This window comes from Bacillus luti (assembly GCF_009739945.1).
GTDB lineage: Bacteria > Bacillota > Bacilli > Bacillales > Bacillaceae_G > Bacillus_A > Bacillus_A luti.
Map to the genome: position 1 here is coordinate 3,716,048 of NZ_CP040336.1, position 115,343 is coordinate 3,831,390.

130 protein-coding genes, 2 pseudogenes, 3 riboswitches and 2 other annotated features (2 of these 137 running past the window's edge) are annotated in these 115,343 nt (G+C 35.8%); of the genes and pseudogenes, 37 read left to right on the forward strand and 95 right to left on the reverse strand.

The annotated features are described in order from the left end of the window. From EUC40_RS18815 to EUC40_RS18870, 12 genes are all read right to left on the reverse strand, one after another. On the reverse strand, nucleotides 1–332 hold the 5' portion of the coding sequence (locus EUC40_RS18815; protein ID WP_000665438.1) for a sodium-dependent transporter. Its footprint begins 1,024 nt before the window's first position; the window shows 332 of its 1,356 coding nt (coding positions 1–332); the start codon lies at nucleotides 330–332; its stop codon lies off the left edge, out of view. Between the two features lie 111 nt (nucleotides 333–443). Next, nucleotides 444–692 (reverse strand) — a binding site (T-box leader). A 64-nt stretch (nucleotides 693–756) separates the two neighbouring features. Beyond that, nucleotides 757–1,371: an NAD(P)-binding protein gene (locus EUC40_RS18820; protein WP_071709832.1), complete on the reverse strand. Its 615-nt coding sequence runs from the start codon at nucleotides 1,369–1,371 to the stop codon at nucleotides 757–759. After that, entirely contained in the window at nucleotides 1,346–2,098 is a 753-nt protein-coding gene (locus EUC40_RS18825; RefSeq protein WP_151625684.1) for a sirohydrochlorin chelatase, read from the reverse strand. The genes EUC40_RS18820 and EUC40_RS18825 overlap by 26 nt, the downstream gene beginning before the upstream one ends. A 1-nt stretch (nucleotide 2,099) precedes the next feature. Beyond that, entirely contained in the window at nucleotides 2,100–2,876 is a 777-nt protein-coding gene (cobA, locus tag EUC40_RS18830; RefSeq protein WP_071709834.1) for a uroporphyrinogen-III C-methyltransferase, read from the reverse strand. A gap of 86 nt (nucleotides 2,877–2,962) precedes the next feature. Continuing rightward, on the reverse strand, nucleotides 2,963–3,163 hold the full coding sequence (locus tag EUC40_RS18835; RefSeq protein WP_071709835.1) for a DUF3906 family protein: 201 nt from the start codon (nucleotides 3,161–3,163) through the stop codon (nucleotides 2,963–2,965). Between the two features lie 10 nt (nucleotides 3,164–3,173). Next, nucleotides 3,174–4,796 (reverse strand): nitrite/sulfite reductase, encoded by a 1,623-nt coding sequence (locus EUC40_RS18840; protein ID WP_151625682.1) that lies wholly within the window; start codon nucleotides 4,794–4,796, stop codon nucleotides 3,174–3,176. 158 nt (nucleotides 4,797–4,954) lie between these two features. Continuing rightward, a complete protein-coding gene (gene cysC, locus EUC40_RS18845; RefSeq protein ID WP_001095373.1) occupies nucleotides 4,955–5,554 on the reverse strand; it encodes an adenylyl-sulfate kinase in 600 nt (199 codons plus the stop codon). Nucleotides 5,555–5,566: 12 nt separating this feature from the next. Then, nucleotides 5,567–6,703: a sulfate adenylyltransferase gene (gene sat, locus EUC40_RS18850; RefSeq protein ID WP_156576266.1), complete on the reverse strand. Its 1,137-nt coding sequence runs from the start codon at nucleotides 6,701–6,703 to the stop codon at nucleotides 5,567–5,569. A 38-nt stretch (nucleotides 6,704–6,741) separates the two neighbouring features. Beyond that, a complete protein-coding gene (locus EUC40_RS18855; RefSeq protein ID WP_156576267.1) occupies nucleotides 6,742–7,443 on the reverse strand; it encodes a phosphoadenylyl-sulfate reductase in 702 nt (233 codons plus the stop codon). An 86-nt stretch (nucleotides 7,444–7,529) separates the two neighbouring features. Further along, nucleotides 7,530–7,673, reverse strand: a complete 144-nt coding sequence (locus EUC40_RS18860; RefSeq protein ID WP_000116159.1) for a YezD family protein — start codon at nucleotides 7,671–7,673, stop codon at nucleotides 7,530–7,532. 72 nt (nucleotides 7,674–7,745) lie between these two features. After that, a riboswitch (SAM riboswitch) is annotated at nucleotides 7,746–7,854 on the reverse strand. 116 nt (nucleotides 7,855–7,970) lie between these two features. Continuing rightward, nucleotides 7,971–9,287, reverse strand: coding sequence for a diaminopimelate decarboxylase (lysA, locus tag EUC40_RS18865; protein ID WP_156576268.1), 1,317 nt, complete (start codon nucleotides 9,285–9,287; stop codon nucleotides 7,971–7,973). A 180-nt stretch (nucleotides 9,288–9,467) separates the two neighbouring features. Beyond that, nucleotides 9,468–9,649: riboswitch (Lysine riboswitch) on the reverse strand. 89 nt (nucleotides 9,650–9,738) lie between these two features. After that, entirely contained in the window at nucleotides 9,739–10,134 is a 396-nt protein-coding gene (locus tag EUC40_RS18870) for a DUF3888 domain-containing protein (RefSeq protein WP_001228818.1), read from the reverse strand. A 254-nt stretch (nucleotides 10,135–10,388) separates the two neighbouring features. On the opposite strand from EUC40_RS18870, the gene EUC40_RS18875 reads away from it, so the two are divergent. Both EUC40_RS18875 and pssA read left to right on the forward strand, forming a co-directional pair. Further along, complete coding sequence (locus tag EUC40_RS18875) at nucleotides 10,389–12,275, forward strand: LTA synthase family protein (protein ID WP_071709840.1); 1,887 nt, start codon at nucleotides 10,389–10,391, stop codon at nucleotides 12,273–12,275. A gap of 182 nt (nucleotides 12,276–12,457) precedes the next feature. Further along, complete coding sequence (gene pssA / locus EUC40_RS18880; RefSeq protein WP_000285417.1) at nucleotides 12,458–13,159, forward strand: CDP-diacylglycerol--serine O-phosphatidyltransferase; 702 nt, start codon at nucleotides 12,458–12,460, stop codon at nucleotides 13,157–13,159. A 72-nt stretch (nucleotides 13,160–13,231) separates the two neighbouring features. On the opposite strand, the gene EUC40_RS18885 is transcribed toward pssA, so the two are convergent. The 20 genes from EUC40_RS18885 to ilvE form a co-directional block, all read right to left on the reverse strand. After that, nucleotides 13,232–14,203, reverse strand: a complete 972-nt coding sequence (locus EUC40_RS18885) for an NAD(P)-dependent oxidoreductase (RefSeq protein WP_071709841.1) — start codon at nucleotides 14,201–14,203, stop codon at nucleotides 13,232–13,234. 144 nt (nucleotides 14,204–14,347) lie between these two features. Continuing rightward, complete coding sequence (locus EUC40_RS18890) at nucleotides 14,348–14,515, reverse strand: DUF4025 domain-containing protein (RefSeq protein WP_098663049.1); 168 nt, start codon at nucleotides 14,513–14,515, stop codon at nucleotides 14,348–14,350. Between the two features lie 67 nt (nucleotides 14,516–14,582). Then, nucleotides 14,583–15,602: a histidinol phosphate phosphatase domain-containing protein gene (locus tag EUC40_RS18895; RefSeq protein ID WP_156576269.1), complete on the reverse strand. Its 1,020-nt coding sequence runs from the start codon at nucleotides 15,600–15,602 to the stop codon at nucleotides 14,583–14,585. Between the two features lie 12 nt (nucleotides 15,603–15,614). Further along, complete coding sequence (gene hisE / locus EUC40_RS18900) at nucleotides 15,615–15,938, reverse strand: phosphoribosyl-ATP diphosphatase (protein WP_071709844.1); 324 nt, start codon at nucleotides 15,936–15,938, stop codon at nucleotides 15,615–15,617. A 10-nt stretch (nucleotides 15,939–15,948) separates the two neighbouring features. After that, a complete protein-coding gene (gene hisI, locus EUC40_RS18905; protein ID WP_071709845.1) occupies nucleotides 15,949–16,254 on the reverse strand; it encodes a phosphoribosyl-AMP cyclohydrolase in 306 nt (101 codons plus the stop codon). Continuing rightward, on the reverse strand, nucleotides 16,251–17,009 hold the full coding sequence (hisF, locus tag EUC40_RS18910; protein WP_000880118.1) for an imidazole glycerol phosphate synthase subunit HisF: 759 nt from the start codon (nucleotides 17,007–17,009) through the stop codon (nucleotides 16,251–16,253). The genes hisI and hisF overlap by 4 nt, the downstream gene beginning before the upstream one ends. Beyond that, on the reverse strand, nucleotides 17,003–17,722 hold the full coding sequence (gene hisA, locus EUC40_RS18915; protein WP_156576270.1) for a 1-(5-phosphoribosyl)-5-[(5-phosphoribosylamino)methylideneamino]imidazole-4-carboxamide isomerase: 720 nt from the start codon (nucleotides 17,720–17,722) through the stop codon (nucleotides 17,003–17,005). Before hisA ends, hisF begins: the two co-directional genes overlap by 7 nt. Beyond that, the gene (hisH, locus tag EUC40_RS18920) at nucleotides 17,695–18,324 is read right to left on the reverse strand and encodes an imidazole glycerol phosphate synthase subunit HisH (protein ID WP_156576271.1); all 630 of its coding nucleotides are present in this window, start codon (nucleotides 18,322–18,324) and stop codon (nucleotides 17,695–17,697) included. Before hisH ends, hisA begins: the two co-directional genes overlap by 28 nt. After that, nucleotides 18,325–18,909 carry an imidazoleglycerol-phosphate dehydratase HisB gene (hisB, locus tag EUC40_RS18925; protein ID WP_156576272.1) on the reverse strand — a complete coding sequence of 195 codons (585 nt, stop codon included), beginning with the start codon at nucleotides 18,907–18,909 and terminating at the stop codon, nucleotides 18,325–18,327. Then, nucleotides 18,909–20,198 carry a histidinol dehydrogenase gene (hisD, locus tag EUC40_RS18930; RefSeq protein WP_156576273.1) on the reverse strand — a complete coding sequence of 430 codons (1,290 nt, stop codon included), beginning with the start codon at nucleotides 20,196–20,198 and terminating at the stop codon, nucleotides 18,909–18,911. The genes hisB and hisD overlap by 1 nt, the downstream gene beginning before the upstream one ends. A 10-nt stretch (nucleotides 20,199–20,208) precedes the next feature. Beyond that, complete coding sequence (gene hisG / locus EUC40_RS18935) at nucleotides 20,209–20,844, reverse strand: ATP phosphoribosyltransferase (RefSeq protein ID WP_001244468.1); 636 nt, start codon at nucleotides 20,842–20,844, stop codon at nucleotides 20,209–20,211. Continuing rightward, on the reverse strand, nucleotides 20,820–22,082 hold the full coding sequence (locus tag EUC40_RS18940; RefSeq protein WP_156576274.1) for an ATP phosphoribosyltransferase regulatory subunit: 1,263 nt from the start codon (nucleotides 22,080–22,082) through the stop codon (nucleotides 20,820–20,822). The genes hisG and EUC40_RS18940 overlap by 25 nt, the downstream gene beginning before the upstream one ends. Before the next feature lie 308 nt (nucleotides 22,083–22,390). After that, entirely contained in the window at nucleotides 22,391–22,972 is a 582-nt protein-coding gene (gene leuD, locus EUC40_RS18945; RefSeq protein ID WP_071709852.1) for a 3-isopropylmalate dehydratase small subunit, read from the reverse strand. Continuing rightward, nucleotides 22,950–24,344, reverse strand: coding sequence for a 3-isopropylmalate dehydratase large subunit (gene leuC / locus EUC40_RS18950; protein ID WP_156576275.1), 1,395 nt, complete (start codon nucleotides 24,342–24,344; stop codon nucleotides 22,950–22,952). The genes leuD and leuC overlap by 23 nt, the downstream gene beginning before the upstream one ends. Then, entirely contained in the window at nucleotides 24,344–25,408 is a 1,065-nt protein-coding gene (gene leuB, locus EUC40_RS18955; RefSeq protein WP_071709854.1) for a 3-isopropylmalate dehydrogenase, read from the reverse strand. The genes leuC and leuB overlap by 1 nt, the downstream gene beginning before the upstream one ends. 77 nt (nucleotides 25,409–25,485) lie before the next feature. Further along, nucleotides 25,486–27,006 carry a 2-isopropylmalate synthase gene (leuA, locus tag EUC40_RS18960; RefSeq protein WP_033665098.1) on the reverse strand — a complete coding sequence of 507 codons (1,521 nt, stop codon included), beginning with the start codon at nucleotides 27,004–27,006 and terminating at the stop codon, nucleotides 25,486–25,488. A gap of 1 nt (nucleotide 27,007) precedes the next feature. Next, the gene (ilvC, locus tag EUC40_RS18965) at nucleotides 27,008–28,018 is read right to left on the reverse strand and encodes a ketol-acid reductoisomerase (protein WP_001151725.1); all 1,011 of its coding nucleotides are present in this window, start codon (nucleotides 28,016–28,018) and stop codon (nucleotides 27,008–27,010) included. 26 nt (nucleotides 28,019–28,044) lie between these two features. Beyond that, nucleotides 28,045–28,554: an acetolactate synthase small subunit gene (gene ilvN, locus EUC40_RS18970; protein ID WP_071709856.1), complete on the reverse strand. Its 510-nt coding sequence runs from the start codon at nucleotides 28,552–28,554 to the stop codon at nucleotides 28,045–28,047. Beyond that, the gene (gene ilvB, locus EUC40_RS18975; protein ID WP_000095830.1) at nucleotides 28,551–30,251 is read right to left on the reverse strand and encodes an acetolactate synthase large subunit; all 1,701 of its coding nucleotides are present in this window, start codon (nucleotides 30,249–30,251) and stop codon (nucleotides 28,551–28,553) included. Before ilvB ends, ilvN begins: the two co-directional genes overlap by 4 nt. Before the next feature lie 72 nt (nucleotides 30,252–30,323). Next, nucleotides 30,324–30,550: a binding site (T-box leader), on the reverse strand. A gap of 16 nt (nucleotides 30,551–30,566) precedes the next feature. Beyond that, nucleotides 30,567–31,463 (reverse strand): branched-chain-amino-acid transaminase, encoded by an 897-nt coding sequence (ilvE, locus tag EUC40_RS18980; RefSeq protein WP_071709858.1) that lies wholly within the window; start codon nucleotides 31,461–31,463, stop codon nucleotides 30,567–30,569. 415 nt (nucleotides 31,464–31,878) lie between these two features. Between ilvE and EUC40_RS18985 the strand changes: the two genes are divergently transcribed. Continuing rightward, nucleotides 31,879–32,118 carry a DUF3911 family protein gene (locus EUC40_RS18985; RefSeq protein ID WP_000752502.1) on the forward strand — a complete coding sequence of 80 codons (240 nt, stop codon included), beginning with the start codon at nucleotides 31,879–31,881 and terminating at the stop codon, nucleotides 32,116–32,118. Nucleotides 32,119–32,242: 124 nt separating this feature from the next. Further along, nucleotides 32,243–32,482 carry a YkuS family protein gene (locus tag EUC40_RS18990; protein WP_000101004.1) on the forward strand — a complete coding sequence of 80 codons (240 nt, stop codon included), beginning with the start codon at nucleotides 32,243–32,245 and terminating at the stop codon, nucleotides 32,480–32,482. 361 nt (nucleotides 32,483–32,843) lie between these two features. Here EUC40_RS18990 and EUC40_RS18995 read toward each other — a convergent pair whose 3' ends face one another. Beyond that, complete coding sequence (locus EUC40_RS18995; protein WP_000608227.1) at nucleotides 32,844–32,933, reverse strand: hypothetical protein; 90 nt, start codon at nucleotides 32,931–32,933, stop codon at nucleotides 32,844–32,846. A gap of 108 nt (nucleotides 32,934–33,041) precedes the next feature. Further along, nucleotides 33,042–33,509 carry a GerW family sporulation protein gene (ytfJ, locus tag EUC40_RS19000; RefSeq protein WP_002017922.1) on the reverse strand — a complete coding sequence of 156 codons (468 nt, stop codon included), beginning with the start codon at nucleotides 33,507–33,509 and terminating at the stop codon, nucleotides 33,042–33,044. Nucleotides 33,510–33,792: 283 nt separating this feature from the next. Between ytfJ and EUC40_RS19005 the strand changes: the two genes are divergently transcribed. After that, nucleotides 33,793–34,161, forward strand: a complete 369-nt coding sequence (locus EUC40_RS19005) for an imidazole glycerol phosphate synthase (RefSeq protein ID WP_156576276.1) — start codon at nucleotides 33,793–33,795, stop codon at nucleotides 34,159–34,161. A 34-nt stretch (nucleotides 34,162–34,195) separates the two neighbouring features. Here EUC40_RS19005 and EUC40_RS19010 read toward each other — a convergent pair whose 3' ends face one another. Continuing rightward, nucleotides 34,196–35,539 (reverse strand): TrkH family potassium uptake protein, encoded by a 1,344-nt coding sequence (locus EUC40_RS19010; protein WP_071709863.1) that lies wholly within the window; start codon nucleotides 35,537–35,539, stop codon nucleotides 34,196–34,198. A 1,206-nt stretch (nucleotides 35,540–36,745) separates the two neighbouring features. Between EUC40_RS19010 and EUC40_RS19015 the strand changes: the two genes are divergently transcribed. After that, complete coding sequence (locus EUC40_RS19015; protein ID WP_000814798.1) at nucleotides 36,746–37,981, forward strand: dicarboxylate/amino acid:cation symporter; 1,236 nt, start codon at nucleotides 36,746–36,748, stop codon at nucleotides 37,979–37,981. A gap of 22 nt (nucleotides 37,982–38,003) precedes the next feature. Here EUC40_RS19015 and EUC40_RS19020 read toward each other — a convergent pair whose 3' ends face one another. Both EUC40_RS19020 and EUC40_RS19025 read right to left on the reverse strand, forming a co-directional pair. Beyond that, nucleotides 38,004–38,159, reverse strand: coding sequence for a hypothetical protein (locus tag EUC40_RS19020; protein WP_000184928.1), 156 nt, complete (start codon nucleotides 38,157–38,159; stop codon nucleotides 38,004–38,006). Between the two features lie 140 nt (nucleotides 38,160–38,299). Further along, nucleotides 38,300–38,719, reverse strand: coding sequence for a MarR family winged helix-turn-helix transcriptional regulator (locus EUC40_RS19025; protein WP_071709864.1), 420 nt, complete (start codon nucleotides 38,717–38,719; stop codon nucleotides 38,300–38,302). Between the two features lie 162 nt (nucleotides 38,720–38,881). On the opposite strand from EUC40_RS19025, the gene EUC40_RS19030 reads away from it, so the two are divergent. Together EUC40_RS19030 and EUC40_RS19035 are read left to right on the forward strand one after the other, a co-directional pair. Continuing rightward, nucleotides 38,882–39,313: a YrvL family regulatory protein gene (locus tag EUC40_RS19030; protein WP_071709865.1), complete on the forward strand. Its 432-nt coding sequence runs from the start codon at nucleotides 38,882–38,884 to the stop codon at nucleotides 39,311–39,313. Nucleotides 39,314–39,346: 33 nt separating this feature from the next. After that, complete coding sequence (locus tag EUC40_RS19035; protein ID WP_002017912.1) at nucleotides 39,347–39,934, forward strand: thioredoxin family protein; 588 nt, start codon at nucleotides 39,347–39,349, stop codon at nucleotides 39,932–39,934. A gap of 29 nt (nucleotides 39,935–39,963) precedes the next feature. Here the strand turns inward: EUC40_RS19035 and uppP are convergent, their stop codons facing one another. Further along, nucleotides 39,964–40,755, reverse strand: coding sequence for a bacitracin resistance undecaprenyl-diphosphatase (gene uppP / locus EUC40_RS19040; protein WP_156576277.1), 792 nt, complete (start codon nucleotides 40,753–40,755; stop codon nucleotides 39,964–39,966). 182 nt (nucleotides 40,756–40,937) lie between these two features. Here uppP and EUC40_RS19045 point away from each other — a divergent pair, with 182 nt between their 5' ends. The 4 genes and pseudogenes from EUC40_RS19045 to EUC40_RS19055 form a co-directional block, all read left to right on the forward strand. Further along, nucleotides 40,938–42,296 (forward strand): MATE family efflux transporter, encoded by a 1,359-nt coding sequence (locus tag EUC40_RS19045; protein ID WP_156576278.1) that lies wholly within the window; start codon nucleotides 40,938–40,940, stop codon nucleotides 42,294–42,296. Nucleotides 42,297–42,372: 76 nt separating this feature from the next. After that, a complete protein-coding gene (locus EUC40_RS19050; RefSeq protein WP_000343545.1) occupies nucleotides 42,373–42,546 on the forward strand; it encodes a hypothetical protein in 174 nt (57 codons plus the stop codon). A gap of 21 nt (nucleotides 42,547–42,567) precedes the next feature. Continuing rightward, nucleotides 42,568–42,717 (forward strand): hypothetical protein, encoded by a 150-nt coding sequence (locus tag EUC40_RS27035; RefSeq protein WP_000743739.1) that lies wholly within the window; start codon nucleotides 42,568–42,570, stop codon nucleotides 42,715–42,717. A gap of 41 nt (nucleotides 42,718–42,758) precedes the next feature. Continuing rightward, nucleotides 42,759–42,995 (forward strand): annotated as a pseudogene (locus EUC40_RS19055) (aminoglycoside phosphotransferase family protein); the annotation flags it as partial. On the opposite strand, the gene EUC40_RS27040 reads toward EUC40_RS19055, so the two are convergent. From EUC40_RS27040 to EUC40_RS19070, 5 genes are all read right to left on the reverse strand, one after another. After that, nucleotides 42,992–43,153 (reverse strand): hypothetical protein, encoded by a 162-nt coding sequence (locus tag EUC40_RS27040; RefSeq protein ID WP_167520159.1) that lies wholly within the window; start codon nucleotides 43,151–43,153, stop codon nucleotides 42,992–42,994. The pseudogene EUC40_RS19055 and the gene EUC40_RS27040 sit on opposite strands and share 4 nt — an antisense overlap. Before the next feature lie 98 nt (nucleotides 43,154–43,251). Beyond that, nucleotides 43,252–44,025: a hypothetical protein gene (locus EUC40_RS19060; protein WP_000544548.1), complete on the reverse strand. Its 774-nt coding sequence runs from the start codon at nucleotides 44,023–44,025 to the stop codon at nucleotides 43,252–43,254. Nucleotides 44,026–44,049: 24 nt separating this feature from the next. Next, nucleotides 44,050–44,496: a flavodoxin gene (locus EUC40_RS19065; protein ID WP_000041143.1), complete on the reverse strand. Its 447-nt coding sequence runs from the start codon at nucleotides 44,494–44,496 to the stop codon at nucleotides 44,050–44,052. Beyond that, the gene (locus tag EUC40_RS27045) at nucleotides 44,489–44,665 is read right to left on the reverse strand and encodes a hypothetical protein (RefSeq protein WP_071709870.1); all 177 of its coding nucleotides are present in this window, start codon (nucleotides 44,663–44,665) and stop codon (nucleotides 44,489–44,491) included. Before EUC40_RS27045 ends, EUC40_RS19065 begins: the two co-directional genes overlap by 8 nt. Before the next feature lie 226 nt (nucleotides 44,666–44,891). Beyond that, nucleotides 44,892–46,061 (reverse strand): amidohydrolase, encoded by a 1,170-nt coding sequence (locus EUC40_RS19070; protein WP_156576279.1) that lies wholly within the window; start codon nucleotides 46,059–46,061, stop codon nucleotides 44,892–44,894. Nucleotides 46,062–46,397: 336 nt separating this feature from the next. Between EUC40_RS19070 and EUC40_RS19075 the strand changes: the two genes are divergently transcribed. From EUC40_RS19075 to dltD, 5 genes are all read left to right on the forward strand, one after another. Then, nucleotides 46,398–46,544, forward strand: coding sequence for a teichoic acid D-Ala incorporation-associated protein DltX (locus EUC40_RS19075; RefSeq protein ID WP_000440293.1), 147 nt, complete (start codon nucleotides 46,398–46,400; stop codon nucleotides 46,542–46,544). Nucleotides 46,545–46,556: 12 nt separating this feature from the next. After that, nucleotides 46,557–48,071: a D-alanine--poly(phosphoribitol) ligase subunit DltA gene (gene dltA, locus EUC40_RS19080; protein WP_156576280.1), complete on the forward strand. Its 1,515-nt coding sequence runs from the start codon at nucleotides 46,557–46,559 to the stop codon at nucleotides 48,069–48,071. Continuing rightward, nucleotides 48,068–49,234: a D-alanyl-lipoteichoic acid biosynthesis protein DltB gene (dltB, locus tag EUC40_RS19085; protein WP_156576281.1), complete on the forward strand. Its 1,167-nt coding sequence runs from the start codon at nucleotides 48,068–48,070 to the stop codon at nucleotides 49,232–49,234. The genes dltA and dltB overlap by 4 nt, the downstream gene beginning before the upstream one ends. A 68-nt stretch (nucleotides 49,235–49,302) precedes the next feature. Then, complete coding sequence (gene dltC, locus EUC40_RS19090; protein ID WP_000807310.1) at nucleotides 49,303–49,542, forward strand: D-alanine--poly(phosphoribitol) ligase subunit DltC; 240 nt, start codon at nucleotides 49,303–49,305, stop codon at nucleotides 49,540–49,542. Further along, nucleotides 49,539–50,714 carry a D-alanyl-lipoteichoic acid biosynthesis protein DltD gene (gene dltD / locus EUC40_RS19095; RefSeq protein ID WP_156576282.1) on the forward strand — a complete coding sequence of 392 codons (1,176 nt, stop codon included), beginning with the start codon at nucleotides 49,539–49,541 and terminating at the stop codon, nucleotides 50,712–50,714. Before dltC ends, dltD begins: the two co-directional genes overlap by 4 nt. A 17-nt stretch (nucleotides 50,715–50,731) precedes the next feature. Here dltD and EUC40_RS19100 read toward each other — a convergent pair whose 3' ends face one another. Continuing rightward, entirely contained in the window at nucleotides 50,732–51,826 is a 1,095-nt protein-coding gene (locus EUC40_RS19100) for an NAD(P)H-dependent flavin oxidoreductase (RefSeq protein WP_156576283.1), read from the reverse strand. A 115-nt stretch (nucleotides 51,827–51,941) separates the two neighbouring features. Here EUC40_RS19100 and EUC40_RS19105 point away from each other — a divergent pair, with 115 nt between their 5' ends. Beyond that, a complete protein-coding gene (locus EUC40_RS19105; RefSeq protein WP_156576284.1) occupies nucleotides 51,942–52,862 on the forward strand; it encodes a S66 peptidase family protein in 921 nt (306 codons plus the stop codon). A gap of 27 nt (nucleotides 52,863–52,889) precedes the next feature. Here EUC40_RS19105 and EUC40_RS19110 read toward each other — a convergent pair whose 3' ends face one another. The 3 genes from EUC40_RS19110 to EUC40_RS19120 form a co-directional block, all read right to left on the reverse strand. Next, nucleotides 52,890–53,288, reverse strand: a complete 399-nt coding sequence (locus tag EUC40_RS19110; protein WP_156576285.1) for an SseB family protein — start codon at nucleotides 53,286–53,288, stop codon at nucleotides 52,890–52,892. 87 nt (nucleotides 53,289–53,375) lie between these two features. Next, nucleotides 53,376–53,930 carry a cysteine hydrolase family protein gene (locus tag EUC40_RS19115; protein ID WP_156576286.1) on the reverse strand — a complete coding sequence of 185 codons (555 nt, stop codon included), beginning with the start codon at nucleotides 53,928–53,930 and terminating at the stop codon, nucleotides 53,376–53,378. A 10-nt stretch (nucleotides 53,931–53,940) separates the two neighbouring features. Further along, nucleotides 53,941–54,354, reverse strand: a complete 414-nt coding sequence (locus EUC40_RS19120) for a carboxymuconolactone decarboxylase family protein (protein WP_116758454.1) — start codon at nucleotides 54,352–54,354, stop codon at nucleotides 53,941–53,943. Nucleotides 54,355–54,477: 123 nt separating this feature from the next. On the opposite strand from EUC40_RS19120, the gene EUC40_RS19125 reads away from it, so the two are divergent. Further along, on the forward strand, nucleotides 54,478–54,930 hold the full coding sequence (locus EUC40_RS19125; protein WP_001175488.1) for an Lrp/AsnC family transcriptional regulator: 453 nt from the start codon (nucleotides 54,478–54,480) through the stop codon (nucleotides 54,928–54,930). Nucleotides 54,931–55,030: 100 nt separating this feature from the next. Then, the gene (locus EUC40_RS19130; protein ID WP_000707110.1) at nucleotides 55,031–55,213 is read left to right on the forward strand and encodes a DUF3913 family protein; all 183 of its coding nucleotides are present in this window, start codon (nucleotides 55,031–55,033) and stop codon (nucleotides 55,211–55,213) included. Nucleotides 55,214–55,252: 39 nt separating this feature from the next. On the opposite strand, the gene EUC40_RS19135 is transcribed toward EUC40_RS19130, so the two are convergent. From EUC40_RS19135 to EUC40_RS19190, 12 genes and pseudogenes are all read right to left on the reverse strand, one after another. After that, on the reverse strand, nucleotides 55,253–56,266 hold the full coding sequence (locus EUC40_RS19135; RefSeq protein WP_156576287.1) for a CPBP family intramembrane glutamic endopeptidase: 1,014 nt from the start codon (nucleotides 56,264–56,266) through the stop codon (nucleotides 55,253–55,255). 256 nt (nucleotides 56,267–56,522) lie between these two features. After that, nucleotides 56,523–57,299 carry an ABC transporter permease gene (locus EUC40_RS19140; protein WP_156576288.1) on the reverse strand — a complete coding sequence of 259 codons (777 nt, stop codon included), beginning with the start codon at nucleotides 57,297–57,299 and terminating at the stop codon, nucleotides 56,523–56,525. Further along, nucleotides 57,299–58,201 carry an ABC transporter ATP-binding protein gene (locus tag EUC40_RS19145; RefSeq protein WP_071709880.1) on the reverse strand — a complete coding sequence of 301 codons (903 nt, stop codon included), beginning with the start codon at nucleotides 58,199–58,201 and terminating at the stop codon, nucleotides 57,299–57,301. Before EUC40_RS19145 ends, EUC40_RS19140 begins: the two co-directional genes overlap by 1 nt. A 14-nt stretch (nucleotides 58,202–58,215) precedes the next feature. Continuing rightward, the gene (locus EUC40_RS19150; RefSeq protein ID WP_156576289.1) at nucleotides 58,216–58,998 is read right to left on the reverse strand and encodes an ABC transporter permease; all 783 of its coding nucleotides are present in this window, start codon (nucleotides 58,996–58,998) and stop codon (nucleotides 58,216–58,218) included. Next, a complete protein-coding gene (locus tag EUC40_RS19155) occupies nucleotides 58,995–59,693 on the reverse strand; it encodes an ABC transporter ATP-binding protein (protein ID WP_071709882.1) in 699 nt (232 codons plus the stop codon). The genes EUC40_RS19150 and EUC40_RS19155 overlap by 4 nt, the downstream gene beginning before the upstream one ends. Then, a complete protein-coding gene (locus tag EUC40_RS19160) occupies nucleotides 59,690–60,070 on the reverse strand; it encodes a GntR family transcriptional regulator (RefSeq protein ID WP_000687510.1) in 381 nt (126 codons plus the stop codon). Before EUC40_RS19160 ends, EUC40_RS19155 begins: the two co-directional genes overlap by 4 nt. 216 nt (nucleotides 60,071–60,286) lie before the next feature. Continuing rightward, entirely contained in the window at nucleotides 60,287–61,255 is a 969-nt protein-coding gene (nrdF, locus tag EUC40_RS19165; RefSeq protein WP_071709883.1) for a class 1b ribonucleoside-diphosphate reductase subunit beta, read from the reverse strand. 93 nt (nucleotides 61,256–61,348) lie between these two features. Next, on the reverse strand, nucleotides 61,349–62,245 hold the full coding sequence (locus EUC40_RS19170) for a ribonucleotide reductase large subunit (protein ID WP_341874035.1): 897 nt from the start codon (nucleotides 62,243–62,245) through the stop codon (nucleotides 61,349–61,351). A 436-nt stretch (nucleotides 62,246–62,681) separates the two neighbouring features. After that, nucleotides 62,682–63,809 (reverse strand): annotated as a pseudogene (locus EUC40_RS19175) (ribonucleotide reductase N-terminal alpha domain-containing protein); the annotation flags it as partial. After that, nucleotides 63,796–64,155, reverse strand: coding sequence for a class Ib ribonucleoside-diphosphate reductase assembly flavoprotein NrdI (gene nrdI, locus EUC40_RS19180; protein WP_000959449.1), 360 nt, complete (start codon nucleotides 64,153–64,155; stop codon nucleotides 63,796–63,798). The pseudogene EUC40_RS19175 and the gene nrdI, both read right to left, overlap by 14 nt. A 476-nt stretch (nucleotides 64,156–64,631) precedes the next feature. Then, complete coding sequence (locus EUC40_RS19185) at nucleotides 64,632–64,949, reverse strand: hypothetical protein (RefSeq protein ID WP_156576290.1); 318 nt, start codon at nucleotides 64,947–64,949, stop codon at nucleotides 64,632–64,634. Nucleotides 64,950–64,974: 25 nt separating this feature from the next. Then, entirely contained in the window at nucleotides 64,975–65,169 is a 195-nt protein-coding gene (locus tag EUC40_RS19190; protein WP_000344282.1) for a hypothetical protein, read from the reverse strand. 244 nt (nucleotides 65,170–65,413) lie between these two features. On the opposite strand from EUC40_RS19190, the gene EUC40_RS19195 reads away from it, so the two are divergent. Beyond that, nucleotides 65,414–65,992, forward strand: a complete 579-nt coding sequence (locus tag EUC40_RS19195) for a GNAT family N-acetyltransferase (RefSeq protein ID WP_071709884.1) — start codon at nucleotides 65,414–65,416, stop codon at nucleotides 65,990–65,992. A gap of 35 nt (nucleotides 65,993–66,027) precedes the next feature. On the opposite strand, the gene EUC40_RS19200 is transcribed toward EUC40_RS19195, so the two are convergent. Together EUC40_RS19200 and EUC40_RS27050 are read right to left on the reverse strand one after the other, a co-directional pair. Beyond that, nucleotides 66,028–66,630, reverse strand: coding sequence for a histidine phosphatase family protein (locus tag EUC40_RS19200; protein ID WP_071709885.1), 603 nt, complete (start codon nucleotides 66,628–66,630; stop codon nucleotides 66,028–66,030). An 81-nt stretch (nucleotides 66,631–66,711) separates the two neighbouring features. After that, nucleotides 66,712–66,870, reverse strand: a complete 159-nt coding sequence (locus EUC40_RS27050; RefSeq protein WP_084064369.1) for a hypothetical protein — start codon at nucleotides 66,868–66,870, stop codon at nucleotides 66,712–66,714. 255 nt (nucleotides 66,871–67,125) lie between these two features. Here EUC40_RS27050 and EUC40_RS19205 point away from each other — a divergent pair, with 255 nt between their 5' ends. Beyond that, complete coding sequence (locus tag EUC40_RS19205; protein WP_001165081.1) at nucleotides 67,126–67,311, forward strand: YkvS family protein; 186 nt, start codon at nucleotides 67,126–67,128, stop codon at nucleotides 67,309–67,311. Nucleotides 67,312–67,359: 48 nt separating this feature from the next. On the opposite strand, the gene queF is transcribed toward EUC40_RS19205, so the two are convergent. From queF to queC, 4 genes are read right to left on the reverse strand one after another with little or no spacing between them, the layout of a single operon-like run. After that, entirely contained in the window at nucleotides 67,360–67,857 is a 498-nt protein-coding gene (gene queF, locus EUC40_RS19210; protein ID WP_000918895.1) for a preQ(1) synthase, read from the reverse strand. 18 nt (nucleotides 67,858–67,875) lie between these two features. Then, nucleotides 67,876–68,592, reverse strand: a complete 717-nt coding sequence (gene queE / locus EUC40_RS19215) for a 7-carboxy-7-deazaguanine synthase QueE (RefSeq protein ID WP_000036274.1) — start codon at nucleotides 68,590–68,592, stop codon at nucleotides 67,876–67,878. After that, the gene (gene queD, locus EUC40_RS19220) at nucleotides 68,585–69,076 is read right to left on the reverse strand and encodes a 6-carboxytetrahydropterin synthase QueD (RefSeq protein WP_000368412.1); all 492 of its coding nucleotides are present in this window, start codon (nucleotides 69,074–69,076) and stop codon (nucleotides 68,585–68,587) included. The genes queE and queD overlap by 8 nt, the downstream gene beginning before the upstream one ends. After that, nucleotides 69,076–69,738 carry a 7-cyano-7-deazaguanine synthase QueC gene (queC, locus tag EUC40_RS19225; RefSeq protein WP_156576291.1) on the reverse strand — a complete coding sequence of 221 codons (663 nt, stop codon included), beginning with the start codon at nucleotides 69,736–69,738 and terminating at the stop codon, nucleotides 69,076–69,078. Before queC ends, queD begins: the two co-directional genes overlap by 1 nt. 93 nt (nucleotides 69,739–69,831) lie before the next feature. Next, nucleotides 69,832–69,875: riboswitch (PreQ1 riboswitch) on the reverse strand. Nucleotides 69,876–70,081: 206 nt separating this feature from the next. On the opposite strand from queC, the gene EUC40_RS19230 reads away from it, so the two are divergent. Continuing rightward, entirely contained in the window at nucleotides 70,082–71,290 is a 1,209-nt protein-coding gene (locus tag EUC40_RS19230; RefSeq protein WP_156576292.1) for an ATP-binding protein, read from the forward strand. A gap of 9 nt (nucleotides 71,291–71,299) precedes the next feature. On the opposite strand, the gene EUC40_RS27325 is transcribed toward EUC40_RS19230, so the two are convergent. The 4 genes from EUC40_RS27325 to EUC40_RS19245 form a co-directional block, all read right to left on the reverse strand. After that, nucleotides 71,300–71,416, reverse strand: a complete 117-nt coding sequence (locus EUC40_RS27325) for a DUF6254 family protein (protein WP_001085166.1) — start codon at nucleotides 71,414–71,416, stop codon at nucleotides 71,300–71,302. Nucleotides 71,417–71,593: 177 nt separating this feature from the next. Further along, nucleotides 71,594–72,127, reverse strand: coding sequence for a DinB family protein (locus EUC40_RS19235; RefSeq protein WP_000903271.1), 534 nt, complete (start codon nucleotides 72,125–72,127; stop codon nucleotides 71,594–71,596). A gap of 140 nt (nucleotides 72,128–72,267) precedes the next feature. Next, nucleotides 72,268–73,962: a M3 family oligoendopeptidase gene (locus tag EUC40_RS19240; protein ID WP_071709887.1), complete on the reverse strand. Its 1,695-nt coding sequence runs from the start codon at nucleotides 73,960–73,962 to the stop codon at nucleotides 72,268–72,270. A 161-nt stretch (nucleotides 73,963–74,123) separates the two neighbouring features. Further along, nucleotides 74,124–74,570, reverse strand: a complete 447-nt coding sequence (locus EUC40_RS19245) for a MarR family winged helix-turn-helix transcriptional regulator (RefSeq protein ID WP_071709888.1) — start codon at nucleotides 74,568–74,570, stop codon at nucleotides 74,124–74,126. Between the two features lie 198 nt (nucleotides 74,571–74,768). Between EUC40_RS19245 and EUC40_RS19250 the strand changes: the two genes are divergently transcribed. Beyond that, nucleotides 74,769–76,265, forward strand: coding sequence for a DUF3149 domain-containing protein (locus tag EUC40_RS19250; RefSeq protein WP_156576293.1), 1,497 nt, complete (start codon nucleotides 74,769–74,771; stop codon nucleotides 76,263–76,265). 29 nt (nucleotides 76,266–76,294) lie between these two features. On the opposite strand, the gene EUC40_RS19255 is transcribed toward EUC40_RS19250, so the two are convergent. Further along, the gene (locus EUC40_RS19255) at nucleotides 76,295–76,576 is read right to left on the reverse strand and encodes an aspartyl-phosphate phosphatase Spo0E family protein (protein ID WP_000495528.1); all 282 of its coding nucleotides are present in this window, start codon (nucleotides 76,574–76,576) and stop codon (nucleotides 76,295–76,297) included. A 481-nt stretch (nucleotides 76,577–77,057) separates the two neighbouring features. Between EUC40_RS19255 and EUC40_RS19260 the strand changes: the two genes are divergently transcribed. Continuing rightward, nucleotides 77,058–77,828: a divergent polysaccharide deacetylase family protein gene (locus tag EUC40_RS19260; protein WP_001234130.1), complete on the forward strand. Its 771-nt coding sequence runs from the start codon at nucleotides 77,058–77,060 to the stop codon at nucleotides 77,826–77,828. 63 nt (nucleotides 77,829–77,891) lie between these two features. On the opposite strand, the gene cbpA is transcribed toward EUC40_RS19260, so the two are convergent. The 11 genes from cbpA to EUC40_RS27055 form a co-directional block, all read right to left on the reverse strand. Then, nucleotides 77,892–78,515 carry a cyclic di-AMP binding protein CbpA gene (gene cbpA / locus EUC40_RS19265; RefSeq protein ID WP_156576294.1) on the reverse strand — a complete coding sequence of 208 codons (624 nt, stop codon included), beginning with the start codon at nucleotides 78,513–78,515 and terminating at the stop codon, nucleotides 77,892–77,894. Nucleotides 78,516–78,641: 126 nt separating this feature from the next. Further along, complete coding sequence (locus EUC40_RS19270) at nucleotides 78,642–79,271, reverse strand: class II aldolase/adducin family protein (protein WP_000895999.1); 630 nt, start codon at nucleotides 79,269–79,271, stop codon at nucleotides 78,642–78,644. Nucleotides 79,272–79,508: 237 nt separating this feature from the next. Further along, entirely contained in the window at nucleotides 79,509–81,782 is a 2,274-nt protein-coding gene (locus EUC40_RS19275) for an NEAT domain-containing leucine-rich repeat protein (RefSeq protein ID WP_156576295.1), read from the reverse strand. 409 nt (nucleotides 81,783–82,191) lie between these two features. Beyond that, the gene (locus EUC40_RS19280) at nucleotides 82,192–82,974 is read right to left on the reverse strand and encodes a DeoR/GlpR family DNA-binding transcription regulator (RefSeq protein ID WP_000117664.1); all 783 of its coding nucleotides are present in this window, start codon (nucleotides 82,972–82,974) and stop codon (nucleotides 82,192–82,194) included. Nucleotides 82,975–83,014: 40 nt separating this feature from the next. Beyond that, on the reverse strand, nucleotides 83,015–84,199 hold the full coding sequence (locus EUC40_RS19285) for a saccharopine dehydrogenase family protein (protein ID WP_156576296.1): 1,185 nt from the start codon (nucleotides 84,197–84,199) through the stop codon (nucleotides 83,015–83,017). After that, nucleotides 84,196–85,293 carry a 2-aminoethylphosphonate--pyruvate transaminase gene (phnW, locus tag EUC40_RS19290; protein WP_071709893.1) on the reverse strand — a complete coding sequence of 366 codons (1,098 nt, stop codon included), beginning with the start codon at nucleotides 85,291–85,293 and terminating at the stop codon, nucleotides 84,196–84,198. The genes EUC40_RS19285 and phnW overlap by 4 nt, the downstream gene beginning before the upstream one ends. Before the next feature lie 15 nt (nucleotides 85,294–85,308). Beyond that, a complete protein-coding gene (phnX, locus tag EUC40_RS19295) occupies nucleotides 85,309–86,103 on the reverse strand; it encodes a phosphonoacetaldehyde hydrolase (RefSeq protein ID WP_071709894.1) in 795 nt (264 codons plus the stop codon). 21 nt (nucleotides 86,104–86,124) lie between these two features. Then, nucleotides 86,125–87,882: a putative 2-aminoethylphosphonate ABC transporter permease subunit gene (locus EUC40_RS19300; RefSeq protein WP_156576297.1), complete on the reverse strand. Its 1,758-nt coding sequence runs from the start codon at nucleotides 87,880–87,882 to the stop codon at nucleotides 86,125–86,127. Further along, complete coding sequence (locus tag EUC40_RS19305) at nucleotides 87,883–88,884, reverse strand: putative 2-aminoethylphosphonate ABC transporter ATP-binding protein (RefSeq protein WP_000006184.1); 1,002 nt, start codon at nucleotides 88,882–88,884, stop codon at nucleotides 87,883–87,885. 20 nt (nucleotides 88,885–88,904) lie between these two features. After that, entirely contained in the window at nucleotides 88,905–89,981 is a 1,077-nt protein-coding gene (locus EUC40_RS19310; protein WP_071709897.1) for a putative 2-aminoethylphosphonate ABC transporter substrate-binding protein, read from the reverse strand. Between the two features lie 228 nt (nucleotides 89,982–90,209). Next, nucleotides 90,210–90,362, reverse strand: coding sequence for a hypothetical protein (locus EUC40_RS27055; RefSeq protein ID WP_000240799.1), 153 nt, complete (start codon nucleotides 90,360–90,362; stop codon nucleotides 90,210–90,212). A gap of 146 nt (nucleotides 90,363–90,508) precedes the next feature. Between EUC40_RS27055 and EUC40_RS19315 the strand changes: the two genes are divergently transcribed. Further along, the gene (locus tag EUC40_RS19315) at nucleotides 90,509–90,844 is read left to right on the forward strand and encodes a DUF3905 domain-containing protein (RefSeq protein ID WP_002017878.1); all 336 of its coding nucleotides are present in this window, start codon (nucleotides 90,509–90,511) and stop codon (nucleotides 90,842–90,844) included. Between the two features lie 40 nt (nucleotides 90,845–90,884). Here EUC40_RS19315 and EUC40_RS19320 read toward each other — a convergent pair whose 3' ends face one another. From EUC40_RS19320 to phaR, 5 genes are all read right to left on the reverse strand, one after another. Beyond that, entirely contained in the window at nucleotides 90,885–92,234 is a 1,350-nt protein-coding gene (locus EUC40_RS19320; protein WP_001204702.1) for a TrkH family potassium uptake protein, read from the reverse strand. A gap of 23 nt (nucleotides 92,235–92,257) precedes the next feature. Then, entirely contained in the window at nucleotides 92,258–93,451 is a 1,194-nt protein-coding gene (locus EUC40_RS19325) for an NAD(P)/FAD-dependent oxidoreductase (protein ID WP_156576298.1), read from the reverse strand. A 95-nt stretch (nucleotides 93,452–93,546) separates the two neighbouring features. Then, the gene (gene phaC / locus EUC40_RS19330) at nucleotides 93,547–94,632 is read right to left on the reverse strand and encodes a class III poly(R)-hydroxyalkanoic acid synthase subunit PhaC (protein ID WP_000206837.1); all 1,086 of its coding nucleotides are present in this window, start codon (nucleotides 94,630–94,632) and stop codon (nucleotides 93,547–93,549) included. 82 nt (nucleotides 94,633–94,714) lie between these two features. Further along, nucleotides 94,715–95,458: an acetoacetyl-CoA reductase gene (locus EUC40_RS19335; protein ID WP_000250412.1), complete on the reverse strand. Its 744-nt coding sequence runs from the start codon at nucleotides 95,456–95,458 to the stop codon at nucleotides 94,715–94,717. 153 nt (nucleotides 95,459–95,611) lie between these two features. Next, nucleotides 95,612–96,094 (reverse strand): polyhydroxyalkanoic acid synthase subunit PhaR, encoded by a 483-nt coding sequence (phaR, locus tag EUC40_RS19340; protein WP_000566958.1) that lies wholly within the window; start codon nucleotides 96,092–96,094, stop codon nucleotides 95,612–95,614. A gap of 198 nt (nucleotides 96,095–96,292) precedes the next feature. Here phaR and phaQ point away from each other — a divergent pair, with 198 nt between their 5' ends. From phaQ to EUC40_RS19375, 7 genes are all read left to right on the forward strand, one after another. Beyond that, complete coding sequence (phaQ, locus tag EUC40_RS19345; RefSeq protein WP_000939954.1) at nucleotides 96,293–96,745, forward strand: poly-beta-hydroxybutyrate-responsive repressor; 453 nt, start codon at nucleotides 96,293–96,295, stop codon at nucleotides 96,743–96,745. Between the two features lie 42 nt (nucleotides 96,746–96,787). After that, nucleotides 96,788–97,312, forward strand: coding sequence for a polyhydroxyalkanoic acid inclusion protein PhaP (gene phaP, locus EUC40_RS19350; RefSeq protein WP_071709899.1), 525 nt, complete (start codon nucleotides 96,788–96,790; stop codon nucleotides 97,310–97,312). Nucleotides 97,313–97,413: 101 nt separating this feature from the next. Beyond that, entirely contained in the window at nucleotides 97,414–97,857 is a 444-nt protein-coding gene (locus tag EUC40_RS19355; protein ID WP_071709900.1) for a MaoC family dehydratase, read from the forward strand. A gap of 146 nt (nucleotides 97,858–98,003) precedes the next feature. Next, complete coding sequence (locus EUC40_RS19360) at nucleotides 98,004–98,189, forward strand: alpha/beta-type small acid-soluble spore protein (protein WP_000241212.1); 186 nt, start codon at nucleotides 98,004–98,006, stop codon at nucleotides 98,187–98,189. Nucleotides 98,190–98,303: 114 nt separating this feature from the next. Then, the gene (locus EUC40_RS19365) at nucleotides 98,304–99,623 is read left to right on the forward strand and encodes a TrkH family potassium uptake protein (protein ID WP_071709901.1); all 1,320 of its coding nucleotides are present in this window, start codon (nucleotides 98,304–98,306) and stop codon (nucleotides 99,621–99,623) included. 294 nt (nucleotides 99,624–99,917) lie between these two features. After that, entirely contained in the window at nucleotides 99,918–100,712 is a 795-nt protein-coding gene (locus EUC40_RS19370) for a TerC family protein (protein WP_000383330.1), read from the forward strand. 202 nt (nucleotides 100,713–100,914) lie between these two features. Further along, nucleotides 100,915–101,766 carry a formate/nitrite transporter family protein gene (locus tag EUC40_RS19375; RefSeq protein ID WP_071709902.1) on the forward strand — a complete coding sequence of 284 codons (852 nt, stop codon included), beginning with the start codon at nucleotides 100,915–100,917 and terminating at the stop codon, nucleotides 101,764–101,766. Between the two features lie 27 nt (nucleotides 101,767–101,793). Here EUC40_RS19375 and EUC40_RS19380 read toward each other — a convergent pair whose 3' ends face one another. The 9 genes from EUC40_RS19380 to EUC40_RS19420 form a co-directional block, all read right to left on the reverse strand. After that, nucleotides 101,794–102,105 carry a cyclic-phosphate processing receiver domain-containing protein gene (locus EUC40_RS19380; protein WP_156576299.1) on the reverse strand — a complete coding sequence of 104 codons (312 nt, stop codon included), beginning with the start codon at nucleotides 102,103–102,105 and terminating at the stop codon, nucleotides 101,794–101,796. A 14-nt stretch (nucleotides 102,106–102,119) separates the two neighbouring features. Then, on the reverse strand, nucleotides 102,120–102,842 hold the full coding sequence (locus EUC40_RS19385) for a prepilin peptidase (protein WP_156576300.1): 723 nt from the start codon (nucleotides 102,840–102,842) through the stop codon (nucleotides 102,120–102,122). Between the two features lie 112 nt (nucleotides 102,843–102,954). After that, nucleotides 102,955–103,665, reverse strand: a complete 711-nt coding sequence (locus EUC40_RS19390) for a LutC/YkgG family protein (protein WP_156576301.1) — start codon at nucleotides 103,663–103,665, stop codon at nucleotides 102,955–102,957. Continuing rightward, nucleotides 103,665–105,086, reverse strand: coding sequence for a LutB/LldF family L-lactate oxidation iron-sulfur protein (locus EUC40_RS19395; protein WP_000061934.1), 1,422 nt, complete (start codon nucleotides 105,084–105,086; stop codon nucleotides 103,665–103,667). The genes EUC40_RS19390 and EUC40_RS19395 overlap by 1 nt, the downstream gene beginning before the upstream one ends. Nucleotides 105,087–105,102: 16 nt before the next feature. After that, the gene (locus EUC40_RS19400; protein WP_000869143.1) at nucleotides 105,103–105,822 is read right to left on the reverse strand and encodes a (Fe-S)-binding protein; all 720 of its coding nucleotides are present in this window, start codon (nucleotides 105,820–105,822) and stop codon (nucleotides 105,103–105,105) included. A 168-nt stretch (nucleotides 105,823–105,990) separates the two neighbouring features. Then, nucleotides 105,991–106,647, reverse strand: coding sequence for a FadR/GntR family transcriptional regulator (locus tag EUC40_RS19405; protein ID WP_000594445.1), 657 nt, complete (start codon nucleotides 106,645–106,647; stop codon nucleotides 105,991–105,993). Between the two features lie 260 nt (nucleotides 106,648–106,907). Continuing rightward, entirely contained in the window at nucleotides 106,908–108,308 is a 1,401-nt protein-coding gene (locus EUC40_RS19410) for a sensor histidine kinase (protein WP_156576302.1), read from the reverse strand. 3 nt (nucleotides 108,309–108,311) lie between these two features. Beyond that, the gene (locus tag EUC40_RS19415) at nucleotides 108,312–108,983 is read right to left on the reverse strand and encodes a response regulator transcription factor (RefSeq protein ID WP_000049883.1); all 672 of its coding nucleotides are present in this window, start codon (nucleotides 108,981–108,983) and stop codon (nucleotides 108,312–108,314) included. Continuing rightward, complete coding sequence (locus EUC40_RS19420; RefSeq protein WP_156576303.1) at nucleotides 108,976–109,950, reverse strand: YncE family protein; 975 nt, start codon at nucleotides 109,948–109,950, stop codon at nucleotides 108,976–108,978. Before EUC40_RS19420 ends, EUC40_RS19415 begins: the two co-directional genes overlap by 8 nt. Before the next feature lie 136 nt (nucleotides 109,951–110,086). Here EUC40_RS19420 and EUC40_RS19425 point away from each other — a divergent pair, with 136 nt between their 5' ends. The 4 genes from EUC40_RS19425 to EUC40_RS19440 form a co-directional block, all read left to right on the forward strand. Beyond that, nucleotides 110,087–111,202, forward strand: coding sequence for a CdaR family transcriptional regulator (locus tag EUC40_RS19425; protein WP_156576304.1), 1,116 nt, complete (start codon nucleotides 110,087–110,089; stop codon nucleotides 111,200–111,202). Between the two features lie 117 nt (nucleotides 111,203–111,319). After that, nucleotides 111,320–112,732 (forward strand): glycolate oxidase subunit GlcD, encoded by a 1,413-nt coding sequence (glcD, locus tag EUC40_RS19430; protein ID WP_156576305.1) that lies wholly within the window; start codon nucleotides 111,320–111,322, stop codon nucleotides 112,730–112,732. Next, the gene (locus EUC40_RS19435) at nucleotides 112,729–114,057 is read left to right on the forward strand and encodes a (Fe-S)-binding protein (protein WP_156576306.1); all 1,329 of its coding nucleotides are present in this window, start codon (nucleotides 112,729–112,731) and stop codon (nucleotides 114,055–114,057) included. The genes glcD and EUC40_RS19435 overlap by 4 nt, the downstream gene beginning before the upstream one ends. Before the next feature lie 464 nt (nucleotides 114,058–114,521). Next, nucleotides 114,522–115,343, forward strand: partial view of a CAP domain-containing protein gene (locus EUC40_RS19440; RefSeq protein ID WP_156576307.1) — the 5' portion only. It continues 15 nt past the right edge of the window; 822 of the gene's 837 nt are visible here — the first part of the coding sequence; it begins with the start codon at nucleotides 114,522–114,524; the stop codon falls past the right edge of the window.

The following is a 115,343-nucleotide window of genomic DNA, read 5'->3' on the forward strand; positions in this document are numbered from 1 at the left end:
ATCCATCCACCTACAACACTATAAAAAGATAGTACACTAAAACAAGTAACAACCCCCATACGACCAATCCAAGGATATAACTTGCTATTTGGCACCAATACTTTATACGCTGTAACTGCCTCTTTTTGAGTGCTACGTCCAATAACAAATTCTGCTATTAGAAGCGGCATACCTATAAATAAAGTTAATAGTAAAAATACAAGGAAGAATGCGCCTCCCCCACCATTACCTGCAACATATGGAAATTTCCATATCGCACCAAGACCTACTGCGGCTCCGGCTGCTGCGAGTACAAAGCCAATTTTCGACGTCCATTGCTGTGTTTCTTTCATCATAAATTCTCCTTTTCTGAATATTTAAACTTTTACCAATTATACACTTTCATTTCATACTCGCACACCTCCTTTAGAAAATAAAAAAGTCCCCTACACGCAAATATGCATGTAGAGGACGATATATGTAATGTAAATACCGTGGTACCACCTCAATTGGATTGATAAATCCCACTTGTTCAAGTACAGGAAAAATTCCGATACTCTATCCTTTTAACGGCGGAACCCGGGTTGCCTACTACAATGTTCAACATACCTCTCGCAAGCCCATTCTGTATATTTTATCGTACCGGGCTCACACCTTACCCCAGCTCTCTGAACGTATCAAATATACATACTCTTCTTGCTCATCGATTTCATCTATTGAAGTTACTTGTGATTATAAATTATATTTTTATATTTGTAAAGCGCAATTTATTTTTTGTTATTGGAGAACTTCCCCCTCTAATTTCCGTAAAAAACTTTCTCTTTTTTCCTCGCTTTGCACATATACTGATTTCAATACTTCTTGTAGCAATATATGTCGTTCTCTCTTTTCTAACTGCAACTCTTTTAACTTGATTCTTACTTCATATAGAAACTCTAAATATATTTCGTATGTTTCATCATATTTATTTGCGATATCATCTCGAATTTTTTTCGCAAGCTTTGGACTTGCTCCTCCAGTAGAAACCGCTATATTAAGTAACCCACGATGAATTGCCGCCGGAAAATGAACATTACCACTTTCTGGGTTTGTAATAACATTTACCAATTGATTCTCTGCGCTATCCTCAGCAACTTGTTCATTTAATATAGAATCACTACTCGCTGCGACAACTAAAAAAGCATCTTTAATATCACTTTTTTCATACTCTCTTTGATACCAACGAATTTTCTTCTCCTCCACAAGTTTCACTAAATTTGCGTCTAATTCCGGACTTACTACAACTATATCCGCACCTTGTTTTAGTAAAGGAATAATTTTAAATCCCGCAACTTTCCCTCCACCAATGACAACAACACGTTTCTTATCAACTCGCACTGTAAGTGGATACATATTGATCTCCTCTCAATATTTCCTTCGTTTTTTGGATTAACATTTCTCTAAACGCTTCATTCTTTCCTAAATACGGGCTTATTTTTATTCCTTCCAATTCATATTGACGCACTTCTTTTTCAATATATTTCATAAGTAATCCTGTAAATAACAAATAAGGTAGCACAATGATATGCTCTTCTTTTCGTTCTACAACTTCCTTCAATTTCCCCTCAAATTTTGGTTCTGCAGCCGCTAAAAAACAAACTTCTACTTTATCAATTTTTCCCTCCGCTTGAAATAAAGCAGCGATCCGATTTATATCTTGTAAAGTTTCAGGATCGCTACTGCCCCTTGCGACAAGTAAAAGTGTCACTTTATTTTTATATTCTTCAATACCGCTTCCTTTATATACCGATTTTATAAGTGTTCTTGATACACCAAATGGATTACCGTAAGTCACTTTAATATGAGGAAATTGATCATTTAACTTTTGTAATTCAAACGGAATATCATTTTTCACATGACCTGCCGCTAATAAAAATACAGGAATAGCGATAATCTCTGTCGCACCACGCTTCACACATGTACGAAAGCCTTCTTCAATAGAGGGATTCGCTAACTCTAAAAAACAAACTTCTTGAATCGTTGCCTCTATACGGCTCATACATGACGTAATAAATTGAATTGCCTCTTCTTTCGCTTCCCTCAACCGACTTCCATGACATATATATAAAATAGCCTTCATTTTACAACACTCCACTTACTTGATAGGCATTTTCCGTTTGTTTCTCAAACCAATGAATCTTTTCTCTAAAACGGACAACTTCTCCAATTACAATCATGCTCGGATTTTGAATTTGTTCTTTTCTCGCAACCTCCACAATTGTTCCTAACGTCCCGACAACTGTGCGCTGCATAGACGTCGTTCCCCGCTCAATAATAGCAGCAGGTGTATTTTTTTCTTTCCCATGCTTCATAAGTTGTTCACATATGTAGGGCAAATTACTAACCCCCATATATACTGCTAAAGTCTCTACACCCTTCGCTAAACTTTCCCACTTTACTTCCTCTTCAGCATCTTCTTTCCTGTGTCCTGTCACAATAGCAAAACTTGCACTTGCATCACGATGGGTCACCGGAATCCCCGCATAAGCAGGTGCAGCTATTCCAGAGGAAATACCTGGGACGATTTCAAATGGTATCCCTTGCTTCGCTAGCGCTTCAGCTTCTTCTCCACCTCTACCAAATACAAACGGATCTCCCCCTTTTAACCGCGTTACAATTTTTCCTTTTTTTGCGTATTTAATAAGAAATGTATGAATCGTCTCTTGCTTCATCGTGTGATAATTCGGGAGCTTCCCGCAATAAATTAAATCCGCTTCAGGCTTTGCGTACGAAAGCAACTCTTTATTCACAAGACGGTCGTATAAAATAACATCTGCCTTCTCAATACATTTCAATCCTTTCACAGTGATTAAATCTGGATCCCCAGGGCCCGCTCCAACGATATATACTTTTCCCATCAGCTCTCCTCATTTCTACTATTAAAGTGAAACTTCCATCCTTATATACGAATGGAAGTTTTCATTACTTCATATTTCAATGTTCCTTACTCATGAATAACAAAGGCCGCGCTTTTTCGAATCTTCTTTTTTTCAAATAAGGAAATCTCCTTTATTTCCGGTAACGGTAAAAAATGTTTTTCAAGCTCAATCTCTGCAAGCTTAAATGCCTGTTCTTCACTTTGAGCAACGACAACAATCGGAACGATATTATTCGCTAATACAGCTTCAAATCGGTATAAGTCCATATTGCCCCTCCTAAGACGCTATAACTTCCTCTAACACGTTATTTAACGCTATTTGTAATGTATCTACGCCGATACGTTCAACAAAATCATAAAATGTTTCAGCTGGTAACTTGTTTTTTTTGAAATAACTTATAAATGATGCGAGCACATCCGGTAAATCTTCACCGTCTATTTTCCCTTTTAGCTTTTGATTATAAGCACCGCCATCTAGTAACGTTCCGCCGACATAAATTTCAAACGCCTCAACAATTCCTTTTTCCTTCGTTTTCATTTTCACCCCTTGTAATCCAATGTCAGCAATTTGACGTTGACCACATGAATTCGGGCATCCTACCATATGAATTCGAACAGGAACGTCGAGTGCAATTTGTGTATCTAAGTACTCAGCGATTTGGCGTAACCTTTCTTTCGTTTCTACTAATGCGAGATTACAATATTCAATACCTGTACATGAAACCGCATGACCAATAAATGATTTCGGATTTGCAGAAATTGCTTCAAATAATGGTTCGCTTAATAAGCCTGCAACATTCTCTGGCGGAACATTCGGAATAATGAAGTTTTGCGAGTTACAAGTACGAATTTGCCCGTTACCATATTGCTTTGCAATTCTTGCAATCTCAAACATTTCTTCTGCATGTAAACGCCCTACAGGCACATTAAAGCCGACATATTTTAGTCCCTCTTGTTTTTGATCTTGAACACCATAAAAATAACCTGCATTCCATCCTTTTAATGCACTTTCTCCTTTACTTTGTAAAGGTCCTGTATGCTCTAGTAGTTTCTCTTTAAATTTCTCCGCTCCCCAGTCTGCAACAAGAAATTTCAAGCGTGCTAAATGACGCTTTTCACGATATCCAAAATCTCGGAATATAGTAGCAATCGCAATTGCTACCGCCTTCACTTCTTCTGGTAGAACGAATACATCTAATTCTTCCGCTAAATATGGACGAGCTGATAATCCTCCGCCTACTTTTATATGAAAACCAACTTTTTTCTCACCATTTATTTCTTTCGTAGCAGGTGTAAATGCCACACAGTTAATCTCCGCATTTGCTGAATTATAAATGTTAGAACTAATGGACATTTTAAATTTACGTGGTAAGTTAGAAAACTCTTCATTATGTTGAAAGTAGTCATATACCTCTTTTACAATACCTGTTGTATCAAACAGTTCATTTGCATCAATTCCCGCAAGTGGATTTCCTGTAATATTACGCGTTATATCACCACACGCCCCTGCTGAAGATAATCCAACTCTCGCTAACCTTTTAAAAATATCTGGAATTTGCTGAATCTCTAACCAATGAAACTGAATCGCCTGTCTTGTCGTAATATCGATTACATCACGTCCATAGTCCTCAGCGATAGAAGCAAGCGCTTCTGCCTGCGCATTTGTAATAATCCCAGAAGGAATATTTACACGCATCATAAAGTATCCAGCTTCTTTCGGACGCTGCAAATACAATCCTGCCCATTTAAATGCGTCCCACTCTTCTTTCGGAATAGATTCGAATCCATTCTCCGCATAGTAAGGAATGTCATTAAAGATTTCCAATCCATCTTTTTCTAATTTATTCTTCTCAGTCTGATTTAATTTTTCATTGTTAGCCCATACTTTTTCATAACTCATTTTTAATCCCCCTATATAAAGTGAATCTTTAATCAGTGAGGATTGTGTTCATCTCCCACTGAGTATTAGCCTTAACCAATCAGGCATTTACAGACGGCAGGGCTCCCACCTAACTTCTTTGCCCAAGCCGAATTTTGAGGTAGGTGTTTTACAGCCCGTTAGTGCGGGATAAAACTACGCTCTTGTAAATACTTCACAATTTGTTCTGCACATTCTTCAATAGAATACTTATGTGTTTCTACAATTAATTCTGCTCGTTCTGGCTCCTCATATGGTGAATCAACACCAGTAAACTGTTTAATATCACCTTTTCTTGCCTTTTTATAAAGACCTTTCGGATCACGTTTTTCACACTCTTCAATCGGACACTTCACAAACACTTCAATAAATTCATCCGCCGCTAATAGATCTCTAACTTGTTTTCGGTCTACTCGAAATGGTGAAATGAATGCTGTAAGAACAATCGTTCCTTGATCTACGAATAGTTTAGAAACTTCACCGATACGACGAATATTCTCTGTACGATCACTTTCAGAAAACCCTAAATCATTATTTAAACCGTGGCGTATATTATCCCCATCTAGCACATAGTTTCCGATATTCTTTTCAAATAGTTTACGAGCAACCGCATTCGCTACTGTAGATTTACCCGAAGCTGATAAACCCGTAAACCAAATTACAAAACTATGATGACCACTTTTCACTCTTCTCTCATCTTTTGAAACAGAGGCTGTATGCCAAGTAATATTTGTATTCATCTCTTTCTCTCCCTATTTTGTTACTACACCTTTTTTCAAACCTTTAATTAGCACTTCCACTACTTCTTTACGACTAAATGTACTTGGCGGAATCTCACCGTTTCTTAATAGCTCCCTTACTTTCGTACCGGATAAAATGACATGATCCTCTTTTCCGTGCGGGCATGTTTTCGTTGAAGCCATTGCTTCACATTTCCCGCAGTAAAAGCTATGTTCAAAAAATAGCGGTGTAATCCCTAACTCTTCCACTGTAAAGTTTGTAAAAATCTCTTGCGCTTCATATGTTCCATAATAATCTCCTACCCCGGCATGATCACGCCCTACAATAAAGTGGGTACATCCAAAATTCTTTCTTACTAATGCATGAAATATCGCCTCTCTTGGCCCTGCGTAACGCATCGCCGCAGGAAACACACCTAAAAAGACACGATTTTTCGGATAATAGTTTTGAAGTAATACTTCATAGCTTTCCATCCTTACATCAGCAGGAATATCATCTGATTTCGTTTCCCCAACAAGCGGATTCAAAAAGAGACCATCTACAATTTCAAGAGCAGACTTTTGAATATATTCATGAGCGCGATGTACCGGGTTTCTCGTTTGAAACCCAACTACTGTTTTCCAACCACGCTTTTTAAATTCTTCTCGCGTTTCAATTGGATCTAAATGATAAGAAGGAAATTGATTATTTTCAAAGCGTTTTGTAAGAATAATAGCTCCTCCAACGTAAACGTTTGGTCGTTCATATAATTTTTTCACTCCTGGATGAGCCTCATCCGTCGTTTTATATACAAGTAACGCTTCTTTTTCTTTATCTGGTACAAAAATATCTTCTATTTGAATGACACCATATATTTTCCCATCGTTAACAAGCTTTACTTCCTCTCCAACTTCCAGCCTCTCTGCTACACCTTCTGTTACCGGCAATGTAATTGGTATACTCCATATGCTCCCATTTGCTAAACGAAGAGTTTCTACGACCGAATCATAATCATTCTTACCTAAGAAACCTGTCAGTGGGCTATATCCACCTGTCGCTAGTAGCTCTAAATCACTTAACGCAACGTTGTCTAATTTAATTTCTTTTTCAATTTGTGATACGTCGTATGTCTCATCTATACGGTTTACTAATTCGTTTCTTGTACTCATTTTCTATATCCTCTCTTAGCTTTATTTTTCAATTCATCTTATTGATCATGAAGACCACATTCTGTTTTCAGTTTTCCAGCCCATCTACCATCTCTTGAATCGCCACCATCTACAGGTAACGTACACTTCTCACACCCAATACTTGGATAGCCAACATCATGTAATGGGTTATACGGCAAACTATGTTTGTATACATATCGCCACACTTCTTTCCATGTCCAATGAATAAGTGGACAAATCTTAATAGATTGAAAACGACGATCTTGATTTATAAAGTTTGTATGTTTGCGAGTTTCTGATTGTTCCCTTCTTAAACCTGATATCCACGCCTTTTCATTTGCTAACGCTTTTTCTAAAGGTAAAATTTTCCTAATTTTACAACAAAGATTCGGATTGCTTTCCCATAGCCTGTCACCATGCAACTTTGCTTGTTCATCAAGTGTAAGTTCTGGCTGTTTTTCTATAATGTTTAATGAAGGAAATCGTTCCCGCACTTTTTGAATTAATTCATACGTTTCTTGAAAATGAACATTTGTATCCAAAAATACAACTTTAGCAGATGGATTTACTTGGTTTATAAGATGCAGTAGTACCATACCTTCCACTCCAAAGCTACATGCGTATACGATTTCTTCTTTATATTCTTTATAAGCCCAACTTAATACAGATAGCGCGCCTTTTGTTTCATCTTCTTCTGAAAATGAAACACCATTTTCAGCCCACGTTTCATACGTCAACATGTTTTTTCCCCCTGTAAAAGCAAAAAGACGGTTTTAACCTAATACAATAGGTTAAAACCGCCTCTAGTTTTTCTAGTCAGCGCTTTTTACTTTAAACGTACTTTTTCACTTTTCTCTAACTGAATGACTTTTCCATCTTGCACAACAATTGTAATTGAACCATATTTCATATCAGCAAGCATCGCTTGAATCTTCTCCGATACTTCATCAAAATGTTCCCGTACACTCACGCGAACAGCCCCCCTTTTTATTCATAAAAAAAATCTTTCCCATTTCGAAAAGACTGTTCGGTAATATATTTTACCTTATCTTTCAAAATGGATTCCATTTTGCTGGATTTAGCACCTTGCTTTCTATAAGCAGGTTGCCGAGCTTCTTCGGGCCAGTTCCCTCCGCTTCTCTTGATAAGCTTTGTATTTGTATTTTATCACAATTCTGATTTTTTTCAATCCTAGTTTTCCGATATATTTTAATTATTTTATTTTACAAAAAAGGAATTGCCCATCCGAACAACTCCTTTTCTCTATTTAAACAAGTTCTTTAATACGTATGCGATCGTTCCCAATAATATTTTCATATGTTTCGCGTTCCACTACAATTTGCGATGTTCCACCTTTCGCAAAGACGACAGCTGGTCTCCGAATTCGATTATAATTATTCGCCATCGAATAGCCATATGCTCCTGTACAAGAAATTGCTAGTAAATCGGAAGAAGCGACTTTTGGTAAATGAATATCCCAAATCAGCATATCTCCACTCTCACAACATTTCCCAGCAATCGAAACGAGTTCCTCATTCGCATCATTCCCTCGATTCGCTAACATTGCTTCATAACGAGCGTTATATAAGGCAGGTCTTAAATTATCCGTCATTCCACCATCTACCGAAACATATTTTCTTATGCCAGGAATATCTTTCACCGATCCGACTGTATAAATTGTCGTTCCAGCATCACCTACAATACTACGACCTGGTTCAACCCAAATTTCTGGCAATGGATAGTTACATACTGTAAATTGTTCTCTCACTGCACTCGTTACAGCTCGCACATATGTCTCAAGTGTTAATGGCGTATCCGAATCTGTGTAGCGTATTCCGAACCCTCCGCCTACATTTAACACCTTTACTACATAGTTTGTTTGCTCTCTCACTTCTACTAAAAATTGGCGAAGAACTTCAATTGCTCGAACAAAACCAGCTGTTTCAAATATTTGTGATCCGATATGGGAATGAATACCTAGCACATTATAATTTGATTTTTGTAAAGCAAGCTCAATTGCCTGCATCGCTTGACCATTTGAAACACCAAATCCAAATTTTGAATCCTCTTGGCCTGTTGTAATATATTCATGTGTGTGCGCCTCTACTCCAGGCGTTACACGAATTAATATGTTCACAAATTTCCCATGTTGCACTGCTAAATCATGCAAAATTTCTAATTCTAAAAAATTATCGACTACAAAACAACCAATATTCGCCTGAAGAGCCATCACAATCTCTTCTTCTGTTTTATTATTGCCGTGAAAATGAATGCGCGATGCCGGAAACCCTGCTTGAAGCGCAGTATATAATTCCCCTCCAGAAACAACATCTAACGACATATTTTCTTCACGAGCTACTCGGCACATCTCCATGCACAAGAACGCCTTGCTTGCATACGCTACTTGATAAGAGAAACCACTTTCTTTAAAAGCACGATGAAACGCGCGGCACTTCCCTCGAATTGACTCTTCATCGTATACATAAAGTGGTGTTCCGTATTGTTTTGCTAGCTGCGTCGTATCGCACCCTCCAATTTCTAAGTGTCCTTGCCCATTGATTCGGCTCGTGCCGTGTAAATACATTTGAATTCCTCCCTTATTTCCTCTAAAACTCATAACCCCAATCTTCTATTCATTGCAGCACGCTTTTAGATAGACAAAAAACGCGCGGAACAATGTTCACACGCGTTTCTTATTAGGAAAAATATATATTGAAAAAATAAACGAGTTGTTATCTCCTCAAAATAAGAAACCGCATCAACATCTCCAAATAGCTCTCCATAAAATAAATCTTATGACAGTACTACATTTATTCAATGCAGTCCCAATATATGAATAAGATGGTTATTCTTATATTTCGGCAATAGTCCCTTTCAACCTATGATCACAGATTCCATTAAATCTCCCATAGCTTACTCTTTCCTATCGCGGCCTCTACCTTTGAGAGTAGATGAGGTAAGTCTATTTAATTTTCAAACATCTAATTGTTGCTATTAACAATACCAAAGGACCATTTTATTTGTCAAACAATTTTTTATATTGTTTTTTTACAGTTTAGTTTTGTATCATTTGGTAAGCGCTTTATCATGATCTTTGTCACTTCCCATTCGCCTTCTTCGTTATTAAATGTGATCGTTACTTTTTCAAATGGCGGCACAATTTTCCCACCAACGTGTTCATACTTCGTCACTTCAATAACCGCTTGAAATAAATATGTACCACTATACACTTTTTTTAAACTAATAATTTTAGGACATTGATAAGGCTTCAAACTCCCATATTGTTTTTCAATTGCTTTATTTATTTTTGGAAATAAAACAGAATAAAGTGCATCTTCCATAAGGGGTGCATCATATTGGGCTACAGAAACACTCGGTGAAGCAAAAAGTATACAACTACTGCATGCAATAAAATATAATAATTTTCGCATTATAACCTCCGTATTATTACGTGATTCTTTCTGCGCACGATCATTATCATACAAAGAAATTCCATTTTATTGTCTCCCATCGCTCTTTTTCTACTCAATTATTATAAAAAAGTCCACAACTCTCTTTTATTTTCGTATAATGATACTCATAGTATAATAATCATAATAACAAAGGACTGTTCGTATATATAAAATGAGGCGCTAATCAAATAGGCCCACAAGAACTGTCATGCTTTTTAGGAGAGGAGTATATTATGCTACAACGTCTGTTTCCAAAACTGCGATTTGCACTTATTGCAGTCGTTTTATTATGGATAAAAACATATATTGTGTACAAGCTAGCATTCGATATTAAAATTGATAATTTCTTTGAAGAGTTTATGCTTTTTATTAATCCACTAGCTGCGTTACTTTTATTTTTCGGTTTTGCTTTATTTGCATCCAAACACCGAAACCGCATTATAGTTGGAATTAGTTTTATACTATCATTCATTTTATTTGGAAATGCAATGTTTTATGGGTTTTATAACGATTTCGTTACGTTCCCAGTGTTATTTCAAACAAATAATATGGCTGATTTAGGGACGAGTATAAAAGAACTCTTTACGTATAAAACATTACTTTTATTTGCAGATGCGATTATTTTAATGTTTCTTTCACGTAAATTCCCAGCATTTTGTGACAAGACGCCGCTTTCTCGCTCTGAAAAGCGTACTTTCTTTAGCGGTGTAACAGCTCTATTAGCACTACAAATTGTTGTTTCCGTTATTTATAAACCACAAATGTTCTCACGCTCATTTGACCGTCAAACTGTCGTGAAAAATTTAGGTTTATACACATATCATCTATTCGATATTACACTTCAATCAAAATCTTCAGCTGAACGTGTATTTGCAAGTGGGGACGGGTTCTCTGAAATTAAAAACTATACGGACTCAAAAGAGAAGCAAGTTGATAAGAACTTATTTGGAGCTGCAAAAGGTAAAAATGTGATTTTGATTTCAATGGAATCTACACAAAGTTTTGTTATTAATAAAAAAATAAATGGAAAAGAAATTACTCCATTTTTAAACGAATTTATTAAAGATAGTTTTTATTTCGATAACTTTTATCATCAAACAGGACAAGGTAAAACTTCTGATGCTGAATTTATCGTCGAAAATTCACTTTATCCGTTAGACCGCGGTTCTGTATTCTTTACTCACGCAACAAATGAATATACAGCTACACCAGAACAATTAAAGAAATACGGATATTCTTCTGCTGTCTTCCATTCAAACGATAAAGCGTTTTGGAATCGTGATGTAATGTATCCTGCACTTGGATATGATCGTTACTTTAATTTAAATGATTACGTAGGTACAGAACAAATGTCTGTCGGGTGGGGATTAAAAGATAAAGAGTTCTTTGAGCAATCTATTCCAAAGCTAAAATCTTTACCAGAGCCGTTCTATACAAAATTCATTACTTTAACAAACCATTTTCCGTTTCTTCTAAATCCAGAGGATCAATATGTTGATGAGTTTAATTCAGAAAGTGGCGTTTTAAACCGCTACTTCCCAACCGTTCGTTACACGGATGAAGCTCTTAAATTATTTATTAATCAATTAAAAGCAGAAGGACTGTACGACAATTCCGTTATTGTCATTTATGGTGATCATTACGGTATTTCTGAAAACCATAACGCAGCTATGGCTCAGTTCCTTGGGAAAGACGCTATTACACCGTTTGATTCTATGCAATTACAACGCGTCCCTCTCATTATTCATGTGCCTGGTCAAGAAGGAAAAGTCATTTCTAAAGTATCTGGTCAAATTGATATTAAACCAACTCTTCTTCATTTACTTGGTATTAAAACAAATAAATCCGTAGAATTTGGAACTGATTTATTCATTAAAGAGAAAGACCCTCTTATGATCATGCGGGACGGTAGCTTTGTTTCGGAAGAGTATGTTTACACAAAAAACATGTGCTACAAACGAAATACGGGGGCAGAAACCGATTTAACACTATGTCAGCCGTATATTGAAAAAGCAAAAACAGAATTAAAACTTTCCGATAAACTGATTTATGGAGATTTATTACGTTTCGATCCTAACAATCGATTTAACACTGGAACGATGACAACGAAATTTGAATAGTTCAGGAAGCAACTTTATAGAAGTTGCTTCCTTTTTTTACTTATTTTTCGAATTATTCTTCTACGAAATCTTTCACAAATTGGGAATTTTTTTCGTATGAGGAATAAATTTATGGTATGATAAAATGAGTAAACTTTCATAAACTAATTAAGAATTCATTACAGAAAGCAAGGGATCAGATTTTGTATAGAGCAGCTATTCCAAACTTATTTACGCTCGGAAATTTATATAGCGGATTCTTATCAATCGGCTATGCATCTTTAGGATATTATAAATCAGCTGCTATTTTAGTACTTATCGGGATGATGTTAGATAGTCTTGATGGTCGTGTTGCTCGTTTATTACGTGTGGATTCACAAATGGGGAAAGAGCTTGACTCGCTTGCGGATGTAGTAACATTTGGTGCAGCACCTGCTGTTTTAATGTATTACACATCATTCTCCAACTATGGAATCATCGGACTATACATAGCGGGACTATTCCCTCTTTTCGGAGCATATCGCTTAGCACGATTTAATGTAACACCATCTTCTACTTCAATGAAATATTTCACTGGAGTTCCGATTACAGCAGCGGGAGGGCTTGTCGCTTTCTTAACCTTATTTTCACATACCATTCCAAAAATCGTTCTAATTACAGTATTTGTAACGTTCGCATTTTTAATGGTAAGCCGCATTCGTATCCCAAGTTTAAAAGATGTACCAATTCCACGATATAGCATCATTATTACACTATTTTTAGTTGGAATCATTATCACAATGTATCAAACAGGGTTTGGTAATTTTTCTGTTTTCCTATTCATTGCCATCCCACTATACATTTTGTACATGTTATCTCAATTCATTAGACAAAGACCGTCAAAAAAAGCAAATAAAGAAAAATAAAAAGAAACCTTCCACATCCGGAAGGTTTCTTTTTATTTTTCTAGGCGATATGCCTCTGATTAGCATTTCACTTTATTTTGTAACGAATACTTTTTGATTTACAGGTGTCACTGCTTCTTCCCCGTTCAACACAGCCAAAATATTTCTTACAGCCATTTCAGCCATCGCGTCACGCGTTTCAAATGTTGCATTTCCTACATGAGGAGCAAGCACAACATTCTTTAATCCTTTTAGCTCTTCTGTAATTTTCGGTTCAAACTCAAACACATCAAGAGCTGCCCCTTCAATTTCATTCGTTTTTAATGCATGAGCAAGTGCCGCTTCATGCATAATTGGTCCACGTGAAGCATTTACAATATACGCTGTTTTCTTCATCATTTTAAACTGTTCTTCATCAATCATATGATGCAATTTCGGATTATACGCACAGTTAATTGTAATAAAGTCTGCTGTTTGTAATAATTCTTCCAACGTTACATACGTTGCTCCTAGTTCGTTCTCAGCTTCAAGCTTACGATTAGGCCCTGTATATAAAATATTCATTCCAAACGCTTTCGCACGCTTTGCAACTGCCTTCCCGATTTCTCCAAGACCAATAATTCCAATTGTTTTACCATGTACTTCTCGGCCTAAGAAAAATAAAGGTGCCCATCCGTTAAATCCAGTCGTACGACATAACGTATCCCCTTCAGGAATTCTACGTGCAGCTGCTAAAAGAAGTGCAAATGTTAATTCTGCTGTCGCTTCCGTTGATACTTTCGGTGTATTCGATACTACAATTCCTTTTTCGCCTGCATACGTATAATCAATATTGTCATAACCAGCACCATAGTTTGCAACAATCTTTAAATGAGGTGCTGCATCAATAACTTCTTTCGGTACCTTTGTAGAAAGTAAACTTAACAATGCATCTTTATCTTGTACACGCTCTGTTAATTCATCTAAAGAAATTAACTCCTCTTTATCATACATTTCTACATCGTGATCTTTTAATAGTTCTAATCCGATTTCTGGAATTTTCCCTGCTACTAATATTTTTGCCACTACTAACACCTCTTCTATAGAAAATAAGATATCTCTTATCTTTCATTGTAAGAAATCCGTATATAAAAACCAAGGAATTTGATTATAGTTTTGAAAATCGACACTTTTCCATGAAAAAAGAGGAGATGCAAGTCTCCCCTCTTTTTACGCTTTTTCTTGTGATTCTTTTCCAAGCTTCACATCAATTGTTCCTTCTGCAACTGTATCGCTAATTTGCTCCTCAATAACCGATTGAGATGTAGCATTCGTTTCAGAAGTATAAGCTTGTTGCTGTGCGCCTTGTACATTTTGTTGATTTTGTTGTTTCGGCATTTCTTACCCTCCTTTTTATTCTTTCTTATTTTGAACAAAAAGGGATGTTTTCATCAAAAAATCGTGATCATTTTGAAATTGTTACTTCTTCTTCAATTAATTTCATTGCTCTGACTCGTTTCGTAAATGTTGCGATATGAGAGATGCCATGTGTTCGTAATGTTTGCACATTTTCTTTTACATATTTCCCTAAATCATTCGGATAATGTGCATCCGAAGAAATCGTAATAGGAACTCCATATTTAGCTAACACTTGTAGATAGAGCGGACTTGGACACATTTCACGGACAGGATAGCGATAGTACAATCCTGCATTTATTTCTGTTGCAATATTTGTGTCTACTAACGCACGAGCAATTTCCTTATAATAAGAAAGCTGCTCATTCTCATCCAACCTGTAATTAAATACTTTTATATTATCTAGATGAGCTATAATATCAAATAGCTCAGAACGAACCGCACGCTCGACAGTTTTGAAAAACGTATCATATAATGCATGTAAATCATGTTCCTCAAAATACGCCTTCGTATCTGGATTATCGAAACCCCAGCCGTTTAAAAAATGAACAGAACCAATTACATAATCAAAGTCTCCTAGCACTAATAAGTTTTTCAGCTCTTCTTCACAACCAATAAAATAATCCGCCTCAATTCCAAGTTTAAGTGTGACGCCTTTTTTACTCCAACGTTCTTTCGCTTCTTCAATCGCCTTTGTAAAATCATATAGTGAAACGACTCTTACTTGGTCTAACCATTCCTTTTGTAAACGACCAAGCTTTGAATCACTAATATCTACATATTTTTCATAATATCCTTTCGCCTCATGAAAACGATATAAATGATCAACAATCCCGACTTCTTTTATACCTTTTCGCAACGCTTCTTCTAAATATAAATCAATCCATTTTGCTGTAAATGGTCCTTCCTTCACACGTCTTTGCAAACGCTCTTGTGTTTTCATAAGCCAATTGATAGAATGTCTTTTTTCTTGAAGCGGTTCATAATATTCCATTGCTTCATTTATTTTAGCAAGCCACCCTATTGAATATGGCCCTTCTTCTAAGTGAAGATGATAGTCCACTTTCATATGTATTCCCCCTTATAATGTATCTATTTCTTTTCGATCCCCTACCCTCGAAAGCTTTCCATTTCGTTCTTTCACTTCTTGCATGATATCTTCCAATGTAATGTTTTTTTCAGCTAATAGCACGAAGCAGTGATAAAACACATCAACCATTTCTTTTACGAGTTCATCTTTATCATTATTTTTAGATGCGACGATTACTTCCGCACACTCCTCACCAATTTTCTTTAAAATTTTATCTTCTCCTTTTGAAAATAAATAATTTGTATATGATTCAGGCAATGGATTTTCCTTTCGTTCTTCAATTGTTTCAAATAATAACTTAAAGACATTTTCCATATGTATCCCCCTATATAATTTTATAGTGAAAACATGTTTTCTCTCCCGTGTGGCAAGCAGGTCCTACTTGCTTTACGACAACAACAATTGAATCTTGATCACAATCTAAATAAACCGATTGTACATATTGGACATTTCCTGATGTTTCTCCTTTATTCCATAACGATTGTCTCGAGCGAGAATAAAACCACGTTTTTTTCGTTTTCAGCGTTTTTTCATATGCTTCTTCATTCATATAAGCTAACATTAAAACTTCTTTTGTACCTTCTTCAATTACAACTGCTGGTAGTAATCCTTTTGAAAAGTTAGGTTTCATAGCCGCACCTCAACGTTAGCTTCTCTTAACTTTCTCTTTACACTCTGTACAGTTTCCTCACCATAGTGAAAGATGGATGCCGCTAATGCTGCATCGACTGTTGTCTTTTGAAAGACTTCTATAATGTGATCAGCATGACCACATCCGCCTGACGCAATGACTGGAACAGAAACACTTTTTGAAATTTCTTCTGTTAACTGAAGATCATATCCATTTTTCGTTCCATCTGCATCCATACTCGTTAACAAAATTTCACCTGCACCTAGCTCAGCAACGCGCTTCGCCCATTCTATCGCATCTATTCCTGTATCAACTCTGCCTCCGTTCACGTATACATTCCACCTATCTTCCGCTACTTTTCTAGCATCAATTGCTGTGACAATACATTGTGAGCCAAAATGTTCTGCTCCTTCCTGAATTAGCCTTGGATTCCGTATAGCTGCTGAATTAATCGAAATTTTATCCGCACCAGATCTTAGTAAATTATATATATCTTGAACATTAGAAATCCCTCCGCCTACTGTAAGAGGAATAAATACTTTTGAGGCCGTTTTTTCTACAACATCCAGAATCGTTTTTCTTCCTTCGTGCGTCGCAGTAATATCCAAAAATACAATTTCGTCTGCTCCCGCATCATTATATAAAGCGGCTATTTCGACCGGATCACCAACGTCTCGTAATCCTATAAAATTCACACCCTTTACGACTCTCCCTTCTTTCACATCTAGACATGGAATAATTCGTTTCGCTAACATAGCTTTGTTACCTGTAACACTTCTTCTAAATCAATCGTTTTCTCATAAAATGCCTTTCCAATTATGACACCGTATATATTCATAGCATTTAATTTTTTTACATCTTGAATAGTTGCCACTCCTCCAGAAGCGATAAGACGAATATCCACACTATTTTGTAATGACCTTAATTGTTCAAAATTCGGTCCTGCAAGCGTCCCGTCTTTCGAAATATCCGTAAACACAATTGTTTTGACACCTAATTTTTCCATCTGTTTCGCTAAATCAATGTAAGAAATTTCAGACACATCAAGCCAGCCCCTCGTTGCCACAAAACCATTTTTCGCATCAATTCCAACGATAATTTTCTCTTCATATAAACGAACTGCTTCTTCTAAAAATGACTTATCATAAAGGGCAGCTGTTCCTAAAATCACTTTATCTACACCAACTAATAATAACTTCTCCACTGCTGCAAGTGATCGAACCCCGCCTCCAACTTGCACGGGAATACGTATCGCTCTGCATATTTTTTCAATTACGGAAAAATTTAATGACTCCCCAGCAATTGCACCATCTAAATCAACAATGTGTAACCTTCTCGCTCCCAGTTTTTCAAATATAATTGCTTGTGCAACCGGATCTTCATTCATGACAGTTTCTTTACTAAACTCTCCTTGATAAAGCCTAACGCATCGCCCTTCTTTTAAATCGATTGCTGGGAAAATTTCCATTCTTCTACCACTCCTTTAAAATTCTTTAAAATACGTATTCCAATCTCTCCACTTTTTTCAGGATGAAACTGCGCACCAAATACATTTTCTTTCGCTACAAAACCAGGTACTCGCACTCCATATTCACTTGCCCCACACACAATTTCATCTGGACAATCTGCATAATAAGAATGAACATAATATACGAAGGCACTGTCTTCTATCCCATTCCAAAGCGGAAACTCCCTTTCTTTCATTAATTCATTCCACCCCATATGTGGGATTTTATAAGGAACTTTTAACTTTCGAATAACACCAGGCAATAAGTGTAATCCGCTACATTCTTTTAATTCCTCACTTTTTTCAAATAAAAGCTGCATTCCTAAACATATACCAAGGAGCGGTTTCCCTATATCTCCAATTTCTTTAAGTACACACACTAAATCTTTTTCTTCTAATACGTCCATCGCTTTCGGAAATGCACCTACTCCCGGTAAAATAACTCCATCACTTCTCAATATTTCTTCCTTATCACTCGTTACGACATACTCTGCTCCAACGTACTGTAATGCTTGTTCTACACTGCGAATATTCCCCATGCCATAATCTATAATGGAAATCAATTACAACATCCCCTTTGTTGAATTTACACCAGTAATATTGACATTTTTATCGACTGCCTCTCTAAGCGCTCGACCAAATGCTTTAAATAAAGCTTCAATTTTGTGATGTGTATTACTTCCGTATAGAATGCGAGCATGTAATGTAATATTGGCAGCATGAGCAACTGCTCTAAAAAATTCTTCCGTTAATTCTGTATCGAAATCGCCTAATTTGGGATTTGTTAATTCTCCCTGAAACACAATATAAGAGCGACCACTTATATCAATTGCAACAAAGCCTAAAGACTCATCCATCGGTACATATGCCGATCCATACCTGTTAATACTCTCTTTATTTTGCAATGCTTCTTTCAAACAATTTCCGAGTACAATTCCTACATCTTCAACTGTATGATGAGCGTCAACAAATACATCTCCTTCTGCTTCAACTTGTAAACCAAATCTTCCATGTCTTGCAAACAAAGTTAGCATATGATCAAAGAAACCTACTCCCGTTTGCACAGACACATTCGTACTTTCATCGAGCTGCAAACTTAGTTTAATTTTTGTTTCTGTCGTCTTACGTACTTGACTGGACTCACGCATTATTCTTCCTCCTCAAATCTAATTTGGATTGCTCTCGCATGCGCATGTAAACCTTCTTTATTTGCTAGTTCAACAATATGATGTTGTACACTCTTTAACGCTTCTTCTGTATAAGAAACGAAGCTTGACTTTTTCACAAAATCATCGACTGATAACGGAGAGAAGAATCTTGCCGTTCCACTTGTCGGTAATACGTGATTCGGTCCTGCCAAATAATCACCGAGCGGCTCAGGTGTATATGGTCCAAGGAAAATAGATCCTGCATGCTTCACATAAGCTAGAGCATTCATCGGTTCTTTTATATGTAGCTCTAAATGTTCCGGAGCGATTTCATTTGATAATTGGAACGCCTTTTCTAATGAAGGAACAACACAAATTGCTCCATTTCTTTTTATAGATTCACGAGCAATCTCACTTCTTGGTAATGTCCCTAACTGTCTTTCAATCTCTCTTTTTACTCCTTTTGCTAGCTCTATATTCGTTGTAATACAAATAGCTGTTGCTCTTTCGTCATGCTCTGCCTGTGACAATAAATCAGCAGCAATATAATTGGCATTCCCTGTTTCATCAGCGATAACTACAATTTCTGATGGTCCAGCAATCATATCGATATTTACTATTCCGTATACTTCTCGCTTCGCTAGAGCAACGTACAAATTTCCCGGTCCAACTATTTTATCCACTTTCGGAATCGATTCCGTCCCATACGCTAAAGCAGCAATTGCTTGCGCACCACCGGCCATATAAATTTCATCTACTCCCGCAAGGTTTGCGGCTGCTAATATATGAGGATCAATTCCTCTTTCTCTCGGCGGTGTTACCATTATAATTTTTTTCACACCTGCGATTTTGGCTGGTAATACATTCATTAATACGGATGAAGGATAAGAAGCCGTCCCCCCCGGCACATATACACCTACATTTTCTAAAGGCTGAATGAGTTGCCCTCTAATTACCCCATCACTCACGCAGTCAAGCATCGATTGCCTGTTTTGCTTTTCGTGATAGGAGACAATGTTTCTCTTCGCTTCTTGTAACGCTTCTAGAAAAGTATGTTCCACTAACATACTCGCTTTTTTTATTTCTTCCTCACTTACACGAAAATTTGTAACCTCCACACGATCAAACTTTTTTGTGTACAAAGATAAAGCCTCATCTTTACTCTCTCTTACGTTTTGAACAATTTCTCTTACACTTCTTTGAATAGTTTCTTCTATTATATTAGCTCTTTCTCTTAGCACTTTTATTTTCGTTAATGCCTCTTTGAAATCTTCATAAATGATTTCCATTTTAATCCTCCTATTTACCAGACAAAATTTCTTGCTCCATCATATTTATAATACTGAATATTTCGTCTTTTTTAGTTTTTAAAGCTGCCTTATTTACAATTACTCGAGCTGATATAGAATACATTTCCTCAAATACAATGAGTCCATTCTCTTGTAATGTTTTTCCCGTTTCAACAATATCAACAATTGCATCTGCTAATCCTAAAAGAGGAGCAATTTCTACAGAACCTTCTATTTTTATAATTTCTACATCTTCCCCCTTTTCGTGAAAATAATTGGAAGTGATGTGTGGATATTTCGTAGCAATTCGTTTCTTCCGGTAACTCTTCGGATTATACGTAGGAATAGAAGCGACACAAAACTTACACATCCCCACCCCTAGATCTACCATTTCATATACATCTTTCTCGTTTTCCATTAGAATATCTTTTCCAACAACACCGATGTCAGCCACGCCATGTTCTACATAAGTAGCAACATCTACCGCTTTCACTAAAATAAATGAAACATTTGTGTTCTTACTTTGAAAGACAAGCTTTCTCCCTTTATCTTTAAGCTCTGAACAATCAATTCCAATTTGCTCAAACAATGGAATCACATGCTTTTCTAGTCTTCCTTTCGTTAACGCAATTTGAATGTTACGCATGAAGTCTCCCCTTCTTTCTGAACGACCCATTTCTCTTTCCAAACATATTCCACTAATGATTCATTCTTTGCCTCAACGACCGTTACGATTTTATTTTTTCTTGCAAATTGAAAGGTGTCGTTTAAATTAGAGAATAGAGATAACCTAGCATTCTTTCCATCCTTTCGAAGTAAGCTTCGTAACCTTTCTGCTTCCGCTACTCTATTTAATTCATAATGAATCATCATATCTATTGACTCTCGTTCATACGATACTTGCTGCTCTTGCAATGCCTTAACGATTTGATTTACTTGCACCGCGAGTCCAACTGCTGACACCATCTCACCAAAATTACCAATTAACTCATCGTATCTTCCGCCACTAACAATCTCTTCTCCAATTTCATATATATAACCTTTGAAAATAACACCCGTATAATAATCTAAATGTTGAATCATCCCTAAATCAATAGATATGTAAGATCCATATCCCAGTTTTTCAATTGCTTCATATATTTCTTTCACTCTTGCAATGGCCATTTTCATTTCATTACTTGAGGCAAGTTTTTCCGCTTCCTCAATAACCTCTAAATTTCCAAATAGCCTTGGCAATTTCTCAAGTAAGCTTACTGTTTCATCACAGCGGTCTAATTTCTTTTCTTCGATAAAATTTGAGAGGGCAGCGTAATTTTTACTTTCTATATAAGTTCTAAGTACTTTCTCTTCTTCATCATGGATGGAGAGTTTTTTTACAATACATTTATATAACTGTACTTGCCCAATCTCAATTGTAAAAGATTTCACCTTCAACTTTTGAAGTGCTTGAATGACACTTATTACACATTCAATTTCAGCTCTTACATTATCGATCCCGATAATTTCAATACCACTTTGCACGATTTCATTATACTTTCCAGAATGGGACTCATTCGCTCGAAATACATTCCCGCTATACGTCACTTTCAGTGGCGTATCCCATCTCTGCGTTCCAATCACTCTCGCTAAAGGAATCGTCATATCAGGACGCAGTACAATAATCCGTCCCTTTTCATCAAAAAATTTATACATCTTCTCTTCATCTATCGGCCGATTTTGAAAAGCAAACACATCATAAAACTCAATTGTAGGTGTCCTTATTTCCTCATAGCCTCTCTCTAAAAATGTACGTCTTAAATTTTGTTCCACTTCCTCGATTAACGTACACTCTTCAAATAAATAATCTCTCGTTCCATTCGGATTCGCCCTTTTCCACTTTGTCATCTAAATTCTCACACCTTTCCCTTTCTAATGTATGCCCATTTCATTCACCTAAACCGAAAATAAAAAGAGCCTTGTAGACAAAATACCTACAAGGCTCTTTAGTAGAGTGTAGGTACAACGGGAATAACCCTTGTACCTACACGTTTTCACGCTAGGTTCAAGGGTTTCATGTATGATGATGTAGTTGTGTAAGCATTGTAATAGATCGCACGATATTCATAATACTTACTCCCTTTCTCCTCTGATTTTCACATAGTATATAACAGTTAATTCTGAATGTAAATACATTTTTAATATTCTGTTATCAATTAATATAAAACTACTTTTCTTTCATACTCTTTTATTTCTTGTTCATATTGCATTGTAATGCTAATTTCGTCTAAGCCATTTACTAATTTTTCTTTCCACATTTTTTCGATTGTGAAATGGAACCTGTGCGTATTCGTTGTAATTACTTCATTTTCTAAATCAACTTCAATTTGTTCTCGCGCATCCGTTTTAGCAAGTTGTTCACGCGTCTCTTTATCCATCACAATCGGTAACATACCATTCTTCATACAATTCATATAAAAAATATCTGCAAAACCACCCGCGATAATAACACGAAAACCATAATCAGCAAGTGCCCACGGAGCATGTTCTCTCGAAGAACCGCACCCGAAATTATCCCCAGTAATTAATATACTAGCTCCTTTTCTTTCTTGTGCATTTAGAGGAAAGTTAGGATTTTCATGACGATCATTATCATATCGCCACTCATCAAATAAAAACTTTCCAAACCCCGTTCTTTCAATTCTCTTTAAATATTGCTTCGGAATAATTTGATCTGTATCAATGTTATCATTCATCAATACTGCGGCAGTACCTTTATGAATACGAAATGGCTCCATCATAACTCTCCTTTCTAATATCAACAAAATGACCATATAACGCAGCCGCTGCCGCCATTGCCGGGCTAACTAAATGCGTTCGCGCCCCTTTTCCTTGTCTTCCTTCAAAATTACGATTTGAAGTAGATGCACAATGTTCTCCTTCAGGTACTTGATCTGGATTCATTCCGAGACACATTGAACATCCGGGCTCTCTCCATTCAAATCCCGCTTCTTCAAATATGCGATGTAATCCTTTATGCATCGCTGCTTCTCTTACCCTTTGAGATCCAGGTACAACGAGTGCCCGCACACCTTCTTTTACCTTTTTACCTTTCACGACAGATGCGGCAATTTCTAAATCAGAAAGCCTGGAATTTGTACAAGATCCAATGAAAACATGTTGAACTGGAATGTCATACGTACTTTGCCCAGGACTCAATCCCATATAAGAAAATGCTCTTTCCTCATTTGCATCATGCTTTTCTGGCAATTTTTCATCAATGCGAACACCCATACTTGGATTTGTTCCCCACGTAACATATGGTGCTAAATCCGTAACATCTATCGAAATATGTAAATCATAAATGGCATCTGCATCTGTATAAAGTTCCGACCATTTCTTCTGAATAGACTCATAGTCTTTCGGTGCATATTGACGCCCTTTTACGTAAGCAAATGTTTTTTCATCTGGTGCAATAATGCCAGCCTTTGCTCCCCCTTCAATTGCCATATTGCAAAGCGTCATCCTCTCTTCCATATCCATAGCATGAATTGTCTCTCCGTAAAACTCCATTACGTAACCTGTTCCAACTGCTACGCCGTACTTTGAAAGGAGGTGCAAAATAATATCTTTAGCATAAACACCTTGCGGTAACTTTCCTTTTAGCTCAATGCCCATCGCTTTCGGCTTTTGTTGCCACAGCGTTTGCGTTGCTAATACATGCTCCACTTCACTCGTACCAATACCAAACGCTAGCGCACCGAAAGCACCATGCGTTGCTGTATGACTATCACCACAGACAATCGTTTTCCCTGGTTGTGTAAGTCCAAGTTCTGGCCCGATAACATGAACGATCCCTTGCTCTTCATCACCAATATCCGCTAATGGCACCTGAAATTGTTTACAATTTTCCCGAAGTGTATCTAGTTGCTGCTTCGCAATGCGATCGGTAATATTCCAAACATCTTTCGTTGGAATATTATGATCCATCGTTGCGAATGTTAAATCCGGTCTGCGAACTGTCCGATTTGCCAGCCGCAAGCCTTCAAAGGCTTGCGGTGACGTTACTTCATGAACGAGATGAAGATCAATATATAATAAATCCAACCCATTTTCGTTTGTCGCAACTACGTGTCGTTCCCAAAGCTTATCTAGCAACCTTTTCCCCATTATCTTCCTCTCCCTACTAGCGCTTGCTCTTCCATCTCTTGCATAACTGCCTTCGTAAATGAAGTTGTTGTCTCATCTCCTCCGATATCCGCTGTACATTTTCCTAATTTAAGCACTGCAGAAATTGCAGATTCAATTGCACATCCTTCTCTCGTTAATCCGAATGACTGCCCAAGCATCATTGCAACAGAACGCATCATTGCAATTGGATTCGCCTTATTTCTCCCAGCAATATCCGGTGCCGATCCGTGAATAGGCTCGTATAATGAAGGACCATTTTCAGCATGACTTGCTGATGGAAGCATCCCTAATGATCCAGCTAATACAGAAGCCTCATCACTTAAAATATCACCAAATAAATTTTCTGTTACGATAACATCGAAGCGTCCTGGATTCCGAATTAATTCCATAGCTGCCGCATCTACTAAAATGTGCTCTAATTCCACATTTGGATAGCGAAGTGCTACTTCCTCTGTTACGGTTCTCCATAGTTTACTAGACTCTAAAACATTTGCCTTATCAATTGATGTTACTTTTTTCTTCCTCTTACTTGCTAATTGAAAAGCATACGAAACGATACGTTCAATTTCATGGCGATGATACGTAAGTGTATCTGTCGCTACTTCTTCCGTTCGTTCTTTTGGATAAGAAAAATAGATTCCCCCTGTTAATTCCCGAACAACAACGAAATCAATTTCTTCAGCGTTTTTCAATGGGGATAAATGTGCAGTTTCACTTTCTACTGTTACAGGGCGAACATTCGCAAATACACCGAGTCCTTTTCTTAATGCTAATAATCCTTTCTCTGGCCTTTCTTTCGCACTATCCCAACGAGGTCCACCGACTGCTCCAAGTAAAACCGCATCGCTCGCTAAACAAGCGGCAAGTGTTCGCTGTGGTAATGGTTGCCCCGTTAAATCGATAGCAACACCACCAAAATGCTCATCTTGCAAATGAAAATGATGTCCATATAGCCTCTCTACCATATGCAATACTTCCTTCGCACTTTCCATAACTTCTGGTCCAACACCATCACCAGCTAAACAAACGATACGTTTTTCCAATTTCAACACTCCTTTTAACTGAATTTTCAGAACTTTAATGTGATAGATGAGGAAAGTTTCCCTCACCTATCACACACTTACTTTACAAGTGATATATAAGATTTTAATTTCCCTGCTGCATGGACATAAGCTCTCGCCGATGCTTCCAATACGTCTTGCGCAACACCAAAACCTGATACTTGATGAGTTCCTTCTTTTAATTCAACATGAACATGAGCCAGTGCATCTTGACCTTGTGTAATAGATTGTATGCGATAATCCGCCAATTCACATTCTAATCCTAAAATTCTTTGGATTGCATTATAAATTGCCTCAATACTTCCAGAACCAGTTGCTGCATCTTCGTATACATTTCCTTCCTCATCTTTCAGGACGACTGTCGCACATTGTGTGCTATTTGATACGAAATGTACTTGCAATTGTTTAATATTATATTGCTGTGCCGCAAATGCTGCTTCACCGAGCATAAGCGCACGTAAATCTTCTTCCGTAATTTCCTTTTTGCGATCTGCTAATTTTTTAAATGCTTCAAATACCGTATCACGCTCTTCATTTGTAAACTCATAACCAAGCTCTTTCATTTTTTCCGTAAACGCATGACGCCCAGAATGTTTACCAAGTACAAATAGGTTTTGAGATTCTCCTATAAGTGACGGTTCAATAATTTCATATGTCGTTACTTCCTTTAAAACACCATCTTGATGAATACCTGATTCGTGAGCAAAAGCATTTGCTCCAACGATTGCTTTATTTTTCGGTACAACCATACCTGTTAAACGACTTACTAACGTACTCGTCGATTTAATTTCTTTTAACGTCATAGAAGACTCCGCTTTATAGAAATCTTTTCTAATATGAAGAGCAACTGCGACCTCTTCTAGCGCCGCATTCCCTGCTCTTTCTCCAATTCCGTTAATTGTTCCTTCTACTTGCAATGCTCCGCCTTCAACCGCAGCTAACGAATTTGCTACTGCCATCCCAAGATCATCATGACAATGACAAGAAAATATTGCTTTTTCATAGGATGGAACAGATTCTTGTAAATATTTAAAAAGAGAATAATATTCTTCTGGATTCGTATATCCCACTGTATCTGGAATATTGATTACATTCGCTCCTGCTCCAATTGCAACTTCTACTGCTTCAGCTAAAAATGCTCTTGAAGTTCTTGTCGCATCTTCTGCTGAAAATTGTACGGTTGGAAATAACGATTTCCCAAGCGTAACCGAGCGATAAATGCTATCTAACACATCTTCTTTCGACATACAAAGTTTATACTTCATATGAATATCACTCGTAGCTAAAAATACGTGTAGACGAGGAGATACAGCACCTTTCACAGCTTCATAGGCTCTTCGAATATCACTTTCTTTCGCTCTAGCTAAACTCATAACTGTAGCATTTTGAATTGTATTTGCAATACGTTTTACTGATTGAAAATCTCCTTCGGAAGCTGCTGCAAAGCCAGCTTCCATGACATTAATACCAAGTTTCTCCAGTTGCTTTGCAATTTGTAATTTCTCTTGTTCATTTAAATTAACTCCTGGTGATTGTTCGCCATCACGAAGCGTCGTATCCATGAACAAAACCTGCTTCATATTATTTAATCCCTACCTTTACTCGCGGCTGTACGAAAGGCATCATTTCACGTAATTTACGTCCAACTACTTCGATTTCATGTTCATTTTCTTTTTCATTTGTCGCATTAAATTGAGGTCTTCCTGCTTTATGCTCCGCAATCCAGCCCCTTGCAAATGTACCATCTTGAATTTCTGCTAGTACTTCCCCCATCGCTTTCTTCGTATCTTCAGTCACAACACGTGGTCCTGATACGAAGTCTCCCCACTGCGCTGTATCTGAAACTGAATATCTCATATTTTCAAGTCCACCTTCATACATAAGATCAACAATGAGTTTCAGTTCATGTAAACATTCAAAATATGCAAGTTCAGGTTGATAGCCCGCATCAACTAACGTTTCAAACCCTGCTTTTACAAGCGCAGTCACGCCTCCGCAAAGTACTGCTTGCTCTCCAAATAAGTCTGTTTCTGTTTCTTCTTTAAACGTCGTTTCCAGTACACCAGCTCTCGTCGCTCCAATTCCATCAGCATAAGAAAGTGCCTTTTCAGTCGCAACTCCTGTTGCATCTTGATATACTGCAAATAATGCTGGAACAGCGCCGCCCTCACTAAACGTACGGCGCACTAGATGTCCTGGACCTTTCGGCGCTACTAGAAATACATCTACATTCGCTGGTGGCTTCACTTGATCAAAGTGAACATTAAACCCATGTGCGAACACAAGAGAATTTCCTGCCTGTAAATTTGGTGCAATTTCTGCCTCATATACTTCTGGCTGCAGTTCATCTGGTAGTAAAATCATTACTACATCTGCCTGTTTTGCCGCTTCCCCTACTGCATATACAGAAAATCCATCTTCTTTCGCTTTATCCCAGGACTTACCTTTCCTTAATCCCACTACTACATCAAATCCGTTATCGCGTAAGTTTTGTGCATGAGCATGACCTTGTGAACCATATCCGATAATCGCTACTTTCTTTTCCTTTAATACATTTACCGTTACATCTTTTTCATAATAAACTTTTGCCATTTTCTTTTCCCCCTATATTTAAATGATTATTGAATGAACATAACTTGCTTATCTTGCTTTTTCATACTACGTGTAAAGGCTGTTACACCCGTTCTAGCGATTTCCTTCAAACCGTATGGTCGAAGCAATTCAATTAACGCTTCTACTTTATCTTGTGTACCTGTTACTTGCACAACTATGGAATCCTTCCCAACATCTATTACAGTGGCTCGAAACGGTTCAATCAAACTATATAATTCCGCCCTCGCTACAGAAGTTGCTACTTTAATAAGAGCAAGCTCTCTAGCAATCATCGCTTCTTCTGTAATATCTGATACTTTCAGAACATCAATTTGCTTATGCAGCTGTTTAATTAACTGCTCGACTTGCTGTTCACTTTCAACATGCACAACGATCGTCATCCGCGAAATGTCCGACGATTCCGTATGACCTACTGAAATGCTTTCAATATTAAAATGTCTTCGCGTTATAACACCTGTAATTCGGTTTAACACACCACTTTGATTACGAACTGTCGCTATAACAATTCTCTTCACCTTTTTTCCACTCCCTCCATTTGGTGAACACCTTTCCCTGGTGCAACCATCGGCATAACCTTCTCAGATTGAAGTACACGACAATCAATTATGACTGGTTCTTGTAATTCAATCGCTTGCTGTAATTGCTTCTTTGCAAGAAGTGGATCATCAATACGGACACCTTTTATGCCATACGCATTCGCAAGAGCGACGAAATCTGGTTGACATGGCAATAAAGAATGTGAATACCTTTGATTATAAAATTCATCTTGCCATTGCCTTACCATTCCTAAAGCTTCATTATTTAAAATAAACACTTTAACTGGCAAAGAATGTTCTTTTAATACACTTAATTCTTGCAATGTCATTTGAAATCCAGCGTCACCGACAATTGCAATGACTAGTTCATCAGGCTTTGCAATTTGTGCACCAATTGCTGCTGGAAAACCAAATCCCATCGTTCCTAACCCTCCTGAAGTTACCCATTTATCTGGATCTTTCAGCTGATAATATTGCGCTGCCCACATTTGATGTTGCCCAACGTCTGTTGTTACAATCGCTTCTCCTTTCGTAATTTCATATAACATATCAATCGCATATTGAGGTTTAATACTTTCAGAATTCCGTTTATAAGATAATGGATACTTTTCTTTTCTACTCTTTAATAAGGAAAGCCATTCATGATGATTTTCTTTCTCTCTTTCTGACTGAAGTAATACTTCCAGCGCCCGCTTAGCACTTGCAACAATAGGGATTTCAGTCGGCACATTTTTTCCTATTTCTGCTGGATCAATATCGATATGTGCGACAGTCGCCTCTTTAGCAAAATAAGCTAAATTTCCAGTAAGACGATCATCAAATCTTGCACCTATATTAATTAATAAGTCACATTCATATAAAGCCATATTCGCTGTGTAAGAACCATGCATTCCTCCCATTCCTAAAAATAGTTCATCATCTGGTGGAAAACCACCAAGACCAAGTAATGTATGAACAACAGGAATTTCATATTTACGGGCAAAACTTGTTAATTCTTTTGAAGCTTTCGCATGCAATACACCTGCTCCAGCTAAAATTAACGGCTTTTTTGCAACCTTAATTGCTTGTAATAATTTGTTTACTTGAAGTAAGTTCGGTTCATAATTAGGATTGTAACCTGGTAAATCCATTTGTACGTCATTACATCGTTCCCCTTGCTCTACTACCATATCTTTCGGAAGGTCAATAACGACTGGGCCTGGTCGTCCTGTTCTAGCAATATGAAATGCTTCTTTAATAATTCGAGGTAAGTCAGATGCTTTTCGTACTTGGTAATTATGTTTTGTCACCGGCATTGTAAGCCCCATAATATCTGCTTCTTGGAAAGCATCACTTCCAATTAACGTTGTTGCTACTTGACCTGTAAATACTACAAGTGGCAAGGAATCAATCATTGCGTCAGCTAAACCGGTAATAACATTTGTAGCGCCTGGCCCACTCGTCGCAATTACAACTCCTGGATTTCCAGTAATTCTGGCATATCCTTCAGCAGCGTGAATCGCACCTTGCTCATGCCTCGTTAAAATATGCGGAATTTCACAGTCATAAATTGCATCATATAAAGGTAGAACAGCACCTCCTGGATAACCGAAAATCACTTCTACTCCTTCCTTTTCAAGCGCTTCTAACAATAGCTGTGCACCAGTTGCTAGTTTCTCTTCCGTTTTTGAAGACATTTTTCTTATAAGCCCCCTTTTTCACACTTTTATACAATAAAAAAATCCTACGTCCACACTCCAGCTATGTGCTGAAGGGACGAAAGATTTCGCGGTACCACCCTTCTTTGCAAGAATACTCTTGCCTCAGTGACTCGGGATGAGTCTAGCTAATAACGGAGCTACCGTCTAAGCCTAGACAAACGCTTCAGCTTAGCACTCAAGGGCGATGTTCGTCGACGTGAACCATCGGTTTTCAGCAACCACCGACTCTCTGTGAGGCTTCACAATCAACTACTCCTCCCTATCAACGCTTTTTTATGTTATAAAGAGTTATTATCCAACTTTATTTTCTTCGTAAATCTTCTCTCCATCTGCTACAACTAGCTTTCGGAATTCTTCTAATAGACGATTCGTATGTGGACCCGTTTGCCCTAAACCAATCGTTCTACCATCTACTGTTGTAACAGCAATTACTTCAGCAGCCGTTCCTGTTAAAAAGACTTCATCAGCTACATATACATCGTGCCTTGTAAATAACTCTTCTCTAACGTCATATCCAAGTTTTTCACCGATTTCTAAAATAGCGTTTCGAGTAATCCCTTCTAACGCTCCAGCAGAACTTGGTGGTGTAATTAATTTATTTCCTTTTACAATAAATACGTTATCTCCTGATCCTTCAGCTACGTACCCTTGATCATTTAACATAAGTGCTTCTTGCACTCCAGCTAATTTCGCTTCGATGCGAACTAAAATATTATTTAAGTAATTTAAAGATTTGACTTGAGGTGATAAAACATCTGGACGATTTCGGCGTGTTGCAACTGTTACGACCGGAATCCCTTTTTCGTAATATTCTTGCGGAAATAAAGATAACTGTTCTGCGATTACTACTACATTCGGTTTCTTACAGGAATCAGGATCTAATCCAAGATTCCCAGGTCCTCTTGATACAACGAGGCGGATATATCCATTAGATAGTTTGTTTTGTCGAATCGTTTCAACAACGATTTTCGTTGTTTCTTCTAACGTATACGGGATTTCTAACATGATGGATTTCGCTGATTCATATAACCGGACAAGATGTTCTCTCAAACGGAAAACATTACCGCTATATACCCTAATTCCTTCGAACACTCCATCGCCGTATAAATAGCCATGATCATATACTGAAACTTTTGCTTCGTCTTTTGGAACAAATTCTCCATTTAAGAAAATCCATTGCTCGTTCACTGGAAAGCGCCCCCTATGTTCTATGAATTTTTTATTGTTTCCTAGTTTACTCTCCTTTCCAAATAAATCAAGTAAATTTTTAGAAAATTTTTAATTTTTAATCGTACGTACATCTTTGTTTATATTGATTTAACAACATTGTTAACGTTTACAAAAAGTCAAAAAATTTTTTTCGCCAATTTTCACTAAAAAAATATTTGTTTAAAAGAAGGATTTTCATCAATTGATACGAATCTATTGTATTCAATAAACGGACGTCCGTTTTTATAAATTCGGGAATATACAACGACTTTTGCTGAAAAAGGGGGAAAATAATAAAAATAACGCTGTCTAAAAATAACATTCATATTTTTCATTTCGGAATCATAATCCTATTTTTAAAAAACAATTTGTCAAAATGAAGGAGGAAATCAATATGGCGTGTGTACAAATTAAAGGAACGAGACAAGAGGTAGTAGAAATGCTTCAACTATTTGATCTAATGGATACGAAAGGTTTTTGTAAATTCGATAACTATGTAGAGGTAGAACCAAATCATAAAGAACATAATAATTTTATTGCTTCAATCGACATCCATTCAAATACTTCTTCCGCCCAAGATACTTTAAACGATCAATTCGTAAGCCAAATGCTTACTGGTGTATATAACGACTAAATAAAGCGATACTTTAATCAGACTCCCCGTAAATAACAGATAAATATATGCTTCCTACCGTCTTTCATAAATATATGCGATGTACTTGCGCATACTAGCAACTAGATGGTAGGAGGTGAGAATTATGGCTAGAATCGGTGTTGAAAACTCGTTAACAGATGTTCAGCAAGCTCTTAAGCAACAAGGACATGAAGTTGTTACCCTTAACTCCGAACATGATGCACAAGGGTGCGATTGTTGTGTTGTTACTGGGCAAGATTCCAATATGACGGGGATTGCAGATGCATCAATTAAAGGATCAGTAATTACAGCTCACGGTTTAACAACGGATGAAATTTGTCAGCAAGTTGAGAGCCGCACTTAAATTTATTATAAAAATAGAAAGAGGACTCCTTTTAAAAAGGAGTCCTCTTTTTTATATTCACCTAACGGGAAAGTAACATATACTGGATGAAAGCCCTACCTCTCTCATCATTACGGTTCCACTGACCGCTCCTTGATTCACTAGTATACCTATAAAGCCTACAATTATAATTTTTAGGGTTTGTTCACAAAAGTTGTTGGTAAAACTACCCGATCTTTTGCAAACTTTTCGTATTATATTTATAAGATTTATTTACTTTACACTAGCTGTAACCGAGACACGAATTAAAATTTTAACACCAATAAAACAAATTGTCAACATGTTTTACAAATTTAAAACAGACATTAACGGTTTGTCTGTTTTAGAATGGAGCTTTTTCTTTTATTACATATACAACAAAACCGCTTACTAGCATAAATAAGCCAACTACCAAATTTTTGATATTAATCATAAATTCCTCTCCCTTATTTCACACATCATATATATTTACATTTCAATTATTCCGATCGTCCTAAAGCGCACTTTTTCTAATATATCACAATTCCTAAAAAATGCAAGTTCACTTTTGGCGCCCATTTACAAATTTATCTACGGTGCTCGGTACAGTATTTAAAGCTTTTTCAATTAAATGTGTACTACTATTGAGATGCAATACTTGCACACCGTTAGAACCAACTACTAAAAAAGCAACTGGGCTAATAGAAACCCCAGCCCCACTTCCGCCTCCAAATGGATGACTTTGCTTGTTCTCTTTCTGCTGCCCTTGTCCGTTATTATGTTTTTCGGAAGTAAAATCCCCTTTAAAGTCACTTCCACCAGCACCAAAACCAAAAGCAACTTGAGATACTGTTAATACTACATTTCCGTCAGCTGTGGAAACCGGACTACCAACAATCGTATTTACATCTACCATCTCTTTTAAATTTGTCATTGCTGTTTTCATTAAATTTTCAATTGGATGTTCCATTATGTACTGCACCCTTTCCTCATTATTCTTTTTTATACTTTCCAAAATAGAGGAAGTCATACTAAGTTTTCCTATTTCCAAAAAACAATTTCCACCTTTTAAATGGATATTACTCCCTGCACATGCTCAGATAAATTGAAACTTTAATCAGTGGGGGTTTTCTTCATCCCCCGCTGATTATTAGCCTTCACCAATCGGACTTTTATGAGCAGCCCGACCCCCACCTAACTTCTTTGCTTTCGCTGAATTTTGAGGTGGGGATCTTATTGCCCATTAAAGCGGGATAAAAAAGAAAAAGAGATACATACTACTATTGAACCTTGTTATGAAAGGAGTCATGACTTTGACTGAGAAATTTGATGATTATAAAAGAAGAGATAGAATAGATAGCGACTATAGTGACTATAAAGAAGAATATGCTGCTGAAGTTGCACCACAGCGTATTGATTACGATGAGAAGGATCATAAAGATGATGTAAGGGCGTCAGCCGCTGGATCAACTGCTGGCTTTATCGCTCTTGCCTTATCTATATTATCACTCTTCACCTTTCCAACACTATTTGGTCTTGTTTCTGTATTACTAGGAATTTACGCTTATAATCGTGGTGCTACTGTAACTGGTGGTATCGCTGCGATTGTCGGTGGTATTGCAGCACTTATCGCGATTTTATTCCGCGTAGCGCTTATCGGTTTATTGTTCTCCCTTTTTTAAAAAGAAAAAGGTATCTCGCTTTATGCGAGATACCTTATCCTGTAAATACATCTTCTGATGGATATTTAATTTTTTGTTTTGCTGGTCGTGCTAAAGAAAACACAAGTGTTAACGGTCCGATTAATCCACAAAACATAACAAACATAATGATACATTTTCCGAACGCCGACAGCTTCGCAGTAATCCCCATCGTTAATCCTACTGTTCCAAACGCTGAAATTGTCTCAAATAATAACTGAATAAAACTGAATTCTTCTGTAAGCATTAATACAAATACCGCTGTAAAGATGAGTATTTGGCTGGCAACAGCAATTGCTAACGCTCTCGTTACTGTCGACATTTTAATGGTACGCTGAAATAAAACGATTTCCTCCTTCTTTCTAAAGAAAGAAAGGACAGATGTAACTAAAATAACAAACGTTGTTAATTTAATCCCCCCACCTGTTGATACACTTCCTGCACCAATAAACATTAAAACCATCGTAAATAATATAGATGATTCTTCCATCCCCCCGTAGTCAACTGTATTAAATCCAGCAGTACGAGGAGTAATACCTTGGAAGAAAGAAGCCCATAACTTTTCATTTAAAGGTAAATTCCCTAACGTCTTCACATTATTATATTCCAATACAAAAATCACAATCATCGCTATCACATTTAGCGCTACTGTTCCAACAATCATGATTTTGGAATGAAGCGATAATTTCCGAAAACTACGGCTATACCATATATCAATTAATACGGTAAATCCGAGACCACCTATTACAATTAAAGAGCAAATCCCAATATTAATAATAGGATCGCCTACATACCTTGTTAAATTATCCGGCCATAGAGCAAATCCAGCATTATTATAAGATGCGATCACGTGAAAAATACTATAGTATACACCTTTGCCAAAGCCAAACTCTGGAATAAAACGAAACGATAAAAAGATGACTCCAATAAGCTCAATACAAATTGAAAATATAAAGACACGCTTTACTAATTTTACAAGACCACCTATATTCGTTTGATTAAATGCTTCCCCAATTAATAACCGGTGGCGCAAACCAATTTTTTTACCTAATACCCAAACAATTAAAATGGCAATCGTCATAAGACCTAGCCCACCTGTTTGAATTAAAAGCATAATAACAATTTCGCCAAACATCGTAAACGTACTTGCAGTATCTACTACTCCTAAACCAGTTACAGTTGCTGCTGACGTTGCCGTAAAGAAAGCATCTACCCAACTAATATGTACTTTCGTTGCGAATGGTAACTTTAATAACAAACCGCCAACCACAATTAAGCAGAAAAAACCTAATGCTAATATTTGCGGTGGGTTTAATCGTATAAAACGATTATACAGCCTTTGTTTTTTTGTTACTTCCATATTCACTAACTCCCTTTTCCCCCTCATAACTAAAGGCTTATAAAAAACCTTACATGGCGGGATAAACCTTATATTCTTATAATATAGTTGAGCATAGTCCTTTTTTTCATAGTTTTCAACTTTTATTTATACGCGAACTTCACTTCATTTTATGACAAAACACTTTCTATTATATTTATTCTTACTCTACAACTCTCGCAACAATCATTTTATATGTATCATTTCTCAAATCCTCATACCTTTCACTCTATGTTCACACGAGGGTCACATCTATCTTTTATAGTACATGTATCGAAGTTGTTCCTCCCTAATTTTTAAGACATTCCCCAGTGTCTTGAACAACTTCCATCCCTAATTAAATTGACATAAATTGTCCCCTTCCTTGACCATCTCATATGTGATGGTCTTATTTTTTTATTTACTCTATCCTCTATTTCAAACTCCCTCTCTCTTTCACTCTATGTTCACACGAGGGTCACATCTATCTTTTATAGTATATGTATCGAAGTTGTTCCTCCCTAATTTTTAAGACATTCCCCAGTGTCTTGAACAACTTCCATCCCTAATTAAATTGACATAAATTGTCCCCTTCCTGACCATCTCATATGTGATGGTCTTATTTTTTTGTTTACTCTATCCTCTATTTCAAACTCCCTCTCTCTTTCACTCTATGTTCACACGAGGGTCACATCTATCTTTTATAGTATATGTATCGAAGTTGTTCCTCCCTAATTTTTAAGACATTCCCCAGTGTCTTGAACAACTTCCATCCCTAATTAAATTGACATAAATTGTCCCCTCCCTTAGGCCATCATGTGATGGTCTTATTTTTTTGTTCGCTCTACCTCTTTATTTCAAACTCCCTCTCTCTTTCACTCTATGTTCACACGAGGGTCACATCTATCTTTTATAGTATATGTATCGAAGCTGTTCCTCCCTAATTTTTAAGACATTCCCCAGTGTCTTTGAATAGCTTCCATCCCTAATTAAATTGACATAAATTGTCCCCTTCCCTAGACCATCCTATGCGATGGTCTATTTTGTTTTCTAAATAAATTATTTAACTTTTTCTGCCTACTTTAGCAAAAGCAATTTATATTTAAATAGATATTTTCCATATTAAATATTCAGAAAATACTGTCAAAATAAGTCTTTTTTCGGTACAATTAATTTAGAAAGTAATTTTACAAAAATAAGGGGGATTTTATGAAGCAAACAAAAGCAATCTTAATTGCATTATTTCTCGGTCTAGTTGTCGGACTCACTTTAAATTTAGCCGCTCCATCCATTTTTGATCCATTAAATCAATATGTGTTCAATCCACTTGGTCAACTATTTATTCGCCTTATTAAAATGCTAGTTGTTCCTGTTGTATTCATTTCTATCGTACTTGGGGCTGCTGGGCTTGGAGATCCGAAGCAACTAGGAAGAATCGGTTTAAAATCAATTTCATTCTTCCTCGTAACAACAGCTGTTGCCATCTCTATCGCGGTTACCTTTGCACTTATTATAAAGCCAGGGGCTGGCGGTAACTTTAACACGGAAGGTCTTAAGTATGAGGGAGCAAAAACGGAAACATCTTTCGTCGACACATTGCTAAATATCGTACCAGATAACCCAGCAAAAGCGATGGCAGATGGAAACATGTTACAAATCATTGCCTTTGCCGCATTGATCGGACTCGGTTTAGCTGTTTTAGGAAAACGGGTTCAAGGTATCCATTCATTACTTGAACAGGGCAACGAATTAATGATGTATCTTGTTAATCTCGTTATGAAATTAGCTCCAATTGGGACATTCGGATTGCTCGCTTCATCCGTTGGTAAAATGGGTCTTGCAGGCGTCGCTGCGATGTTCAAGTATATGATTGTCGTTATGTTGGTACTCATCATTCACGGTGTCTTCGTATACGGCGGCTTATTAAAAGTATTAGCAAAAGAAAGTATTATTCGTTTCTTTAAACATTTCGGGCCGGTAATGGCAATTGGATTTAGTACTTCTAGCTCTAATGCATCTCTTCCATTTGCAATGAAAACTGCACAAGAGAAGCTTGGGGTTCCAAAAGCAATCAGCTCTTTTGTACAACCACTAGGTGCAACGATTAATATGGATGGAACTGCCATTATGCAAGGGGTAGCAACAGTATTTATCGCTCAAGTATACGGAGTTGATCTCACTTTATCTCAATTAGCTATGGTCGTATTAACTGCTGTACTAGCGAGTATCGGTACTGCTGGCGTACCAGGTGTTGGACTTGTAATGCTTACAATGGTGTTAAATCAAGTAAATCTACCAGTAGAAGGTATCGCTTTAATTATCGGTATTGATCGCATTTTAGATATGTCTAGAACAGCTGTCAATATTTCCGGTGATGCAATTTGTGCAATGATTGTTGCAAAATCAGAAGAAAAATATAATACGGATCAATCTGCAGCATCTTAAATCAAAAAAGGAGTGAATCATTTCACTCCTTTTTTGATTTACTTCCTTTTTTTGAACGATATTCTTTCCCTTTATTATCGTTACCAGTTTCAAATTCAGTACTAAATTCTTGATTAAACTGGCCTGATTTTGGTGACCCTTGATTACCGCTCCCTTTACTACCATTACGATTTGTCATATTTCTGCCTCCTTCCTTTACTAGTAGTATGATACATATTTTATTTTTTATAATCTTTCATACAAGAAAGAAGACGTTCCACATATGTGGAACGTCTTCTTTGTTATTACGTAAGCGTTTTCTTGTTTATAATTACTTACTTATATAAGTTTTTTGGAAATAGAAATCATTATATTCATTTCATCTTCTGAGAGCGTAGAAAATCTTTCTTGTAAGTATTGTTTTTTCGCACCTTCCATTTTCGCAACTAAATCTTTTCCTTGTTCTGTAATCTCCAAATATACAACTCGGCGATCTGACGTAGAACGTGAACGAGTTACAAAACCTTTATTAATTAATTTTTCTGTAACAGCTGTAATATGACTATTCGACACATTTAACTCATTCGCTACACGTGATACCATTTCTTTATTCGCGCGATTTAATATTCTAAGGACAATGAACTCATTCCACGGTATGTAACCACCAAATATTTTTCCGATATCATTACGCAACGTGCGAAACATAGCAAAAACATTTGTCGATAGTTCTTCCATTAATTGCTCTCGATTTTGAGACAACTTTGACAGCCCCTTTTATTTCATTTAGTTAAATAAAAACCTTATTAATAATTTTACATGAAATCTTACTTTTTGTCACCTTATTTTCCAATAATTCGTAGTTTTTTAATATAGATTTCATGATACAATAAAATTGAATTTCCAAAAAAAGGAGTTGAAGTAGTGAGTGAAGAAGACAAATTTTCTAATCTTAATCTAAAAGATAAGACTTTGATTATTGGTTTTGTTATTCTGTTTCTCATTATATTTTTTGCATTTATATTTTTTGTATATGTAGGAATCTTTCAAATGACAGGTATAGAATATTCATCAAAAACAGCTCTACTACTCTTTTTTTTACTTATTCTTTTATTAGATGGCATTACATATTTTATATTCGGTTTCTTTAAAGTACTCCTACTTCCCATGATGACAAGTATGCCCAATTACCTCTCAATCGCCCTGCTCTCCATCATTGAAATTACGCTAGATTGGTTTGTCATACATACCGCCGACGACTGGATAGAGAGCGTACAACTGTCCAACATAGCTGAATTATGTGTCGTACTATTCTTTTTCCTATTAAATAAATTACTAAGTGACAAGAAAGAGTAAGAATACAAGCTTTTCTATATAAAAATTGGTACAATGAAAACAAATCATACTAAAGAGGTGTTACTTATGAACTTACAACAATGGGCTGATAAAGGTATGTCCTTTGATACATATGTGAATGAAATGAAAGTAAATCAATACGAGCTACTGCACATTTACAATAACTTTTTAATTCCAAATGAATTACTTCCTGTATTAGAAGAACGCCAAAACGATGGCTGGCGTGTTATCGTATTAACAGCTGATTGGTGTGGTGACGCTCTTTTATGCGTACCTGTTATGAAACGAATTTCTGAAGTTGCAAATATTGATATGTCATTATTAATTCGCGATGAAAACTTAGAATTAATGGATCAATATTTAACAAATGGAACAGCACGCGCGATTCCAATCTTTATTTTCATTGATAAAGATGGAAACGAACAAGCCGTTTGGGGACCACGTGCTCCAAAAGTACAAGAGTTAGTAACTTCAATGCGCGCTACATTGCCTGAAAAAGAAGATCCAACATTCGAAGAGAAACAAAAAGAAATGTACGCTAATTTCCGTGCTACATTAGCTGATGATACTTCTCTTTGGGAGCATGTAATGGAAAACATGATGGAAAAAGTAGTAAAATAAAAAAACTGCCGAACTCGGCAGTTTTTTTATTACATAATGAAGAAATAGAATACCGCAGCTAAAATGAAACGGTAGTAAGCGAACGGTGTTAGTTTTACACGACCTAATAATTTTAAGAATGAAACAATTGCAAGCATCGCAACAACGAATGCTGTAATAAATCCAGTTGCAAATAATGGTATATCAGCTGCGCTTAATATATCCCAGCTTTTAATTAAATCTAAACCACTTGCAGCTACCATCATCGGTACTGCTAAAATGAACGTATATTCAGCTGCCGCTGTATGTGACACGCGAGCTAATAAACCACCACTTATTGTAGAACCAGAACGAGAAAATCCTGGCCAAAGCGCTAAACATTGGAACATTCCGATTGTAAATGCTTGCTTATATGTGATTTCATCTAATGTTCTTGCTGTACTTGGTTTCGAAAACTTCTCAGCAACAATCATTAAAATACCACCAGCCACTAAACTAATGACAACTGGGCCTGGCCCAAATAAAACTTCTTTAATTGCACTATGGAACAATACGCCAAGTATGCCGGCAGGAATCATCCCAATAATAATATGTAATAAATTTAACGATGGTCCATCAGTTACTTTCCCTATTCCAACTAATGACCATAGACGCTTCCAAAATATAACAACAACTGCTAAAATCGATCCCAATTGAATAACAACTTCGAAAACTTTCGCTCTCTCATCGTCAAATCCAATTAAATGACCTGTTAAAATCATATGTCCTGTTGATGAAACTGGTAAAAATTCTGTTAAACCTTCAACAGCACCCATGATTATTCCAATTAACCAATCAGCCACAAGTAGTGCCTCCTTAATAACGAATATGTAATTTTTTCACACCTTATCATAATACCTTATCCCTTTTCAAAGTGCATCCTTTTTTTATCGATTCTATATGTTGCATGCGCGTATTTCTTTTCTATTTTTTGATTAAATTGTATGATAGTAAGAGTTTGTTTTTTACGCTGAAAGGGGATTTTATGAAAGAAACTACTTCATTCTCACAAAAGTTAAAGCAATTTGTATTACTCTTTTTCCCGATTTTTGTAACGCAAATGTCATTATTTGCGATGAGCTTTTTTGATACGACAATGTCAGGGCATGCAAGTCCTACTGATTTAGCAGGTGTCGCTATCGGAACGAGTATATGGATTCCAGTTAGCACGGGATTAACAGGAATTTTAATGGCTACTACGCCAATTGTTGCACAACTCATTGGATCAAAGAAAAAAGAAGACGTTCCCCACGTTGTCATACAGGCAGTATATTTAGCAATTTGTGCTAGCTTCGTTGTCATTCTTATCGGTTTTTTCGCTGTTTCACCTATTTTAAACGGCATGCGCTTAGAAGAACCAGTGGAACGTATTGCAGCACAATTTTTAATTATTATCGCGATTGGAATTATTCCCTTATTCACTTACACTGTCTTACGTGGATTTATTGATGCATTAGGAAAAACTCGAACAACGATGGTTATTACCTTATTATCATTGCCAATTAATGTAGTATTAAATTATGTATTAATTTTTGGTCATTTCGGGTTTCCAAAACTCGGTGGTGTTGGTGCCGCAATCGCTTCAGCAGCAACATATTGGTGCATATTAATTATTACCGTCATTATTATTCGTACGAAAGAACCTTTTGCATCTTTTAATATCTTTAAACAGTTATACCGCCCTTCTCTCACGAGTTGGAAAGCCTTCTTACAACTTGGGGTCCCAATCGGATTTGCTATCTTTTTTGAAACGAGTATTTTCGCTGCTGTAACACTTATGATGAGCAATTTTAGCACAACAACTATTGCAGCGCATCAAGCAGCTATGAATTTCGCTTCCTTGTTATATATGACTCCGCTCAGTTTAGCAATGGCAATGACTATCGCAGTTGGATTTGAAGTTGGAGCAAAACGATACGATAATGCAAAACAATATGGATTTATCGGCATTGGCTTAGCCCTTGCATTCGCCCTTTTATATTCAATTCTTCTCTATTTCTTTGATGATGAAATTGCTTCTATTTATACGACAGATGTACAAGTTCATCATTTAGCAAAAGAATTTCTTATATTTGCGATTTTATTTCAAATTTCTGATGCGATTGCAACTCCCGTACAAGGAGCTCTTCGTGGTTATAAAGATGTAAATGTCGCTCTAATTATGACATTAATTGCTTATTGGATAATAGGTTTACCTCTTGGTTACATATTAGCAACTTATACTGATTGGGCAGCGAAAGGTTATTGGATTGGTCTTATTATCGGCCTAGCATTTGGCGCTAGCTTCCTACTTATCCGTCTCTTTCAGGTGCAAAGAAAATATACAACAGAAAGCAGCCGCTAACGATAAAGCGGCTGTTTTCTTTATGCATATTTTTTCTTGTAACGTATAACATAATGAAAAAGAAAGGTGGATACATATGGACGAAAAAGACAAAAAGCAATCATTTGACGAAGAATTCGCCCCTGAAATTTCACCTGGATATCGGCAAGATGTACATAAGCCACCTAAATATAAAAACACTTCGTTTTTAATGGGCATTACCATTTTCGCTGCTGTATTACTCGTACTTATCATTTTCGTTTATTTTTGATAGAAGAAGGTGGTCTATTATATGAAGAAACAAGATTCCAATCGTTCAAAAAGAACTGTTAAAACAGAAAAAGGATATGCAGGTGATTCTGTTCTTACTCAGAAACAAGTCGAGCAAGGAAATTTATACATTGCTCAAAAAGAACTTGGGCAACAAAATGAAAACCTTTAAAGTCCCTCTACTCTTCGAGGGGCTTTTTTATTGTACATACTGCTTTTGATTTTGCAGGACTATATTATGATTTCGGACATGAATTTATTACAGCTGTATATGAGCAATACCGTACACTTATTTCTCATCATGACCCATTACTCATTTACCGCATCACGACCTTTTATCAATACAGCCCTTTACTACATACTATTATTTATAACTTTGAAACAAAGAATGAGCTTGAATTCATAGCTGGTACAAAACAGCTGAAATTGGTATTACAGGGACAAGATTAAATTCTTTCCCTGTACTCTTTCTCCTCATACATCATTAACTTTTTATCCATTTCAACAATCACTTTATACAGTTGAAACGCCTGTAAAATTTGCAGTTGAATTCCAAAAGGAGCATCCTGTTCTTTTAACCATTGAAATACTTTCATTTCGTCTTTCATTGATTATTCCTCCTCTTATTAAAACCTGCTACAAATACACCGTAAATGATGAAAAGCTTTTCATGTCAATAACAAAAAAGGATGCAAATTTGCATCCTTTAGTGCACGATATTTTTCTTCTGCTTCGCTTCTTCCTTTACTTCTTCCCCTTGGCATTCACTACGAAAAGCACAACTTATACACTCAGAACGAAAATGACGCTCTGTATAGTGCTCAGGTTGTTGCAACATTTCTTTCATTCTAGATAAATCAGCCATTCCAGTTATAATATCTTCCTGTTTCGGAATGTACTCATACTTAGTTCCTTCTATTAAATTAATAACTTCAATTTTTCCTGGAAGAATACCGAAAGCTTTATAACTGAATACTGTCATTAACTTTTGACAAAGAGCAAGCATTTCCTCATCCGCATCAACAACATACTTTTTAATTACAAACGACTCAGTACGCCATTCACCAACTTCTAATGTCAATGACATGTGGACACCTAATTCTTCCATATATGTTTGAAATTTTTCATATAAAAATAACGGCGGCGTCTCGCTATCATCTCTTTCAACAAACTGTAATAAGTGATCCGTTAGCTTCGCTAACACAATATAGTACTCCGTCTTCGAAGCGAACATATTAATCCTTACTTTTTTCCAATACTTTTCTATTAATATTAAAAGTATAATTTTCGTTTGTTGGCCCGCAGGTAGTGTGTAATACTCGTTAATAATTCGATTCACAATCATTTGTGCTATTTGTTGCCATTCAAAAGAAGAAGGTTCTCTCCTTTTTATATGACGAAAATAAAATTTATGCGGACAACGCATAAAATCATACAAATGGTAATCTGTCATCGTTTTGATTGCGATTTTTTCATGCACTTGCTCTTCATCTCCCTTCTGCCATTAAGAAAGGTGTTTTACAAATTCAGCTCCAAACTGTAAACATTTTTCTACATCTTCATCTTCTGGCGTTAATTCTACTTTTAGTCCTTCTAGCACAACTGCTGCCCCGCGTTCTTGTAGCTTTTCTATTAAAATGTCAACCGCCACGCCGTATTTCGGATAGGCCGAATCACATGAACCGAATACTGCCGCTTTTTTTCCAGCTAAATCAATAGCATCCATTGCGTCATAAAAATCTAAGAAATCATCCGGAAGGTCTCCGTCTCCCCAAGTGTAAGCGCCTAAAATAATCCCGTCATATTGTTCTAATATAGAAGCTTCTGGTGAATCCATAATATCAATAACTTCAATTTCATTTTCTGTTTCACGAATTGCCCCTGCAATATGATCAGCCATTTCCTCTGTATTTCCACTCATACTTGCAAAAATCATTACTAACTTACTCAACTTTATCTCTCCCTTTACTTTGTATCTCTTTTTCTGTTTGGGTTGTACTCTTCTCTTCTACATATTCCGAACGAATTACATTTCGTTGCCATTCCATATGCTGATCAACATCTTTGTTTTTATCTTTTAATCCCCTCCGCAGAAGGTGATATTTTTTTCTCATTAACATGTCGCATCCATCCTATTGATAATAATTATCAATTTCAACTATTCTTAGATTAATTGACATTGATTATCAATGTCAACAACTATTTTTAAAAAAATAGTTAAAATGTACAAGCTTGTCCGTTAGCTATTCATATACTATAAATGAGCATAGTTCTTTCTCAGCCCTCTCTGACGGAAAGAAATAAAAGCAACTGCAATAGAGTGCAGTTGCCTTTTTTTATGCTTTTCTATGATTTCAGTAATCTCATCGTTGTTTCTAAAAACAATTCCACTCCATAAATGAGTGCTGATTCATCTACATCAAATTTTGGATGATGATGCGGATAACAAGTATCCATTTTTTCATTCCCTGTCCCCAATTTAATGAAGCAACCCGGTGCTTTTCTTAAATATGCTGAGAAATCTTCTCCTCCCATAGAAGGTTCCAGCTTCACAACACGCTCATTCCCGAACAAATATATCGCACTTTCTTCTACTACTTTCGTAATAGATTCATCATTAATAACTGGATCATATCCATATCGATACGTATATGTATAATCCCCTCCATGTGCTTCTGTAATTCCTTTCACGACTTTCTCAATTCTCTCTTCTGCTTCTTTTCTTAATGTTTGATTAAAAGAGCGAACTGTTCCCATTAAAGTTGCCGCATTAGGAATAATATTATCTGCCATTCCCCCATGAAACTGCGTAACCGAAACTACCCTTTGCATAAAAGCACTTGTGTTTCTGGATACGATATGTTGTAAGTTTGTAATAATTTGTGCTCCGATAGCAATAGGGTCTACCGTTTCTTCTGGCCGCGCCGCATGCCCCCCCTTGCCATAAATTTCAACTGTAAATACGTCTGGTGCTGCCATCATCGCTCCATACACAATCCCAATCTTTCCGCTTTCCAATCCAGACATAACATGTAAACCTATTACATAATCAACACCATCCATAACACCTGCCTCAACCATTTCTTGTCCGCCGCCAGGATATACTTCTTCTGCATGCTGAAAGATTAACCGAATTTCACCTGCAAATCCTTCCTTTATATTTGCTATCGTCTCTGCAACACTTAACAAAATAGCAGCATGCGCATCATGTCCACATGCATGCATCATTCCTTTATTCATAGACGTATAGGATTTCCTTGTTTCCTCTTGAATTGGTAAAGCATCTATATCGGCTCGAATTGCAACTACTTTTCCTTGTTCCGTTCCTCTTTTAATTGCTAGTACACTATACTTCGTTGGCCTCATTACTTCCAAAGTAGAAAATGAGCATAATGTATCATATATAAATTGCGAAGTTTCTTCTTCATGAAATGATAATTCCGGATATTTATGAAAATGCCGTCTCCATTTCATAATATTTTCTTCTGAAATAATATCCTTCCACACGCTCTTCATCAGAAATTCCTCCTTTTAAGAAACTTTAGCAATTCAGAAATTAACTATGAAAGATTCAAAGATACAAGCAAATATTGCATTTCTAAACATTCTTCCAGTCCACTTTCATACATTCACACAATCCACTTTCCATTTACATGTCAAAGCCATTACAAATTCATGCTGAATGTAATATAATTGCTAAGTTAGGGATTTTCTTTTTTAGTATTTAGTGCTAATATCAGAAAAGAGCCTTTTGACTTATTTTTACCTAAAATGTGGGATTTTGTTTTTTTCACAATAATGTAGGACATGATACCTACAAAGAGCTATTATTTCATTAAGAGAGGGAAAGACATGGAAAGATTAAAAGAGATATGGTCTCGACCACTCACACAATGGGTTGCAAAGACGGTTTATTACCTTGCAATTTTATTTGCATTACTTTGGTTGTATGGATTCCATGATACAAACACAAGTACATTTATTTACAACGAATTTTAGGGTGGGAACGTTATGAAGTTATTAGAACAAATTGAAAAGTGGGCTGCAGAAACGCCTGATCAAACCGCTTTTGTTTGGCGAGATGCGAAAATTACGTACAAACAATTAAAGGAAGATTCTGATGCGTTAGCACATTGGATTTCTTCTGAGTATCCAGATGATCGTTCACCAATTATGGTGTATGGCCATATGCAACCTGAAATGATTATTAACTTTTTAGGTTGTGTAAAAGCTGGACATGCTTATATTCCTGTAGATTTATCTATCCCAGCTGATCGTGTACAACGTATCGCTGAAAATTCTGGTGCGAAATTACTTTTATCGGCAACTGAAGTAACTGTAACTGATTTACCAGTTCGCATTGTAAGTGAAAACAACTTAAAAGATATTTTCTTTACTCATAAAGGGAACACTCCAAATCCTGAACATGCGGTAAAAGGTGATGAGAATTTCTACATTATTTACACATCAGGAAGCACAGGTAATCCGAAAGGGGTTCAGATTACTTATAACTGTCTTGTTAGCTTTACAAAATGGGCTGTGGAAGATTTCAACTTACAAACAGGGCAAGTATTCTTAAACCAAGCACCTTTCTCATTCGATTTATCTGTAATGGATATTTACCCATCATTAGTAACAGGTGGTACACTTTGGGCAATCGATAAAGATATGATTGCACGTCCAAAAGACTTGTTTGCTTCTTTAGAGCAATCGGATATACAAGTATGGACTTCAACACCATCTTTCGCTGAAATGTGTTTAATGGAAGCATCTTTCTCTGAGAGTATGCTACCAAACATGAAAACATTCTTATTCTGCGGTGAAGTGTTACCAAATGAAGTAGCTAGAAAATTAATTGAGCGTTTCCCTAAAGCAACAATTATGAATACGTACGGTCCAACAGAAGCTACAGTTGCTGTAACAGGTATTCACGTTACAACAGAAGTGCTAGATCAATATAAATCACTTCCAGTTGGCTACTGTAAATCAGACTGTCGCCTTCTTATTATGAAAGAAGATGGTACAATTGCACCTGATGGTGAAAAAGGTGAAATCGTAATTGTTGGTCCTAGCGTAAGCGTTGGGTATTTAGGAAGCCCTGAATTAACAGAAAAAGCATTTACTATAATTGACGGCGAGCGTGCCTATAAAACAGGCGATGCTGGCTATGTAGAAAATGGTCTTCTATTCTATAATGGTCGTCTTGATTTCCAAATTAAGCTTCATGGTTATCGAATGGAATTAGAAGAAATCGAACATCATCTTCGTGCGTGTTCTTACGTAGAAGGGGCAGTTATTGTTCCTATTAAAAAAGGTGAAAAATACGATTATTTATTAGCGGTTGTTGTTCCTGGAGAGCATTCGTTTGAAAAAGAATTCAAATTAACATCTGCAATCAAAAAAGAACTCAATGAGCGTTTACCAAACTACATGATTCCACGTAAATTCATGTATCAATCTTCTATTCCAATGACACCAAATGGAAAGGTAGATCGCAAAAAATTATTGAGTGAGGTTACAGCATGACCGCATATGGATCATTTTATTTTTTCGCTATAGTGGGCATTTTATTAATACCTACTATCATAGCTGGATTAAAAGGTAAAATGTTGCGTAAATATAATGCCGTTTTAACATTAGTCATGCTTGCTATTATCTTCTCTGATAAACCGAAGCAAGCAATTATGTTAGCCGCATTTATTATTTGGCAATATGCCCTTATTAAAGGCTATTTAATTTTAAGAAAACAAAATAATAGTACATTCACATTTTGTATAGCTGTTATTTTATCAATTTTGCCACTTATTTTGGCAAAAATCGCACCATTTGCCCCTGAACTAAAGTTTATTGTATTTCTAGGAATGTCTTATGTAACATTTAGAGCAGTGCAAATGGTATTTGAAGTTCGTGATGGCTTAATTAAAGAACTTTCCTTCTTCAATTTTTGGGAATTTGTTTTATTCTTCCCAGCTATCTCAACCGGACCTATCGATCGTTACCGCAGATTCCAAAAAGATATTCAAAAGCCACCTAGCGCAGAAGAATATCAAAATTTACTATATACAGGATTAAACCGTATTTTCCAAGGTTTCTTGTATAAATTTATTATCGCTTACTTAATAAAGCAATATTTTATGGATCCAGCATTTGCACAGCAAGATACAATCCTATCCAATATGATTTACATGTATAGCTATAGCTTATATTTATTCTTCGACTTTGCTGGTTATAGCTCATTTGTAATCGGTGTAAGTTATATGATGGGTATTAAAACGCCAGAAAACTTTAATAAACCGTTCATTAGTCGTAATATTAAAGACTTCTGGAACCGCTGGCACATGAGTTTATCATTCTGGTTCCGTGATTTTATCTACATGCGTTTCGTCTTTTTTGCAACGAAGAAAAAGTTAATTAAAAACCGTTACACAATTTCGTATATCGGTGCATTTTTAAACTTCTTCATCATGGGAATATGGCATATTACTGGTGAGCATGTGTATCAATACATTATTTATGGTCTTTATCACGCTGCATTGTTCATCCTGTTCGATATTTTCGAACGAAAAAACAAGAAGCTTAAGTTTTGGCCAAATAATAAATTTACGCACGTCCTTGCGATTGTAATTACGTTCCACGTTGTATGTTTCGGTTTCCTAATTTTCTCTGGACACCTTAACAGATACTTTTAATGCACCCTTCTTATTTCATTAAGAAGTTGCACATATAATATATTTCGGATATAAAGGAGATTTTAAAAATGGCAGAATTCAAAGAGCAAGTATTAGATATTTTAGAAGAAGTATGTGAAAACGATATTGTGAAAGAAAACTTAGATGTTCAATTATTTGAAGAAGGTATTCTTGATTCTTTCGCTGTAGTATCTTTATTAGTTGAATTCCAAGAGCGTTTAGATATTGAAGTTTCTATTTCTGATTTTGACCGTGACGAGTGGGCTACACCAAACATGGTTATTAAGAAGTTGGAAGAAATCCGATGAACAAAGCAAAATTTGGTCCGATGCTTTTAGCATTGGCCCTTTTTGCTGTATTCTTACTTATTCCGACGCGCTTCCTACTTCCACTTTTAAGTGATGAAAAAGTAGAACAAGCTGCAACTTCTTTGAAAGAAGAAAAGATTCAAAGTATGATTTTACAGCAAAAGATGTTAGCAGATCCGAAATATCTTCCGATGTACGGTTCATCGGAATTCGCACGTATGGATGCTTTCCATCCATCAAATTATTTCAAAGTAAAGCCTGAAGGGTTCACACCATTCCTTCTTGGACGCGGCGGAACACAAGACCTTGTACACGTATTAAACTTTGCATCTACAATGGATCAATTGAAAGACAAGAAAATGGTATTCGTTCTTTCTCCGCAATGGTTTGTGCCACAAGGTATTGATGAAACACACTTTGCACCTAACTTTTCAAAACAACAAGGCTATCATTTCCTTTTCAATGATGACTTAAAGCCTGAAATGAAAAAACAAATTGCAAAGCGTTTATTAAACTTTGAGATCGTTAAGAAAGAAACTTTACTTAAAGTTTCGCTTGAAGGTATCGCTTATGATGATACGAAGCATAAAGTAAAAGCACTTGCTGCTAAACCTTTCGCTTATATTTATCGTAACATTTTAGATCGTAAAGACTTATTTACAGCAATGTTCAATATTAAACCGCATAAAGAAAAGCTTGACCCTTCATTAAAACAAATGAACTGGGATGAAGCTCGTAAACATGCAGATCAAACTGGTGCAGTAGAATCAGGATCTAACGAATATGGTATCGAAGATGACTACTTCAATAGCAAAATCAAGAAGAAATTAAAGCAACGTGAAGGCTACTTAAAAAATGATGCTTATGATCAATCGCCAGAATATGAAGATTTACAAATGGTACTTGATTTATTAAAACAATCTGGTGCAAAACCACTCTTCATTTCTGTTCCCGTGAAAGGTCCTTGGTACGATTATGCTGGCTTCCCGAAAGAACGCCGTGAATTGTACTACAAGAAAGTTCATGAGCAAATTGAGAAAGCTGGTTATCCAATTGCCGACTTCTCAAATCATGAGTATGATAAATACTTCTTAAAAGATCATATGCACTTAGGTTGGAAAGGCTGGGTTTACATTGACGAAGCCATCCAACAATTTTATAAAGCAAACTAATGAAAAGACCACTTGAATTATTCAAGTGGTCTTTTTCTATATACATTTTGTAATTGTTCCATTACGTTATCTGCTTCTTCCATGACGCGCTCCACTACGTGCTGAGCTGATTCTATTCGTGCCAATGATGATGCTTGTCCCGCCCAAAGTGACATGTATTCACCTTTATTTTGTTTTGCTGCTTCTTGGCGTATTTTAGAAGTTAATACGTTTTGCACTGGATACATCGGAAGCACATCTTCTTTTCTTTCATGTCTTTCTATGAATTCATTACGAATGCCCCGTGCATATTTCCCAGAAAACGCACGGGTTACTGTTGTACTCGTATCCGTGCTTTGTAAGACGGCCTCTTTATATACATCATGTGTAACGCTTTCTTTACTCGTTAAAAAGGCTGATCCCATTTGAACAGCCTCTGCCCCTAACGTAAATGCAGCAACAAGCCCTTGCCCGTTCATTACACCACCTGCTGCGACAATCGGGATATGCGGGACTGCAGCTACTAGTTGCGGGATTAACGCAAACGTGCCAATCATAGCATCTTGTTCTTTCCCAATAAACGTTCCTCTATGCCCTCCAGCTTCGCTACCTTGTCCAGCGATAATATCTACTCCTAGCTCGGCAAGTGCTTTCGCTTCTGCTACATGAGTAGCTGTTCCGATGACTTTTATTCCTCTTCTTTTTAAATCATCTATTTCTTCTTGTTCTAATGTTTGGAATGCAAAGCTAACGACTGGTACCTTTTCTTCTAATAACACTTGTAATTGTTCTTTATAGCTTTTTGGAAGCTTTAAAGTCTTTTCTTCCTCTATACCTAATTCTCTATTCACTCCACTAAGTAATACTTTTGCCTCGTTTACCTTCTTTTCTTCTATCTGTATCTCTTTCGTTAACAGTAAATTAACACCGAAAGGCTTATCTGTTAGTTCTCTTATTTTATAAATCGCTTCACGCATTTGTTCAGGGCTCATATACCCAGCTCCAAGCGTACCTAATCCTCCGCTATTACTTACAGCTGCAACAAGTTCAGGCGTCGTAATCGCACCTGCCATACCTGCTTGAATGATGGGATACTTAATTTTTAATATATCTATTACTCGACTGGTAAACATCATTTTCCCTCCTATCCCCCTTATATCTTCTTTATTTGACAAGCTTTCCCCTTCTTTTACAAGGGTTGAACTTCCTCTCAAGCGAATATATTGAAAGAGAAGGAGGCTGAGAATAATGATTTATCCAAATGCATTAAAACAAGGTGATACAGTAATGATTATTGCCCCGTCTGGCCCACCAACAATTGAGAATGTATTAAAAGGGGTACATATATTACAAGAGATGGGGTTATCCGTAATAATTGGGAAGAGTGTTTATGAGAAGTATGGATATTTAGCCGGAAGTGACCAAATTCGTCTTGATGATATACATGAAGCCTTTACAAACAATGAAGTAAAGGCAATTTTCTGTGCACGAGGTGGTTATGGAAGTGCCCGTCTCCTCCCTCACATTCAATATGAAATCATTAGGCAAAATCCAAAAATTTTTTGGGGATATAGTGATATTACAGCTTTACATACAGCTTTTTCACGTTATGCAAAGCTCGTTACTTTTCATGGTCCAATGGTTGAAGAATTAGGAAAAGGTATAGATTCTCTCTCTTTATCTTCTTTCAATCAACTATTTCATCCTTATTCGTCTATCTTATCTGCATCAGAATGTATCGTACCTACCTCTCCCTGTACAGTTACAGGCACATTAGTGGGAGGAAATTTAACTGTGTTAACGAGTATAATTGGTTCTCCCTATGAAACAAATACAGCCAATAAACTTTTATTGCTTGAAGATATTGGAGAGGAACCGTATCGCATTGACCGTATGTTAAATCAACTACTTTTATCTGGACAGTTTAATGAGTGCAGCGGTGTTATTTTTACAAGTTGTCATGACTGTACTCCTTCTAAACCATCTCAGTCATTGCAAACAATATTATATGAATACTTCGAGCCATATCATATACCTGTACTATTCGGTTTACCGATCGGGCATATAAGTCCCAACATCGGTATTCCTCTTGGGGCTACAGCGACAATAGATACAAATAATAAAACACTCTCCATTTCTTCCGGCGTAGCCACTCCATGTTCAAATTAAAAAGGAAAAGCTTAATAGCTTTTCCTTTTAGTTATAGTAATTAAAAATTCGTCCAGATGCGATGTCCGCAATTTCTTCTGGAATAAATGTTTTACTTATATCCGTACCAACATTTAATACAGCTGTTGCATCTTTCTCGATGCTACCAAATAATTCTTTTCCACGTATCGTAACAAGGGGCGTACCTTCTGGCAACACGTTTTTTACAAATTCCAATTGTGTAAAGAACGGCACGATCCATCTATCCTCTCCTTGGAAATGACGCAAACGAAGTGTTCCTTCTGTTGCCCCGTCCTCTGCTTCTAGTGAACCGGCAACATAAAACTCCGTTGATAGGAGCAATTCATAAAATTCTTTTTGCTTTTGTTTATTTTCCCCCGCTACAACAAGTACTTCTTCTATTTTCTTTACTGGAATTTGCTTCATATGATGCCACCCCTATTTTCAAAATGATTATACTTAGATTATACGAAATATTCTTATTTTTTTCTACATAATTCCGCAATTATTTTCTTAAAATAATTTTAATATTTCTTTTGTCATCATAATCGCAGCAAACTCTTCATGTAAATTTACAAGAGTCATATTGTGAATGTCTTCTGCACTATACTCTTTACCACCTGGACCTTTACGGTTAAAAGTAGCCGTCGCATCACTCACTAAATATGTTGTAAATCCTAAATTTCCTGCCATTCGTGTCGTAGTCTCCACACAATGATTTGTCGTTAATCCTACAATTACTACTGCATTGCATTTTTTCTCTCTTAATTGTTCTTCTAAATTTGTCCCAATGAACGCGCTATTAACGGATTTCCTGATAATTATTTCATTTGGCAATGGTTGTACCTCTTCTTTAAAGTTTACCGTTTCCGCTCCTTCATAAAACATCGACTGAACATTTTCTTTATTTACATGTTGAATATGAAAAACTGGTTGCTTCCTCTTTCTCCATTCTTCTAATAAACTTTTCATATTTTCTTCGGCAAAAAGATTATTTCTCTCGCCCCAGTATGGTAATTGAAACGCCTTTTGTACATCAATTATGATCAGTGCTGTTTGATTTGTCATCATTCTCTCCTTAATTAGGCTGTAATTGAAACAGAAAACCAAGTTGCTGCGAGGCAGTAATAAAGCAAATATAAGCACAAAGCTCTACAATTTCTTTTTCCGTCCAATATTGTTTTAATGTACAAAACATATTATCATCTATCGCCTTTTTATCATGGACAAATGTATGCGCAAAAGTAACAGCCACACTCATTTCTTCTACCTTTTGCATATCATCTGGTCTTCCCTTTGCCATGCAGTACGGACATTCATTCCCGTATGCTAATGTTCTTCTTACTTGTTCTTTCAACTCTGCCGAAAGAGTTCCTTTATTATACAGTGTATTTTCTAACGTACTCCACGAATGTAATATATCCCGATTATGCCCTAGTAATTTTTGAAACTTTGTATCTCCTACATTCGATAATGAAATTCTCTCCATCATTTCCCCTCCTATTTTCTTCTATTTTATTGTAAAATAAATAAAGTTCTCTTTACATTTCATATGAATCTTAATTTATATTTTTCCTTTACAAAAATTATCATTTTACTGGAGGTATATTTACAAATGCAATTAGATCGTGTTGATCGTAAAATTTTAAATGAATTATATAATGATAGTCGCCTTTCGATGCGCGAATTGGCCAAACGAGTAAATTTATCCGCTCCATCTACTGCAGAACGTGTTCGTAAACTCGAAAATGAAGGAGTTATTCAAAAATACACAATCGACATTGATTATAAAAAAGCAGGACTTGTCTTAGATTGTATTTTAGAAATCACTTTAAAAAATGGTGACACAACACGTATGCAACAATTTATTCAGTCTTATCCATCTGCAAGTTTTTGTTACCGAGTAACAGGAAGCTTATGCTACATCGTAAAAATTTCTGTCCCTTCACTCGTTGAACTTGAAGAATTTATCAATGATGTTTCTTCATATGCAACGACAGTTTCTCATATCGTATTATCAGAAGTATCTCTTACTCCGGACATTGAACATATATTCCCAGAAAATTAATTAATTTTTATTCAAAAAAAGATAAAAAACCCCTTACAATAAGAATAAAAATAATATATTATGTATTAAAATACATAAAGTTCGAGAAAGGGGCTTTACATTGAAAATCTGGTTTTATGAAAAAACGGCACAATTAGACGACTTGCTTGGTATTTGGGACAATGTTCCGACCATCCCTCGAATTGGTGAAAAAGTGGAGCTTTTAAAAACAGTCCGCACTGTTACAGATATTAAATATGTAAAGAACGGTAATAATTTTCGTGTAGAAATTATTACGAATTAAAAAACATCTCTCCTTTTATAGAGGAGAGATGTTTTTTAATTATCGATTATGCGCTTTCTTTATAACAATTGTATCTTCTTCTACAGATATTGTTACATAATCCTTTTCTTCTAAACGAAGCTTATTTACAGCCTCATCCGGTAGCTCTACAGCCATCAATCTATCTGTTACAATGACTTGACTATACACTTCATTCTCTTGTGATACATTCACTACTTTTTCTTCATTTATAAAGCGCATCGGTGGCACACCAACTTCTTTTACTGTACGCCATTGTTTCCATATGTAAGGAATTAACCACAGTAATCCGACAATGGTAAGACCTATGCCGATCCATAAATTACTTTGTGCCTGCAATTCAGGAATTGAAATTGCATCACTTCCCTCTCCACCTACAAATTGCATACTTGTTGCAATCAAATTATTTAAAGCATGCACCGCAATATTCGTCCATATATTTTTCGTCTTTATGTATAAAAGGCACATAATAATACCAAACATGAAAGCACCAATCACATCGAAATGCCCGAAACCAAAAATAAGCGAAGATACAATAACAGCTCGTTTAATACCCCATTTATAAGCCATTCGCTGTAAAAAGAAGCCTCTAAAAATAACTTCTTCCATAATAGGTGCTAATACACATGCTGAAATGAAAGTAAATATCGTCATATATATGTTACTCGTATCGATGACATTTCCGCCTTCTAACATAGTAACTAAGAAATTAGGTAACGTATGCGCTAATATGTAAAATTGAATATGAGATATACCGACTGAAAAAATCATTCCCATTATCATTGCTAATACAATGAGTCCCCACGGTAAACGTCCTGGCTTATCAAAAAAACTGTTAAATACAACATTATTTTTATTTGTTTTTACATACAACCAAAATAATGGAAATACAAAAAACAGAGTTATTTGTGAAATAACCTCAAACGTATTCTCAGAAACATTTGATAGCTCTAATGGAATTATCGTAAGGAGCAAACCTATAATCATCCATCCAAAAAAACTACGTAGCCTTATACGTGAAAATGCATATTGCAATGTTGAACACCTCCAAAGATAGTAAAAGTAAAACTTCACTCATCGTTTTATAGGAAACTCCTCGCCTAAGAATGACAGGATAACTTAATTATAATATGAATATAGTTGAAATTCTTCCTATTTTTCTCAAATACTTTCTAACAACATAACTAGCAATCTTTTTATTTAAAATACCATATCACTTTTCTTTCATCTGAAATCTACTAGAAAGTTATGTAATAAAAATCCCCGTTTTTACAAGCGGGGATTTCTTTTATTATAATACGTCACGTTTTTGGAATAATGCACTTGATGCTACAAGTAATACAACAAAATATGCAGCTACAAGTAATAATGAAGTTGTAAGTGTGAAGTCTGTGAATGTGGGTTCCATTCCGCCACTTACTAATTTATTACTGTCGTACGCTCTTAAATCCAAATGGAAGAATACTACAAACTTCGCTACACCTTTTGCAAACATTATTAATACCATATTAATTGCTCCTTGTAAGAAGAAGAGGAACATCGTAATAATTAATGGTAATACAGATTTTCTAAATACGTTTGCTAAGAAAAATGCAAGCGTTGCAAAGAAGAACGGTGAAAGTAATTGATATAAAGCAGATTTCACTACGATTGCTAACGTTAATTCTGTTTTACTACCATCCATTACAATTCCGCCAATAATCATTGCAATTAGCATACCAGCTAATACGATAAATAACATTGCTAATAACACAGTAATATATTTAGAAAATAAGACTGTAATTCGTTTTCTCGGACGAATTAATAGTTGTTTAATCGTTCCTTTTTGAAATTCATCAGTCAGAGTACGAGAAGCAAGTGTAATCCCAAAAATCGTTGAAAATAAAACAATTAGACCAAGCTCTGAGTTTGCATAATCTAAATAAGATCCCTGAAATTCATCTCCTTTTCCCCACTTCAACATTGCTAAATTCCCTAAAATTTCGAGTGTAGCAATGACACCGATTAAAATATACATACCTTTTTTCGCATGCAATTTTAAAAATTCATTTTGAATTAATTTAAACATTACGCTTTCACTCCCCCTGTAATCGCTAAGAACTCATCCTCTAACGTTTTATTTTGAACAGTAACTCCGTATACTAGCACATCGTCATTCACAAGCCTTTTTACAAGCTGCGGAATTTCTTCTTTCATTGCAGATACTACAATGATATTTCCTTGCGCCTTGCCTTTAATAATTTCATTTGCTTTCTGTACTTGATCTACTTCAAACGCTACAACTACTGTCTCATCATGTTTCACTTGTTCGTGTAAGTTGTACTCTTGTACAAACTCACCTTGCTTAATAATAACGACACGATCACACATGAGTTCAATTTCACTTAATAAGTGACTTGATACGATTACGGCAATATTCTCTTCTTTCGCTAAACGTTGTAAATAATCACGAATTTGGCGTATACCAGCTGGATCTAATCCATTTGTTGGCTCATCTAAAATTAAGATTTTCGGCTGATGAAGCAATGCCTGCGCGATTCCTAAACGTTGTTTCATACCAAGTGAATATGTTTTCACTTTTTTATGAATCGCATGCTCTAATTCAACAAGCTTTACAATTTCAGCAATGCGCTCTTTACTAATTGGCGTAACAGCCATGTTCGCAAAATGCTTTAAGTTTTGCATTCCTGTCATATAATCATATAGTTCCGGATTTTCTACAATCGCTCCAATTTGCTCTAGCGCTTTTTCACGCTCTGTGCGAATGCTATGACCGCAAATTGTAATATCGCCCTCTGTCATCGAAATAAGACCTGTCATCATACGGATTGTCGTCGTCTTACCACTACCGTTCGGTCCAAGGAAACCGTACACTTCTCCCTCACGAACCTCAAATGATAAACCACGAATAATTTCTGTTCTACCAATCTTTTTCCGAACATTTTCTAATTTTACTACTACGTTTCCCAATGGTAATTTCTCCTTTAAACTTCTATTTTTTTATCGATAATATAAGCAATTACATATACTATTAGAGCACTAACAATTACCATAAAACTTATATTAAAAATGTTTAATCCATTTTCTTGAAACATATCAATAAACAGCCCTTTGCCTTCACTACGATATTCTACTCTTCGTAATCCTTGGAAAGCTGGAGCTAATTTTCCTAGCAATGTTGTCACTAAAGTAATCGCTATACTTACGATTAAAGAAATAATGACAATCAATATTTTTTGTATCTTTTTCTTCTTAGTAAGCAATTTAACGAGAGTAACTACTAAGAAAATTTGTAACACCGCAAATAAAAACTCAAACAAATCACTCATTGTATATATTAAATTCTTTACTATACCTGCTTGCATAATCTCTTGTGCATCTATATATACATACGTCGTAGGAAATGCTAATACATAACCTACATAGAAAAGAATTCCACATATGCCATACCATATAGCCATTACAATAAAAAAGTAGATAAGGATAGAAAAAACATACTGTTTCCCAGATATCGCTGTAACCCGTAACAATGGATTTGTTAGTAAACGTGAACACGACTTCATCGTTTGTAAAAACATATACAACACATAAAACATGAAAATAATAATAATAAATCCGAATATCGCTTCTTGTTTCACAACAGCTGTCTCACTCTTTTTTACAATCATTTGTGAAAATAAAATCGCTTCAACTAACACAAAAATTAAAAAAGTAACAATATATTTTTTCCTATTCACATTCCATAAATAAGAAAGTAACGAGTTCACTTACTAAACACCTCCTTAAACAATTCATGAACTGCTTTTCCTCTCTGAAAACGGAGGTCTTCTACATTCTCATATAGTACAATTTCTCCATCTTTTAAAAAGATCACTTCATCAAAAATATTTTCAATTTCATTTATTAGATGGGTTGAAATTAACATGGTACAATCTTCTCTATAAAACTGTAATATTAACTTTAATACATGTTCTCTAGAAACGAGATCAATCCCGCCAAGCGGCTCATCTAGTACGTATAACTTCGCTTTTCGAGAAAAAGTTAAAATGATTTGAAGCTTTTCAACCATACCTTTTGATAATGCTGTAATTCTCTCTTCTAGTGGTATTTTAAATTCCACTATCGTATCTACCGCTCTTTGAATATCAAAGTCCTTATAAAAATCACGATAGAAAAATAAAGAATCTTTTACAGTCATCCATTCATCAAATACTGGCTTATCAGACATAAACGAAACGATTTCTTTCGTCTTTAATCCTACCTTTTCACCAGCTACTGTAATACTGCCTTCCGATGGATGCTGCAGACCGGCAATCATTTTCAATAACGTCGTTTTCCCGCTCCCGTTATCTCCAACAAGCCCTACGATTTTTCCTTCTGTAATTTCTATATCTAATTCACGTATCACTGCTTTTAATCCGTATCTCTTCCATAAGTTTTCTATTTTTAATAGCTCTGTCATTCGCTTTCCTCCTTCTTCTCATGTAATGAAGAACGAAGTATTGAAAGGATTTCGTCTTCTGAAAAGCCTAAATTGTCCATTCCATCTATAAAAGAATGAAGTAATTCTTTCGCCATATCTTTTCGCAGCTCCATAATTTTCTCCCCTTCATTCGTTACATATCGTCCCATTCCTCTACGCGTTACAACAACTCCATCCCGTTCTAGCTCTTGAAATGTGCGCTGTATCGTATTTGGATTTACTTGTAATTCGCTCGCTAATTCACGTACAGAGGGAATTTTATCGCCAGGTAATAAATGACCCGTTACGATTTCTTTTTTTATGTATTCCATTACCTGAATGTAAATTGGTGTATTTGGAGAAAACTCTATTTTCATTTCTTCCCTCCTTTTGTATCAGTGTACTAGTTAAATAATACACTGATACAAAATGTTTGTAAATACCCATTTAATTACAAAAAAGTTCTATCCGTTACTGAGATAGAACTCTTTAAATAGAAATCACTATATAAAAATAATAGTGTTATGTAAACAAATTCATAAAGAAAAGCTGTCTTATTCATTGATAAGACAGCTTTTCTTTATGATCGTATATTAAAAATTAAACATGAAGTCATCGTCAGATAACTTTTCAACGTTCGTTGCTTTTACGTAACCATTTCCTTTTACAGAGAAGAAATCATGGTTTTTCGTATCTGTACGTAAACCATTTAAAACGATTGGGTTAATTTCTTCTTCTTCAAACTTCGGCTCAAGCCCTAAGTTCATAAGTCCTTTATTCGCATTGTAACGAACGAAACGATTTACATCCTCTACAAGACCGATAGAAGTGTAAATTTCTTCTGTATATGCCATTTCAATTTCATATAGTTCCATTAATAATTCTTGCGTTTCTTTTTGCACTTCTTGTTGATCTTCTGCAGATAGTTCTGCGAAGATTTGTTGTGCTAAAATACCGACGAATACGCCGTGAATTGACTCATCACGAATTATTAAGTTAATAATCTCACCACTTGCCGTCAATTTACCTTGGCCAGCTAAGTAAAGTGGATAGAAGAATCCACTATAGAATAAGTAACTTTCTAAGAATACACTTGCTACCATCGCCATGTATAACTCTTTTTTCGTTACTTCAGGCTTTAATAAACGACGATAATAACTAGTAACAATACCAGCCTTTTTCTCAAGTAATGGATGGTTGTCTACCCATTCAAAAATATCATCAATTTCTTCTTCTGTAGCTAATGTTGTGAAGATATGACTGTAACTCTTCGCATGTACTTCTTCCATAGCTCCCATGAAAGCTAATACACTTTTCGCTTGTAAATTTTCAAGATGAACAAGTACAAGTGGCATCCCTTCGCCACCTTGTTTCGTATCTAAAAGTGTTAAACCACCTAATACGCGCTTATAAGCAACCTGCTCTTCTTTTGATAATTGTGCCCAAGTATTTTTGTCAGACGAAACCGCAATTTCTTCTTCTGTCCAAAACTGAGCGATGTTTTGCTTCCAAAACATTAAACTAAAATCATCTTCTTTTTTGTTCCAGTTTACCGCACGCATTCAATCGCCCCTTCTCTAAATAAACATGAAAAATTGATAACTAAGCATGAGCAGGGTTCAGAAAACCCTGCTCATCATGTCTCACTTTTTATATTAAACGGTACAAGCCACGCACTCTTCCACGCTTAATTTACGTGTTCTCGTATAATACAGACTCTTTAAGCCTTTTTTATGTGCATAGATGTAGTAACGTGCTAATTCACGTGTTGAAATATCACTATTAACGTAAAGAATTGTACTAATTCCTTGGTCAATATGCTCTTGAATTTCTGCGATTAAATCAATTAGTTTAAACTGATTCATATCGTAAGAAGATTTATAGTACCAGAACGTATCTTTTGATAAATACGGCATTGGATAATATGTTGTCGCATTCGCATACGTTCTTGATTCGATTTGACTTACGATCGGCATTACGCTTGAAGTTGCATTTTGAACGTAACTGATTGATTGTGTAGGAGCAATGGCAAGACGGTATGAGTTGTATAAACCATTCTTCTGCACTTGCTCTTTTAAACTTGTCCAATCTTCTTTTGTCGGAATATGAATTCCTTCAAATAATTGCTGAACTTTTTCAGTTACTGGGCTATAATCTGTCGTTTCATATTTTTCAAAGTATGTGCCTTTCGCATAATCAGACTTATCGAAGTCTTTAAATGTCTCGCCTTTTTCTTTAGCAATTTCCATACTTTTCTCAATAGAGTAGTAATTTAACATCATAAAGAATGTACGAGCGAACTCTTTCGCTTCTGCACTTTCATAAGCGATTTTGTTTTTTGATAAATATCCGTGTAAGTTCATTGCGCCAAGTCCAACTGAATGAAGCTCATCATTTGCTTTTTTCACAGTTGGTGCATTCGGAATGATCGTCATATCAGAAACAGCTGTTAAAGCTTCCATTCCTGCATGAACTGCTTCACGAATTTCTTTATTTTCCATTACATTTACGATATTTAACGATCCTAAGTTACAGTTAATATCACGACGGATAATGTCCTCTGTACCGTAATCATTTATTTCAGAAGTTTCTTGTAGCTGGAAGATTTCTGTCTCGAATGTTCAACCGAGTTCGCTATTCCTCAGTCCGTTGCTCATGCAACTGCTGTATGTCACCATACAGGACAGACTATATCATCACCTACAGCATTACCTGATTAGGTGCTCCGCTTTTCGAACGCCAATCGCTTGCGCTCTACTCCCATAAGGGATAGTCGTTAGGCTTTTACTTATCTTAAGCTTTCAGAAAGTCTCTTATTACTTTATGTTGTCCGATAACTCTGCTATACAAAATAATAAGATACATTCTGAACTTTTATATTTTCATTCTAAGATAAGATTTAGCACGGTAGGTTACCTCAAATTTGAGGCTTTCCCCGTTTAACGGAGTTTTCGACTAGCATTTCTACTAGAAGGTGCTACATATTTAACACAAGTTCGACATCTTCACAGTTCCAATATCCTTCAGTGGATGTTGGTTATTTGCATTTGATTTAAACATTAAGTATGGGTAACCAGACTCAAGCTGAATCATAGCAATTTTAATAAGCATATCACGTGCACTAATATCTAGTGGCTTCTTCTTCACTTTCGGATTGCTCATTAATTCATCGTACATTTCATCGATATCAATATCATCTAAATGCTTTCCGTATTCTTTATACACCGTATAAGGCGCGAAAACATGGAAAGGTTCGTTTTTCTCAGCAAGCTCGAAGAACTTACTTGGAACGATAATTCCGATTGATAGAGACTGAATACGGCTCTTCTCATCGGCATTTATTTTTTTGGTATCAAGGAATTCAATAATATCCCAATGGAAAATGTTTAAGTATACTGCGCCGGCACCTTTTCGTTGGCCAAGCTGATTCGCATATGAAAACGAATCTTCAAGTAATTTCATAACAGGTACTACACCACTTGCAGCGTTGTCGATACCTTTAATTTGCTCACCACGTGCGCGTAGCTTAGATAAGTTTAAAGCTACTCCCCCGCCGATTTTCGATAATTGCATTGCAGTATTAATGTTAAAGCCGATTGAATTTAAGCTATCGTCCATCTCTAACAAGAAACAAGACACCATTTCTCCTCTTCTGCTTCTTCCCGCATTTAAAAAGGTTGGTGTCGCTGGTTGGTAGTTTTGTTTTACAATCATGCTTGCGAATTGTTTTGCTTTCGCAACATCACCGCGTCCTAAGTATAATGAAACAATTGCTACACGATCTTCATAGCTTTCTAAGTATTGTTTTTGATCATTTGTTTTTAGCGCATAATCTTTGTAGAACTTAGATGCTGCCATATAAGATTGGAACTCGAAGTTTTCACCATAAGCGATGTTATATACCTCTTCTACTTCCTCCAAGCTATACTCGTCCAGAACGTTGTAATAGTAATCATGTTCTTTCATATACTCCATTCGCTCTGCCACGCTATTAAAAGGAACGGTATTCTCTCTAGCTTCTTCCATAAAGACTTCTAATGCCTCTTTATCTTTATGAAGCTGATAAAAACCGTCCTGCATTTGCGTGATTTCATTATTCAGTTCAATGTGTCGCAATCTCCCGCACCCTTTCCTTAAAATATTCTACATCGTTATTTGTTCCTGATAACTCAAATTTTGATACAATAGGCACTTCATATTTAGCAGAAATTTTGTCAGCACTTGCACCGAACATGTCTCCCCAGTTACGATTGCCGCTTGCAGATACGCCTTTTAATTTGTCATTATTGCGCTCTAAAAATTCTAAAACACGTTCTGGTACATTGCCAAAACCTGTTGTATACGTAATTAAAATAAAGTCTTCATCTATTACTAGATCTTCACCAATTTGAACGGCCGGCATATTTAATTTGTGAATGAAACGCTTCACGTTTCCTGTCATAGAATCATATGCAACTAACATTTCCGACCCTCCCTCTCCAATCTATACTCTCTGTATGTTGTTTCTTGATTTCTCTATATATTGTATTACGTTTCAAAATAAGACACAAGATATATGTATAAATTCTTTCTTTTTTTAACTTTTACTTTTCGACACGACAGTCGATTTTTTTCAATACAATGACTATGAAACAACATTCTAAAACTCATGTCAATAAAGTGCTTTTCAAAAAAGTTGTCAACGAATTTAACCTTATTTTAAAAAAAGTTACCAATATATTTTGTCATAAAACGGCAAATGCTGGAGGAATATATTTCTCCAGCATCACGCAAAAAAGAACAGACATTAAACGATAATCTGTTCTAAAAAACGATTACATTTATCAATTTTACTTTATTAAATATTATACATATACTTTCAGTTCTCGTTACATACTAAAAGATAACTATTATAGAAAAAGATTATTATTATGGCATTTCAATTTATTTATAAAAAGATTATTCAGAGTGCTCAATACGTAAAATATCTTTTACAAATATATGATACGGATTCTCATCTTTGTCAATCATTGTACATACAGGAGCTTCTTCATCAAAGTATACAATCATTCCTTCTACGTACTCATATGTATGTTGAACTTGTACTGTTACTTTAATTTCCATCGCTTCTTCATATGCTCTTTTTATTTTTTGAAGCATTTTCGCTGAACATTTTCTTTTCTCTGGATACATAACCATTCCCATAAACCTATTTCCAGCTCTATCTTTCCACATATAATCCCAATGCGGTAATATCCCTTGTTTAAAATCGCCCATAAGTCTCCTCCCCTATATCTTCTAGTTACGAACGTGGCGTTTCTGAATATGTATAAATGACCTGTCCGCCGCGCTGTGCATTCCCAATAATATGTTTAAAATCTTCACGACTAACTACAACTTTCCTGAACGTATAAAATACATCTTTCGTTGCAACATACTCCTTTATTTCACCATTTTTCAGCTGATCCAAAATTGCATTTGCTAATTGTTCATCCATGTATTTCACCTCTATGCAATATTTTATTCTATCGTATATTCTATAGGTCAACAACTGTAAATTTATCCCGTTACTATGTCATAATTTTATTTTCATTTTTTCGCAAATGATATTGCTTACTATATGTCCACTAAATATCATATACTAACATAGCTACTTCCCTATATCAAACATTTCGACATTCCATTATGCAAAGTTCCATACCACTATGCTACAATATATAAATAGAACTAGGAGGGATACTATGATTCGGAAAGCAAAAAAGACAGATGCAAAGGCGATAGCTCCTTTATTGTATAACGCTCTGCACGAAATTGCTGAAAAAATCACAGGGAGCACAGTTGAAACAGAAGTATTACTAGGACTAGAAACATGGTTCTCAAAAGAGAGAAATCGACTGAGCTACGAAAACTGTTTTGTATATGAACAAGACGGGACTGCAGTGGGAATTATTGTCGCTTATCACGGTAGTGACGCAACAATACTTGACGCACCAATTGTACATCACTTAAGAGAATTACATAAAGATACATCCATTACATTAGAAAAAGAAGCTGAGCTTGATGAGTATTACATTGATACATTATCAGTTTCGAGTGCATATGGCGGAAAAGGCATAGGTTCTCAATTAATTGAAGCTGCTGAAATTCATGCAACTGAAAAAGCACATGAAAAAATCGCCTTACTTGTTAATTTAGAAAATACACGTGCTTTTTCATTATACGAAAAGCTAGGTTACAAAAAAGATCAAATCGTTATGCTTGTGGGTGAACCTTACGCCCATCTAGTAAAACCATTAAATACAAAGGTTTCTATATCTTAAAAAGAAAGCACACGATTTATATAAATCGTGTGCTTTTATGTTAAATTCGTATTTAATACAGTCCCATCCATCGCCTCGTGAAATGTATATGTTGTACAACCCCATGGCTTCCTATGGAAAATAGGTGAACCAGACCACCCCATTGCCCTCAGTTCAGTCCCAATCATCGTATTAAAATAACTATGACCTACAAGAGCAATACTTCCATGTACGAGAGCGTAACGGTGCAATAGATGAGCCGCTTGCTTTGCCCTCTCTCTTACTTCCTTATAAGACTCTACATCTTTATGGTAGCCAAGTACCCATAAGGTTCGTCCGATAAACATCCATACGTTAGGTTTACATTTCAACCATTTTGGAGAAAAAAATCGTGAAGGAACCTCTACTTCTCTAAAAAGAGAATTTTGCATAAAAGATAAAGAATCCAACAATTCAGCTGCTGACTGTACAGCACGCCTTTGATCACTCGTTACGACTAATTTTGCTGATTCCATTGCTTCAATTGTTTCCATTGGTATAGAAGCTTTTGTTGTTATAGTATGTGAGTCATATCGTTTCATCCATTCATGAAATGAAATAACTGTCATTGGCTCCATAGTACCATCTAAGCGACCATGACGAATAAAAGAAATCCTCATTCTTTCCACTCTCCATTCATCACTTACGAACTCTATTATGTACTATTTCTTACTGCCATCATATCATGCATAAAAAGAAAGTTATACATTACCACCACTATCATGTGTTATCGATGCATGCACACCATCCAATCCGTCAAAATATGTAGTTCTTTCATGATGCCGGATTTTCTTCAACTGTATATAAGAGAATAAAAATAATAAAATCGCTATAAAGCTCCCCACAATTTCAAACATCATTTTACCGCCCCTAGTTCCTCCCACTTTAGTAGGTCATTGTATATCCTCATTATACTCTTATATAAAGATACTTGCATTTTTATCATTCATCTCCTATCAGCATGTTTTTTCATATATTTTCTTACAAAAAGTGAATATTTTTCGAATTTTTACTTTGAAAACATTTACAAAACAGGAAACATAGTTCAAAATAAAGGAAAATAAAAAATCCCAAATTATTCTTTTTTGGAAAAACTGTAACAAGGAGAGTTGCTTATGCAGATCGCAGAAACTGGAGATATCATCGAATTTAAAGGTGGCATGCAAGGCCGTGTTCAAAAAGTAAATCAAAACTCTGTTATTGTTGATATAACAATTATGGAGAATTTTAGAGAACTAGATATGGAACCTCTTACAGTTGTAAGTCATAAAAACTATACTGTCATTAACCAAAATGCATAATATAATAGAAAGAAAGGGCCTGTATAGTATACAGGCCCTTTCTTTCTATTAACGATTATCAATTGTTTCTGGATATAGATCGTGGTTCATCATGCGGTAGTCTGCCATTTGTTCATACTTCGTTCCTGGGCGACCATAGTTACAGTAAGGATCAATTGAAATGCCACCACGTGGTGTAAATTTCCCCCATACTTCAATGTAACGTGGATCCATTAATTTAATTAAATCGTTCATAATTACGTTCATGCAATCTTCGTGGAAATCACCATGATTACGGAAACTAAATAAATATAACTTTAAAGATTTACTTTCTACCATTCTTTGCTCTGGAATGTAGCTAATATAAATTGTTGCAAAGTCTGGTTGTCCCGTTTTCGGACATAAGCTTGTAAATTCAGGACAGTTGAATTTTACAAAATAATCACGGTTTGGATGATTATTATCAAATACCTCTAAAATTTCTGGGCTATATTCAAATAAATATTTTGTATTTTGATTTCCTAGTAATGTTACATCTTTTAAATCTTCATCTAATCTTCCTGCCATATTAAACATCCCTTCTCGTTATACGCCGCGTTTATTTCCCCATACTAACGCATGAAGCTGAGGCAATACTTTTGCATCATTCATTGCTTTACAATTTATTGCTTTATCAATCAACCACTCATACTTATCTAATAATTTTTTAATAAGCATTGCATCATCCACTGTTTTCGTATCATCGTTCCCTACTTGCAAGAAGAATGGTACATCTGGATAACGTTCGTGCATCTTAACTGCATATTCAAAGTCAGAATCATCAAATACGACTACTTTTAGGCTAATATCTTTTCCTGCTAGTTTTTGAATAACAGCATCTAACTTTTGAAAATCTGTATGCATCGTCGAACTTGGTGGTTTGGGAGAAATCGTTACCTCATCAATTTGAAGTAACCAGTCTTGCCATTTACTCCCCTGCGTTTCGATTGCCGTTCGCATTCCATTCTCTTTTAATATAGAAAGAAGAAACTCAATATTTTTCAGCAATGCTGGATTTCCGCCTGAAATCGTAACATGAGAAAAATTTTCTCCTCCAATTGCAACAAGCTCATTCCAAATATCTTCCGCTGTCATCTGTCTAATTTGATCTTTAGCCGATCCATCCCATGTAAAGGCAGAATCGCACCAAGCGCAGCTATAATCACAGCCAGCTGTACGAATAAACATTGTCTTTTGTCCTACAACCATTCCTTCACCTTGAATAGTTGGACCAAATATTTCTAAGACAGGGATTTTACTCATCGAGCATCCACTCCCGTCTTACTTCCGCATAACTAGTCGGCGTCTCAAATAGACGAACAAATTCAACACGAGCTCCTTTATATTCGTTCGCACGATTATCTTTTGTTAATGCTTCTGCCATCTTTTCATAAATCCAAACGACCATATTTTCAGCAGTTGTATTCATTGCTGGTAACGTTTCGTTTAAATAACGATGATCTAAATAAATTTCAATTTCATTTTTCCAAATTTCTTTTATATCTCCAAAGTCAATTGCAAGGCCTATTTCATTTACATAACCACTAATCCCAAATACAACTTTATATGTGTGACCATGTAAGTTTTTACATTTTCCTTCATAACAGTGTAAATGGTGTGCTGCATCAAATGTAAATTCCTTGCTGACCATTACTCTTTTATTATGATATTTAAGTTGTTTACGCTGAATATCCTTGTCCATTTTTTGCAAATTTTCTACGATGCGAAATCCAAAGAAATTATCCATTAGTTGCTCGCTCCTTCGCGTTCTTGTAAGTACGTATCTAATCCTGCTTTACGAAGTTGACATGCTGGACATTCACCGCAACCATCACCAATGATTCCGTTATAACATGTTAATGTTTTTTCTCTAACAAACTCAAATGCACCAAGTTCATCAGATAATTTCCATGTCTCCGCTTTATCAATCCACATAAGTGGTGTATGAATGACAAACGGATAATCCATAGATAAATTTAATGTAACGTTTAATGATTTTACAAATACGTCACGGCAATCTGGATACCCACTAAAATCAGTTTCACATACGCCTGTCACAATATGACGCGCTCCAACTTGTTTCGCTAATACAGCAGCGAATGACAAGAATAGTAAATTTCGTCCATCCACAAATGTTGATGGTAATTCACCTTCTTCATGTGTAATCTCCATGTCCGTTCTCGTTAATGCATTTGGAGCAAGTTGATTTAGTAGACTCATATCTAATACTGTATGTTTAATTCCTAGCTCTTTCGCAATTTCCGCTGCACAATCAATTTCTAACTTATGACGTTGATTGTAATTAAACGTTACAGCTTCTACTTCTCCAAACTGCTCTATCGCCCAAAATAAACATGTTGTACTATCTTGTCCACCACTAAAAACAACAACCGCTTTTTCTTTTTTCATTTCACTCATTCTCCTTCTCTACTACGAATAAGAAGAAAGAACGTTCTTGAACTGTCACAATAAAAAAACAAAACAATACCTAGGGATATTGTTGTTTCCATAGTTTTTTATAGAGGGAGTTCGCGAACCTCTCCCATGCAGTGCACGGAATTTCTTCTTTCATTGACAAAGCTTATTGTAACATATTGTATACTACCATAAAAAATTTCTGATTTTTCCGCTATTTTTATTTCATTTCTATCATTTTATAGTATGATTAATCTAATATTAGAAGGGAGGAGGCATCCCACTGAAACTCTTTATTATTTACCTCTTTTTAAATATATTATCCATTCTCGTTACGATGCTTATCTATCACTTATTTTGGAATCAAAAAGGCAAACGATCTCCTAAATTAAATTCAGCTATATTTATTGTATTGTGTTGCCTCGCTACCATACTATGTATCACATTTGCTGCGAAAACAGATTATGGATTTCAATTTGATATGCGTCATATCGTATTAATTGTCGGCACATTAACAGGGGGGCCTATTGCTGGTGCTTCCATTTTAACTGTATTAAACATATACCGCTTTTTATTAGGAGGAGTAGGTGTTTTCCCATCCCTTATCGCTTCAGTGCTCCTATTTATTGTTTTACTCTTAACATACAAACTGTTTAACCGAAGTTCTAACCGTATAAAAATAGCACTCGCTATCTTTTACAGCCTCATATTCGGATTTGGCTGGATACCATTTTTCCTTGCAGAAGTTACAAATAAGGCTGATTATATACCGCATATTATCGTGTACGAAATATGTACAATAATTGGAACAATCCTTATTTTATATTTACTTCACATATTACAAACGCAAGTTCGTCTTCAAAATGAACTTATGAATGCTGAAAAATTTCATTTAATCGGTGAAATGGCAGCTTCTATCTCTCATGAAATTCGTAATCCTTTAACTTCAACGAAAGGATTTTTGCAACTTTTACAGTCAGATACATGTTCTGAAAAGGAACGAAAATTATATATCGACATAGCCATTAATGGTATCGAACAAGCAAATCATGTTCTTACAGACTACTTAACTTTTGCAAAACCGAGTATTGAAAAAGAACAACAATTACAAGTAGAGGAAGAATTACTTCATGCGTTATCTTTAATTACACCTCTCGCGAATTTAACAAATGTTCGTATAAACTACATAAAACAAAGTACATCATTTTTTATAGCTGGTGAAAAGCAAAAACTGAACCAATGCTTATTAAATATTTTAAAAAACTGTATTGAGGCGATGCCTAGCGGCGGTGACCTTATTCTTACATTAGTTCCAGACCATAAACATATACAATTGTTTATAAAAGACACAGGAGTTGGTATGGATCAAGAACAGGTAAAACGACTCGGGTCACCTTTCTATTCAACGAAAGAAAAAGGGACTGGACTCGGAATGATGGTTGTCTTTAGTGTCATCCAAGCAATGAATGGGAAAATTGATATTATAAGCGAAAAAGGGACAGGTACAACCTTCTTGTTAACTTTCCCGCTCATAAAAAAAACGTGATGAAATTCATCACGTTTTTTCTGTTCCTTCCACTAATTCAGCAAAAGCTTTCACTTTTCCATGTGGTTTTTGATTCTCTTTACGAGCTTTCCAAGCACGTTCTTCTTCTCGCTTCTTTTTCGCCATACTTTGTTCACTCCTTCTAACTCTTTCACGAAGTATTATTCCAAAGTGGGGTAGGAAACTATGCATCGTTTTTTCTGTCTCACTTTGGAATCTTTATCATGCAGCCCTCCGCTTTTGAAGTGAGGTTTAATACTACGCACAAAAAAAGAAACGGGCAGATCACCCGTCTCTCTCGTCTTATCGTTGTAGTATTGAATGTTTCGCCTCTTTTAACTGCGTAAGATGTCGTTGTTCGTGCAAATCAAGAAATTGAACCCACTGATACAAATTTAAATCATTAAAAATAGGATGCTTTAATCCATTTTCAAATAATTCATTTTCATCTATAACACTATGAAGCGCATGTAATAGTTCTTGTCGTGAATGTTCTAGTAATTGAATTCCTTGTTGTTTTTTCATTAAAGTTTCTGTTGGTTTCATTTGCTGAGGAGCTTCTCGTTTATGTGTGCGATCAAGCGTAAGTTGGAGGTCTTTAAATGGAGCCAGTTTTCTTTCTTTTTTTTGTAAAGCATATACAAGGGCAGATGTGACAGATTGTTCAACCAAATGCAAGTGATGTAAAATCTGAATGATACTCCATTTATCACGGCGTGGCTTTACATTCACTTCTGTATCATTTAACATTTCAATTTCTGATAATAGCGTGCTTCGGGTAGAGTGTAATGAGTTCACCAAACTTTCTAAACTCACATCCATATTAGAGTGGAGCATACTTCTTTCCCCCTTTTTGTTGGTAAAAAGAGGTGCCCTATATTCGAAACACCTCTTTTAATAATTCTGAATTTTCTTTTATTATCTCATTATTTTCCCATTATGTCGATGTTAAACATGTGAAAAAAAGCGCATGTTTTTTACAATTTTGTGTCGTCAATCGCGTGTAACCATGCTTCAATTTCGGTAATTACACTTTTCACACAGCCTTCAGCAAATGGCGATGTTAAATTTGCAACTTCTACTAATTCTAAGAATGATTTACTTCCACCTTGTTGGCACAGATTCACATAATCTTCCCACGCATCTTGTCTATTATCTCTTGCACGTTTCCAAAATTGCAGTGCACAAATTTGCGCTAACGTGTAATCGATATAGTAGAACGGCGAGCTATAAATATGTCCTTGACGTTGCCAGAAACCACCGCGCTCTAAATAATCATTATCTTCGTAGTCACGATGTGGCAAATACTTCTTCTCTATGTTACGCCATGCTGTCTTACGCTCCTCAGGTGATGCTTCTGGATTTTCATACACATAATGCTGGTATTCATCAACAGATACGCCATATGGTAAAAACAGAAGCGCTGAACTTAAGTGAGAGAAGTAATATTTATCTGCATCTTCTTCAAAGAATAGCTTCATCCATGGCCATGTAAAGAATTCCATGCTCATAGAATGGATTTCACACGCTTCATACGTTGGCCAATTATATTCTGGAATTTCAAATTTACGGCTTTCATATACTTGGAAAGCATGACCAGCCTCATGTGTTAATACGTCAATGTCACCAGATGTTCCATTAAAGTTCGAGAAAATAAATGGTGCTTTATAATTTTCAATATATGTACAATATCCACCGCCAGCTTTTCCTTTTTTCGCAACTAAATCTAATAAATCATTATCTAACATGAAATTGAAAAACTCATCTGTTTCAGCCGATAACTCTTTATACATCGTTTTCCCATGATTAATAATCCAATCTGCATCTCCTTTTGGAGTCGGATTACCTGTAGCAAACTCAAAGTTTTCATCGTAATACGCTAACTTCTCTACATCGATACGCGCTTTTTGTCTCTTTCTTAATTCCGTTGTAACTGGAACAATATAATCAAGTACTTGCTGACGATAATTCGCCACCATCTCCGCATTATAATCTGTACGGTACATTCTTGCATATCCAAGTTCAACAAAGTTTTTAAAACCTAAAGTTTTTGCGATTTTCGTTCTCACTTTAACAAGCTCATCATAAATACGATCTAGTTCTTCCTCATTCTCCGCTAAAAATCCGTAGTATGCTTCACTTGCTGCTTTCCGTTCGCTTCTTTCTTTTCCTTGCATAAACGGAATCAGTTGCGATAACGTTCTCTCTTCTCCAGCAAAGTCAATTTTTGCAGATGCTAATAACTGCGTATATTGTGAAGACAATTTGTTCTCTAATTGTAAATCCTTCACGACTTCATCTGAATATGTTTTCAAATCACATTCTGCTAAGGCAAATAATTGCTTTCCATAATACGCCTCTAATTCTTCACGAAATGGAGAATTAATTAACGCCTTATAATATTTTGTTCCATACCCTTGTACAACTGGAGAATATTCATCAAAGAAATCTTGCTCTTCCTTATAAAAAGCATCTGTCGTATCAACAGAATGACGAATGTAACAAAGGTTCCCCATTGTACCAAAATCATTACGAATTTCATTAATTGAATTGATTACTTGTTTTTGTTCTTCAACCGTTTTTGTATTATCAAACTTTTCTAAAGCAACAGTAAACTTCTCTTTTAATTCCTCAATATTTGGCCGTTTATATTCATAGTCTTTAAATGACATGAACGAGCCCCCTCTCCGTTATATGCATCATTACTATAATTCAATGCTCACTTGCATATTTCCTTTTATTCTTTAGCAAAAAGCAGCAGTTGCTGTCATAATGACATGTAAACAAAAAAAGCCTTGGATTTATTTATCCAAAGCTCATTTGGAACATATTATTATTTTTCATACTTTCCAATTTTTTTTAGTAGGCCAAGTAATTCATCCTTTTCATCCTTCGTTAACATTTCAAAAGACTGATGTATAACTTGCTCATGCCCTGGAAAAATAGAAGCAATAAAACTCTCTCCAGACTCAGTTAATTGTGCATAAATAACACGTCTATCATTCGGGCATGGGATTCTCTTTACTAGCCCCTTTTTTTCTAGCTTATCTACAACATATGTAATGCTGCCGCTAGCTATTAAAATACGCTCACCAATTTGCTGCAGTGGTTGACCACCTTTATGATATAGCAGTTCTAACACAGCAAATTCAGTTGGATTTAACCCGTTACTTTGTATGGACTTATTTGTAGTATCCATAACAGAACGATGTACACGAGATAATGCGATAAATACTTTTAAAGATTGAGAAATATCTTCTCGTTCATTATTTGATGTCATACAACTTTCAACCCTTCACTTAAATTCTCAGCAATAAAAAGAAAAAATAGCTTAATACTTCATGTAATTTCCGAATGAGTATTCATTCACTCACTCATTTCCTCTCCCCTAACGTACTCCGAATGATTCTTGAATAAAAACATGACAATTTTAACATAGTTTATATATAATGATAATAAAAAAGAAGGAGTACCAAATTTGAAATTCAAATTCCAAAGCATAGTTTTATATATATTGCTTGTTATCCTACCAACAATAGGGATTGGTGCTACATTTTATTCGTATCATACGTATAAAATGAAACAGGAAAACAAACTATCTGCTCACACTGTTCTCTTTTTATATAGAGACTATTTAGACCATCATCTTGGTGAAGCAATCTCAGCCTTAGAGATGCTCGCAAAGATCGTAGGGACTGAAACCGGAAACATGAATGGGATTAAACAGATTGTACATGATACGGATGGCAATGACGAACGTTTTTCTGGTCTATATTACGCTACGACAGACGGGATGATTACAATCGCATCCGAAGGCGAATCAATGCCTGTTGACGTCTCAGACCGCCAGTATATTCAAGACGCCTTACGAACTAAGAAAACAACTGTATCATCAGTCATTACAGATCGCGTTCTTGGACATCAAGCTATTATGATTGCCTCTCCAATATTTAATAAACAAAAAGAGCTCTCAGGCTTATTATTAGCTAGTTTACGCTTTGACTACATTTCATCTTCTTTAAATGCTATTAAACCACAATACCATTTTGAAGTAACTGATACGCATGGTGTAGTTTTTCTAACTGATGATAATAATGGCACAAATGATAAGCATTCTAATATGCTTACTACCCCGCTACAAAAATTAAATTGGACGGTCTCTGTTTCTCCGTTACCTATTCACAAGAAAATTTTATATCAGCTAGTTTCAATAGAGTGTGTAGCTACTTTATTTTTAATGTCTATTTTATTTTTGCTTGCTCAATATATATTATTAAAACGTCAAACAAAACTGGAAAGACAACAAAATGAACTGCAAAAAATTGAATTGGTTGGAACTTTTGCAGCGAGTACAGCACATGAAATACGAAATCCTCTTACTGGAATTAAAGGACTCGTCGCTCTATTAAAGGAGAAATATAAAGATGAACAGGATCAGTTCTACTTTTCCATAATCGAACAAGAAATAGAACGAATTAATGAAATTGTAAGCGAATTTCTTATTCTTGGAAAGCCAACTGCCATCATCGAACAAACATATGATGTAAGAACAATTCTAAATGAGGTAGCATTGATTATTCAATCTGAGGCGAATCTACATAACATTGTATTCCATTTACATTTGCCAGACCATCCTGTTTATATCCGGTGCTCAAAAGACCATATGAAACAAGTGGTTTTAAACATTACAAAAAATGCAATTGAAGCCATGAGCTCTAGTGATACATTAACAATTATCGTCACAAACAATAAGACACACGCACAATTGCAAATTATAGATACTGGAAAAGGGATTCCAAAACATATTCAAAAACACCTCTTTCATCCGTTCTTTACTAATAAAGATACTGGAACAGGTCTTGGACTTGTCATATGTAAACGAATTGTAGAGATGTACAATGGGCATATTTTTATAGACAGTATAGAAAACGAAGGAACGACAGTTCATATCGAAATTCCGTTACACATAGTATAATTATCCTTACCTCGAAAGGATAATTATACTTATTTCATAAAACCAGCCACAAGCATTCGCCAAAAATTACTTGATTTTCCCTCATACCCGATTTGAAAAATAGGTACCTTTATAATTGAAAACCATTTCGGTGTTTGTTTTTCTTTATAACACTGGTACTGTAAAATAAGCTTGTCCAACTCTTGACTGACTTGAATTGTCTCCATACTATTTAACCCACTTGTTAATCCTAATTGAATCATTTCTTCACGTTTCATATGAATATCACGTGAAAGCTTTTCTAATGTGTACTTCCTTTTTACAGTAAACATCCATATCCCCCTTAGTATACTTCCTTGCTCTTCACTTCTCCATTGACCTTTTTACCGTTTTATCATATGTAAATTTGAAGAATCAGAAAATTTAACATTTTCTCCCTGTAATTTACAAATCTTTACCCTCACTTTGAGAATTATTACAAATTATTCTATCTTTGTAAATACATTCGCAATAATAGACATTTTTTTCATCTTCTTTTTTTATAAATATCAATTAAATAGCGGATTCTCTATTTTTCACACTCTTTTCTTCGACATTTTTTGTTTAATTTATATAAAAAAGCAAAACATAATGATGATTGATAAAGTGAAACTTTAATCAGTCGGCGGGATGGTTCACCACACCGATTATTAACCCACACCAATCGGACGTTTACGGACAGTTTTCCTATCTAACTTCTTTGCTCCAGCCGAATTTGAGGTGTGAATCTTACTTCCCGCAAATAGCGGGATAAAATAGAAAGGAAATATTTATATGCGCAAATATACGATTGCAATGCTCATTTTTACTATGTTCTTACCGTTCTTCTTGTTTCCGATTCAAGCAAATGCTCATACGAATAAAGTAGCCATTGTCATTGATGACTTCGGCAATAATATGAAGGGGACTGATAAAATGTTATCACTTCCCATCCCACTGACTGTTGCTGTTATGCCTTTTCTTCCTTCCACAAAAGAAGATGCAATAGCAGCCCATAAAAAAGGACACGAAGTTATTATACATATGCCTATGGAACCTATTAAAGGTAAAAAAGAATGGCTTGGACCAAAAGCAATTACAACTGATTTAAGTGATGAAGAAATAAACAATCGACTCGAACAAGCGATTCAAGAAGTACCGCATGCAATTGGAATGAACAATCATATGGGGTCAAAAGTAACAGCGGACGAAAGAATTGTACGACTTATACTTGCAGCTTGTAAAAAGCACGGTTTATTTTATTTAGATAGCAAAACAAACCCTAATAGTGTCGTCCCAAAAATCGGAAAAGAATTAGGAGTTCCGATTATTGAAAACCAACTATTTTTTGATGATGTGTATACAGCAGGACATATTTCAAAACAAGCCCAATTACTCATCAAAAAAATTCAAGAAAAACCTATAATGGTAGCTATCGGACATGTTGGGCCTCCAGGTGAAATTACGTCAAACGTTATTGAAACCTCTATTCCTAAAATTCGCGAACATGCAGACTTTATTTTTTTGTCTGATTTAGCATTATCTCCACCTCCTGTTTCAAAATAATATTCATTCCTCATACTAAAAAAGGTACCAATCCATATGTAGCAGATCGGTACCTTTTTTAACTTAAATATAATCTACATGACTCACCCTAAAACCTTTTTTCTCTATTTTTTCGATTAATTGCTTTAATCTTTTTTCATTTAACTCATCTGTTATATTTACAATCACACGGCGAATATATTGATCGCCGTTATCTAGCGTAAACAGTCCACCGATATTATATGCTTTTAACAACGTCCCGAGTTCTTTAATCGTTCCTTTACAATCTTGGGTTGCAATTGTTAATATATAACCACCCGTCTGCATACCGAATGAATCTTCAATAACATCAAATACATTGGAATGTGTTAAAATACCGACAAACTCATTATAATCATTTAAAACGGATAAAAACGGTAAACGACGAATAACATAAAATGCTCTGAAGAATGAATCCTTTTCAAAAATAAATGCAGAGGAGTCTTCCAGCATATCTCTTGTACTTAATTTCTCTAAGCCGTTATTACATTTCTTTTCTAATAGATCTACTTTATAAATAATCCCCATGAATTTCTTCTCATCTTCTGCTAATACAGGGATTGCTCGAAATCCCGTTTCATTCATAATTTGCAAAGCCTCTTCACCGGAATCGTTTATTTTGCAAAAGGTTACTTGCTGTTTTGGCAGAAAATGATATTTAACTCGCAAAATATGTTCCTCCTTACATGTCAACATGTAATCTATATATAATAAGGAGACCTATATTTTATGAGTAAAATTATTTTTAAAACGCTTTCATTTATTTGTTGACTTGTAACAACATCACAAACATTTTTATATAACAGAACTTTTCGCACCCTTAATCATTAACAACTTCACATGATAATTCATTAAATATTCTATACCCTCTAACCATTTTTTCGCTTCTTCTGGCGTTTTTCCCCACACGATCATGCCATAATTATGAACAAGAACAACTCCTCCACCTTCAATAAAATTCGGAACATTACTTTCTAATAAATCAGCAAATTTCTTTTCATCTTCTACAATTGGAATTGTCATTTCTGTTATGCCTTCTTTTCCAAAAACACGTTCCACACTACGTTTATCGAATGTTACTTCTCCTTCTTTTCCATACAACTCTGATATTAAATGACTATCTACAGTCTGCACTTGTAAAATGCATTCTGCACTACTTTTTTTATAAATATCCGCATGCATAAATGATTCTGCAGCTGGTTTCTCTTCATTTTCAAAGACTGGCTCACACATGCAATTTACGACAATAAAATCCTCTTCTGAAAATAGCCCTTTATCTCTTCCCTCGACATTCACTAAAAATGTTAATGGCTCTTTTGACGTACATAATGATAAACTAATTTTTGTACCATAAAACCAATCACGAAGTGCCAATTCAGACTTCACATCTTTTAATTCATTCCATTTCTTCAGAAAAAATAACATTTCGTCACCCCCGGCATAATATTCATATAAGGTTCGAATCCTTTTTATGTAAAAGGAATATTTTTTGATTATTCTAAAAATTTAATTGAATTATCACATGAGAATGCTTTTTTGTCAATATGGTTTCACAGCCCTTCTACAAAATGGGCCCTTCATATACTTAGTAGCCTCTTCATTTCATACATAAAAAAATACGTTATTCTTCTTATTTAAAGAATAACGTATTTTTCTTATTTTTTATTTCGTTATTGCGTTATATAAAAACTGTGCATACTCTTCGCGTTTTACGAAGTCATCACCTAAAAAGTTTCCTTTCCCATCACCTTTTGATATGTTATTGTCCGCTAAAGCTTTCACATATCCTTCTGCCCAATGCCCCTTTGGTACATCTTTAAAGCTCCCTACAGTATTTCCATTTTCCTTCAACTGGAATACTTTTTGTAGTACTACTGACATTTCATATCGAGTTAATACGCCATCTGGACGGAACTTACCATTGCCATCGCCCGTCATAATTCCGGCTTGTGCAACTGCTTCAATAGCCCCTTCATACATATTTCCTTTCGTATCTGTGAACTTCGTTTTCTGTTCTACATTTTGCTCCAACTTCAAGTACTTTTGTATTAAAACTGCTACTTGACCACGAGTAATGTTATCACCAAATCCAAATTGTCCATTTCCATAACCTGCAAATATCTTTTCTTTCGCTAAATGATTAATTGCTTTCTCTGACCAATGGCCCTTTGGTACATCTTTAAATTCTATTACTTCTTCAGATACTTTTTGATTTACAACATTTTGAATTACAGAACCGGTGAAGAAAATGCCTGTATCCGCAAATGGGTCTTTCACACCAAATTCATATACTTTCTCACCTGTTGTACTCCACTTCACTGCATCGTTACTATACGTACCACCTTCGCTCTTCAAACGAATTTTTGTAGAGATTTTACCATCCTTTTCGTATACAGGTACTTTCACTTCTTTATTTACTTCTGTTTCCTCTAAAAATACTTTTTGATTTTGAACATTAATGTAAGCTGTTTTACTTAATTCTACAACTGGTCGAACATCACGGATTTCATTTGCAACAAAACTTAAGAATACTAACTTTTTCAAATTACTAGCCGGTGTTAAGTCTGCAATATAATTCGCTTCTAAATCAAGTTTTTGTAAGTTTACTAGACTTGATAATGGAGTAATATCCTTTAACTCATTGTTAGGTAAGTGTAATTGTTTTAACTGTGTCATCTTACTTAGAGGAGTAACATCTTTTATTTCATTTTTCCCGATCCACAATTCTTCTAATTGCTTCATTTGCTCAATGCCGGATAAATCTTTAACTTTATTACGTGTTAATACTAAGTCTGTTAAAGGTAATGAATATAACGGTTTAATATCTTCAATTTGATTACCAGCTAAAGTTAAGTATGTTACATTTTTTAACGCGCTTAATGGAGCAACATTCGTAATTTTATTATTTGCTAAATTCAAGTAATCTAGTTGTTCCATTTTCGCTAATGCTGTTACATCTTCTATTTGGTTACCTGATAGATATAAACTTTTTACATTTTTCATTTCAATTAGTGGTGCAACGTTTGTAATTTTATTATTACTCAAATCAAGGGATTCTAAATTATCCATCTTAACAAGTGGTGTTACATCTGAAAATTCATTACCACGCAAAGCTAAATGATTTAATTGCTTTAAGTTCGCAAAGAACGACGGATCTTTTATCTTCGCATTCGCAACTGTTAAAGATTTTAAATTCGGCATATATTTTAATGCACTATAATCAAGAATCTCATTCGTATTTAAAAACAAGTCCTTTACTTGTAATAACTCTTCTTTCGTAATTGGTGTATTTAAATCTTTTCTATTAAATACTTTTTTATTAACAAGTTCTCTTAATTTGTTATCTGTTATCATATTTTGAGTATCAACCGGATTATCTATTTCCGTATTGCCTGAATTAGAGTTATCATCTGGTTTCTCTGTTTCTTTGTCACCTACAGTTGGATTTTTAATTTCAAATTGAACTTGATATTTGTGATCATATCCAATAGCCGGAATAAGTATATGCATTTGCATATTATGCTTCTTCTCAAACTCGCCAATTTCAAATTGAACTACTTTCGTTCCATTCTTCCTCTTATCTTCTGACAAAACCTCCACATCATGAAATACGCCAGGTTGATTTTTATCTTCTATTCTAAGATATTGAAAATAATCGCTATCTTGTAAGGTTACAGTAACAATATTTTTCCCGTTTTCAATTGCTACTTTAGGATTTTTTATGTATTGAGAAACCATAGATGGCTCGTCTTTTTGGTCCTTATATATTTTAATCTCAGTATCGTGTGTACGTTCATTAGCTGCTACCGATTGGTTTGCTTCAATCTTTATTGCTGCTAATGCTGGAGTAGAATAAGCAGCAAATGGAATTGCTAATGTTGTCGCTACTACTAGCGCCTTCATATAATTTTTTTTCAAAATAATATCCCCTATCATATATAATTTTTATAATTGATAACTCCTATCAATTACCTACAAATAAATGATAATGAATATCATTATCATTGTCAATGGTAATATTACATTAAGTTTATATTTCCATGTATAAAAAATAAAAACCCTTTATTCAAAGGGCTTTTTTACCTATTGTATGAAGAATTTCACTTTTTTCCTTCTCATTGATGACACCAATTTTTTGCAGAATATTCGCGTACAATACAAGTTTATTATATATTCGTTCTGACATGTTTCCCCTTCTTTCCTTCGACCAACTTTTTTTGTATTGGTAAATTATATGAAAGAAATGAGAAAATGTGTCCACTTTTTGCATGAATACAAATCTTTTATCCCGCTATTTGCGAGCAGTAAAACTCCCACCTAAAAATCAGGTGGGAGTTCAATTTATTTAGCAAACTGTCCATTGAATATTATGCTTTTTAGCTTCTTCTTCAAAACTATATGGCATTTTTTTATCACAAATAACATGCTGAATACGAGAAAAGGCTGCTATTCGATAATTCCCTTTTACGCCTACCTTTGTATGATCACATAGAATATATGTTTTTTCCGCTAATTTCATCATCGCTTCTGACAGTTTCGCTTTTTCTAATTCAAAGCTGGAAACTCCAAAACTAGGCAATAACCCGTCCATCGAAATAAACGCTTTATGAAAATGAAATTGATGAATGACTTGCTGAGAAATAGATCCTGATACGCGTGAATGCTTTGGAGATACTTTCCCGCCAATAAATAAAACTTCGCCGTGAAACATCTTTTTATTAATGGAAGAGATTAATTGTGTTGCAACTGGAAAAGAGCTCGTAACTATCGTTAAATTTTTACGATGAACAAGATATGGTACCATTTGAAGTGGTGTACTCCCATCATCAATCGCAATAACATCTCCATCTTCCACAAACGTTGCTGCTTTATAACCAATTCTTTTCTTCTCTTCTATATGCAGCATTTCTCTTTCTAGCATCGGTGCCTCTACCCCGGCTCCAGGAAGTTGAACAGCTCCACCATACACTTTCTTCAGCTTCTTTTCACGATCTAATTCTTCTAAATATCGACGAATTGTTTCTGTTGATACAGCAAATTCTCTTGCTAATTCTGAAACTTTCACTTTCCCTTTAAACTCTACCTTTTCAAGAATGGTTCGCTTTCTTTCTTCTCCTACTACAGACATAGCTTCACCCCATTTATATCTACCTCATAAACTTCCTTGCTTATACAAAGTTATAATTTTCTTTGTAAGTAGAAACCTCTTCATGAATATGAATACCACGCTTTTCTAACTCATCAAAAATCATTTGCGGATTCTCAAAAGCGAATTCGGGTGTAACAATACCAACTCTATTTACATTTCCATTTGCAATTAGCTCTGTAGCAATCCCAAATGGAATACCAACGTTTCTCGTATAAGCTCTTAATTTTTCCCATCCTGCAATAGATCCATCAGATAACGGATGTGTATGATATAATACATGCCTTTGCTTCTCATTATTTTTCATACCTACTACTTCTACATGAAGTGCATAACCATAAAGCTCTGTTTCTTGTCCTTCTTTTGATTTTAGTAAATACTTTGAAATGCAATCCATAATCCCAATCTCTTTACCATCTATTTCAATCTGATCATTACGCAATATGCCGTAATCATATAAGGCGCGTACGAGCTGCATGTTTTGCTTTGGCCAAGTTCCTCTCGTCTCGATCAATTTGACACCTTTATTTTCTAACGCCTTTGCTAACGTAAACGTTTCAGAATGCGGTATGATATACTGCGTTGTCTTACCATAAGGCGCCGGCAATTCAATTTCTCTCGGGCGCGCAAACGGGGGTACCTGCTTAAACTCACCATCTTCATACACTGTACGCGATGGTAAATGTGGATCATACTCATATGTCGTTGTCTCTGTAATAGATGCAGAAAAAGCAATCGGACGATATGAACCATGACTTACACGAACTGACTCTACCGTATCTAGCTGATTTGCTGCATGCATGGCCATCATTTGCGTTACACCTGGCGTCATACCAAATCCAGGTAAACATGTTTTTCCGTTTTGAACAAATATAGAATGCGAATCATTTTCTTCACCAAATCCGTTTAAGTTCACACCATGACAACCTGCTTCTGCAATACATCGAGTAGACAATCCATTTAACTTAATTGTCGTACCATCCATTACAATGTCATAGCCCTTCATTTTTGCAACTGTATCCTCATGATTTGTTACATCTACTTTCACAAAATTAACACGAGGATCGTTGAGCCATTCTACTACTTTAAGGCCCTCTTCCTCATTAAAATCGGCTACCGTAATTGTCTCAAATGATGAATATTGAACTAAATCCAAAATTGCTTCACGACAAATTTTACCTGCTCCACCTAAGCAAAATACTTTCAACCTATCACAACTCCTTTCGCGATACTATCAACTAAGCGATTAATATCTTCTTCATGTACATCACCGATATTTCCAATGCGGAACGTATCTACTTTCGAAATTTTTCCTGGGTAAATAACAAATCCATAACGTTTTAGCTCGCTATATAACTGTTGAAACTCAAAGTTCTCTTTTGGATAAATGAAAGATGTAATAATAGGAGATTGATATTCTTCATCTACTAATGCTCGAAAACCAATTTCCCCCATTCTATTCACTAATAGCTTTTGATTGTTGTAATATCGGTTGTAACGTGCGCTTATTCCGCCCTCTTCTTCTAATTCAAGCAGTGCTTTATAAAAAGCATGTACAACATGTGTAGGTGAAGTAAAACGCCATTTCCCATTTTGATTTTCCATCGTTTCCCACTGATCGTATAAATCTAAAGATAATGAACGTGCCTGCCCTTTACATTTCAACAATTCATCGCGTTTTGCAATAACAAAGCCGAATCCTGGAACTCCTTGAATACATTTATTCGCACTACTAATTAAAAAATCAATTTGCAAATCAGCAATGTCTATTTCAATCCCGCCGAAACTACTCATTGCATCAACTAGTGTTACTTTTCCGTATTGCTTCCCTAATTTACATACATCTACAATTGGATTGATAATGCCTGTTGTTGTTTCACAATGAACAACTGCAATATGTGTAATCTCTTTATCTTGTTGTAATATCTTTTCTACTTCTACAATATTAGTAGGCTCCCACTCTTCTGTTTGACTGACCACCACATCTATATGTAACATCTCTGCCATTTGTACAATTCGCTTACCGTATGCACCATTTGTACAAACGAGAAGCTTTCCGTTTTTGGGAATAACAGAACCAATTACTGCTTCAACTGAAAACGTACCGCTTCCTTGCATTAATACTGTTGTATATTTCTCTTCTTTCTTCGTTGCTAACGATACAAGTTTAGCCCTTACTTCTTGTACCATCGTGTTATATTCAACATCCCACGTACACCAATCGTATAGCATAACTTCTTTTACTGTTTTTGTTGTCGTTAATGGTCCTGGCGTTAATAATAAGTAGTGATTTTCAGTCATGATCCCGTGCCCCTTTTATGAAATAATAAGTTCTTGTTTCTCGATATGTTCCATTACATTTTCGAGTTCCTGCATCGTTTCTATCGTAAAGTGCGCCCCATTTTCAACGAAACGATTACGAACTACTTCTATTTTTTCACGAAGTTCTGCTGGATCCATATGCTCCACTTCCTCTTCAGTTAAGCCGAGTTCGCTACTGCCAAGAATTACACCAACTGTCCACATACCAGCATTTCTTCCCTCTTTCATATCTGATACCGTGTCTCCAATTTTCATCATATGATTCATCGGATATACACCAAGTTCCATCGCATTTTTATAGCACATCCACGGATATGGACGACCCGCCGGAACATCATCTGGCGTTACAAGAAAATCAGGTTTATATCCTTGTAGTGCTGCTTCTTTTGCTACAATGTCCATCATTTCTCTCGTATAACCAGTCGTTGAACCAATTTTAATTCCTCTTTCACGTAAAGAAGCAATCACTTCTTTTACTCCATGAATTGGCGACGCATAGCGCGGTAAAATAGTGAAGAGGATTTCTTCAAATTCTTCATACATCTCATGAATGTCTGCTTCTGTTGGTGATTGTCCGAAAACACGATTCCACTCATTCGCAATACGAGGCATCTCCGTTAGTGCCCTTACATGGTCTATTTTTAATAATCCCATTGGCTTACGTGCTTCTTCTACGGTAATTGCAATACCGCGTTTATGGAAAATCTCCATAAATACTTCCAGTGGTGCAAAACATCCGTAATCAACTGTCGTACCTGCCCAATCAAAAATAACCGCTTCTACTTTCATTCAATCCATCACCCTTCTTATTTATCTTTTTTGCCATTGTGACGTTCGGTTACGAAGTGCTTTCGTTCCCCATTCATATACAACTCTTACTACAATATTTGTAACAACAATAAGTACACTCATTGCAGCTGCTGGCGCTACATTTCCTGCATCATCCATATTTACGATTGATACGGCAGCTAGTTTAAAATCAGCCGCGTATAAGAATACGACTGCAGAAACAGTCACCATTGAGTTTACAAAGTAGTACATAACCATCTCTAAAATTGCCGGTAAGCACATTGGTACCGTTACTCTAAAGAATGTTTTATAAAACGGAATACCCATCGACTGCGAAACAAGCTCAAACTCTCGATCTAATTTCTTTAAAGCAGTCGTTGCGGTAACGAATGTTACCGAATAAAAATGAATGATGTTTACTAGTACTAACACAGCGATTGTTCCGTATAAAGAATGAAACGGGTTCGTTACTGAAAGTCCAAATATTTGAATCGTTGGCTGACTAAAGAAAAAGACGTATCCCAATCCAAGTACTAAACCTGGTATCGCTAAAGGCACAATAGAGAAAAAATAACCTGTTTTTCTGAAGAACTGTAGCTGATCTATTTTCTCAATCGCATATGCGAACATAAATGTTAAAATTGCCCCAATCACTGCTGTAACTGCTGAGACAATTACGCTATTTTTAAATGCTTCGAGTCCATCTCCTGTTAAACTTGAGAAATTAAAATGCTCAAATGTAAAACTCATATTATATGGCCATACTTTCACACTTGCAGCAATACCAACTGCCACAAATAAAAGAATGATCATAAGTGTAATTACACTACAATATATGAATGAAACTACATCTCTTTTCTTATTAGCCGTTATTCTATATGGTACTGCTTTTGAAGATAAGAAATTTGCCTGTTTTCTTTGCGTAATACGATCAACTGCAAACGCAAATATAGCTGGGATTAATAAAATCATTCCGACAGTTGCACCCATCGGCATATTTTGTTGTCCAATTACTTGTTTGTATACATCAGTAGCAAGTACATTATATTGCCCACCAACAATTTTTGGTGCGCCAAAATCAGTGAAACTAAGTGTAAATACAACGAACATCGCACTAATTAATCCGTACTTTACACTAGGTAAAGTAACAGTGAAAAATTGCTTCATCTTACTCGCTCCTAACATATTAGAAGCTTCATATAAGCGGTAATCAGATCCTTGGAAAGCAATTAATAATATAAGAAAGGCTTGCGGAAATGTATACATGACTTCAGCTATTACAATTCCTACTGGTCCATATAAAGGGATTTGTATACCTTCAAACAAACCAAACATTCCTTTCGTTACTAACCCTTGATTACCAAATAAATATGTAAGTGCGATACCGTGCATCATCGTTGGTGCGAATAATGGTAGCAACGCGATATATTGAAATACACGCTTCCCAAATACATTCGTACGACCGATCGCATAGGCGTAAGCGAAAGCAAGTGTCACTGCAATAATTGTTGTCACGCCCGAAATCCATATCGTATTTTGTAATGATTGAACTAACGTTGGTGTTGTGAAATATTTACTGAAATTCGCAACACCAATAAAAGCTCCATCTTTATCATAAAAAGCTTGTGTAAACAATTGTAATAGTGGCAATACAAGCATAATCAAAAAGGCAAGAATCATACCAATAATTAATAGTCTTTGTATCCACTCTTCTTTACCGATACGTCTCTTAATCTTTTTTTTCGTACTTTCTACCTTTAAATTTTCTAACATCTCCATCTATACAACAACCTTCTTTCCATATGACAACATATGATTTTCTGAGAAAGAGATTTGAATCGGCTTTCCTTTCCTAATAGCTGTTTTTTCTACTTCTGATGCCAATATATCTACAACGATTTTCTCATTATATAGATGTGTTTCCTCATCTATAACTCGCACTTCTGTCCGGTATACAGATCCGCGAAACTCCATGCTTTCTACAATTGTTTTAATACCATTATTTTGTACGACTGTTACATGTTCCGGACGAATTGCATGCTCTTCGTTATTTTTCGAAAAGAAATTAATAGAACCAATAAAATCTGCCACAAACGGATTAGCTGGTCTTTGATAAATCTCCTCAGGTGTTCCAATCTGCATAATTTCCGCATGATTCATTACAACAATTTTATCAGCCATCGTTAATGCCTCTTCTTGATCATGCGTGACCATAATAGTTGTTACTCCTACTTTTTCTTGCAAATCACGCATTTCTCTACGTAACTTTTCACGTACTTTTGCATCTAAAGCAGATAATGGCTCATCCAGTAACAAAATATCCGGAGACAGAGCGAGCGCACGTGCAAGTGCAACTCGCTGCTGTTGTCCGCCAGACATTTGAGCAGGATATTTATCTTTTACATTCAGTAAATCAACTAGTTCTAACGCCGATAGCGCCTTCTCTTTTACTTCTGCTTTTCCATATTTTTTTGTCTTTAAGCCGTATTCAATGTTTTCAAGTGCTGTTAAATTTGGAAATAGTGCATATGATTGAAACACCATTCCAAAATTCCTCTTTCCAGGAGGTAATGCTGTAATATCTTTTCCATTCACAGCTATACTGCCTGTTGTTGCCTCTTCTAGCCCTGCTAAAATTCGAAGCAATGTTGTTTTCCCACAGCCACTTGGGCCTAATAAACATACAAACTCATTTTTTTTCACAGTAAAAGAAATATCTTTTAACGCTGTAAATGCATCAAACTGTTTTTGAATGTGTTGAATTGATAAATATTCGCTCATTTTTTCTCTCTCCCACTCACTTACTTTTTCGGTTCTGCTTTTTGGCCAAACTCTTTTTCCCATTTTTCTAAAATTTTGTCGCGATTTTCTGCTGCCCACTTAAAGTCATTCTTTTTGTATAACTTTTCTGTCACATCTTTCGGGAATCCATCTGGAAGTTTATAATCATTTTTAATTGTCGCAAATCCATTTTTCTCGAAGTACAACTTCATTACATCATCAGTAATTGCCCAATCTAAAAATGCTTGCGCTAATTTTTCATTTTTTGCATTATCTTTTTTAATAAGTGCGTTCGCTTCTACTTCCCAACCTAATCCCTCTTTCGGCAATACAACTTCAACTGGTGCACCTTTTTGTTTCTCTTTCAAAGCACTATAAACCATCGATACGCCAACTGGATATTCACCTGCACCTGCTAGTTTCGCTGGTTTTGAACCTGAATGTGTATAAGATGCCATATTATCATGAAGTTTCTTCATGTACTCCCAGCCTTTATCTTCACCCATAATTTGTAACCATGCAGAAACTGTTAAGAATCCTGTTCCCGAAGATGCTGGGTGTGGCATAACAAGCGTTCCTTTATACTCTGGTTTCGTTAAATCTTCATACGATTCTGGCATTGGTAAATTTTTCTTTTTTAATTCTTCTTTATTTACAGCAATCCCCGTCATAAATGCAGTATTTCCTACCCATTTTTCTGGCTGCTTATCATCTTTAAATTGCGGAAGAACACGATCTGCTCCTTTTGGAGAGTATCCTTTTAACATATCTTTTTTATCTAAAGCCAATAGACTTGATGCAGCAGTTCCCCATACAACATCTGCTTGTGTATTTTTTCCTTCCGCTAGCAATTTCGCTGTAATAACTCCTGTTGAATCACGTACAATGTTCAACTTAACATCGGGATATTTCTTTTTAAAAGAATCAAGATAAATTGGTACAAGTTCTTCTTCAATCGCTGTGTAAACAGTTAATGACCCAGATAATTTATCATCTTTTACTTTTGCCCCAGCACTTTCTTCTTTCTTTGCACCACACCCCATTAATAACGAAAATACCATTCCAGTTGCTACAGCTTTAAAGATTGTTTTTTTCACTGTCTCTCTCTCCTTTTACAAATCTTATGTACAACTCAAATATAAACAACTAGTGTAAAAGCAGTATTAAACCAACATTAATCTTTTGTTTGTTGTTTGTTTTTGTGTAATACGTTGCTACTTCTATGTTTTTTCATATTTTTCTGCTATTAGAAAACACAAAATTTACAAACAATTAAAAAAACCTTTATAATCCCACAAAAAAATGAGGCGTTTGTAAAAAACGCCTCATTTTTGTTTACCTTTTTTTGAATTACGATTTGCATACTTTGCGCTATTTTCTCCTTCGTACTCTAATGCAAATTCTGCATCTGGTAAGCTTTCTTTCGGAGTTTTATTATTGTTGATTGCCGCATTTTGTTTCACTTTTCTTTTTACCAATACATTCACCTGCTCTCAAGAAATCACTTTCTACTCTAGTTTGAAGCAAGCTGAAAGAATTATTACTGGCAAGTGTTAACAAGTACCTAAAAGCCGCTAGATGGAAATACTACATATGAACAAATGATTAAAAAGGAGCGATGATTTTGAAGAAGAAAGAAAAGATTCAGTCGCCAATTTTAGACGAAACGCTCCCGCATCAAATGAATTTCCCATCTTTTAAAGGAACAGGAAAGAAGATGCAACAACCTTTCATAAATCAATATGACGTCGTAATCGGAGACAGTAAATATGATTCCGAGAACAGTCCACTTCACAATTGGAGTGATGAAGTAGATCCTGCCATTATGGCTGGAGAAGAATGGATCCATCCTACAAATGATATTGGGTGGATTTCAGAAGAAAATCAAGAGTTGCTAAAAAAAGAAGTAGACAATAAGAATGAGGCTTTTATGCATCCGCAATTTGGCATTAACGACTAAAAAACCATTCTACCTAACCTAGGTAGAATGGTTTCATATGCTATCCAATAATGATTCGCTCTTTCGGATATTTATAGCGTGGCGGTTGTTCCCTTCCACCGCTAGCTAAAATAAATGTTAAAATACCAACACGTCCAATAAACATGAGTACAATAAGTACCAGTTTACCTACAGTTGTTAAATCTGGCGTAATACCCGTTGATAGTCCAGTCGTTCCGAAGGCCGAACAAACTTCAACGATTAGGCTCATAAGTGGCACATTTTCCGTAATAGATAAAATGAATAACGCCGTGGCACATAATAAAATCCCCATCGTCATAACGACGGATGCTTTTAGTACGTCCTCTTCATGTAGCTGACGTTTGAAGACTCTAACTGTTCTTCCGCCCCTTGCAAACGTGTATAACGATAATATGCTAACAGCAAATGTTGTCGTACGTATTCCGCCCCCAACCGAACTTGGTGATGCCCCGATAAACATTAATATACTCATAAACAAAAGCGTCGGTTGTGACAGTTCACGTATATCCATTGTAGCAAGTCCACCACTTCGCGTCGTCACAGATTGGAATAATGTATAAAATACCGTTTCATGCCATGATTTTCCTACTAAAAAATGATTTCGTTCTAATAGAAAAATCATAATTGTCCCAACAACCACGAGTGCAAAAAATGTTGTCGTCGTCAGTTTTGTGAATAATGAAAAACGAAATAGTTGCTGTCTCCTTTTACTAAGAAATTGCTTTATTTCCATTAGCACTGGGAAGCCGATAGCTCCTAAAATAATAAGTAACATATGGATCATTTGAACAATATAATCTTTTTTATACGGAATTAATGATTGTCCTGTTAAATCAAATCCACCGTTCGTCGTTGCACTAACAGCCGCAAAGAAACCGTGGAAATAAGCTTCTTGCCAAGTTGGAAAGTAAAGTAGAAATCTTGTCCCTAGCAGTATCGCTCCAATAAGTTCTATTGAAATAATTACAATTAAAATAGAACGCATCAATTCTACAAGCCCCGATAAATTCCCTTGATTATGGTCTGCCATAATTAATCTTCTTCTCTGCAAACCAATCTTTTTCCCCGTTATTATCCAAACAAATGTACCAAGCGCCATAATTCCTAAACCGCCCAATTGCAAAATAAGGGCTAAAACAATAATGCCCGCTGTGGTAAAGGTATCTGAAATTGTAACAACAGATAATCCCGTAACACTTACCGCACTAACGGATGTAAATAAGGCGTCGATAAACGTCCATTTCACACCATCCTTTGTAACAAACGGTAAACTAAGTAATATCACTGATACGACTACTGCTAATAAATAAAACAAAACAATGAGTTGTACAGGACGTAATTTTTGTAAAAACTTTTTTATATCTCTCATTCCATCACTTCGCTACCTTTTTTCTATCGATTAAATAAAGAAAAATCTTCGTTTTCTTTATTTGTAAATAACTGCTCAAATAATTTGGCAAACACCATTCCATATACAGTTCCATTACCTCCATACGGCAATGCATAAAATAAATTATGTATATGCGAATCTTCTTTTAATATAGGGAGACCATCATGACTTCCCCCAAATGCTGCTGCCCAATAGTACTCTGCTTGTATTTTTTTATACTGCGGGAACATTTCTTTTACAATGTTAATAAGGATATCGCGTTTATGCAATAACTTCGTATCACCAATTGCTTTAATTTTCATTGCCTCATCTAATCCACCTATAATAATACGTTTTTGATACGTTCGAAAATACAAATAAGGACGTGCTGTTTCCCAAATTAATGATTGCTCATGCCATCCCTCAAAATGATCTACCTCATTTGTCACAACTGCATAAGATGTTTCTACTGTTGTATTTTTTTCTTTCTTTCCAAAAAGCGCTTCATAACCTGTAGCCATAATAATATTCTTTGCTACGATTTGATTTCCTGCTTTCGTATAACATATTAAATCATTTTGAAGTTTTTTTATATGTATAGCCTCTGTATGTTCATGTATAGCGGCTCCCATTTGATTTGCTTTATGCAAGAGACTATGTGCTAATAAATATGGATTCACCTCAGCATCACCATGCGTATATAGCGCTGCTTTTCTTATAAAAGAATAACGTTTTTTAATATCAGATTCTGCAAAATATTCAACTGGAAATCCATACTCATGTAACGTATTATATTCCTCTTGTAAAAATGAAACATCTTCGCTTTTACTTGCATAATACAAACTATTTCGTGGAATAAAATGTGGATTTATATCGAGAGTTGGCACAACTTTCTCCATTGTTCTTAACGCTTCATAACAGAGTCTATATGCCCGTACCCCTTTTTCTTTACCAAATGTATGAATTAGAGAGGTTAACGATTTATCATGAAGAAATTGTAATAAACCTGTATTAGCAGCTGTGCTACCACATGCGATTGCTCTTTTTTCAATGAGCGTAACACTCATTCCAATTTTCGCTAACGAATACGCTATATGAGCGCCTGCTTCCCCACTTCCAACTACGAGCACATCACATATCATATCACTTTCTAACGGTGGATAACAAGGTACAGAAACGCCTGTATTCCAATACAACTTACCAGTCATAAGTTTCATAATTATACTCCTACAATGTAAATTTCTCCTTTCTATGTTTTGTTATTTTCCATAAAAAAATCCAACTAACGTGCGCTAGTTGGATTTTTTTATTTTTAATTTGAACGCTCTTCAAGCCAATTTCCAATCGTCGGATATGTTTGTTTTACAGCTGTTCCGCCGTAAACGATAGACATATGTCCTGTTGGTAAACATACATATTGTTTATCTGTGCTAGAAATATGATCAAGTAAAGCTTCTACTTGACATGGCAGAGCAATATGATCACGCTTTGCGGAAATATTTAAGACATTAGCCTTAATATTTGCAAGGTCTACCTTTTGTCCGCGAATAACGAGTTCACCCTTAACCAGTTTATTATTTTGATAGAAATCACGAATCCACTGTCTATATGATTCACCTGGGAACGGAATACCATCGCCGACCCACTTTTGAACTAATTTCCAACTTTCGACGAAGCGCTCATTTTCTGAACGATCGACTAAAGCAACGTATGGACCAACAAAGTTTGTAATTGGCTTTAACATCTTGTTTCCGAAATCAATCATTTCTGGTGGAATGTTTCCGAATGTATCAACCGCTTTATCTAAATTGAAGTATTTTTCATCTAGTAAAGGACCATATAATCCTGTTTCAGAGAAGTCAAAAGGACTTGTCATGAAAATTAAATTACGAATTGGCATGTGCGGATGAAGTGCTGCATAAATCGATGTTAACGTTCCACCCATGCAATAACCAAGTAAAGAAATCTCGTCCGATTTTGCAGTTCGCATTACTTTTTTCACTGCTTTCGCAATATAATCGAACACGAAATCATCAAATTTCAAATGACTATCTTCTAAACCAAATGTGCCCCAATCCAGCATATACACATCGAAACCACGATCTACTAAATATTCCACTAAACTATTTCCTGGAGTTAAATCCATAATATATGGCTTATTAATAAGAGCATATATTAATAAGATTGGTACTCTCTGTGTTTTTTCTTGTTTTGGAATGTAACGATACAGCTTCGTTTTATTCTTCGTCCAAATAACCTCTTTCGGTGTTAAACCAACTTGTGGTTCTGGTTCGCGTAATAAAATTTCACTCGCTCTTTTCACACGACGATATGCTTTGCGATATTCTTCTGGGTACAACTCTAATTGCTTTTCCCATTCTGTTACGAATGTAGTCATTTTTCTATCTCCTTTTCGGTCGATTTCTTTCTAAAAAAAGAAGTGCATTCCTGCTATGGATATGCACTTTTTTCTTACTTCATTACATGTATAATCCGCCGTTAATATTTAATTGCTGACCTGTGATATACGCACCGTCACGGCATAGATATACTACACCTTTTGCAATTTCATCAGCTTGACCAAAACGTTTTTTCGGGATTTTCGCAACGATCTTTTGACGCACTTCTTCCGGTACTTCTGCTACCATTTCAGTGTCAATAAATCCTGGGCAAATTGCGTTTACAGTTACATTTGTTTTTGCAAGTTCTAACGCTAATGATTTTGTGAATCCTAACATACCTGCTTTCGCTGCTGAATAGTTTGTTTGTCCAAATCCACCAGCTTGACCGATAATAGAAGAAATACTAATGATTCTTCCTTCTTCTGCTTCTGTTATGTATGGAAGTACCGCACTTGTCGTATTAAATACACTGCTTAAGTTCACGTCAATTACGCGCTCCCAATCTTCACGATTTAACTTTTTGAATGTACGATCTCTTGTAATACCAGCATTATTAACAAGAATATCAACTTTACCAAAATGATTCACAGCTTCTTCTACAAGACGGTTTGCGTCTTCTACTTTAGAAACATCCGCTTGAACTGCATAAACGTCATGTCCTTCTTTTCCTAGTTCATTTACTAAATTTTCAGCTGCTTCTTTACTGCTATTATAATTAATAACCACTTTAGCGCCCTCTTGTGCTAATGCTACTGTAATTGCTTTTCCAATTCCTTTTGCCCCACCTGTTACGATTGCTACTTTGCCATTTAATTGAACCATTTCTTTTCCCCCTTAAATGAATTTGTGAACGATTGTTATGAATCATTTTGGTACTCATATGAATAGAGTCCATATATTAATTATGTTTCGTTGTTTATACATGAAAAAGAGATTCTCCCTCTCTCTCTTACACGTTATAAACAAACGCTTTTATCATTTTTTATTTTCCGGCTTATTCGCAGGCTTTACTTCTTCTTTTACAGGTACTTGTAGTTTAGCTAGTACCGCATTTTGCTTTTCTAGCAATTCTAAAATTTGATCAACTTTCGTTTCTAACGTACGCATATCTTGTTTTACTTTCGTAACATCACGCTTTAATGTAGGAGCTTGTCCTAAAGAATCTACTTTCTCCTCTAGAAACTCCTCAATGTTATCTACTTTATTTTCCAAGTTAATAACAAGCGTAGCCACTCTTGCAATATCCTCTTTTGTCGGCACGTTTACTTGTTCTAAATAGCTTTTTGTCGTATCATTTAATGCTTTTTGATAAAACAAATTCAAATCTAGAACGCTGCCCATCCAAGCAGAATATTCTTCTGTTTTAATTGTTTCATTGAGCGCTTTTCCCCAAAATGTTTCGGTTTGTTCATAAGCATTTTTCCATGCTTGTAGTGGATCGAATTTTTGATCAATCACTTTACCTACACTCCCTTTTTCGTTTTTGAAACAATTCAACCTATTCACTATTTTCTAATATTCTGAATAAAACTTCAACCCTATATTTTATTTTTCTTTATTTTCCAACAAATGTATTGACATTAAAAACAGATAGGTGTAAATTGCACTTATAAGCAAAAAATTCCATCTTACTGATTCATGAGGTGATGCACAATCATGCTACAAAATGAACCAGAACAACGCGAAAGTTTGGAAAACAACCAAGCGAAACAACCAAACTCCATGCCAAAAAACTTCTTAGTTCCCTTCTTACTTCTCTGTCTAAAAGACTGGAGTCTTCATGGTTACAAACTTATTCAAATGCTAATGGATATCGGCTTTTCTTCTGTTGACCAAGGTAATGTGTATCGAACACTACGCAAATTAGAAAAAGAAAACCTTATTTCTTCTACTTGGGATACAAGCGATGGAGGGCCAGCAAAAAGGATTTATTCTTTAACTGAATATGGAGAGCAATATTTAACAACATGTGCAACTTCTTTTGAGCATTACCAAAATATGCTGCGGACGTTTTTCACGTTATACACCAATGCATTCTTTCCATTTTCTACTTCTCCAGAAAAGGATGAAAAGGATTCTTCATCTTCACCTGGTGGTACAGCAGAGTAATCTGCGTTCACAATATGCAAAAAAACATTTGGGGGTCAAACAATGGAAACTAAGCCATACGAATTAGTCGATGCATTTTGGAAAAACTGGTCTCAATCTCTTTCCCTTTTCTCTTCAGCTGGGAAACAATTAGAACAACTTACTTTAGAAACGTTAAAACAACAACAAGACGCTCTGCATAAATTAACATCAGGAGTAGATGAGCTAGAAAAAGAATTACAACAATTCACTGCTCAGTTCAATAACCAATATACGGATTACGTGAAGCAATTAACTGGGAACTCCTTAAATGATCAAATTAACGAGTGGCAAGAAAAATGGAATGAACTTTCTACTCAAATGCACCAACTTACTGTTTCTCCTACGAAAACATCTCTGTCAATTCTTACTCAAACTAGTGGTCAATTTGAAGAAACAACAAAACACTTTATCGAACAACAACAAACGCAACGTGAAGAGGTTCAAAAACAGTTAGAAGTTTTTTTGGGAGAGTTCAAGGCCAAACAACTAGAACTCGCAAAGCAATTCGAGGAAAACTCAAAAAATCTATTTACTTCCATCAAGTAAGAAAAATGTGGCAACTAACCGCAGCACAAACAAAACTCTTTCTTCCTCCTACTACATCAAGATGGCTGGCATTTTTCGATATGGAAAAGAAGGAGGACAAAATGAATCCATTTCAAGAAGCACAAACTGTTCCGGAGCTTCGTTATGATGAGATTCAAGTCGGTGATCAAGCATCTTTAACAAAACAAATTACGGATGAGGACGTTATCAATTTTGCAAAATTGACTGGTGATGTCAATCCCATTCATATTTTAGATTCGTTTGCAAAAACGACAATGTTTAAAGAACGTATTGCTCATGGCATGCTCGTTTCCAGTTTTATTTCTACCATCCTTGGAACGAAACTCCCAGGCAAAAATACGATTTACTTATCTCAAAACGTTTCATTCCGTGCTCCTGTCAAAATCGGCGATACACTTCGTGTAGTGGCAGAAGTTATTAAAAAACGGGATGATAAAAAAATCATTACATTACAAACAAACATCTATAATCAATCAGGCGATATTGTCGTAGAAGGTACAGCGACAATACTGAAAAAAGAGTAGCAAATTTGCTACTCTTTTTTCTATCCAAGAACTTCTAATCACACCGATTACTTCCGGGTATGAACACATCGTTTCCACATAAAATAACGTTACCAGTTTAAATAGTGATTCACTAAACTGGACTACTCATAAGGATGTGTATCAACATGGTAAAAACAAACAAACTACTAGTTCCAGGTGCAGAACAAGCGCTTGAACAATTTAAATATGAAATTGCACAAGAATTCGGTGTTAGCTTAGGCTCTAATACAGCATCTCGCTCTAACGGTTCAGTTGGCGGGGAAGTAACAAAACGCCTTGTTGCTTTAGCTCAACAACAATTACGTGGATAATACTATAACATATGGCTTAGAGGCAGATATTCTCTGCCTCTTTCTATTTTCAACATACATAATAGCCCTTTTTCACATACTAGTAAAAGCAAACCAAAAGGAGCGATATGTGACATGAAACGGATTAATATTAGCATGAGTCCTCCCCGCGTTCTTACTTTATCTTTCATTGTGTTATCCATCGTGGGCACATGCTTATTAAAATTACCAATTGCTACAACAACGTCTATTTCATGGCTCGATGCCTTATTTACAACCGTTTCTGCTTGTACTGTTACTGGGCTTGGTGTTGTGGATACTGGAAAAGTATTTACTTTGTTTGGACAGTGTGTCATTTTAACGCTTATACAAGTGGGCGGTCTTGGTATTATGAGCTTTGCTGTTTTAATTGCCATTATGCTTGGCAGAAAAATCGGGCTTCAAAACCGAATTTTACTGCAACAAGCGTTAAATCAAACGAATATTGGCGGCGTCATTCGTCTTGCCAAAGCATTATTTTTATTCTCTTTTACAGTCGAATGTATCGCTACTTTGTTTCTCTCTTTTGAATGGGTACCAAAATACGGGATTGCTAAAGGGCTATATTATAGCTTTTTTCATTCAATCTCAGCCTTTAACAATGCTGGTTTTTCTGTGTGGAGTGATAACTTAATGTCCCATTCCCATAGTATTCTTGTCAATCTTGTTATTTCCTCTCTCATCATTTTAGGCGGGATTGGTTTTACAGTAATCGTAGATATAAAAAGAAAGAAAAACTTTAAAAACCTTACTTTACATTCAAAACTTATGCTTTCTTCTACTCTAATCGTCAATATTATTGCTACCTTGTTTATTTTTATATTCGAGTTCCATAACTCCCTTTCTATGAGAGGGTTTACTCCCTTTGAAGAAGGAATGGCCGCTTATTTCCAAGCAATTTCAACGCGAACTGCCGGGTTTAATACGGTTGATATTTCTGCATTATCCAAACCTTCCCTACTATTAATGATGCTCCTTATGTTTATTGGTGCAGGTAGCGCTTCAACTGGTGGTGGAATTAAGTTAACGACATTTTTAATTATGTTTTTTGGCGTATTTAAATTTTTACAAGAGCAAGATGATATTGTCGTGTTTAAAAAATCTATTAAAGATACTCTCATTGTCAAATCATTAACCATTACTATTATTTCCATTTCATTTATCTTTTTTGCTATTTTAATTTTAAGTATTACTGAGCGTGTTCCTCTATTGATGAGTGCTTTCGAAGTATTTTCAGCATTTGGTACTGTTGGTCTCAGTATGAATTTAACTCCCCACTTAACTATGATCGGAAAAGCTATTATTATCTTTATGATGTTTTTTGGGAAGATGGGACCTTTAACATTGGCTTTTTCCTTTGCACGTAAAAAGAACCGGAAAATAAAATATCCGAATGAAGATATTTTAACAGGTTGACAACCGTATAAATTATCCATATAATGAGAATACAATAGCATATCTCCAAAGGGGAGTAGCGTCCGAGAATTTTTCTTGGAAACAAAGTCGTCATTACGTAGAACTTAGTTCTTCCGGCTTTGTTGGCATTTTCATTACATATGTCTAGCAAGACCTTTGCCTATTAACGGCAGAGGTCTTTTTTGTATTCATTACCAAATTCTTCCATCGTTAATAGGCAGGAGTATGGGGAAGCTAAATAGTGGGGAAATTCTTCACTTATTTAGTACTTATAGAAATGAGAGGAGAATGTACATGGATGTATCATTATTATTGGAGTATGGTTGGGTATTACTCATCCTAATTGCACTTGAAGGGATTTTAGCGGCTGATAACGCTCTCGTTCTTGCAATTATGGTAAAACACTTACCAGAAGAAAAACGTAAAAAAGCACTATTTTATGGATTAGCGGGGGCATTTGTTTTCCGATTCGGATCGTTATTTATGATCTCATTCTTAGTCGATGTATGGCAGGTGCAAGCAATCGGTGCCCTTTATCTTATGTTTATCGCTGGTAATCACTTATTTAAAACGTATGTTAAAAAGAATACGGATGAAGAAACCGAAGAAAAAGAAGAAAAGAAAAAACAAGAGAACTTTTGGTGGACTGTATTTAAAGTCGAAGTTGCTGATATCGCCTTCGCTGTTGATTCAATTTTAGCGGCTGTTGCACTAGCAGTAACTTTACCGAAAACAGGATTAGGTACGATTGGTAGTCTTGATACAGGTCAATTTATCGTTATCTTTACAGGTGGACTTATCGGATTAGTTATAATGCGATTTGCCGCAACTGCTTTCGTACAAATATTAAAACGTAAACCAGGACTTGAAACTGCAGCATTCTTAATTGTAGGTTGGGTTGGTGTGAAATTAGCAATTTATACGTTAGCACACCCTGCTTTAGGTGTCCTTCCGCATTCATTCCCAGAATCTACACCATGGAAGCTTACATTCTGGATTGTATTAGTCGGAATCGCTGTTGGTGGTTGGTTCTTCTCGAAAGAAGTAGAAGTAAAAGTAGAAAAGAATTTAGACGAAAAAGCGCTGTAATTACAGCGCTTTTTCTTTTTCCATTCCCTCTCTCAATGTCCAGAAAAAATTCCATTATACTACCCTTTGTAAACGTTTTCTTAATATATGTATGTCCTTTTTGTGAAACATTGCACAAACTTATTGAAACTGTGAACAATTCCATGTACTTTATTCATATAAGGAGTATTTATAGATGATGTACTAAAGGAGCGTATTACTCATGCTAGAACAAGGATTAGATTATGTTGTCAAACTGGCTAAGAGCAAAAAACAAATGCTAGATACAAACCCGATGCAATATTTCATCCGTGCCGCACTTGCGGGTATTTATATCGGTTTTATTATTGTACTATGTTTTAAATTAGGTAACTTTTTTCACATTGCAGATTCACCAGCAACTTATTTAGTTGCTTCCATGTTTTTCGGAATTGCCCTCGTACTTATTATATATGGCGGTGCTGAATTGTTTACTGGAAACACAATGTACTTCACTGTAGCAACTTTAAGAAAAGAAACAACAATTTCTGATACACTTCGTAACTGGGTCGCTTGTTATGCAGGCAATTTAGCTGGCGCTTTATTCTTTGCTTTACTATTTTACGCAACTGGCATTTTCGAAGCAATCGATCACGGTCATTTCATGAATAAAGTCGTTGAAGGAAAAATGAATACACCTACAATGCAATTATTCTTTAAAGCAATTTTATGTAACTGGCTTGTATGTCTTGCTTGTTTCTTACCTTCTCAAGTTAAAGGTGATACAGCAAAAATTATGATGATGATGCTACTCGTTTTCACATTCTTCTTATCTGGTTACGAACATAGCATTGCAAACTTATCTCTGTTTGCTTTATCTTTAGTTTCACCACATCCCGAGTCAATTTCTTTTGCAGGTGCTATTCATAACTTAATTCCTGTTACAATCGGTAACATTATTGGCGGTTCCGTATTTGTCGGTATGGTTTATCATTACTTAACAAAGAAAGCACCTACTGTTGAACAGGAAGAAACTGAATTAGCAGCAGTTCAAACAGAGGAAATCATTCCTTTACAAGCTCATATGAAACATTAAAAACTCCAAAGTTTTACTTTGGAGTTTTTAGCTCCCCACATATTTCACAATAATATTGACTTCAATCTCTCCTTGTTCTTTCCCTCTTTCTATTCTTTGTCTCATCTTATACATACCAATGACATCATTTGTATGAAAGTGAATTTCCTTAACATATAATTTCTCTTCACAAAAAGCATCTACGAAATCAAGCCCATTACTCTGTCGCCATCCCATATTAAAATCAAGGGAAAGAATATTCACATCATAATCCCGAACCATTTGCAAGGCACATTTTACTGTCGTTGCGGGCACATATCCGAACGGGCAACTTCTTTGATCATCCATATATACATTCATTTTCTACGTCCTCTCTACTTTGAATATACGACCAATACATAACATATTGCCCCAAGACTAATAAAAGGACCAAACGGAATTGGCTTTCGTACTTCTATACGTTTTAATGCAATACCAATTCCGAAAAAGCAAAGACTAAAACAAGATGCTAAAAATAAAATGATAAAAATCCCCTTCACTCCTACTATAAATCCAAGTAACGAAAGTAGTTTTATATCCCCTCCGCCAAGACCCTCTGGATAAATCCTTCGCACACAATATAACAAAATAAAAATGATTCCACTACCAACTATACTATCTATCCAAGTAACTAATGGTACAAAAATACATTCTAAAGTAATTAAAAATGCAAACCAAATTAAAATACGATTAGGTATTAGCATATATACTAAATCTGTAACGGAAATAATGAGAAGTAAAGAAAAGAGCGATAAAATAGGAATAAGCTCTCGTTCTATTCCAATTACATATGCAGTAAGAACAAATAGACTCCCTGTAAGAAATTCAAATAATACGTATAAACTTGAAATTTTTCTTTTACAATTCGTACAACGGCCCTTCTGCATACAAAATGAAATGATTGGAATCAGTTCTTTCGGCTGTAACGTATACTTGCAGTTGTGACAATATGAACGCGGTGTAATAATAGATTTACCTACAGGAACCCTCATTGCGATTACCATAAAAAAAGAACCAAACACCATCCCTGCTAACAGTGCATATACATAAGTGAACATCCCTTCCTCTCCTTTCCAAAAGAACATAGCAAAAAAAGGAGAGAACTTCTACTTCATATTATCCTTTATTCTACTAAAAAAGCAGGCCATTTTCTGGCCTGCTTTCCCCTTTTTATACGATGAAATATACTGCTTTTAATGGTCCATGTACACCGACAACAAGATTCATTTCAATATCTGCCGAGTTACTCGGTCCTGTAATAAAGTTAATACAAGATGCTACTGCCTCGCCATTTTCTACACGTGTGTTCATATCCTGAACTGCTTGTGTAATACGAGGCACAAGTGTTTCACGTGGAATAATAGCAAAGTATACAGTCGGTAAAAAGTGTAAAGAACGACCTTGGCCTTTATGACTTTGTACAACAATCGTACCAGATTCAGCTAAAGTATAATCACTAAATGCAATTCCAATATTCGCTCTTTCCGCGATACGCATATTCTCTTCTTTTTTCTCAGGATCCCATACATTCACTTCAATATCTCGCTTTGGAAGTTCTTCTTTAAATAAAGATGTTAAACCATATGCATCAAAACGGTCATCTGCTGATAATAAAATAGGTCCCCCGCCATTTTCCATGATTTCTTTTTGAAGGTCTTCATGCAAACGATCATTTGTCGTTTCCACGACAGTTGTATGAATGTTTGTACATTGCTTTTTAAATACTTCTAACAATTCTTCTTGTGAATAATCTTTTAGCGTTTCTACATTCACATTACTTTTCCATGCTGGACGCTTTACGCCTTCCGTTTTCCGCTCACGTCCAAGTTCTTTTGCAATATTATCTAGAAAGGACTCACGGTTTTGAATTAATCCTGTCATTATTGATCGCCGCCTTTCTTATGATCTTTATACCAATCACGGAATCGTTCTTTACTTGGCGCTGGGAATTCACGAATGTCCGTCCAGTTTTTAAGTGGCCCCACACCTTTTGATACACGATTACCAGATGTAAATGGACTCATTGCTGCCGGTGCCATTTTTGACCCCATTTTATATAAAGCAGCTGAAGAAGCACCCATACTAAACATTTTCATCGCTAGTTTTTCTGCAAGTGGTGCACGTCCTTCTTGCTCAACAATCACTTGACGATGTTTTAATAATAGGTCATGTAACGGAATCTTTACCGGACAAGCTTCCGTACATGCTCCGCATAAACTAGATGCATAAGGAAGCTCTTTGTAATCGTCATATCCACCTAGAAGTGGTGTTAATACCGCACCAATCGGTCCTGAATAAATAGATCCATATGAATGTCCACCAACGTGGCGATATACAGGACACACGTTAACACAAGCTGCACAACGAATACATTGCAATACTGAACGGAATTCCGATCCAAGAATTTGAGAACGTCCATTATCAACAACAACTAAATGAAACTCTTCTGGTCCGTCAACTTCCTCTTCTTGAATTGGTCCTGCTACTGTTACATAACTAGTTAACTTTTGACCTACTGCACTACGACATAGTAAACCAACTAAGACATCTAATTCTTCCATTGTTGGAACCATACGTTCCATACCCATTACTGCAATTTGTGTTTTCGGAATCGACATAACAAGATCCGCATTCCCTTCATTCGTTACTAAACAAAGAGAACCCGTATTTGCAACAGCGAAGTTACAACCAGTTACACCGATTTCTGCATCCATAAATTTCTCACGAAGTTGTTTACGAACAAACTTTGTCATTTCGTATGGATCGTCCGAATTTTCATAGCCAAGCTTTTCTTTAAATACATCACGAATTTGCGTTCTATTTTTATGAAGCGCAGGCGCGATAATATGTGAAGGTGGATCGTTATCTACTTGCAAGATATACTCTCCTAAGTCACTCTCTAACACTTCACAACCAACTTCTTCAAGCGCGTGGTTCATACTAATTTCTTCTGTCACCATCGATTTTGATTTCACTACTTTTTTCGCTTGCTTCTTTTTCGCAACGTCTTGAATATACTTTGCAGCTTCCTCTTTCGTTTTCGCAAAGTATACGTGTCCGCCTCTTTTTGCTACATTATCACTTAACTGTGTTAAGTAATAATCAAGATTTTCTAACGTATGTTGACGAATTTGTTCACCTAGCTCACGCCACTCTTCCCAGTTTCCTAATTCGTCCGCTGCTTTTAATCGATTCGTGTATAAACGTGTTTGTGCAGACGATACCGCACCTCGCATAAACGAATCTTGAATTCCATCGCCTACGCGATCATTAAATTTTTTCTCACTGATTTTCATAGACATAGCTTATGTTCCCCCTTCATGAGCGACTATTCAGTACCTCAGCAATATGCATTACTTTTACTTCTTTTCCTAAACGTTCAATACGTCCGCCAATGTTTAACAAACACCCACAATCTGCACCGATTAAATAATCAGCACCTGTTTCCATTACGCTATCTACTTTTTCATCTACCATTTGCTCAGAAATTGGAGTCATTTTAACTGAAAACGTTCCCCCAAACCCGCAACAATTTTGCACGTTTGGCAAATCTCTCACAGTTAATCCTTTTACGTTTGATAATAAAATGCCTGGTGCTTCTTTTACTCCAAGCAGACGTGTCATATGACAAGATTTATGAATAGTAGCTATCCCTGGTAAGCTTGCACCAACATCTGTAACTTTTAAAACATCTACAATAAATTGTGTAAATTCATATGTTTTATCAGCAACTTTTTGTGCACGCTTAGCCCACTTCGGATCATCTTTAAAAACATGCGGATACTCATGAAACATTGTCGCACAAGAACCGGATGGCGTAACGATATATTCTGCATCTTCGAAAGTTTCAATCATATGCTTCATTGCTTCTTTTGCTGCTTCTACATGGCCGCTATTATAAGCAGGCTGACCACAACAAACTTGTGCTTCTGGAAATTCAATTTCACAACCTAAACGCTCCAACACTTCAACTGTTGCTTTGCCGACGTTCGTTTCAAACATATCGACTAAACAAGTAACAAATAAAGTCACTTTCATAATTATTACTCCCCCTTTTTACAACTCCACCAACAAACGTATGGTCATCAGATGACTAAGAAAAGAAGAAGTAGGCTCAACCATGGCCTATCCTCTCCCTCTTCTAAAGAAAACGCTTACTTAATCTCTCTCTATTTTATCAGAAAATTAGATTTTTAAAAGATTAAATTACGAATTTATATCTGTTTTACCTGTGACAATATGTTCTACATTTGTTAAATGGTCTAGCATTGCTTGCTGCGCTAATTCTACATCTTGCTTTAACACCGCATCATATATAACTTGATGCTCTTCTATAAGTCGTTCTGATGTTGTTTGTTCACCATATAAAATAATGCGTCTTGATTCACCAATCGTTTCAGCAATCATCTCTGAAACATGATTCATGAGTTCAAGCAAAATGTTATTATGCGAAGACTCCGCAATTCCCATATGGAACTGAAAATCTGCTTTTTCACCAGCTTTTTCATTTCCAATGCTCTTTGCCATTTCATCTAACCAATGCTTCATATTTTGTAAATTATCTTCCGTACGTTTTGCCGCAGCTGCTCGAACTGCCCCCACTTCAAGCACCTTTCGTACTTCTAATAAATTCAAAATATCTTCTTTCTTCATTAATAATCTATTGTTTAATGATTTCGTTAATGAAGAAGAATCGAAATTCTTCACATATGTACCTTCTCCTTGTTTCATTTCAATTAAGCCCATCGCTCTTAGCGCACTTAGTGCTTCACGAACAGCAGATCTGCCAACTTGAAACTGCTCAGCTAATTGATGCACAGGAAGTAGTTTGTCACCAGGTTTTAATGTACCATTTTTAATCATTGTTAAAATAGCTTCAGATACTTCTTCGTAAATTTTTTTCGGTTTAATAGATTTGTACTCCAGTTAAATCACCTCAGTATCTTCCAAACAACAATTGAAACGATTTATAAGAACTTTGCATCATAACTATTTTAGAACGAATTGGTAAGAAGTACAAATGTTTTGTTCATAAAATCGTCAAAATTCCGATATTTTTTACATATTAATTTATATCTTTACGTATAACTATTGTCTTCAATATAAAAAGCATGCCCTAAAAATTAGAACATGCCTTCCTCATCCTGTACCTTCAATTTAATAATAACTGTTGTTCCATTCCCTTTTTCACTTTCAATGCTCCACTGCCCATCATGTATATGAACAATTTGCCTTACAATAGCAAGTCCTAAACCAGTTCCGCCATGTTGACGACTTCTCGCTTTATCAACTCGGTAAAAACGCTCACCAAGATTGTCTAAATGCTCTATATCAATTCCTATTCCTGTATCTTTTATTTTCAATTCACAATAATCGTCTATTTTCTCTAGAGTTATTGTGATATCCCCGTTTTGATTCGTATATCGTATCGCATTATCTAACACGTTATGAAGCACTTGTTGCATACGATCCTCATCAATCATTACAATAATCTCTGGATCTAAATTTGTTGCAATACGAATTTTCTTTTCTATAAACTTAATTTCATACGTGTCTAATACATCTTCAATAAGTTGTGAAAAAACGATAGGTTGCTTCTTAAGTGGAAAATGTTCCCCTTCTAATTGCGCTAAATCTAATAAATCATGTACAAGACGCTGCATGCGATCTGCTTCTTTATGGATGAGATGCGTTACCTTTTCCTGCTGCGGCCCCTTCGCCACACCATCTAAAATAGCTTCACTATACCCTTTTATATAACTAAGGGGAGTTCTAAGTTCATGCGAAACATTCGCTAAAAACTCCTTACGTTTTAAATCTTCTGTTTCTAAAGAATTCGCCATTTTATTAAACGCTTTTCCTAATCGTCCAATTTCATCTTCTGAAGAAACCGTAATCCGCTCCGAGAAATCCCCAGTAGCCAGATGATTCGCAACCCGTTCCATTTGCGAAAGCGGCTTCGTAATGGCAATAATAATTTTTCTACCAATCCATATTGTAAGTAAAATCATAGCAATTGCTAATGGGGCTAAAATAAGACCCATATCATATATTAAGTCTTTTATACTTTTTAAAGAAATATAAGAATATACAATTCCAACTAATTTTTTATTTTCTAAAACAGGGATGACAACACCCATAATATTACGATCAAAATGTTCTTCATATCCTATCTTTGTGACAGTTTTTCCATCTAACAACGTCTGCCGATCGTCTTCACTTATAAGAGAATGATGATGCACATCAAACGGCAAACATGCGCTTAAATCACGTGGATTGGAAACGAAAAGAACGTCTGAACTAGATATTTGATCAAATGCTCTTACTTTCTCTTCAAGAGTTGATATTCCTTCTCGCTTATCATATTGCATTGCAAGATTTTTACCTTCCATTACTAATGAGTCTTTTACATTATCAACGTATAGTTTTTCATACGAATATAAAGACACAAAATAAAGAAAGGAAACTGTTACACATACTGCACATACTACTGTAAGCCAAAGTTTTTGTACCATTGTAAACATATGTTACACCTCAAATTTATAACCTACACCCCAAACCGTTTGAATGTAGTTTCCACTTTCTCCAAGCTTCAAACGCATCGTTTTCACGTGTGTATCTACTGTTCTTGTACTTCCGGCATAATCATATCCCCATACCTTTTCCAGTAATTGCTCCCGGCTGAATACTTGCCCTGTATGTTGGCAAAGAAAATATAGTAAATCAAACTCTTTTACTGTAAGAGAAATCGGTTCACCATTCGCCTCAATTCGCCTACTTTTTTCATTGATAAGGATCGGTCCAAATTGAATTTCCTCTTGCTGCTCTTGCTTTGTATATCTTCTTAACACAGCTTCCATACGAGCAATTAATTCACCAGGACTAAACGGCTTTACAATATAATCATCTGCTCCCATACGTAAGCCGTTCACCCTATTCCATTCTTCACCTTTTGCCGTTAAAAATATAATTGGCACATCTGACGTTTTTCTAATTTCTTTACAAACTGACAGTCCATCCATTTCAGGCATCATAATATCTAGCACAACGAAATCATAATGATCCGATTCTAATTTTGTAAGAGCCTCTTTTCCATTTTCGGCTTCTCCCCATTCGTATCCGAAATTATCTAAGTACATTCCTACAAGTTGTCTCATATCACTTTCATCATCTACAACTAGCACTCTATATTTACTCATTACCCTTCCCCTCCCTCTCTATTAGTTGAAACGGTCCTTTTCCAACTTTAATTGTTTCTTTTATTTTCATATTCTTCATATCCATAACACACACTTCATCACTGTCATAACTGGCTACATACCCTTCTGTTCCACTTTTCAAAAATGCAAATGGGTTTGATCCTACTTCAGCAGAAGCTACCTCTATATATGTGCTACTATCAAACACCCTAAGTGTATTCGAACCATGACTTAATGCATATACGTACTTTTTATCCTTCGTTATATTTACAGGCATAAAAGGGGCATGTAAAGAACGCAACATTTCGCCACTCTGTAAAGAATACACCAATACTTTCTCATTCACTTGATTTCCATCACCATGTCCGCCAATCCATATTTCTTTCCCGTCAGGACTAACCGTCGCTCCAGTTGATGCTGGTGGAATCATAAAGGACTGTATAATTTCTTTTGTCTTTGTATCAATTGTCGTTAATTTCGTATCATAAAAGTTTAATACAGATAATTGGTTATGATGCTCTACCATCGTTATTGGCCCTTTTCCTGTCGATACACTCCCTGTCTCTTTTCCTTTTATCGTAAAGAACCTTACCCTTTGAGCAGTTTGATCGGCAGCAAATAATTGCTTTTTATCTTCTGATACGACTACATTCACAATACCTTTTCCAGTTTTATATTTTTCCACTTGCCTTCCTTCTGTTAGTGAATATACATACATGTACTCTAACTGCTTGCCATATACAAGTATTTCCTCGCGGTTTGGAAGGAGTGCAATTCCTGCCATCGGCTCATTTAGTTCCCATGTCGTAATTAGCTTTTTTGTTTGTTTATCAATAAAACTAATACTACCTTCTTTTATATTCGTTGTTATAATAACATTTTTATCTTTAGCAATCGGTGTATATGAACTTCCTTGACACCCTACTAATAGAAATAAAAAACAGAGAAGAAAAACATACTTTCTCAAAAGATTCCCTCCATCTTCGGATGATTTCGTTATAATTGTAAAATAACAAATAAATGTGTGGAAAGTGTGAAATTTTCCTTTCTTACCTCATTTACATATATAATGTACAACAAATAGAATTTGAGGTGTGTCAATTATGCTTTTTCCTGATTTAGCGAATAAAATTGTACGGGAAGTACGCAGACTAATTACAGAAAATATTATTATCATTAATATACAAGGTGTTATTATCGCTAGTACAGATGCAGAAAGAATCGGTCAATTTCATGAAGGTGCACTCCGCTGCGCGAAACAAAAGAAAACTGTCATCATTACAAAAGAAGATGAACAGCGACTACAAGGCGTAAAAGCTGGGATGAATCTTCCTTTACTATTTCATGATGAAGTAATCGGTGTCATTGGCATCACTGGAGAACCAGAAAACATTTCACAGTACGGCGAAATATTACGTAAGATGACCGAACTACTGATTCATGAAAACTACTTTTTAGAACAACTAGAACTTGAGCATCGTTCGTATGAAGCATTTGTCTTTGATTGGCTTCAAAATACAGACTGGTCTCCTAGTTTTCTCGATCGTGCAAAAACACTTGGCATTGATTTATATAAGAAGAAACAGCTTATTTTGTTCTCCATCGGCCAAAATGACACGATGCTCCAGCGTAAAATTTGGCAGCATATACGCAATACATTAACAAAGGAACATCTATTTGTTCGTTGGGGAAATGATCGCTTCATTTTATTTACAGCGATGCGTTCCAAAGAGCAAACTTACCAATTTTTAAAACGGTTAAAACAAGACTGTGAAACTTTATTTTCAATTCCTATATATATCGGGATTGGACAAACAGTTATGCCAAGCGATATGAACATCTCATACGAACAAGCATTACGAGCTCTTTCTGTATCACTTGAAACGAAAAATATTGTATTTAATGAAGATTTACGTTTAGAAATGTGCTTACAAGATATTTCTGCCGAAACACGGGAACAGTTTCTAGAGCGTACTATCGAAAACTTACTATCATCTCCTGAGCTTATGCACACTTTACGCTTATTTATCGATTATAACCAATCTTATAAACAGACAGCTAAGCAATTGCATATACACATTAACACATTGCACTACAGACTTAAAAAGATTGAGGAGTATACAGAACTCGACCCGAAACAATTTAAAGATTTAAATGTTTTATACTTCGCACTCCTTTTATTAGATAATCATACAAAAAAGATTGATAAAAAAGAGTAATCTTCAGATGATTATACATAGAAAGAATCCCCTGACTTTTTTATCATTATAATAAAAGCACTGTTACAACGTTTTTTATAATAACTAAATACGTTAACAGTTTGAGGGGGATTTCCAATGTTAGAAAAGCAAATTATTGATTCATTCGTATCCATTGTTGGCGAAGATAATGTAGATACATCCAATATGGGCCGTTTAACTTATAGTTATGATGCCACTCCAAATTTTCAAGCAATGCCTGATGCAGTCGTTGCTCCTCGTAATACGAATGAAGTAGCTGAAGTGTTAAAAGTATGTAACACTCACAAAATCCCTGTGTACGTTCGCGGATCTGGAACGAATCTTTGCGCAGGGACATGTCCACTTGAAGGCGGTATCGTCCTTATTTTCCGTCATATGAACAACATTTTAGAAATTGATGAAGAAAATTTAACAATTACTGTTCAAGCGGGTGTCATTACACTTGATATTATTAAAGCGGTTGAGGAAAAAGGATTATTTTATCCACCAGATCCAAGTTCGATGAAGATTTCTACAATCGGTGGAAATATTAATGAAAACTCAGGTGGTTTACGTGGATTAAAATATGGCGTAACACGTGATTATGTAATGGGACTTGAGCTTGTTTTACCGAATGGCGATATTATTCGTACTGGTGGTAAATTAGCAAAAGATGTAGCAGGTTACGATTTAACGCGTCTATTTGTCGGTTCTGAAGGAACACTTGGTGTGGTGACCGAAGCGATATTAAAACTTGTTCCCATGCCTGAAACGAAGAAAACGATGCTCGCGCTCTATGAAGATATTAATGAGGCTGCCCGTGCTGTTTCTTCCATTATTGCAAATAAAATCATTCCAGCGACACTTGAGTTTTTAGATCAACCAACAATTGAAGTTGTGGAAGAGTTTGCACAAATCGGCTTACCAACTGATGTGAAAGCAATTTTACTAATTGAACAAGACGGTCCACCTGAAGTTGTTAATCGAGATATCGAAAACATGGCTAACGTTTGCCGCTCTATGAACGCAGTTGATGTTCGCGTTGCAAAAGATGAAGCAGAAGCAGACGCCCTTCGTACAGCACGCCGTAGTGCTTTATCAGCACTTGCAAGACTAAAACCTACTACCATATTAGAAGACGCAACTGTACCACGTTCACAAATCGCTCCGATGGTTGAAGCTATTAATGCGATTGCAAAAAAATATAATATTCCTATTTGTACGTTTGGACATGCTGGTGATGGTAATTTACATCCAACTTGTATGACAGATGCCCGCAATGAAGAAGAAATGCACCGTGCTGAACAAGCCTTTGCTGAAATATTTGCGAAAGCAATTGAACTTGGTGGCACGATTACTGGTGAACATGGTGTCGGTGCGATGAAAGCTCCCTACTTAGAAATGAAATTAGGTAAAGAAGGTATTGCAGCTATGCGAGGTATAAAGCAAGCTTTCGATCCAAACAACATTATGAATCCAGGAAAAATGTTCGCGAAAGACTCTCGTAAAAGACTGGTGGTTGAGCGATGACCACATTAAATAAAGAAAACATTCAAAAGGAATTTAAAGAACGATTAAGCGAAGATGAACTACTAAATTGTATGCGATGCGGTTTCTGTTTACCAACTTGCCCTACTTACATTCAATCAGGTTATAAAGAATCACATTCACCACGCGGACGTATCGCACTAATGAAAGCAGTCGTTGATGGTTTAATTGAGCCAGATGAAGATGTTGAAAATACATTAAACGTCTGCCTCGGCTGTCGTGCTTGCGAACCTGTTTGTCCATCTGGTGTGAACTATGGACATTTATTAGAAGAAGCTCGTGATATTATTAATCAAAATAAAAAGTTCTCAATGCCAGTGAGAGCTGTTCGTAAAGTCGTGTTTGAAGGACTATTCCCGCATCAAAATCGAATGAGAACATTAACAGGATTAATTGGATTTTACCAGCGTTCTGGTTTACAAACGCTAACACATAAAACAGGTATTATGAAGTTATTCCCTGAAACAATTGCAACGATGGATCTTGTTTTACCAAAAGTCCCTAAAATGAAAGCAATGAAAGATCGTCCTGCATTTTTACCTGCTGAAAATACAAAGAAGAAACAAGTAGCATTCTTCACAGGCTGTTTAATGGATACGATGTTTTTAGAAACAAATAACGCAACGATGAAACTTCTTCAGTTAGCTGGTTGTGATGTCGTTATTCCGAAAACACAAAACTGCTGCGGGGCACTACATGGGCATGCTGGTGAAAAGAGTGGAGCGAAAGAATTAGCGAAACGAAATATAAAAGCATTCGAAGATTTAAACATCGACTATATTATTACGAATGCAGGTGGTTGCGGAGCTTACCTCGTAGATTATGATTATCTTTTAAAAGATGATCCAAAATGGGCTGAACGCGCAAAGCAGTTCGTTTCTAGAATTAAAGATATTACTGCTATACTAGTAGAATTAGATTTCCATAAACGAAATGACTTACGACTCGCGCCACAAATCATTACGTATCAAGACTCATGTCACTTACGCAATGTTATGCGAACATCTTCTGAACCTCGTATGTTATTAGAAGCCATCCAAGGCGCAACATACCGTGAAATGAAAGATGCAGACCGCTGCTGTGGTTCTGCTGGTATTTACAATATCGTTCATTCAGAGTTATCAATGGAATTTCTAGATTACAAAATGGACCGTGTACATGAAACAGACGCAGCAACCATCGTTACTGCAAATCCAGGTTGTCTATTACAAATGAAACTAGGTATTGAACGTGAAGGCATTTCTCATAAAATGAGAGGAATTCACATTGTAGATCTATTATTAGAAGCAATTGAAACCAACTCGTAATAACTCGTAACATACGTAATAATAGGAAAACGGCTATCTCCTTCGTCTATGTAAAGAGATAGCCGCTTTTTTGTCCGCTACAACATTAAAAATATGTTACTTTATTATAAAAAAGAACAACAGAAACATTACAGTTTTGTAAAGATCAATCCATTATATTCCTCAAAAAAACGCTCAAACCACTGATACAATGGGATTCCTCATTTTTAACATAGGTAGATTTATCCAAAAAATCACTCTTAAAACCAAGTATAAAAATGCTGAAAATTCCTTTTATACTCTATGTTTCTCTTATTTCTCCCCTTTTCTCTCCTTAGGATAAATTAGGTAATTTTAAAGTCTATGAATTTTTTTCCATCTTTTTTCTCTTAAATTGTGTGCTACGATGAATTTGTCAGTCAGACCGGCTGTCAAAACAAATCGTGTGAAAACAAATTAAAACTTTATATAGGGGGACACACATCATGAAAAAGCGTGTTTTATTATCTGTAGCTGCTGCAACAGCTCTTACTCTAGGAGTATCATCTTTAGATGCACAAGCTGCAACAGTACAACCATCTAACATAAAAGTTCAAAATATTCAGCATTCAAAAGTGATGATGAAGCAAATGAGCCAACAAGAATTACAAGCATTCTTACAATCTATGGGAGTTGAATCATTAGCACAATGGCAACAAGCTAACTTCCAACCAAACTGCTTCGTTCCTGGTCAACAACCTACTGAAAATGTTGTAACTGAGCAACCAACAGCTAAGCCAGAAACTCAAAAGCCTGTTGAGCAAAAACCTGTTGAACAAAAGCCTGCTGAACAAAAGCCTGCTGAAGAAGTTCAAAAACCAGAAGCTTCAAAACCAACTGAAAATAATAACACTCAAAACGAAACACAAAAACCTGCCGAAAAGCCTGCTGAAGAAGCAAAATCTTTAAGTGAGTTCGAACAACGCGTTGTTGAATTAACAAACGCTGAGCGTACAAAACAAGGCTTACCAGCACTAAAAATCGATACTGAATTAAGCAAAGTAGCACGTATTAAATCTGAAGATATGCAAAAAAATAACTACTTTGATCATAACAGCCCTACATACGGGTCTCCGTTTGACATGATGAAGAAATTTGGTATTTCTTATACATCTGCAGGTGAAAACATCGCTCAAGGCCAACGTACACCTGAAGAAGTTGTACAAGCTTGGATGAACAGTGCAGGACACCGTGCAAACATCTTAAATAATGGCTTCACTCACATCGGTGTTGGCTATGTAGAAAACGGTAACTACTGGACACAACAA

Bases quoted from the DNA above. Each gene is read 5' to 3' on its own strand.
- EUC40_RS18820 (WP_071709832.1), bottom strand. From the start codon at position 1,371: ATGTATCCACTTACAGTGCGAGTTGATAAGAAACGTGTTGTTGTCATT.
- EUC40_RS18825 (WP_151625684.1), bottom strand. From the start codon at position 2,098: ATGAAGGCTATTTTATATATATGTCATGGAAGTCGGTTGAGGGAAGCG.
- cobA (WP_071709834.1), bottom strand. From the start codon at position 2,876: ATGGGAAAAGTATATATCGTTGGAGCGGGCCCTGGGGATCCAGATTTA.
- EUC40_RS18835 (WP_071709835.1), bottom strand. From the start codon at position 3,163: ATGGACTTATACCGATTTGAAGCTGTATTAGCGAATAATATCGTTCCG.
- EUC40_RS18840 (WP_151625682.1), bottom strand. From the start codon at position 4,796: ATGAGTTATGAAAAAGTATGGGCTAACAATGAAAAATTAAATCAGACT.
- cysC (WP_001095373.1), bottom strand. From the start codon at position 5,554: ATGAATACAAATATTACTTGGCATACAGCCTCTGTTTCAAAAGATGAG.
- sat (WP_156576266.1), bottom strand. From the start codon at position 6,703: ATGAGTACAAGAAACGAATTAGTAAACCGTATAGATGAGACATACGAC.
- EUC40_RS18855 (WP_156576267.1), bottom strand. From the start codon at position 7,443: ATGTTGACGTATGAAACGTGGGCTGAAAATGGTGTTTCATTTTCAGAA.
- lysA (WP_156576268.1), bottom strand. From the start codon at position 9,287: ATGTATTTACACGGCACGAGCCGAATCAATGGGCAAGGACACTTAGAA.
- EUC40_RS18870 (WP_001228818.1), bottom strand. From the start codon at position 10,134: ATGCGAAAATTATTATATTTTATTGCATGCAGTAGTTGTATACTTTTT.
- EUC40_RS18875 (WP_071709840.1), top strand. From the start codon at position 10,389: ATGCTACAACGTCTGTTTCCAAAACTGCGATTTGCACTTATTGCAGTC.
- EUC40_RS18890 (WP_098663049.1), bottom strand. From the start codon at position 14,515: ATGCCGAAACAACAAAATCAACAAAATGTACAAGGCGCACAGCAACAA.
- EUC40_RS18895 (WP_156576269.1), bottom strand. From the start codon at position 15,602: ATGAAAGTGGACTATCATCTTCACTTAGAAGAAGGGCCATATTCAATA.
- hisE (WP_071709844.1), bottom strand. From the start codon at position 15,938: ATGGAAAATGTCTTTAAGTTATTATTTGAAACAATTGAAGAACGAAAG.
- hisI (WP_071709845.1), bottom strand. From the start codon at position 16,254: ATGAAACCTAACTTTTCAAAAGGATTACTACCAGCAGTTGTAATTGAA.
- hisF (WP_000880118.1), bottom strand. From the start codon at position 17,009: ATGTTAGCGAAACGAATTATTCCATGTCTAGATGTGAAAGAAGGGAGA.
- hisA (WP_156576270.1), bottom strand. From the start codon at position 17,722: ATGGAAATTTTCCCAGCAATCGATTTAAAAGAAGGGCGATGCGTTAGG.
- hisB (WP_156576272.1), bottom strand. From the start codon at position 18,909: ATGCGTGAGTCCAGTCAAGTACGTAAGACGACAGAAACAAAAATTAAA.
- hisD (WP_156576273.1), bottom strand. From the start codon at position 20,198: ATGGAAATCATTTATGAAGATTTCAAAGAGGCATTAACGAAAATAAAA.
- hisG (WP_001244468.1), bottom strand. From the start codon at position 20,844: ATGCGTAACATTCAAATTGCGTTAACGAAAGGAAGACTAGAAAAGCAT.
- EUC40_RS18940 (WP_156576274.1), bottom strand. From the start codon at position 22,082: ATGACAAAGTGGAAAAGGGCGAATCCGAATGGAACGAGAGATTATTTA.
- leuD (WP_071709852.1), bottom strand. From the start codon at position 22,972: ATGGAGCCATTTCGTATTCATAAAGGTACTGCCGCAGTATTGATGAAT.
- leuC (WP_156576275.1), bottom strand. From the start codon at position 24,344: ATGGGGAAAAGGTTGCTAGATAAGCTTTGGGAACGACACGTAGTTGCG.
- leuA (WP_033665098.1), bottom strand. From the start codon at position 27,006: ATGAAGCAGGTTTTGTTCATGGATACGACGCTTCGTGATGGCGAACAA.
- ilvC (WP_001151725.1), bottom strand. From the start codon at position 28,018: ATGGCAAAAGTTTATTATGAAAAAGATGTAACGGTAAATGTATTAAAG.
- ilvB (WP_000095830.1), bottom strand. From the start codon at position 30,251: ATGTCTTCAAAAACGGAAGAGAAACTAGCAACTGGTGCACAGCTATTG.
- EUC40_RS18985 (WP_000752502.1), top strand. From the start codon at position 31,879: ATGGCGTGTGTACAAATTAAAGGAACGAGACAAGAGGTAGTAGAAATG.
- EUC40_RS18990 (WP_000101004.1), top strand. From the start codon at position 32,243: ATGGCTAGAATCGGTGTTGAAAACTCGTTAACAGATGTTCAGCAAGCT.
- EUC40_RS18995 (WP_000608227.1), bottom strand. From the start codon at position 32,933: ATGATTAATATCAAAAATTTGGTAGTTGGCTTATTTATGCTAGTAAGC.
- ytfJ (WP_002017922.1), bottom strand. From the start codon at position 33,509: ATGACTTCCTCTATTTTGGAAAGTATAAAAAAGAATAATGAGGAAAGG.
- EUC40_RS19010 (WP_071709863.1), bottom strand. From the start codon at position 35,539: ATGGAAGTAACAAAAAAACAAAGGCTGTATAATCGTTTTATACGATTA.
- EUC40_RS19015 (WP_000814798.1), top strand. From the start codon at position 36,746: ATGAAGCAAACAAAAGCAATCTTAATTGCATTATTTCTCGGTCTAGTT.
- EUC40_RS19020 (WP_000184928.1), bottom strand. From the start codon at position 38,159: ATGACAAATCGTAATGGTAGTAAAGGGAGCGGTAATCAAGGGTCACCA.
- EUC40_RS19035 (WP_002017912.1), top strand. From the start codon at position 39,347: ATGAAAACAAATCATACTAAAGAGGTGTTACTTATGAACTTACAACAA.
- EUC40_RS19045 (WP_156576278.1), top strand. From the start codon at position 40,938: ATGAAAGAAACTACTTCATTCTCACAAAAGTTAAAGCAATTTGTATTA.
- EUC40_RS19050 (WP_000343545.1), top strand. From the start codon at position 42,373: ATGGACGAAAAAGACAAAAAGCAATCATTTGACGAAGAATTCGCCCCT.
- EUC40_RS27035 (WP_000743739.1), top strand. From the start codon at position 42,568: ATGAAGAAACAAGATTCCAATCGTTCAAAAAGAACTGTTAAAACAGAA.
- EUC40_RS27040 (WP_167520159.1), bottom strand. From the start codon at position 43,153: ATGAAAGACGAAATGAAAGTATTTCAATGGTTAAAAGAACAGGATGCT.
- EUC40_RS27045 (WP_071709870.1), bottom strand. From the start codon at position 44,665: ATGTTAATGAGAAAAAAATATCACCTTCTGCGGAGGGGATTAAAAGAT.
- EUC40_RS19070 (WP_156576279.1), bottom strand. From the start codon at position 46,061: ATGAAGAGCGTGTGGAAGGATATTATTTCAGAAGAAAATATTATGAAA.
- EUC40_RS19075 (WP_000440293.1), top strand. From the start codon at position 46,398: ATGGAAAGATTAAAAGAGATATGGTCTCGACCACTCACACAATGGGTT.
- dltA (WP_156576280.1), top strand. From the start codon at position 46,557: ATGAAGTTATTAGAACAAATTGAAAAGTGGGCTGCAGAAACGCCTGAT.
- dltB (WP_156576281.1), top strand. From the start codon at position 48,068: ATGACCGCATATGGATCATTTTATTTTTTCGCTATAGTGGGCATTTTA.
- dltC (WP_000807310.1), top strand. From the start codon at position 49,303: ATGGCAGAATTCAAAGAGCAAGTATTAGATATTTTAGAAGAAGTATGT.
- dltD (WP_156576282.1), top strand. From the start codon at position 49,539: ATGAACAAAGCAAAATTTGGTCCGATGCTTTTAGCATTGGCCCTTTTT.
- EUC40_RS19100 (WP_156576283.1), bottom strand. From the start codon at position 51,826: ATGTTTACCAGTCGAGTAATAGATATATTAAAAATTAAGTATCCCATC.
- EUC40_RS19105 (WP_156576284.1), top strand. From the start codon at position 51,942: ATGATTTATCCAAATGCATTAAAACAAGGTGATACAGTAATGATTATT.
- EUC40_RS19110 (WP_156576285.1), bottom strand. From the start codon at position 53,288: ATGAAGCAAATTCCAGTAAAGAAAATAGAAGAAGTACTTGTTGTAGCG.
- EUC40_RS19115 (WP_156576286.1), bottom strand. From the start codon at position 53,930: ATGACAAATCAAACAGCACTGATCATAATTGATGTACAAAAGGCGTTT.
- EUC40_RS19120 (WP_116758454.1), bottom strand. From the start codon at position 54,354: ATGATGGAGAGAATTTCATTATCGAATGTAGGAGATACAAAGTTTCAA.
- EUC40_RS19125 (WP_001175488.1), top strand. From the start codon at position 54,478: ATGCAATTAGATCGTGTTGATCGTAAAATTTTAAATGAATTATATAAT.
- EUC40_RS19140 (WP_156576288.1), bottom strand. From the start codon at position 57,299: ATGTTTAAATTAATTCAAAATGAATTTTTAAAATTGCATGCGAAAAAA.
- EUC40_RS19155 (WP_071709882.1), bottom strand. From the start codon at position 59,693: ATGACAGAGCTATTAAAAATAGAAAACTTATGGAAGAGATACGGATTA.
- EUC40_RS19160 (WP_000687510.1), bottom strand. From the start codon at position 60,070: ATGAAAATAGAGTTTTCTCCAAATACACCAATTTACATTCAGGTAATG.
- nrdF (WP_071709883.1), bottom strand. From the start codon at position 61,255: ATGCGTGCGGTAAACTGGAACAAAAAAGAAGATGATTTTAGTTTAATG.
- nrdI (WP_000959449.1), bottom strand. From the start codon at position 64,155: ATGTTAGTTGCATATGATTCTATGACAGGAAACGTGAAGCGTTTCATT.
- EUC40_RS19185 (WP_156576290.1), bottom strand. From the start codon at position 64,949: ATGGGCGATTTTAAACAAGGGATATTACCGCATTGGGATTATATGTGG.
- EUC40_RS19190 (WP_000344282.1), bottom strand. From the start codon at position 65,169: ATGGATGAACAATTAGCAAATGCAATTTTGGATCAGCTGAAAAATGGT.
- EUC40_RS19195 (WP_071709884.1), top strand. From the start codon at position 65,414: ATGATTCGGAAAGCAAAAAAGACAGATGCAAAGGCGATAGCTCCTTTA.
- EUC40_RS19200 (WP_071709885.1), bottom strand. From the start codon at position 66,630: ATGAGGATTTCTTTTATTCGTCATGGTCGCTTAGATGGTACTATGGAG.
- EUC40_RS27050 (WP_084064369.1), bottom strand. From the start codon at position 66,870: ATGATGTTTGAAATTGTGGGGAGCTTTATAGCGATTTTATTATTTTTA.
- EUC40_RS19205 (WP_001165081.1), top strand. From the start codon at position 67,126: ATGCAGATCGCAGAAACTGGAGATATCATCGAATTTAAAGGTGGCATG.
- queF (WP_000918895.1), bottom strand. From the start codon at position 67,857: ATGGCAGGAAGATTAGATGAAGATTTAAAAGATGTAACATTACTAGGA.
- queE (WP_000036274.1), bottom strand. From the start codon at position 68,592: ATGAGTAAAATCCCTGTCTTAGAAATATTTGGTCCAACTATTCAAGGT.
- queD (WP_000368412.1), bottom strand. From the start codon at position 69,076: ATGGATAATTTCTTTGGATTTCGCATCGTAGAAAATTTGCAAAAAATG.
- queC (WP_156576291.1), bottom strand. From the start codon at position 69,738: ATGAAAAAAGAAAAAGCGGTTGTTGTTTTTAGTGGTGGACAAGATAGT.
- EUC40_RS19230 (WP_156576292.1), top strand. From the start codon at position 70,082: ATGCTTATCTATCACTTATTTTGGAATCAAAAAGGCAAACGATCTCCT.
- EUC40_RS27325 (WP_001085166.1), bottom strand. From the start codon at position 71,416: ATGGCGAAAAAGAAGCGAGAAGAAGAACGTGCTTGGAAAGCTCGTAAA.
- EUC40_RS19235 (WP_000903271.1), bottom strand. From the start codon at position 72,127: ATGCTCCACTCTAATATGGATGTGAGTTTAGAAAGTTTGGTGAACTCA.
- EUC40_RS19240 (WP_071709887.1), bottom strand. From the start codon at position 73,962: ATGTCATTTAAAGACTATGAATATAAACGGCCAAATATTGAGGAATTA.
- EUC40_RS19245 (WP_071709888.1), bottom strand. From the start codon at position 74,570: ATGACATCAAATAATGAACGAGAAGATATTTCTCAATCTTTAAAAGTA.
- EUC40_RS19255 (WP_000495528.1), bottom strand. From the start codon at position 76,576: ATGTTTACTGTAAAAAGGAAGTACACATTAGAAAAGCTTTCACGTGAT.
- EUC40_RS19260 (WP_001234130.1), top strand. From the start codon at position 77,058: ATGCGCAAATATACGATTGCAATGCTCATTTTTACTATGTTCTTACCG.
- EUC40_RS19270 (WP_000895999.1), bottom strand. From the start codon at position 79,271: ATGTTATTTTTTCTGAAGAAATGGAATGAATTAAAAGATGTGAAGTCT.
- EUC40_RS19275 (WP_156576295.1), bottom strand. From the start codon at position 81,782: ATGATAGGGGATATTATTTTGAAAAAAAATTATATGAAGGCGCTAGTA.
- EUC40_RS19280 (WP_000117664.1), bottom strand. From the start codon at position 82,974: ATGTCTGTAGTAGGAGAAGAAAGAAAGCGAACCATTCTTGAAAAGGTA.
- phnW (WP_071709893.1), bottom strand. From the start codon at position 85,293: ATGACTGAAAATCACTACTTATTATTAACGCCAGGACCATTAACGACA.
- phnX (WP_071709894.1), bottom strand. From the start codon at position 86,103: ATGAAAGTAGAAGCGGTTATTTTTGATTGGGCAGGTACGACAGTTGAT.
- EUC40_RS19300 (WP_156576297.1), bottom strand. From the start codon at position 87,882: ATGGAGATGTTAGAAAATTTAAAGGTAGAAAGTACGAAAAAAAAGATT.
- EUC40_RS19305 (WP_000006184.1), bottom strand. From the start codon at position 88,884: ATGAGCGAATATTTATCAATTCAACACATTCAAAAACAGTTTGATGCA.
- EUC40_RS19320 (WP_001204702.1), bottom strand. From the start codon at position 92,234: ATGAGAGATATAAAAAAGTTTTTACAAAAATTACGTCCTGTACAACTC.
- EUC40_RS19325 (WP_156576298.1), bottom strand. From the start codon at position 93,451: ATGAAACTTATGACTGGTAAGTTGTATTGGAATACAGGCGTTTCTGTA.
- phaC (WP_000206837.1), bottom strand. From the start codon at position 94,632: ATGACTACATTCGTAACAGAATGGGAAAAGCAATTAGAGTTGTACCCA.
- EUC40_RS19335 (WP_000250412.1), bottom strand. From the start codon at position 95,458: ATGGTTCAATTAAATGGCAAAGTAGCAATCGTAACAGGTGGGGCAAAA.
- phaQ (WP_000939954.1), top strand. From the start codon at position 96,293: ATGCTACAAAATGAACCAGAACAACGCGAAAGTTTGGAAAACAACCAA.
- phaP (WP_071709899.1), top strand. From the start codon at position 96,788: ATGGAAACTAAGCCATACGAATTAGTCGATGCATTTTGGAAAAACTGG.
- EUC40_RS19355 (WP_071709900.1), top strand. From the start codon at position 97,414: ATGAATCCATTTCAAGAAGCACAAACTGTTCCGGAGCTTCGTTATGAT.
- EUC40_RS19360 (WP_000241212.1), top strand. From the start codon at position 98,004: ATGGTAAAAACAAACAAACTACTAGTTCCAGGTGCAGAACAAGCGCTT.
- EUC40_RS19365 (WP_071709901.1), top strand. From the start codon at position 98,304: ATGAAACGGATTAATATTAGCATGAGTCCTCCCCGCGTTCTTACTTTA.
- EUC40_RS19370 (WP_000383330.1), top strand. From the start codon at position 99,918: ATGGATGTATCATTATTATTGGAGTATGGTTGGGTATTACTCATCCTA.
- EUC40_RS19375 (WP_071709902.1), top strand. From the start codon at position 100,915: ATGCTAGAACAAGGATTAGATTATGTTGTCAAACTGGCTAAGAGCAAA.
- EUC40_RS19380 (WP_156576299.1), bottom strand. From the start codon at position 102,105: ATGAATGTATATATGGATGATCAAAGAAGTTGCCCGTTCGGATATGTG.
- EUC40_RS19385 (WP_156576300.1), bottom strand. From the start codon at position 102,842: ATGTTCACTTATGTATATGCACTGTTAGCAGGGATGGTGTTTGGTTCT.
- EUC40_RS19390 (WP_156576301.1), bottom strand. From the start codon at position 103,665: ATGACAGGATTAATTCAAAACCGTGAGTCCTTTCTAGATAATATTGCA.
- EUC40_RS19395 (WP_000061934.1), bottom strand. From the start codon at position 105,086: ATGTCTATGAAAATCAGTGAGAAAAAATTTAATGATCGCGTAGGCGAT.
- EUC40_RS19400 (WP_000869143.1), bottom strand. From the start codon at position 105,822: ATGAAAGTGACTTTATTTGTTACTTGTTTAGTCGATATGTTTGAAACG.
- EUC40_RS19405 (WP_000594445.1), bottom strand. From the start codon at position 106,647: ATGATTAAAAATGGTACATTAAAACCTGGTGACAAACTACTTCCTGTG.
- EUC40_RS19410 (WP_156576302.1), bottom strand. From the start codon at position 108,308: ATGTTTACAATGGTACAAAAACTTTGGCTTACAGTAGTATGTGCAGTA.
- EUC40_RS19415 (WP_000049883.1), bottom strand. From the start codon at position 108,983: ATGAGTAAATATAGAGTGCTAGTTGTAGATGATGAAAGTGATATGAGA.
- EUC40_RS19425 (WP_156576304.1), top strand. From the start codon at position 110,087: ATGCTTTTTCCTGATTTAGCGAATAAAATTGTACGGGAAGTACGCAGA.
- glcD (WP_156576305.1), top strand. From the start codon at position 111,320: ATGTTAGAAAAGCAAATTATTGATTCATTCGTATCCATTGTTGGCGAA.
- EUC40_RS19435 (WP_156576306.1), top strand. From the start codon at position 112,729: ATGACCACATTAAATAAAGAAAACATTCAAAAGGAATTTAAAGAACGA.